102 protein-coding genes, 2 tRNA genes, 1 pseudogene and 1 riboswitch (2 of these 106 running past the window's edge) are annotated in these 112,716 nt (G+C 65.4%); of the genes and pseudogenes, 68 read left to right on the top strand and 37 right to left on the bottom strand.

The genetic code is table 11. The features are described 5' to 3' along the window. Both AC1ZV1_RS27195 and AC1ZV1_RS27190 read left to right on the top strand, forming a co-directional pair. On the top strand, positions 1-162 hold the end of the coding sequence (locus AC1ZV1_RS27195; RefSeq protein WP_484294462.1) for an ABC transporter substrate-binding protein. 882 nt of this gene lie to the left of the window's left edge; 162 of the gene's 1,044 nt are visible here — the last part of the coding sequence; the start codon falls outside the window, past its left edge; the stop codon is at positions 160-162. A 55-nt stretch (positions 163-217) separates the two neighbouring features. Continuing rightward, entirely contained in the window at positions 218-1,006 is a 789-nt protein-coding gene (locus AC1ZV1_RS27190; RefSeq protein WP_484294461.1) for a class II aldolase/adducin family protein, read from the top strand. Between the two features lie 97 nt (positions 1,007-1,103). Here the strand turns inward: AC1ZV1_RS27190 and AC1ZV1_RS27185 are convergent, their stop codons facing one another. Next, on the bottom strand, positions 1,104-2,564 hold the full coding sequence (locus tag AC1ZV1_RS27185; protein WP_484294460.1) for a TolC family outer membrane protein: 1,461 nt from the start codon (positions 2,562-2,564) through the stop codon (positions 1,104-1,106). Between the two features lie 172 nt (positions 2,565-2,736). Beyond that, a riboswitch (TPP riboswitch) is annotated at positions 2,737-2,844 on the top strand. 112 nt (positions 2,845-2,956) lie between these two features. On the opposite strand from AC1ZV1_RS27185, the gene thiC reads away from it, so the two are divergent. Both thiC and cytX read left to right on the top strand, forming a co-directional pair. After that, positions 2,957-4,837: a phosphomethylpyrimidine synthase ThiC gene (gene thiC, locus AC1ZV1_RS27180; RefSeq protein ID WP_484294459.1), complete on the top strand. Its 1,881-nt coding sequence runs from the start codon at positions 2,957-2,959 to the stop codon at positions 4,835-4,837. A gap of 108 nt (positions 4,838-4,945) precedes the next feature. Then, positions 4,946-6,235 (top strand): putative hydroxymethylpyrimidine transporter CytX, encoded by a 1,290-nt coding sequence (gene cytX / locus AC1ZV1_RS27175; protein ID WP_484297650.1) that lies wholly within the window; start codon positions 4,946-4,948, stop codon positions 6,233-6,235. Positions 6,236-6,323: 88 nt separating this feature from the next. Here the strand turns inward: cytX and AC1ZV1_RS27170 are convergent, their stop codons facing one another. Continuing rightward, positions 6,324-7,076 (bottom strand): RsiV family protein, encoded by a 753-nt coding sequence (locus AC1ZV1_RS27170; protein WP_484294458.1) that lies wholly within the window; start codon positions 7,074-7,076, stop codon positions 6,324-6,326. Positions 7,077-7,291: 215 nt separating this feature from the next. On the opposite strand from AC1ZV1_RS27170, the gene AC1ZV1_RS27165 reads away from it, so the two are divergent. The 11 genes from AC1ZV1_RS27165 (at position 7,292) to AC1ZV1_RS27115 (ending at position 19,694) form a co-directional block, all read left to right on the top strand. Then, positions 7,292-7,909 carry an NUDIX domain-containing protein gene (locus AC1ZV1_RS27165; RefSeq protein WP_484294457.1) on the top strand — a complete coding sequence of 206 codons (618 nt, stop codon included), beginning with the start codon at positions 7,292-7,294 and terminating at the stop codon, positions 7,907-7,909. Then, a complete protein-coding gene (locus AC1ZV1_RS27160; protein WP_169936051.1) occupies positions 7,900-8,358 on the top strand; it encodes a DUF1249 domain-containing protein in 459 nt (152 codons plus the stop codon). The genes AC1ZV1_RS27165 and AC1ZV1_RS27160 overlap by 10 nt, the downstream gene beginning before the upstream one ends. A 170-nt stretch (positions 8,359-8,528) precedes the next feature. Further along, positions 8,529-9,335, top strand: coding sequence for a 3',5'-cyclic-AMP phosphodiesterase (cpdA, locus tag AC1ZV1_RS27155; RefSeq protein WP_484294456.1), 807 nt, complete (start codon positions 8,529-8,531; stop codon positions 9,333-9,335). Between the two features lie 75 nt (positions 9,336-9,410). Then, the gene (locus tag AC1ZV1_RS27150; RefSeq protein WP_484294455.1) at positions 9,411-10,040 is read left to right on the top strand and encodes a YqiA/YcfP family alpha/beta fold hydrolase; all 630 of its coding nucleotides are present in this window, start codon (positions 9,411-9,413) and stop codon (positions 10,038-10,040) included. An 11-nt stretch (positions 10,041-10,051) separates the two neighbouring features. Further along, positions 10,052-11,947, top strand: a complete 1,896-nt coding sequence (parE, locus tag AC1ZV1_RS27145; RefSeq protein ID WP_484294454.1) for a DNA topoisomerase IV subunit B — start codon at positions 10,052-10,054, stop codon at positions 11,945-11,947. Further along, on the top strand, positions 11,947-12,987 hold the full coding sequence (locus AC1ZV1_RS27140) for an esterase-like activity of phytase family protein (protein WP_484294453.1): 1,041 nt from the start codon (positions 11,947-11,949) through the stop codon (positions 12,985-12,987). Before parE ends, AC1ZV1_RS27140 begins: the two co-directional genes overlap by 1 nt. Then, positions 12,984-13,508, top strand: a complete 525-nt coding sequence (locus tag AC1ZV1_RS27135; protein WP_484294452.1) for a retropepsin-like aspartic protease family protein — start codon at positions 12,984-12,986, stop codon at positions 13,506-13,508. The genes AC1ZV1_RS27140 and AC1ZV1_RS27135 overlap by 4 nt, the downstream gene beginning before the upstream one ends. Before the next feature lie 7 nt (positions 13,509-13,515). After that, positions 13,516-15,780, top strand: a complete 2,265-nt coding sequence (gene parC, locus AC1ZV1_RS27130; protein ID WP_484294451.1) for a DNA topoisomerase IV subunit A — start codon at positions 13,516-13,518, stop codon at positions 15,778-15,780. A gap of 151 nt (positions 15,781-15,931) precedes the next feature. Next, positions 15,932-16,654 carry a PqiC family protein gene (locus AC1ZV1_RS27125; RefSeq protein WP_484294450.1) on the top strand — a complete coding sequence of 241 codons (723 nt, stop codon included), beginning with the start codon at positions 15,932-15,934 and terminating at the stop codon, positions 16,652-16,654. Positions 16,655-16,899: 245 nt separating this feature from the next. Beyond that, positions 16,900-18,456, top strand: a complete 1,557-nt coding sequence (locus tag AC1ZV1_RS27120; RefSeq protein WP_484297649.1) for an ArnT family glycosyltransferase — start codon at positions 16,900-16,902, stop codon at positions 18,454-18,456. Continuing rightward, positions 18,456-19,694, top strand: a complete 1,239-nt coding sequence (locus tag AC1ZV1_RS27115; RefSeq protein ID WP_484294449.1) for a metallophosphoesterase family protein — start codon at positions 18,456-18,458, stop codon at positions 19,692-19,694. The genes AC1ZV1_RS27120 and AC1ZV1_RS27115 overlap by 1 nt, the downstream gene beginning before the upstream one ends. Positions 19,695-19,711: 17 nt before the next feature. Here AC1ZV1_RS27115 and AC1ZV1_RS27110 read toward each other — a convergent pair whose 3' ends face one another. Continuing rightward, positions 19,712-20,248, bottom strand: coding sequence for a metal-dependent hydrolase (locus tag AC1ZV1_RS27110; RefSeq protein ID WP_484294448.1), 537 nt, complete (start codon positions 20,246-20,248; stop codon positions 19,712-19,714). Between the two features lie 50 nt (positions 20,249-20,298). Continuing rightward, positions 20,299-21,870, bottom strand: coding sequence for an AhpA/YtjB family protein (locus tag AC1ZV1_RS27105; protein ID WP_484294447.1), 1,572 nt, complete (start codon positions 21,868-21,870; stop codon positions 20,299-20,301). 234 nt (positions 21,871-22,104) lie between these two features. On the opposite strand from AC1ZV1_RS27105, the gene serB reads away from it, so the two are divergent. Beyond that, on the top strand, positions 22,105-23,316 hold the full coding sequence (serB, locus tag AC1ZV1_RS27100) for a phosphoserine phosphatase SerB (protein WP_484294446.1): 1,212 nt from the start codon (positions 22,105-22,107) through the stop codon (positions 23,314-23,316). 68 nt (positions 23,317-23,384) lie between these two features. Here serB and AC1ZV1_RS27095 read toward each other — a convergent pair whose 3' ends face one another. The 6 genes from AC1ZV1_RS27095 to AC1ZV1_RS27070 all read right to left on the bottom strand — a co-directional run bounded on the left by AC1ZV1_RS27095 (position 23,385) and on the right by AC1ZV1_RS27070 (position 31,837). Next, entirely contained in the window at positions 23,385-25,457 is a 2,073-nt protein-coding gene (locus AC1ZV1_RS27095; RefSeq protein WP_484294445.1) for an EAL domain-containing protein, read from the bottom strand. A 65-nt stretch (positions 25,458-25,522) separates the two neighbouring features. Then, positions 25,523-27,331, bottom strand: coding sequence for a molecular chaperone (locus AC1ZV1_RS27090; protein ID WP_484294444.1), 1,809 nt, complete (start codon positions 27,329-27,331; stop codon positions 25,523-25,525). A gap of 128 nt (positions 27,332-27,459) precedes the next feature. Then, positions 27,460-28,437 carry an HPP family protein gene (locus AC1ZV1_RS27085; RefSeq protein WP_484294443.1) on the bottom strand — a complete coding sequence of 326 codons (978 nt, stop codon included), beginning with the start codon at positions 28,435-28,437 and terminating at the stop codon, positions 27,460-27,462. A 74-nt stretch (positions 28,438-28,511) separates the two neighbouring features. Further along, the gene (gene asd, locus AC1ZV1_RS27080) at positions 28,512-29,381 is read right to left on the bottom strand and encodes an archaetidylserine decarboxylase (protein WP_484294442.1); all 870 of its coding nucleotides are present in this window, start codon (positions 29,379-29,381) and stop codon (positions 28,512-28,514) included. A gap of 3 nt (positions 29,382-29,384) precedes the next feature. Next, positions 29,385-30,200 (bottom strand): thiosulfate sulfurtransferase, encoded by an 816-nt coding sequence (gene rhdA / locus AC1ZV1_RS27075; protein ID WP_484294441.1) that lies wholly within the window; start codon positions 30,198-30,200, stop codon positions 29,385-29,387. A gap of 113 nt (positions 30,201-30,313) precedes the next feature. Next, positions 30,314-31,837 (bottom strand): HDOD domain-containing protein, encoded by a 1,524-nt coding sequence (locus AC1ZV1_RS27070; RefSeq protein ID WP_484294440.1) that lies wholly within the window; start codon positions 31,835-31,837, stop codon positions 30,314-30,316. Positions 31,838-31,958: 121 nt separating this feature from the next. Between AC1ZV1_RS27070 and motA the strand changes: the two genes are divergently transcribed. Further along, entirely contained in the window at positions 31,959-32,810 is an 852-nt protein-coding gene (motA, locus tag AC1ZV1_RS27065) for a flagellar motor stator protein MotA (RefSeq protein WP_484294439.1), read from the top strand. 15 nt (positions 32,811-32,825) lie between these two features. Then, positions 32,826-33,905, top strand: a complete 1,080-nt coding sequence (gene motB / locus AC1ZV1_RS27060) for a flagellar motor protein MotB (RefSeq protein ID WP_484294438.1) — start codon at positions 32,826-32,828, stop codon at positions 33,903-33,905. Between the two features lie 162 nt (positions 33,906-34,067). Here the strand turns inward: motB and rsgA are convergent, their stop codons facing one another. Then, positions 34,068-35,099, bottom strand: coding sequence for a small ribosomal subunit biogenesis GTPase RsgA (gene rsgA, locus AC1ZV1_RS27055; RefSeq protein WP_484294437.1), 1,032 nt, complete (start codon positions 35,097-35,099; stop codon positions 34,068-34,070). 89 nt (positions 35,100-35,188) lie between these two features. Here rsgA and orn point away from each other — a divergent pair, with 89 nt between their 5' ends. Next, complete coding sequence (gene orn / locus AC1ZV1_RS27050) at positions 35,189-35,731, top strand: oligoribonuclease (protein ID WP_192434078.1); 543 nt, start codon at positions 35,189-35,191, stop codon at positions 35,729-35,731. 93 nt (positions 35,732-35,824) lie between these two features. Here the strand turns inward: orn and queG are convergent, their stop codons facing one another. After that, a complete protein-coding gene (gene queG / locus AC1ZV1_RS27045) occupies positions 35,825-36,892 on the bottom strand; it encodes a tRNA epoxyqueuosine(34) reductase QueG (RefSeq protein ID WP_484294436.1) in 1,068 nt (355 codons plus the stop codon). Positions 36,893-36,996: 104 nt separating this feature from the next. On the opposite strand from queG, the gene AC1ZV1_RS27040 reads away from it, so the two are divergent. The 14 genes and pseudogenes from AC1ZV1_RS27040 (at position 36,997) to AC1ZV1_RS26975 (ending at position 52,091) form a co-directional block, all read left to right on the top strand. Beyond that, complete coding sequence (locus AC1ZV1_RS27040) at positions 36,997-38,493, top strand: NAD(P)H-hydrate dehydratase (RefSeq protein WP_484294435.1); 1,497 nt, start codon at positions 36,997-36,999, stop codon at positions 38,491-38,493. Further along, a complete protein-coding gene (tsaE, locus tag AC1ZV1_RS27035) occupies positions 38,481-38,948 on the top strand; it encodes a tRNA (adenosine(37)-N6)-threonylcarbamoyltransferase complex ATPase subunit type 1 TsaE (RefSeq protein ID WP_484294434.1) in 468 nt (155 codons plus the stop codon). The genes AC1ZV1_RS27040 and tsaE overlap by 13 nt, the downstream gene beginning before the upstream one ends. A 7-nt stretch (positions 38,949-38,955) precedes the next feature. Then, entirely contained in the window at positions 38,956-40,386 is a 1,431-nt protein-coding gene (gene amiB, locus AC1ZV1_RS27030; RefSeq protein ID WP_484294433.1) for an N-acetylmuramoyl-L-alanine amidase AmiB, read from the top strand. After that, complete coding sequence (mutL, locus tag AC1ZV1_RS27025; RefSeq protein WP_484294432.1) at positions 40,383-42,281, top strand: DNA mismatch repair endonuclease MutL; 1,899 nt, start codon at positions 40,383-40,385, stop codon at positions 42,279-42,281. The genes amiB and mutL overlap by 4 nt, the downstream gene beginning before the upstream one ends. A gap of 96 nt (positions 42,282-42,377) precedes the next feature. Continuing rightward, positions 42,378-43,340 (top strand): tRNA (adenosine(37)-N6)-dimethylallyltransferase MiaA, encoded by a 963-nt coding sequence (gene miaA / locus AC1ZV1_RS27020; protein WP_484294431.1) that lies wholly within the window; start codon positions 42,378-42,380, stop codon positions 43,338-43,340. Positions 43,341-43,446: 106 nt separating this feature from the next. Then, entirely contained in the window at positions 43,447-43,695 is a 249-nt protein-coding gene (gene hfq, locus AC1ZV1_RS27015) for an RNA chaperone Hfq (RefSeq protein ID WP_017520393.1), read from the top strand. 12 nt (positions 43,696-43,707) lie between these two features. Beyond that, positions 43,708-45,009, top strand: a complete 1,302-nt coding sequence (gene hflX / locus AC1ZV1_RS27010) for a ribosome rescue GTPase HflX (protein ID WP_484294430.1) — start codon at positions 43,708-43,710, stop codon at positions 45,007-45,009. Positions 45,010-45,104: 95 nt separating this feature from the next. Continuing rightward, positions 45,105-46,277 carry an FtsH protease activity modulator HflK gene (hflK, locus tag AC1ZV1_RS27005; protein ID WP_484294429.1) on the top strand — a complete coding sequence of 391 codons (1,173 nt, stop codon included), beginning with the start codon at positions 45,105-45,107 and terminating at the stop codon, positions 46,275-46,277. Further along, positions 46,277-47,146: a protease modulator HflC gene (gene hflC, locus AC1ZV1_RS27000; protein WP_088416182.1), complete on the top strand. Its 870-nt coding sequence runs from the start codon at positions 46,277-46,279 to the stop codon at positions 47,144-47,146. The genes hflK and hflC overlap by 1 nt, the downstream gene beginning before the upstream one ends. Before the next feature lie 107 nt (positions 47,147-47,253). Then, complete coding sequence (locus tag AC1ZV1_RS26995) at positions 47,254-47,439, top strand: DUF2065 domain-containing protein (protein ID WP_484294428.1); 186 nt, start codon at positions 47,254-47,256, stop codon at positions 47,437-47,439. A 31-nt stretch (positions 47,440-47,470) separates the two neighbouring features. Further along, a complete protein-coding gene (locus AC1ZV1_RS26990) occupies positions 47,471-48,649 on the top strand; it encodes an ATP phosphoribosyltransferase regulatory subunit (protein ID WP_484294427.1) in 1,179 nt (392 codons plus the stop codon). Positions 48,650-48,715: 66 nt separating this feature from the next. After that, positions 48,716-50,011, top strand: coding sequence for an adenylosuccinate synthase (locus tag AC1ZV1_RS26985; protein WP_484294426.1), 1,296 nt, complete (start codon positions 48,716-48,718; stop codon positions 50,009-50,011). 517 nt (positions 50,012-50,528) lie between these two features. Next, positions 50,529-51,185, top strand: a pseudogene (locus AC1ZV1_RS26980) (methyl-accepting chemotaxis protein); the annotation flags it as partial. 21 nt (positions 51,186-51,206) lie between these two features. Next, the gene (locus AC1ZV1_RS26975) at positions 51,207-52,091 is read left to right on the top strand and encodes a methyl-accepting chemotaxis protein (protein ID WP_484297648.1); all 885 of its coding nucleotides are present in this window, start codon (positions 51,207-51,209) and stop codon (positions 52,089-52,091) included. Between the two features lie 94 nt (positions 52,092-52,185). On the opposite strand, the gene AC1ZV1_RS26970 is transcribed toward AC1ZV1_RS26975, so the two are convergent. Then, a tRNA-Leu gene (locus AC1ZV1_RS26970) sits at positions 52,186-52,272 on the bottom strand. Between the two features lie 146 nt (positions 52,273-52,418). Next, a tRNA-Leu gene (locus AC1ZV1_RS26965) sits at positions 52,419-52,505 on the bottom strand. A 205-nt stretch (positions 52,506-52,710) separates the two neighbouring features. Between AC1ZV1_RS26965 and rnr the strand changes: the two genes are divergently transcribed. From rnr to alr, 8 genes are all read left to right on the top strand, one after another. Beyond that, positions 52,711-55,455 carry a ribonuclease R gene (rnr, locus tag AC1ZV1_RS26960; protein ID WP_484294425.1) on the top strand — a complete coding sequence of 915 codons (2,745 nt, stop codon included), beginning with the start codon at positions 52,711-52,713 and terminating at the stop codon, positions 55,453-55,455. Beyond that, positions 55,452-56,204 carry a 23S rRNA (guanosine(2251)-2'-O)-methyltransferase RlmB gene (gene rlmB / locus AC1ZV1_RS26955; RefSeq protein WP_484294424.1) on the top strand — a complete coding sequence of 251 codons (753 nt, stop codon included), beginning with the start codon at positions 55,452-55,454 and terminating at the stop codon, positions 56,202-56,204. Before rnr ends, rlmB begins: the two co-directional genes overlap by 4 nt. Before the next feature lie 203 nt (positions 56,205-56,407). Further along, the gene (rpsF, locus tag AC1ZV1_RS26950) at positions 56,408-56,824 is read left to right on the top strand and encodes a 30S ribosomal protein S6 (protein WP_015479136.1); all 417 of its coding nucleotides are present in this window, start codon (positions 56,408-56,410) and stop codon (positions 56,822-56,824) included. Positions 56,825-56,853: 29 nt separating this feature from the next. Continuing rightward, a complete protein-coding gene (rpsR, locus tag AC1ZV1_RS26945; RefSeq protein WP_003095634.1) occupies positions 56,854-57,084 on the top strand; it encodes a 30S ribosomal protein S18 in 231 nt (76 codons plus the stop codon). Positions 57,085-57,118: 34 nt separating this feature from the next. Then, positions 57,119-57,988: a hypothetical protein gene (locus tag AC1ZV1_RS26940; RefSeq protein ID WP_484294423.1), complete on the top strand. Its 870-nt coding sequence runs from the start codon at positions 57,119-57,121 to the stop codon at positions 57,986-57,988. Positions 57,989-58,009: 21 nt separating this feature from the next. Further along, a complete protein-coding gene (rplI, locus tag AC1ZV1_RS26935; protein WP_015479134.1) occupies positions 58,010-58,456 on the top strand; it encodes a 50S ribosomal protein L9 in 447 nt (148 codons plus the stop codon). A gap of 143 nt (positions 58,457-58,599) precedes the next feature. Then, positions 58,600-59,994 (top strand): replicative DNA helicase, encoded by a 1,395-nt coding sequence (gene dnaB, locus AC1ZV1_RS26930; RefSeq protein ID WP_484294422.1) that lies wholly within the window; start codon positions 58,600-58,602, stop codon positions 59,992-59,994. A gap of 68 nt (positions 59,995-60,062) precedes the next feature. Beyond that, positions 60,063-61,139 carry an alanine racemase gene (alr, locus tag AC1ZV1_RS26925; protein WP_484294421.1) on the top strand — a complete coding sequence of 359 codons (1,077 nt, stop codon included), beginning with the start codon at positions 60,063-60,065 and terminating at the stop codon, positions 61,137-61,139. Here alr and AC1ZV1_RS26920 read toward each other — a convergent pair whose 3' ends face one another. Further along, positions 61,140-63,017 carry a diguanylate cyclase domain-containing protein gene (locus AC1ZV1_RS26920; protein ID WP_484294420.1) on the bottom strand — a complete coding sequence of 626 codons (1,878 nt, stop codon included), beginning with the start codon at positions 63,015-63,017 and terminating at the stop codon, positions 61,140-61,142. Between the two features lie 221 nt (positions 63,018-63,238). On the opposite strand from AC1ZV1_RS26920, the gene AC1ZV1_RS26915 reads away from it, so the two are divergent. Continuing rightward, positions 63,239-65,488, top strand: coding sequence for a YgiQ family radical SAM protein (locus tag AC1ZV1_RS26915; protein ID WP_484294419.1), 2,250 nt, complete (start codon positions 63,239-63,241; stop codon positions 65,486-65,488). A 36-nt stretch (positions 65,489-65,524) separates the two neighbouring features. On the opposite strand, the gene AC1ZV1_RS26910 is transcribed toward AC1ZV1_RS26915, so the two are convergent. After that, entirely contained in the window at positions 65,525-65,935 is a 411-nt protein-coding gene (locus AC1ZV1_RS26910; RefSeq protein ID WP_484294418.1) for a bacteriohemerythrin, read from the bottom strand. A 178-nt stretch (positions 65,936-66,113) separates the two neighbouring features. On the opposite strand from AC1ZV1_RS26910, the gene AC1ZV1_RS26905 reads away from it, so the two are divergent. The 8 genes from AC1ZV1_RS26905 (at position 66,114) to AC1ZV1_RS26870 (ending at position 75,259) form a co-directional block, all read left to right on the top strand. Further along, positions 66,114-67,361, top strand: a complete 1,248-nt coding sequence (locus tag AC1ZV1_RS26905; RefSeq protein WP_484294417.1) for a parallel beta-helix domain-containing protein — start codon at positions 66,114-66,116, stop codon at positions 67,359-67,361. Beyond that, positions 67,361-68,482 carry an SO2930 family diheme c-type cytochrome gene (locus tag AC1ZV1_RS26900; protein WP_484297647.1) on the top strand — a complete coding sequence of 374 codons (1,122 nt, stop codon included), beginning with the start codon at positions 67,361-67,363 and terminating at the stop codon, positions 68,480-68,482. The genes AC1ZV1_RS26905 and AC1ZV1_RS26900 overlap by 1 nt, the downstream gene beginning before the upstream one ends. A 110-nt stretch (positions 68,483-68,592) precedes the next feature. Then, the gene (locus tag AC1ZV1_RS26895) at positions 68,593-69,444 is read left to right on the top strand and encodes a mechanosensitive ion channel family protein (protein ID WP_484294416.1); all 852 of its coding nucleotides are present in this window, start codon (positions 68,593-68,595) and stop codon (positions 69,442-69,444) included. A gap of 285 nt (positions 69,445-69,729) precedes the next feature. Further along, positions 69,730-70,167: a type IV pilus modification protein PilV gene (gene pilV / locus AC1ZV1_RS26890; RefSeq protein ID WP_484294415.1), complete on the top strand. Its 438-nt coding sequence runs from the start codon at positions 69,730-69,732 to the stop codon at positions 70,165-70,167. 1 nt (position 70,168) lies between these two features. Continuing rightward, on the top strand, positions 70,169-71,107 hold the full coding sequence (locus tag AC1ZV1_RS26885; RefSeq protein WP_484294414.1) for a PilW family protein: 939 nt from the start codon (positions 70,169-70,171) through the stop codon (positions 71,105-71,107). Positions 71,108-71,115: 8 nt separating this feature from the next. Continuing rightward, entirely contained in the window at positions 71,116-71,577 is a 462-nt protein-coding gene (locus tag AC1ZV1_RS26880) for a pilus assembly PilX family protein (RefSeq protein ID WP_484294413.1), read from the top strand. A gap of 21 nt (positions 71,578-71,598) precedes the next feature. Next, the gene (locus AC1ZV1_RS26875; RefSeq protein ID WP_484294412.1) at positions 71,599-74,856 is read left to right on the top strand and encodes a pilus assembly protein; all 3,258 of its coding nucleotides are present in this window, start codon (positions 71,599-71,601) and stop codon (positions 74,854-74,856) included. A 1-nt stretch (position 74,857) separates the two neighbouring features. Beyond that, positions 74,858-75,259 (top strand): type IV pilin protein, encoded by a 402-nt coding sequence (locus AC1ZV1_RS26870; protein ID WP_484294411.1) that lies wholly within the window; start codon positions 74,858-74,860, stop codon positions 75,257-75,259. 6 nt (positions 75,260-75,265) lie between these two features. On the opposite strand, the gene AC1ZV1_RS26865 is transcribed toward AC1ZV1_RS26870, so the two are convergent. Beyond that, the gene (locus AC1ZV1_RS26865; protein WP_484294410.1) at positions 75,266-75,853 is read right to left on the bottom strand and encodes a cytokinin riboside 5'-monophosphate phosphoribohydrolase; all 588 of its coding nucleotides are present in this window, start codon (positions 75,851-75,853) and stop codon (positions 75,266-75,268) included. A gap of 383 nt (positions 75,854-76,236) precedes the next feature. Between AC1ZV1_RS26865 and azu the strand changes: the two genes are divergently transcribed. Together azu and trhA are read left to right on the top strand one after the other, a co-directional pair. After that, the gene (gene azu, locus AC1ZV1_RS26860) at positions 76,237-76,683 is read left to right on the top strand and encodes an azurin (protein ID WP_259757627.1); all 447 of its coding nucleotides are present in this window, start codon (positions 76,237-76,239) and stop codon (positions 76,681-76,683) included. A gap of 124 nt (positions 76,684-76,807) precedes the next feature. Beyond that, positions 76,808-77,434: a PAQR family membrane homeostasis protein TrhA gene (trhA, locus tag AC1ZV1_RS26855; protein WP_484294409.1), complete on the top strand. Its 627-nt coding sequence runs from the start codon at positions 76,808-76,810 to the stop codon at positions 77,432-77,434. Positions 77,435-77,485: 51 nt separating this feature from the next. Here trhA and nadE read toward each other — a convergent pair whose 3' ends face one another. The 3 genes from nadE to AC1ZV1_RS26840 are packed head-to-tail and all read right to left on the bottom strand — an operon-like array spanning position 77,486 to position 80,194. Continuing rightward, entirely contained in the window at positions 77,486-78,313 is an 828-nt protein-coding gene (nadE, locus tag AC1ZV1_RS26850) for an ammonia-dependent NAD(+) synthetase (protein WP_484294408.1), read from the bottom strand. 31 nt (positions 78,314-78,344) lie between these two features. Beyond that, positions 78,345-79,544, bottom strand: coding sequence for a nicotinate phosphoribosyltransferase (pncB, locus tag AC1ZV1_RS26845; protein WP_484294407.1), 1,200 nt, complete (start codon positions 79,542-79,544; stop codon positions 78,345-78,347). Between the two features lie 2 nt (positions 79,545-79,546). Further along, positions 79,547-80,194, bottom strand: coding sequence for a nicotinamidase (locus AC1ZV1_RS26840; protein ID WP_484294406.1), 648 nt, complete (start codon positions 80,192-80,194; stop codon positions 79,547-79,549). Positions 80,195-80,363: 169 nt separating this feature from the next. Here AC1ZV1_RS26840 and AC1ZV1_RS26835 point away from each other — a divergent pair, with 169 nt between their 5' ends. Next, positions 80,364-81,056 (top strand): NrtR DNA-binding winged helix domain-containing protein, encoded by a 693-nt coding sequence (locus tag AC1ZV1_RS26835; RefSeq protein WP_484294405.1) that lies wholly within the window; start codon positions 80,364-80,366, stop codon positions 81,054-81,056. Between the two features lie 10 nt (positions 81,057-81,066). Here AC1ZV1_RS26835 and AC1ZV1_RS26830 read toward each other — a convergent pair whose 3' ends face one another. Continuing rightward, positions 81,067-81,960 carry a LysR family transcriptional regulator gene (locus AC1ZV1_RS26830; RefSeq protein ID WP_484294404.1) on the bottom strand — a complete coding sequence of 298 codons (894 nt, stop codon included), beginning with the start codon at positions 81,958-81,960 and terminating at the stop codon, positions 81,067-81,069. A gap of 120 nt (positions 81,961-82,080) precedes the next feature. Between AC1ZV1_RS26830 and amaB the strand changes: the two genes are divergently transcribed. The 9 genes from amaB to AC1ZV1_RS26785 all read left to right on the top strand — a co-directional run bounded on the left by amaB (position 82,081) and on the right by AC1ZV1_RS26785 (position 93,067). After that, positions 82,081-83,571, top strand: a complete 1,491-nt coding sequence (gene amaB / locus AC1ZV1_RS26825) for an L-piperidine-6-carboxylate dehydrogenase (RefSeq protein WP_484294403.1) — start codon at positions 82,081-82,083, stop codon at positions 83,569-83,571. Between the two features lie 254 nt (positions 83,572-83,825). Further along, positions 83,826-85,109 (top strand): L-pipecolate oxidase, encoded by a 1,284-nt coding sequence (gene amaA, locus AC1ZV1_RS26820; RefSeq protein ID WP_484294402.1) that lies wholly within the window; start codon positions 83,826-83,828, stop codon positions 85,107-85,109. A 419-nt stretch (positions 85,110-85,528) separates the two neighbouring features. Further along, complete coding sequence (locus AC1ZV1_RS26815; RefSeq protein ID WP_484294401.1) at positions 85,529-86,665, top strand: branched-chain amino acid ABC transporter substrate-binding protein; 1,137 nt, start codon at positions 85,529-85,531, stop codon at positions 86,663-86,665. Positions 86,666-86,808: 143 nt separating this feature from the next. Further along, the gene (locus tag AC1ZV1_RS26810; RefSeq protein WP_484294400.1) at positions 86,809-87,723 is read left to right on the top strand and encodes an ABC transporter permease subunit; all 915 of its coding nucleotides are present in this window, start codon (positions 86,809-86,811) and stop codon (positions 87,721-87,723) included. Positions 87,724-87,725: 2 nt separating this feature from the next. Beyond that, complete coding sequence (gene livM, locus AC1ZV1_RS26805) at positions 87,726-89,030, top strand: high-affinity branched-chain amino acid ABC transporter permease LivM (RefSeq protein ID WP_484294399.1); 1,305 nt, start codon at positions 87,726-87,728, stop codon at positions 89,028-89,030. Then, positions 89,027-89,902 carry an ABC transporter ATP-binding protein gene (locus AC1ZV1_RS26800; RefSeq protein WP_138524199.1) on the top strand — a complete coding sequence of 292 codons (876 nt, stop codon included), beginning with the start codon at positions 89,027-89,029 and terminating at the stop codon, positions 89,900-89,902. Before livM ends, AC1ZV1_RS26800 begins: the two co-directional genes overlap by 4 nt. After that, entirely contained in the window at positions 89,899-90,615 is a 717-nt protein-coding gene (locus AC1ZV1_RS26795) for an ABC transporter ATP-binding protein (protein WP_484294398.1), read from the top strand. The genes AC1ZV1_RS26800 and AC1ZV1_RS26795 overlap by 4 nt, the downstream gene beginning before the upstream one ends. Positions 90,616-90,849: 234 nt before the next feature. Continuing rightward, on the top strand, positions 90,850-91,779 hold the full coding sequence (lhpI, locus tag AC1ZV1_RS26790) for a bifunctional Delta(1)-pyrroline-2-carboxylate/Delta(1)-piperideine-2-carboxylate reductase (RefSeq protein WP_484294397.1): 930 nt from the start codon (positions 90,850-90,852) through the stop codon (positions 91,777-91,779). A 523-nt stretch (positions 91,780-92,302) separates the two neighbouring features. Continuing rightward, the gene (locus AC1ZV1_RS26785; protein ID WP_484294396.1) at positions 92,303-93,067 is read left to right on the top strand and encodes an SDR family oxidoreductase; all 765 of its coding nucleotides are present in this window, start codon (positions 92,303-92,305) and stop codon (positions 93,065-93,067) included. Positions 93,068-93,220: 153 nt separating this feature from the next. Here the strand turns inward: AC1ZV1_RS26785 and AC1ZV1_RS26780 are convergent, their stop codons facing one another. The 5 genes from AC1ZV1_RS26780 to AC1ZV1_RS26760 form a co-directional block, all read right to left on the bottom strand. Beyond that, positions 93,221-93,793, bottom strand: coding sequence for a HupE/UreJ family protein (locus AC1ZV1_RS26780; RefSeq protein ID WP_484294395.1), 573 nt, complete (start codon positions 93,791-93,793; stop codon positions 93,221-93,223). Between the two features lie 57 nt (positions 93,794-93,850). After that, a complete protein-coding gene (gene ureG, locus AC1ZV1_RS26775; RefSeq protein WP_484294394.1) occupies positions 93,851-94,465 on the bottom strand; it encodes an urease accessory protein UreG in 615 nt (204 codons plus the stop codon). Positions 94,466-94,475: 10 nt separating this feature from the next. Beyond that, positions 94,476-95,144 carry an urease accessory protein UreF gene (locus tag AC1ZV1_RS26770; protein WP_484294393.1) on the bottom strand — a complete coding sequence of 223 codons (669 nt, stop codon included), beginning with the start codon at positions 95,142-95,144 and terminating at the stop codon, positions 94,476-94,478. Then, positions 95,141-95,641, bottom strand: a complete 501-nt coding sequence (gene ureE, locus AC1ZV1_RS26765; protein WP_484294392.1) for an urease accessory protein UreE — start codon at positions 95,639-95,641, stop codon at positions 95,141-95,143. The genes AC1ZV1_RS26770 and ureE overlap by 4 nt, the downstream gene beginning before the upstream one ends. Positions 95,642-95,923: 282 nt before the next feature. Next, entirely contained in the window at positions 95,924-96,559 is a 636-nt protein-coding gene (locus AC1ZV1_RS26760; protein WP_484294391.1) for a TetR family transcriptional regulator, read from the bottom strand. A gap of 154 nt (positions 96,560-96,713) precedes the next feature. Here AC1ZV1_RS26760 and AC1ZV1_RS26755 point away from each other — a divergent pair, with 154 nt between their 5' ends. Then, positions 96,714-97,814 (top strand): ferredoxin reductase, encoded by a 1,101-nt coding sequence (locus AC1ZV1_RS26755; protein ID WP_484294390.1) that lies wholly within the window; start codon positions 96,714-96,716, stop codon positions 97,812-97,814. Positions 97,815-97,825: 11 nt separating this feature from the next. Beyond that, positions 97,826-98,908, top strand: a complete 1,083-nt coding sequence (locus tag AC1ZV1_RS26750) for a fatty acid desaturase family protein (RefSeq protein ID WP_484294389.1) — start codon at positions 97,826-97,828, stop codon at positions 98,906-98,908. 6 nt (positions 98,909-98,914) lie between these two features. Here the strand turns inward: AC1ZV1_RS26750 and AC1ZV1_RS26745 are convergent, their stop codons facing one another. Further along, entirely contained in the window at positions 98,915-99,130 is a 216-nt protein-coding gene (locus tag AC1ZV1_RS26745; protein WP_484294388.1) for a hypothetical protein, read from the bottom strand. 111 nt (positions 99,131-99,241) lie between these two features. Next, the gene (locus AC1ZV1_RS26740) at positions 99,242-99,484 is read right to left on the bottom strand and encodes a DUF6868 family protein (protein ID WP_484294387.1); all 243 of its coding nucleotides are present in this window, start codon (positions 99,482-99,484) and stop codon (positions 99,242-99,244) included. 217 nt (positions 99,485-99,701) lie between these two features. Between AC1ZV1_RS26740 and AC1ZV1_RS26735 the strand changes: the two genes are divergently transcribed. Further along, positions 99,702-101,012: an MFS transporter gene (locus AC1ZV1_RS26735; RefSeq protein WP_484294386.1), complete on the top strand. Its 1,311-nt coding sequence runs from the start codon at positions 99,702-99,704 to the stop codon at positions 101,010-101,012. Between the two features lie 81 nt (positions 101,013-101,093). On the opposite strand, the gene AC1ZV1_RS26730 is transcribed toward AC1ZV1_RS26735, so the two are convergent. The 3 genes from AC1ZV1_RS26730 to AC1ZV1_RS26720 form a co-directional block, all read right to left on the bottom strand. Then, a complete protein-coding gene (locus tag AC1ZV1_RS26730; RefSeq protein ID WP_484294385.1) occupies positions 101,094-101,525 on the bottom strand; it encodes a phage infection protein in 432 nt (143 codons plus the stop codon). Positions 101,526-101,855: 330 nt separating this feature from the next. Next, positions 101,856-102,569 carry a hypothetical protein gene (locus AC1ZV1_RS26725; protein ID WP_484294384.1) on the bottom strand — a complete coding sequence of 238 codons (714 nt, stop codon included), beginning with the start codon at positions 102,567-102,569 and terminating at the stop codon, positions 101,856-101,858. A gap of 343 nt (positions 102,570-102,912) precedes the next feature. Beyond that, the gene (locus AC1ZV1_RS26720) at positions 102,913-103,446 is read right to left on the bottom strand and encodes a ferritin-like domain-containing protein (protein WP_484294383.1); all 534 of its coding nucleotides are present in this window, start codon (positions 103,444-103,446) and stop codon (positions 102,913-102,915) included. Positions 103,447-103,741: 295 nt separating this feature from the next. On the opposite strand from AC1ZV1_RS26720, the gene AC1ZV1_RS26715 reads away from it, so the two are divergent. Beyond that, positions 103,742-105,826 carry an AsmA family protein gene (locus AC1ZV1_RS26715; protein WP_484294382.1) on the top strand — a complete coding sequence of 695 codons (2,085 nt, stop codon included), beginning with the start codon at positions 103,742-103,744 and terminating at the stop codon, positions 105,824-105,826. 66 nt (positions 105,827-105,892) lie between these two features. Here AC1ZV1_RS26715 and AC1ZV1_RS26710 read toward each other — a convergent pair whose 3' ends face one another. The 4 genes from AC1ZV1_RS26710 to AC1ZV1_RS26695 all read right to left on the bottom strand — a co-directional run bounded on the left by AC1ZV1_RS26710 (position 105,893) and on the right by AC1ZV1_RS26695 (position 108,473). Continuing rightward, positions 105,893-106,348 (bottom strand): GyrI-like domain-containing protein, encoded by a 456-nt coding sequence (locus AC1ZV1_RS26710; RefSeq protein ID WP_484294381.1) that lies wholly within the window; start codon positions 106,346-106,348, stop codon positions 105,893-105,895. A 138-nt stretch (positions 106,349-106,486) separates the two neighbouring features. Then, positions 106,487-106,831 carry an osmotically-inducible lipoprotein OsmE gene (gene osmE, locus AC1ZV1_RS26705; RefSeq protein ID WP_484294380.1) on the bottom strand — a complete coding sequence of 115 codons (345 nt, stop codon included), beginning with the start codon at positions 106,829-106,831 and terminating at the stop codon, positions 106,487-106,489. Between the two features lie 85 nt (positions 106,832-106,916). Next, positions 106,917-107,135, bottom strand: coding sequence for a hypothetical protein (locus tag AC1ZV1_RS26700; RefSeq protein ID WP_484294379.1), 219 nt, complete (start codon positions 107,133-107,135; stop codon positions 106,917-106,919). Positions 107,136-107,207: 72 nt separating this feature from the next. Beyond that, entirely contained in the window at positions 107,208-108,473 is a 1,266-nt protein-coding gene (locus AC1ZV1_RS26695; RefSeq protein WP_484294378.1) for an Hsp70 family protein, read from the bottom strand. Positions 108,474-108,681: 208 nt separating this feature from the next. On the opposite strand from AC1ZV1_RS26695, the gene AC1ZV1_RS26690 reads away from it, so the two are divergent. Then, the gene (locus tag AC1ZV1_RS26690) at positions 108,682-109,545 is read left to right on the top strand and encodes an isocitrate lyase/PEP mutase family protein (RefSeq protein ID WP_484294377.1); all 864 of its coding nucleotides are present in this window, start codon (positions 108,682-108,684) and stop codon (positions 109,543-109,545) included. 19 nt (positions 109,546-109,564) lie between these two features. On the opposite strand, the gene AC1ZV1_RS26685 is transcribed toward AC1ZV1_RS26690, so the two are convergent. Then, positions 109,565-110,224: a hypothetical protein gene (locus AC1ZV1_RS26685; RefSeq protein ID WP_484294376.1), complete on the bottom strand. Its 660-nt coding sequence runs from the start codon at positions 110,222-110,224 to the stop codon at positions 109,565-109,567. A 182-nt stretch (positions 110,225-110,406) separates the two neighbouring features. Here AC1ZV1_RS26685 and AC1ZV1_RS26680 point away from each other — a divergent pair, with 182 nt between their 5' ends. Continuing rightward, entirely contained in the window at positions 110,407-110,673 is a 267-nt protein-coding gene (locus AC1ZV1_RS26680) for a DksA/TraR family C4-type zinc finger protein (RefSeq protein WP_484294375.1), read from the top strand. A gap of 117 nt (positions 110,674-110,790) precedes the next feature. Here AC1ZV1_RS26680 and AC1ZV1_RS26675 read toward each other — a convergent pair whose 3' ends face one another. After that, positions 110,791-112,716, bottom strand: partial view of an ATP-binding protein gene (locus tag AC1ZV1_RS26675; RefSeq protein ID WP_484294374.1) — the 3' portion only. 240 nt of this gene lie beyond the right edge of the window; 1,926 of the gene's 2,166 nt are visible here — the last part of the coding sequence; its start codon lies off the right edge, out of view; it ends in the stop codon at positions 110,791-110,793.

Below are 112,716 nucleotides of genomic sequence, written 5' to 3'. Positions count from 1 at the left end.
CCGACCAACACGCAGGCCGCCGAGCGCCTGCCGGCCGACCTGGCGGGCTGGGTGCCGACCTCGACGCAGAACCTGCCCCAGGGCCTGGCGATGGACGACGAGTTCTGGGTTGACCACGGCGAGGAGCTGGAAGAGCGCTTCAACGCCTGGGCCGCGCAATGACCATGACGCCGGGGCTTGTGCCCCGGCGTCCTTTTGCCTTGAGGAGAAGTGCACCATGACGTCGCTGCAGGCGCCCAGCCGCGCCACCTGTTCGCCCGAGGAGTGGAAGCTGCGCGAGGAGCTGGCGGCCTGTTATCGCCTGATCGCGCACTACCGCATGACCGACCTGATCTTCACCCATATCTCGGTGCGCATTCCTGGTCCCGAACACCATTTCCTGATCAATCCGTACGGGCTGATGTTCGACGAGATCACCGCTTCCAGCCTGGTGAAGATCGATCTCTCCGGTCATGCCGTGGAGCCGTCGCCGTACAAGGTCAACCCGGCCGGCTTCGTGATCCACAGCGCCATTCATGGCGCCCGCGAGGATGCGCAATGCGTGCTGCACACCCACACCCGCGCGGGTTGTGCGGTGGCGGCGCAGGCGTGCGGATTGCTGCCGCTGAACCAGATATCCCTGGAGTTCTACGGCCGTATTGGCTACCACGACTACGAAGGCATAGCGCTGTCGATGGACGAGCAGGAGCGCCTGGTGCGTGACCTGGGCGACCATTACGGCCTGATGCTGCGCAACCACGGGCTGTTGACCGTGGGCCAGACGGTGCAGCAGGCGTTCCTGCGCATGTACTACCTGGAGAAGGCCTGCGATATCCAGTTGGCGGCCCAGGCGGGCGGCGAGCTGGTGATTCCGCCGGACGAGGTGTGCCGTCACACCGAACAACAATTCAACGCCCCGGCGCGGCCGCTGGCGGAAGGCGAGCTGAGCGACCCGGATGGTTACGATCTGGCGTGGTCGGCATTGCTGCGCATGCTGGACCGTGTATCGCCAGGGTATCGTGACTGACCGGCGCCGTCGTTTCAGTCCGCTTCTGCGATCAATGCCAGGGCGATTGTCCGGCAAAAAAAAGCCCCGCGATGCGGGGCTTTTTCATGGAACTGGATCAGTACTTCGCGCCAGCCTTGAGTTGCGCCTCGGCCGCCTTGGCCAGGTCCGGCGGCAGGAAGTCCTTGTCCGGGTTGTAGTCCGGCTTCAGGTAGCTGCTCAAAGCCTCCAGGTCGCTCGGCGCGAGGGTGCCGGCGGTCTGCTTGAGACTCAGGTTGTCGAGGATGTAGTCGTAGCGGGTGTTGTTGTAGTCGCGCACCGAGTTGTACAGCGAACGCTGGGCGTCCAGTACGTCGACGACATTTCGGGTACCGACCTGGTAGCCGATCTCGGTGGCTTCCAGCGAGCTCTGGTTGGAAATGATCGCCTGGCGACGCGCTTTAACCTGCTCCACGTCGGTGTTCACCGCGCGGTGCTGGTTGCGGGCGTCCTGCACCACCTGGCGGCGCTGGCTTTCACGCAGCTGCTCGCTCTGGTTCAGGCGCTGGTAGGCCTCGCGAACCTGGGAGCTGGTCAGGCCGCCGCTGTAGATCGGCACGTTCAGCTGCAGGCCGATGCTGCTCTGGTCCACCCACTTGCCGTAGTGCGGGGTGTACGGGTCCGGGCCGCCGCTGTTGGTGAAACCCAGGGCATCGTTGTCACCTTTCTGGTATTGGGCAACGGCGTCGACGGTCGGCAGGTGACCGGCCTTGCGCTGGCGCAAGGTCTCTTCGGCGGCATCCACCGCGTAATTGCTGGCCTGCAGGCGCAGGTTCTGCTGTACCGAGGTATCCACCCAGGCCTTGGCGTCGTTGGGGATCGGCGCGACGACCGGCAGCGAGTGGAGGATGCCCTCGATGGCGCTGTACTCGCGGTTGGTCAGGGTGACCAGGGCCTGGAAGGCGTTATCCACCTGCTGTTCGGCCACCAGGCGGTTGGCCCGCGCGGTGTCGTAGCTGGCCTGGGATTCGAGCACGTCGGTCTTGTCGGAGAGGCCGACGTCGAAGCGTTCGTTGGACTGGTCGAGCTGGCGCTTGAACGCTGCTTCCTCAGCCTTGCTGGCGGCCAGGTTGTCCTGGGCGCGGAGCACGCCGAAGTAGGTCTGGGCGGTCTGCAGGATCAGTTGCTGCTGGGTCGCGGAGAATTCCAGCTGGGCCTGTTCGGTGGTGTTTTCCGCGGCCTTGAGCTGGAACCAGCGATCCGCGCGGAACAGCGGCTGGCTCAGGGTGGCCTGCACCAGCTGGGTGTTGCGGTTCAGCGTAGCGCTGGGGGTGTCCAGCGAGGTGCGGGTCGATCCGGTGCTGGCGCCGGCGTTGATCTGCGGCAGCAAGCCGGAGCGCGCCTGGGGCACGGCTTCCTTGCGCGCCATGTAGTCGGCCTGGGCAGCAGCGAGGTCGGCGTTGTTGTCGACGGCATCTTTATAGACGCTGATCAGGTCCGTCTTGGTGGGCAGAGAAGGTGCGGCCGGAGCGGGCTGAGCAGCCCAGGCAAAGCCTGTCGTTGCGGCTACAGCGACAGCCAGAGAGAGTCTGCGCAGCATTCGTTCATCCTGGAAAGTGATGCGAGGTGGGGCAAGGCTACGGTCGCCGCCGGTGGCGGTCAAGGCACGTTCGTACGAGCCTTCCGAGGCAGGAGTGTAGCTGCGTGTAGGCAATTGCGCGTTTTCGGCCGGGTGGCGTTGGCTAATCCGTGCGCACTTGATTAGACTGCGGGCGTTCTTGTCGGGGTGCCCCATTGCGAGGGGCTGAGATCGGATAGTTCCGGATCCCGTTGAACCTGATCGGGTTAGCACCCGCGTAGGGAACAAGAAGTACGCATCCCGCGGCGCATTCCGCCCCGGCCCCAGCCCTCTCCGGGATGCGTCCCTTCGCTGCAGCCAGCAGCTCCTCTCGTCCCAGGTTCTCCCCGGCAATCAACCCCAGGAGAGCCAGGATGAGCACCCAGAAGAACAACGTCACCCGCCTTGAACAGCTGGACCGCCAGTCGACCCAGCCCTTTCCGAATTCGAAGAAGGTCTACCTGACCGGCTCGCGCCCGGATATCCGCGTCCCCGTGCGGGAAATCTCCCTTGCCGACACCCCGACCGCCTTCGGCGGCGAGAAGAACGCTCCGGTGATGGTCTATGACACCTCCGGCCCCTACACCGACCCGGATGTCCGCATCGACCTGCGCAAGGGCCTGCCGGACGTGCGTTCGCGCTGGATCGACGAGCGCGGCGACACCGAAATCCTCCCGGGCCTGACCTCCGAGTTCGGCCAGTCGCGCCTGGCCGATGCCAGCCTCGACGCCCTGCGCTTCGCCCACGTGCGCACTCCGCGCCGCGCCAAGGCCGGCCGCAATGTCACGCAGATGCACTACGCACGCCAGGGCATCATCACGCCGGAGATGGAATACATCGCCATCCGCGAGAACATGAAGCTGCAGGAAGCCCGCGCCGCCGGCCTGCTCGACGCCCAGCATCCGGGGCAGAGCTTCGGTGCCAGCATTCCGAAGGACATCACCCCCGAGTTCGTCCGTGACGAAGTGGCCCGCGGCCGCGCGATCATCCCGGCGAACATCAACCACACCGAACTGGAACCGATGATCATCGGCCGCAACTTCCTGGTGAAGGTCAACGGCAACATCGGCAACAGCGCGCTGGGCTCCTCCATCGAGGAAGAAGTCGAGAAGCTCACCTGGGGCATCCGCTGGGGCGCCGACACGGTGATGGACCTGTCCACCGGCAAGCACATCCACGAAACCCGCGAGTGGATCCTGCGCAACAGCCCGGTACCGATTGGCACCGTGCCGATCTACCAGGCGCTGGAGAAGGTCAACGGCGTCGCCGAGGACCTGACCTGGGAAATCTTCCGCGACACCCTGATCGAACAGGCTGAGCAGGGCGTGGACTACTTCACCATCCACGCGGGCGTGCTGCTGCGCTACGTGCCGCTGACCGCCAAGCGCGTCACCGGCATCGTTTCGCGCGGCGGCTCGATCATGGCCAAGTGGTGCCTGGCCCATCACCAGGAGAATTTCCTCTACACCCACTTCGAGGAAATCTGCCAGATCATGAAGGCCTACGACGTCAGCTTCTCGCTGGGCGACGGCCTGCGTCCGGGCTCGGTGGCCGACGCCAACGACGCCGCGCAGTTCGGCGAGCTGGAAACCCTTGGCGAGCTGACTCGCATCGCCTGGAAACATGACGTCCAGGTGCTGATCGAAGGTCCCGGCCACGTGCCGATGCACCTGATCAAGGAGAACATGGACAAGCAGCTGGAATGCTGCGACGAGGCACCGTTCTACACCCTCGGCCCGCTGACTACCGACATCGCGCCGGGCTACGACCACATCACCTCGGGCATCGGCGCGGCGATGATCGGCTGGTTCGGCTGCGCCATGCTCTGCTACGTCACGCCCAAGGAGCACCTGGGCCTGCCGAACAAGGATGACGTGAAGACCGGCATCATCACCTACAAGATCGCCGCACACGCCGCCGACCTCGCCAAGGGGCATCCGGGCGCGCAGATCCGCGACAATGCGCTGTCCAAGGCGCGCTTCGAGTTCCGCTGGGAAGACCAGTTCAACCTCGGCCTGGACCCGGACACCGCACGCGCCTTCCACGACGAGACCTTGCCCAAGGACTCGGCGAAGGTGGCGCACTTCTGCTCCATGTGCGGGCCGAAATTCTGTTCCATGAAGATCACCCAGGAAGTTCGCGACTACGCCAAGGAAAACGGCCTGACCGATGAGCAGAAGGCCATCGAGGCCGGCTTCCAGGAGCAGGCTGCGCGCTTCAAGGACGAAGGCTCGGTGATCTACAAGCAGGTGTGACCGGTCGTGCTCACCCTTGACGAAAAGGGTGGGCAGACTTGTAGGAGCGAGCAAGCTTGCTCCTACGAAAAACAACAAAATCCAATCCAACCTTCGAGCCCTGCACGCATCGTGACCACTACCGCCATCGACTATTCACCGACTTCCGCCGTGGGCAGCGCCCAGCGCGTGCTCGGCCTGCGCGACCTGTTCTCCCTCTGGTTCTCCCTGGGCATCGGCCTGATGGTGCTGCAGACCGGCGCCTTGCTGGCACCGGGCCTGGGCCTGGCCGGCGCGTTCGGCGCGATCCTGCTCGGCACCCTGGTCGGCGTGCTGTTGCTGGCCAGCGCCGGGGTGATCGGCACCGACACCGGCCTGTCCGCCATGGCCTCGCTCAAGCTGAGCCTGGGCAGCCACGGCGCCGCGCTGCCGGCGCTGCTCAACCTGATGCAACTGATTGGCTGGGGCGCCTTCGAGATCATCGTCATGCGCGATGCCGCCAGCCTGCTGGCGAGCCGTGCCTTCGGCGAAAGCAGCCTGTGGACCAACCCGGCCCTCTGGACCCTGGTGTTCGGCGCGCTGGCGACGCTGCTGGCGGTCGCCGGACCGCTCGCCTTCGTGCGCCGCGTGCTGCGCCGCTGGGGTATCTGGCTATTGCTCGCCGCATGCATCTGGCTGACCTTCGACCTGTTCAGGCGCGCCGACCTGGCCGCGCTCTGGGCCAAGGCCGGCGACGGTTCGCTGTCGTTCGCCGTGGGCTTCGACATCGCCATCGCCATGCCGCTGTCCTGGCTGCCGCTGATCGCCGACTACTCGCGCTTTGGCAAGCGCGCCGCGCACACCTTCACCGGCGCGGCGCTGGGCTTCTTCATCGGCTGCTTCTGGCTGATGGGGCTGGGCGTGGCCTACACCCTGGCGTTCGCCCAGGGCAGCGACGCCAATGCGCTGCTGCTGGCGCTGGCCGGCGCCGGGATGGGCATTCCGCTGCTGCTGATCCTGCTGGACGAGTCGGAAAAGGCCTTCGCCGACATCCACTCGGCGGCGGTTTCCAGCGGCATCCTGCTGCCGTTGAAGGTCGAATTGCTGGCCCTGGCCATCGGCGTGATCTGCACCCTGATCGCCTGGTTCGCGCCGCTTGCGCAGTACCAGAACTTCCTGCTGCTGATCGGCTCGGTGTTCGCTCCGCTATTCGGCGTGGTGCTGATCGACCACTTCGTCCTGCGCCGCCGCGCGCCGGCCGCAATTCCCCATGGCCTGCGCTGGGGTTCGCTGATCGCCTGGGGCGGTGGTGTCGTGGTGTATCACCTGCTGGCGAACTACCAGCCTGATCTGGGCGCGACGCTGCCGGCGCTGGTGGTGGCGGGTGTGCTGCAGTTGTTGCTGGGGCGGGTCGGCATGAAGCTGTCGGCTTCGGCGTGATGTGCCGCGCGGACATCGCCCGCTCCTACACGAATACCAACCGGTAGGAGCGCGCCATGTCCGCGATGACGTGCCGGTGGCTCGGGGCTTACTGCGCCCCACGCCCCGGGAAGTAGTAGGTCTTCACGATGCCGTTCAGGCGCGGATACGGAATCTTCAGCTCCGGATGCCCGACCGAATGTGGGGCGATGCGGTCGATGTCGTACTTGAGCGTCATCGCGCCGAAGGTCAGGGCGAAGTGCTCGGTCGGCTGGAACGGCCAGTTCTTCGAGAAGTTCGGGTCCTGCTCGTCCAGCTTGTTCTGCAGGATCCACGCCTGGTGCGCCATGCGCGCCACTTTCCAGAAGTTGTCCTCCTGGCCGGGCAGGAGAATGTCCTGCAGGGTGAGCACCTTGTGGATCCGTCGATCATAATTGATGAACGCGCGGCCAGGCTGGCCGTACTCGCCACCGGTGAAGCGATAGCTGGACAGCTCGATGATCACCAGACCGTCATGCTGTTCGCGGATCTTCGCTTGCAGGTAGGAGCTCCAGCCGGGCTGTGCCGAATCGAGGAAGCGTTTCTCGTAGACATCCAGGCTGGCGGGTGCCGCACCTTCGCCGTCGCGGGCCAGCTGGAGCAACTGGGTGTTGATCGCATCATTGAGCGCCGGTTCGTCGTCGAAGCTGACGGTATCGAGGTTGAACAGCGGGCATTGCTCGCCCTGACAACCCGGCCTCGGATGTTCGAACGCGGTGTGTTGCGCGGGAAGCGGCTCGTCGAGCGAGGGCTTGAACAGACCCTGGCACGCCCCCAGTAACAGGCAGATGCTGCCCAGGGCGGCAAGTTTCAGAAGTCGCATGGGAATCCTTGTCGTTGACGTTCGCCGGCAATGGAGTGGTTCGACCGCCGTCGGCGCTGCCGGTTCGGCGGCAGATTATGAACCACTTTGAGAACCACGGCTGCGTGCGACGGTCACAGTCAGCCTGGCTGTCCGCTTGCGGGCGAAAGAGGCTGCGTCGCCCTCGGCGGCGCGATAGGATGGCGCGAAGTTCAACGCACAGTGAGTAGAACGGGATGTCGGAAACGTTCAAACCAGGTCCCCAGGACATCGAAATCCAGGAGCGCGAGCAGTGCTTCAAGGGTTTCTACAAGGTCGACCGCCTGCGCCTGCGGCACCGCCAGTTCGCCGGCGGCATGGGCCCGCTGCTGACTCGCGAGCTGTTCGTGCGCCACGATGCCGTGTGCGTGCTGCCCTACGATCCGCAGCGCGACGAAGTGGTGCTGATCGAGCAGTTCCGCGTGGGCGCCATGGATGCCGGGGTCAACCCCTGGCTGATGGAGCTGGTCGCCGGGCTGATCGACAAGGACGAGGAGCCCGAGGAAGTCGCCCGCCGCGAAGCGGTGGAAGAGGCCGGCCTGACCCTCGGCGCGCTGTGGCCGATCGCCCAGTACCTGCCGTCGCCCGGCGGCAGCAACGAGCTGGTGCACCTGTTCGTCGGCCGCTGCGACAGCAGCAACGCATCAGGTGTCCACGGGCTGGAGGAGGAGGGCGAGGACATCCGCGTCCACGTCATGCCGTTCGAAGAAGCATTGCAGGCCGTGCGTGACGGCCGTATCAACAACGCGGCGAGCATGCTCGCCCTGCAATGGCTGGCGCTGAATCGCGCCGAGGTAAGGGGGTTATGGGTGTGAATCTGCTGCGCGAGCGCTATCGCGTCGACCTGGCGGGTCTGCAGGCGACCTGCGAGGCGAACTACTTGCGCCTGATGCGCCTGTTGCCGGAGATGCGCGAGACCCAGGTCTCGCGCCGCGTCGCGCTCAGCGAAGGCGAGCGGCTGCTCGGCGTGCTGGCGCTGGATGTGATCGAAGCCTGCCCCTACACCACCGTGCTGCAGGTGCGCCAGGAGCTGGGCCTGCCCTGGCTGCCGGCGCCGAAGCTGGAAGTACGGGTGTACCACGATGCGCGCATGGCCGAGGTGGTCGGCGCCGAGCAGGCCCGTCGCCTGCTGGCGATCTACCCCTATCCGAACCAGGCCATGCACCAGCCGGATGAGAAGAACCAGCTCAACCAGTTCCTCGGCGAATGGCTGAGCCACTGCCTGTCCTGCGGGCATGAACTGGAACCGGTGCTGCAGCGCTGAAATTGCGATGATGGCGAAATGGCATGTCTGTGCCATGTTATCCTGCCCGCCCATCGCACACTCGTGTCCCTAACTGTGATCTGTGACGCTTTCCCGGTTTGCTCAGGGGGGCGCCTGTCACCATACTTCGTCACGAATCCCCGCACGCCCGCCTCACAGGAGAAGGCGCATTGCCCCAGCCCACCGCTTCCGATTCCGTCCTGGTCGTCCAGCTTTCCGACAGTCACCTGTTCGCCGAAGAGAATGGCCGGCTGCTGGGCATGGATACGGCCGACAGCCTGAGCCAGGTGGTACGCCTGGTGGGCGAGGAACAACCGGTGATCGACCTGGCACTCGCCACGGGTGACCTCTCCCAGGATGGCTCGGTCGAGTCCTACGAGCGTTTCCGCGCCATTACTTCGTCGATCACTGCGCCGATCCGCTGGTTCCCCGGCAATCACGACGAGATGGGGCCGATGCGCGAAGCCGCTGCCGGCACCGACCTGCTCGAACCGGTGATCGACCTCGGCGCCTGGCGGGTGATCCTGCTGGACTCCACCATTCCCGGGGCGGTGCCGGGGCAAATGACCGTCGAGCAGATCCACTTGCTGGAGCGTGCCATCCAGGCCGCGCCCGACAAGCACCTGCTGATCAGCTTCCACCATCATCCGGTGCCCATTGGTAGCCAGTGGATGGACCGTATTGGCATCTACAACCCGGAGCGGCTGTTTGCCGTGCTCGACCGACATCCGAACGTGCGCTGCCTGCTCTGGGGGCATGTGCACCAGGAGATCGACCGGATGCGCGGCGATGTGCGCCTGCTGGCCTCGCCGTCCACCTGTGTGCAGTTCACGCCGGGCAGCGAGGACTTCTGTGTCGACAGTCCTGCGCCGGGCTACCGCTGGCTGCGCCTGCTGCCCGATGGTCGGGTGGAAACCGGCGTTTCACGGGTGACCGACATCGAGTTCGAAGTCGACTACAGCATCAAGGGTTATTGATCGGTCACGCTTCGAACGCCTTGCGACGCTGACCCACTTGCGGCATGCCGCTTGCAGCTTGTAGCCTCCCGGCCCATGACCGCATTCCTCTATATCCACGGATTCAACAGTTCGCCCGGCTCGCAGAAGGCGCGCCAGTTCACGGCCGCCATGGAGCGCTTGGGACTGGCCGATCAGCTGCGCGTCCCTGCGCTGCACCATCACCCGCGCCAGGCCATGGCGCAGCTCGAGTCCGCCGTCGCCGAACTGGGTCAGCCATTGCTGATCGGCAGTTCCCTGGGCGGTTACTACGCGACGTACCTGGCCGAGCGCCATGGCCTCAAGGCTGTGCTGATCAACCCTGCCGTGGCGCCGCACCGGCTGTTCGACGGCCAGCTCGGCCCGCAGACCAACTATTACAGCGGCGAAACCTGGGAACTGACCCTGGATCACGTCGCCGCCCTGGCGGAACTGGAAGTCCCCGCGCCCACCGACGCCTCGCGCTACCAGGTGTGGCTGCAGACCGCCGACGAAACCCTCGACTACCGCGCTGCCGAGCGTTATTACCGGGCGGCTGCGCTGCGCATCGAGTCCGGCGGCGACCACGGCTTCCAGCGCTTCGTCAGCCATCTGCCGGCGCTCCTGGCTTTTGCCGGGGTGCCTTCCAGCCAGTGGCGCGACGTGAATTTCTCCGACTTTGAAGCCATCACTTCTTCGACTGATTAAGCAGGAACCCCATGGCCCAGCAGAACGCCTATAACGCAGACGCCATCGAGGTTCTCTCCGGCCTCGACCCGGTGCGCAAGCGCCCGGGCATGTACACCGACACCTCGCGGCCCAACCACCTGGCCCAGGAAGTGATCGACAACAGCGTCGACGAAGCCCTCGCCGGCCATGCCAAGAGCGTGCAGGTGATTCTCCACGAGGACAACTCGCTGGAAGTCATCGACGATGGTCGCGGCATGCCGGTCGACATTCACCCTGAAGAGGGCGTGCCTGGCGTCGAGCTGATCCTCACCAAGCTGCACGCCGGCGGCAAGTTCTCCAACAAGAACTACCAGTTCTCCGGCGGCCTGCACGGCGTGGGCATCTCGGTGGTGAACGCGCTGTCGACCCTGGTCGAGGTGCGGGTCAAGCGCGACGGCAACGAATACCGCATGACCTTCGCCGACGGCTTCAAGTCCAGCGACCTGGAAGTGATCGGCACCGTCGGCAAGCGCAACACCGGTACCAGCGTGCACTTCTGGCCGGACGCCAAGTATTTCGACTCGCACAAGTTCTCCGTCAGCCGCCTGAAGCACGTGCTCAAGGCCAAGGCCGTGCTGTGCCCGGGCCTGCTGGTCACCTTCGAGGACAAGTCCACCGGCGAGCGTATCGAGTGGCACTACGAGGACGGCCTGCGTTCCTACCTGGTCGACTCGGTTTCCGAGAACGTCCGCCTGCCCGACGAGCCCTTCTGCGGCGCGCTGGCCGGCAACAAGGAAGCGGTGGACTGGGCCCTGCTGTGGCTGCCCGAAGGTGGCGAGTCGCTGCAGGAAAGCTACGTCAACCTGATTCCCACGGCGCAGGGCGGCACCCACGTCAACGGCCTGCGCCAGGGCCTGCTGGACGCGATGCGCGAGTTCTGCGAGTTCCGCAACCTGCTGCCGCGCGGCGTGAAGCTGGCGCCGGAAGACGTCTGGGAGCGCATCGCCTTCGTGCTCTCGATGAAGATGCAGGAGCCGCAGTTCTCCGGTCAGACCAAGGAGCGCCTGTCATCCCGCGAGGCCGCCGCGTTCGTCTCTGGCGTGGTCAAGGATGCCTTCAGCCTATGGCTCAATGCGCACCCCGAGTTGGGGCTGCAACTGGCCGAGCTGGCCATCAGCAATGCCGGCCGCCGCCTCAAGGCGGGCAAGAAGGTCGAGCGCAAGAAGGTTACCCAGGGCCCGGCGCTGCCCGGCAAGCTGGCCGACTGCGCAGGGCAGGACCCGATGCGTGCCGAGTTGTTCCTGGTGGAAGGTGACTCCGCCGGCGGCTCGGCCAAGCAGGCGCGGGACAAGGAATTCCAGGCGATCATGCCGCTGCGCGGCAAGATCCTGAACACCTGGGAAGTGGATGGCGGCGAGGTCCTCGCCAGCCAGGAAGTCCACGACATCGCCGTGGCCATCGGCGTCGACCCGGGCGCGGCCGACCTCAGCCAGTTGCGTTACGGCAAGATCTGCATCCTCGCCGACGCCGACTCCGACGGCCTGCACATCGCCACCCTGCTGTGCGCACTGTTCGTCCGCCACTTCCGCCCGCTGGTGGAAGCCGGCCACGTCTACGTCGCCATGCCGCCGCTGTTCCGTATCGACCTGGGCAAGGAGGTCTTCTATGCCCTGGACGAGGCCGAGCGCGACGGCATCCTCGACCGCCTGGCGGCGGAGAAGCGCCGTGGCAAGCCGCAGGTCACGCGATTCAAGGGCCTGGGCGAGATGAACCCGCCGCAGCTGCGTGAAACCACCATGGACCCGAATACCCGCCGTCTGGTCCAGCTGACCCTGGAAGACGCCGAGAGCACCGTGGAAATCATGGATATGCTGCTGGCCAAGAAGCGCGCCAGCGACCGCAAATCCTGGCTGGAAACCAAGGGCAACCTGGCGGACTTCGCCTGATGCGCTGGTTGCTGGCCTCTCTCGGCCTGTTCGCCGGCCTCGCGGTCGCCGCCCAACCGGCAGCGGAGTCGCCGAGGACGGCTGCACCGGCTGCTGCACCCATGGCGGCGGCTTCGTTGCAGTTCGTCGCCGAACACCCGGTGGAAGGGATGCCCAGTGGCAACCTGTCCGGCCTCGCGCTGTGCGGCAACGAGATGTGGACCGTGTCCGACCGCGACGACGACCGCCTCTATCGGCTGCTGATCGACGAGACGCCGGGCAAGGCCTGGCAAGCCACCGCCGAACCCTTCGTGGTGCCAGGCGCGCCGGAAAGCGGCCTGTCCTGGGGTACTCGTGCGCGAGTCAGCATCGGCGGCCTGCTGCGCGGCGGTGCCATGGACTTCGAAGGCATCAGCTGTGATCAGGCGGGCAACCGCTATGTGGTCAGCGAAGGGTATGCCGCAGTGCTGCTGCTGCCTGCCGTCGGCGAGCCGAGCTGGCTGCCCTTGCCGCAGAGCCTGCTGCGCCAGGCGCGTGCCAGCGGCCTGCTGATGGAATTCAATGCGCTCTACGAGGGCATCGCCGTCAGCGCCGATGGCAAGCAGTTGTGGCTGGCCGCCGAGCGTCAGCGCCGTGGACTGCTCAAGGTGCGCAACGAGAACGGCACCTGGAAGTGCGAAGGCAACTGCGTGATGCTCAGTGAGGGTGGTACTGCGCTGCCGCCGCCGGAGCTAGGGGGGGATCGCGCGCTGCCGATCGACTTTTCCGACCTGGCGCTATACAAGGACAAGCTGTTTACCCTCGAGCGTCTGGCGCACCAGATCTGCCGCCGCGATGCCAAGACCGGTGCGCAGGAGCTGTGCTGGTCCTTCGCCGCCGGTGCACTGGCTCCGGAGCGCCGCTATGACCTGCCGTACGGTGTGGCCGAGGCGCTGATCCTTGACGACCAGGGGGCCTGGATCGGACTGGACAACGGCGATCATGCGCGCGCCGATGGCGACGGACGCCCCTACGTGCTGCGCTTCGCGGCGCCGGCCGGTGGCTGGCTTGGTGGTAAATGAGCGACGCGGTGCCGGGCAAGCGAGTTGGCAAGGTCATGATGTTCCTCGCCTGGGGCGCGGGCATCCTGCTGGCCACCCACTATTTCGGCGCCTGGGAAACCCGTCAGCACAATCCCAATCCACAGCCGCAGTCGACCCGTGGCGAGGGGTACGTGGAAGTGCGGCTGATCGGCAATCGTGCCGGCCACTACGTAGTGGATGGCCGGATCGGCGGCGAGACGGTGACCTTCATGCTCGACACCGGCGCCACCCAGGTGGCTCTGCCGCAACGCCTGGCCGACCGCCTCGGCCTGCCGCGTGGCTTGCCGGTGACCCTGGACACCGCCAACGGCCGCAGTCAGGGCTGGCGCACGCGCCTGCCCAGCCTGCAGCTTGGCGACATCCGCCTGACCGATGTGCCGGCGTTGATCGCGCCGGGCATGGAAGGCGACGAGGTGCTGCTCGGCATGAGCGCACTCAGACAACTGGATTTCACCCAGCAGGACGGCACTCTGGTGCTGCGCCAGCGATCTACCCCGTGAGGCACGCATGAGCGAAACCCTCGATCTGAGTCTGGAGGGCGTGGAGCGCCGGTCACTGGCCGACTTCACCGAACAGGCTTACCTGAACTACTCCATGTACGTGATCATGGACCGCGCCCTGCCACACATCGGCGACGGCCTGAAGCCCGTGCAGCGGCGTATCGTCTACGCCATGAGCGAACTGGGCCTGGACGCGGACGCCAAGCACAAGAAATCGGCGCGTACCGTCGGTGACGTACTGGGCAAGTACCACCCCCACGGCGACTCGGCGTGCTACGAGGCCATGGTGCTGATGGCCCAGCCGTTCTCCTACCGCTACCCGCTGGTGGATGGACAGGGCAACTGGGGGGCGCCGGACGATCCCAAGTCCTTCGCCGCCATGCGATACACCGAAGCCCGTCTGTCGCGCTACGCCGAGACCCTGCTGTCGGAGCTCGGCCAGGGCACCGCGGACTGGGTACCGAACTTCGACGGCACCCTGGACGAGCCGGCCGTGCTGCCGGCGCGCCTGCCCAACTTGCTGCTCAACGGCACCACGGGCATCGCCGTGGGCATGGCCACCGACATTCCGCCGCACAACCTGCGCGAAGTGGCCGCCGCCTGCGTGCACCTGCTGGACAATCCGGGCTCCACCGTCGCCGACCTGATCGATTTCGTCCCGGGGCCGGATTTCCCCACCGAAGCGGAAATCATCACCCCGCGCGGCGACCTGCAGAAGATCTACGAAACCGGCCGCGGCTCGGTGCGCATGCGCGCCGTGTACCGCGTCGAGGACGGAGACATCGTGGTCACCGCGCTGCCGCACCAGGTCTCCGGGGCCAAGGTGCTGGAACAGATCGCAGGGCAAATGCAGGCCAAGAAGCTGCCGATGGTGGCCGACCTGCGCGACGAGTCGGATCACGAGAACCCGACCCGCATCGTCATCATCCCGCGCTCCAACCGAGTGGACGCCGAAGAGCTGATGACCCACCTGTTCGCCACCACCGACCTGGAAAGCTCGTACCGGGTGAACATGAACGTCATCGGTCTGGACGGCAAACCTCAGGTCAAGGACCTGCGTCAGGTACTGAGCGAGTGGCTGACCTACCGCACCGACACCGTGCGCCGTCGCCTGCAGTTCCGCCTGGACAAGGTCGAGAAGCGCCTGCACCTGTTGGAAGGTTTGCTGGTCGCCTTCCTCAACCTCGACGAGGTCATCCACATCATCCGCACCGAGGACCAGCCCAAGCCGGTCCTGATGCAGCGCTTCGAACTCTCCGAGCTGCAGGCCGACTACATCCTCGACACCCGCCTGCGTCAGCTGGCGCGCCTGGAAGAGATGAAGATCCGCGGCGAGCAGGACGAGTTGGCCAAGGAGCGCGCCAGGCTGCTGGCGATCCTGGGTTCCAACGCCAAGCTGCGCAAGCTGGTGCGCGATGAGCTGGTTGCCGACGCCGAAACCTATGGCGACGACCGTCGCTCGCCCATTGTCGCCCGCGCCGAGGCCCGCGCACTGTCGGAAACCGAGCTGATGCCGACCGAGCCGGTGACCGTGGTGCTGTCCGAGAAGGGCTGGGTGCGCTGCGCCAAGGGCCACGACATCGATGCCACCGGTTTGTCGTACAAGGCCGGCGACGGCTTCAAGGCGGCCGCGCCGGGCCGCTCGAACCAGTACGCGGTGTTCATCGATTCCACCGGCCGCAGCTACTCGCTGGCCGCCCACAGCCTGCCGTCCGCCCGCGGCCAGGGCGAGCCGCTCACCGGCCGCCTGACCCCGCCACCAGGCGCATCCTTCGATCGCGTGCTGCTGCCGGAGGATAATGCTCTTTATGTATTGGCCTCCGACGCTGGCTACGGTTTCGTCGCCAAGGGCGAGGACATGCAGGCCAAGAACAAGGCCGGCAAGGCCCTGCTCAGCCTGCCCAACGGCGCACTGGTAATGGCGCCGCGACCGGTCGCCGACGTCGAGCAGGACTGGATCGCCGCCGTCACCACCGAAGGCCGTCTGCTGCTGTTCAAGGTGTCCGACCTGCCGCAGCTGGCGAAGGGCAAGGGCAACAAGATCATCAGTGTGCCGGGCGACCGCGTGGCGAGCCGCGAGGAGTACCTCACCGACCTCGCCGTTCTGCCGACGGGTGCAACCCTGGCGCTGCAGGCCGGCAAGCGGACGCTCTCGCTCAAGGGCGACGACCTGGAGCACTACAAGGGCGAGCGGGGCCGTCGGGGCAACAAACTGCCGCGCGGTTTTCAGCGAGTGGATGCCTTGCTGGTAGAATCGCTGTCTCAGGATTGAAACGCGGCTCGATACACTCTGCCTCTGGAGCTGAGGCGCCGGTTAAGGGATGATACGTCCCTTTGGGTAACCGGCGCCTTTGCGCGTTGCCTGAAGTCATATTCGTTTTGTTGGAAGTAGCGCCGAATTTCGGCGAATGACGGTGATCCAGATGAGCGCTTTGCGCGTCTTGGCCTATCTTTCCCTCGCCAGTCTCCTGGGACTGGCGGGGTGTACGGTGAATCGCCCCACCCAGCTGTACCAGCTGGATGCAGGTCCCGTTCCGGTTCCGGAGCGGGACAACGGCGTCGCTGTGCTCCTCGGTCCGGTATCCCTGGCCGATTACCTGAAGCGCGAGACCATGGTCCAGCGCCAGGCTGACGGAATCCTCAACCTCTCCACCGAGGCCCGCTGGGCCGGCAGCCTGGAGACCAACGTCAGTCAACAGCTGATGCGCCTGCTGTCCGGCGAGCTGGATAGCACCCGCCTGGCGCTGTTCCCGGAGAAACCGGGCTTCACGCCGCAGGTACAGGTCATGCTGACCATCAGCCGCCTGGACTCCGGCCCCAAGGAGCCGGCGGTGCTGGAGGCGCGCTGGCGTCTGCTCGACCAAAAGGGCGAGCTGCGTGACAGCCGCGTCTTCCGTGAGGAAGAAGCGCATTCGGGTAGCGTGCAGGATCAGGTTCGTGCGCAGGGCGATCTGCTGCGCAAGCTGTCCGTGCAGCTGGCCCGTGACGTGCGACCTGTTGCCGCGGCGGTCGCCGAGCAACAGGCTGCGCCCGTGCGCAAGCCGGCGGTGGCCAACACCGAGCAGGTCGCCAAGCCCAAGGAAGAGGGGCCGAAAATCCCGCTGGTGGTGCCGATCCGCACCGATGTCGAGGTCTATCGCTTCTAGGTGGACCTGGGCGATCGCAATACGGACGGTCCGCAAGGCATAGCTTTGCGGGCCGTTTTGCTTCTGCCGTGGCCTGTTTTGACATCTTCTTGACGGCTCCTGTGGTATCTACGGGCGCTTGTGCAGGTTATTGGCGCACGGACGTTTTCCGTGCGGAACCTGCGAGAGACTCTCGCGTGTCGTCACTTCCCAACATTCCCGGTGTTCAGGCGGATCCTGCCCTGAGTCGTCAGACGTTTTGCGTGATGCTGGCGGCGCTGGTGCTGTTCCTGCTCGGCGTGCAGGGCGACGCCTTTGTCGGCTTCGACTCGCGCTTCGTGCTGTTCGCGCGCGAGATGCTGCGCCATGGGCCGAGTTGGTTCCCGACCACCTACGGCGCCCCCTATCCGGATTACCCGGCTACCTCGACCTTCCTGACCTACCTGCTGTCGCTGCCGGCCGGGCGGGTCACGGAGCTGACCGCCTGGCTGCCCACCGCGCTGGCGGCGGCGATCTGCACCGGTGTGGTGTTCCGTCTGGTGGCGCCGTTCTCCCGCTCCTGGGCACTGATCAGCGTGGCCATGCTGCTGCTGACGGCCACGTTCGTCAGCGAAACCCGTGCGGTCTCCCTTGACCTGATGGTCGCTGCCGTCGGTCTGCTGGCCTTCTACGTCGCATTCCACGCCGAGCGCCATGGCGTGGCGGGTTTGCTGCTGCGTCTGCTGCCCCTGCTGCTTGCCGGCTTCGCGCTGCGCGGCCCGCTGGGACTGGTGGTGCCGGCGGGCATGGTGTGCAGCCAGTTGTTGCTGGACCGGCGCTGGAAACCGCTGTTTGCCTTTTCGGCGAGTGCGCTGGCGCTGCTGATCCTCTGCGTGTTCGCCCTGATTGGCCTGGCTCGCGCCGCTGGCGGCGAGGTCTTCGTGCAAGACGTCCTGCGGATGCAGGTGATCGGCCGCCTGGACGGCTCCGCCGGGTCCAGCGATGCGCTGTATTACTTCCGCAGCTCGCTGGGCAACTACGCCCTGGCCTTCCCGCTGGCGCTGCCGGCACTGGCGCTGGTCTGGCAGCGACGCCGCGAGCCGGCATTCCGGCTGGTGGCTGGCTGTGCCCTGGCCGCGCTGGTGGTGATGGCGGGCCTGTCCGTGCCGCAGGCCAAGAAGGCCCGCTACATCATTGCCCTGGCGCCGCTGGCGGCCATTGTCGCGGGCTATCCCTTCATGGTCGCCGGCAGTCGACTGGCGCAGGTGCTCCGCGGCCTGCTTCGGGTGCTGTGGCTGGCGTTGCCGGCTCTGTTGCTGGCCGGCTTGTGGCTGGCCTGGAAGCGCTACCCGCAGGAACTCGCAGCCCTGGGCTGGCGCCTGCCGACCGCCATCGTGGCGCTCGCCGCGCTACTGGTACTGGGCGCGCTGCGCTGGCGGCAGCCGGCGGCATTGTCCCTCGGGGCAGCGCTGGCGCTGTGGGCGAGCTACATCCTGGTCTTCGAACCGGTGGAGCATCGCCTGTACGACAGCCAGGCATTCTCCCGCGAGCTGGTCCGCCAGTTGGACGCACAACCCGCGCCGCTGGTGCTTTATGGCATGGCGCCGGATGCGCGGGCGATCAAGCTGATGGTCAACCTCGACCGGGACCTGCAGCCGTTGTTCGCCGATCGTCCCGAGGCATTCGTGGCGCAGCCTGGCCCGTTCTACCTGATGATCCAGGTGCGCGATGCCGAACGTGTCAGGGCGGCTCTGCCAGCGGCCGCGCAGACGTTGTTCGAGGGCCGCTTCGACAATGACAGCTACCGCCTGCTGCGGCTCCCGGGAGCGGGCTCCAGACCGTGATGAAAGCACTGACCTCCCTGTTGGCCTGCTGCCTGTTGCTGGGCGGCTGCGGTGATTCCGACACCCAGGATGTGGTGGAGCGGGATCAGGCGTTCTTCCGCCAGCACCCGCTACCGCCCTTGGAGATCGCGCCTGGCGGCGGCAGCTTTGTATTGCCGCTATTGCCGGACACCCAGTTCTACGCGGAGAACAACCACCGCAGACGCCCCCTGTTCCGCAGCGAGCAGCGCTTCCCAGGACTGCCGTACCAACCGGCGCTGGCATTCTTCGCCCAGACCTTCTGGCTGGCCAAGTATGCCGAGGCGCTGCAGGTGCCGATGGTGGTCCATCTGGGCGACGTCGTTGAAAACGCCGGTGTTGCCGCCCAGTGGCAAACCGCCAGCGGGGCCATGCGGACACTGGAAGAGCGTGGCGTCCCCTATAGCATCGCCACCGGCGAGCGTGACGTGCACGACGAAGCCAGCAGCGATGATCGTCGGTCGTTCCTCGACCGCTTCGGTGACCACTTCGGGCCCGAGCGCGCGGCCTGGCAGAGCACGTATGTCGGTAGCGATCCGAGGGGCCTGAGCCAGGTGCACCTGTTCCAGCGCTACGGGCAGTCCTTCCTCCTGCTGGCGCTGGACTGGAACCCCTCCGAGGCGACCCTGGCATGGGCGCAGAGCGTCATCGACGAGCATCCCCATGTGCCGGTGATCCTCGCCTCCCACAGCATCCTGCGGCGCAGCGACGTCGGCGTCGCGGAGCTGTCCCGCGAGGAGAACTCCAGCGGCAGGTTGCTGTGGGATCGCCTGATCCGTCGCAACGACCAGATTTTCCTCACGCTCAATGCCCACTCCGACGGTGCTGCGCACACCCGGATGGTCAATGACCGGGGCCACAGCGTGGACATGGTGATGGTCGACTACCAGCACCAGTATCTGGGGGGCAACGGCCTGATGCAGTTGCTGGAACTGGACCTGGGACGCAACAGCCTGGCCGGGTTGTCCCTGTCGCCCTGGGTGCTGTGGAAGCGCCAGGTCTATCCGCAGGCCTACAAGCCCTGCGAGTCCTTGGAGGCGATGCGTGATTGCGACCAGTTGATGCCGGAGGATTCACCCGGCTGGGACAACCGCTTCGAGGTCGAGCTGGATTACCAGGCGCGGTTCAGCAGCTTCCAGGGCTACAGTGCCGAGCTTCCCTTGCAGAGCCAGCAGGCGCCGTTGCTCGAGCAACTTCACGCACAGTTGGGCAGGCACTGACACCGCATCACTGCGCGTCAGTCGTTGCGATCAAGCAGGCGGCGCAGGCCGATGCCGGCCAATGCCACGGCCAGGCAGGGTAGCCATACCCAGCGCGCCTCGGAGACCAGCACCTCCAGCCCTCGTGGGCTGAAGAAGCGTGACAGGCCGATCGGAGAGACCTCGATGGGGTGCAGCGGCAGGAAGTAGCGCTGATCGCTCCAGGGCCAGAACCAGGCAACCCCCAGGCCACCGTCGGTCATTGCATCCAGCACGCTATGCGAAGCGGTCGCCAGGCCTAGCCACAGTCCGGCCTTCAGCGGGCCGCTGCCCAGCAGGCGACAGCACAGCGCGCCGAGCAGGCCCATGCACGCGGCGAACAGCAGGGAGTGGCTGAACCCTCGATGACCGAAAGCGTCGTGGTAGGCGATGCCCAGCTTGAAGGCGACCACGTCGAGGTCGGGCAGGCAGGCGGCGATCATGCCGGCCAGCATCAGGCGTGGCGGGAGACAGCGCGAGCCAAGCGCCAGGCCTACGGCCAGCGCTGGCAGGGGGTGGGTGATGAGGGTGGTCATGGAATCCGTTCCACGAGGGGCCGGCTGGCCCCCTCTCTTTCTATTGGGGGTCAGGTGGTGCGCAGGGCGCGCATGCGCGAGAGCTGGCGCTCCAGCATCGACGGGTAGGGTTCCTTCAGCCATTCCACGCAGCAGGCGTTTTCCGGGCTGGCGATGGGGCGAATGCGTGCCCGTTCGCGGACCTTCTCGTCGTCGCCGATGGACTTCTCCACCAGCAGCAGGTTGCGGCTGTGCTGGCTGAGGGCCAGGGCGTCCTGGGCAGAGGCATCCTGCAGCAGCTCGGTCTGCTCCAGGTCGGCGACGTCCTCGCCGAGTACCAGGCCCAGTTGCAACTGCAATGTAATGCCGCTGTCGGCCACTTCGATCTGCAGGGCATGGCCCAGAGCGCGCATCAGCTCGCCGCAGCACAGTGCGTTGGTGAGGAACTCCTCATCCTGGTCACGGCTGTGGAAGAGGATCAGGCTGCCGCCGTCGCTGAGGGTGTAGAGCGTGCCCTTGTACAGGCGCGCGGCCTGTTCCAGGCAGTCGCGGTAGCGTTCCAGCAGGTCGACCAGGCGGGCACGCGGCAGACGGCGCAGTTGCTCCTGGGCGCCCAGCTGCACGGCCAGCACGGCGCTGGTGCCGGCGGAGATCGGCTCCGGCTCGGCTTCGGGTTCTTCCTCGACGCCGATCTCGTCTTCGACGTCGTCTTCCGCCACGGCTTCAAACTCTTCCTCGGGGAAGTCATCGTCGGCCTCGGCATCGACCTTGCGGCGTGCGGCGGGAGCGAGCAGTTCGTCGTCGGAGAAGATGTTCTCGTCGAACTCGTGTTCGTCAGCGGCACCGCTGGCTTCCAGCACCGGCTCCCTGGCAGCGGGCTTGCCGGCCTTGGCCGGCGCTTTCGGGCGCGGCGCGGGGGCGCTGACCACCGGCGCAGGAGCCGGCGGTTTCTCCGGAACCAGGCGCGATTGCAGCTGGCGCGCGAGGTCGCCGATCTCGTTCTGCAGGCCGGCGCCCGGGGCGGGATCATCCGGATCGCGGAGCCAGACACGAAGCTGTAACAGCGGTGTGGAAATCTGCCGGCCCAGGCGCAGGCCGAAGGTCAGGGTGAGCAGCAGCAGGATCAGGCTGATCAGGCCCATGCTCTGCAGGCTGACGGTCATCGGTTGCTCGAACTGGTGCATGTCGAGGCTGATGCGCAGGTGGCCGGCGATCACTTCCTGGAAGGTGATGGGTGTGGAGTACAGGCCTTCGGCGTCACCCAACAGGCCCTGCTTGGGGCGTGTGCCGGACTCGGCGAGGATGCGGTTGTCCACGCTGTAGATCGCCGCGTGGGCGACCAGTGGGTTCTTCGTCAGGTTGTTGAGCAGTACGTTGAGGCTGAGGATGTCGTTGGACACCAGCAGCTCAGTGGCCGACTGCGCGGTCTGCGTGGTCAGGCTCTGGCCGAGGGCATCGGCCTGCTGCTGCATGGCCTGCTTGAACTGCATGCCCATCACCCAGGCGTAGATCACCAGGGCAGCAGCCACCAGCAGCAGACTGTGGATGGCGATCCGCAAAGCGATCGGCACGCGGCGCTGGCGCAGGGCGTGGAAGAGCAGCAGGAAGAAATTGTCGGGCTTGACGGAGGTGGGCCGGGTCACAGCGGGCTCGGTCTTCTTTAGGGCAGATGCCGGGCAGTATAACGAGGCCCTACTGAGGGGCAAAGCGCCGCGGGTGCTGTCAAGGCGGCGAAAGTCGGCGCGTTGTATCGATCAGCCCTGCATTCCGATCGGCGGTGCCGCATCCTGAACAGGGGGCGGGCGGGTGAGCGGAGCATCCGTGGACAGTGAAAGCAGGTAGAATGACCGCCTTTTTTCCATGGCGGAGACAGCGCCTTGCGCGAGATCGTCCTGATCAATATCACCGGGGAAGACCGCCCCGGCCTCACCGCGGCCATTACCGGCGTCCTGGCGCAGGGTGGCGTGAACATCCTCGACATCGGCCAGGCGGTGATCCACGACACCCTGTCCTTCGGCATCCTGGTGGAAATCCCGGACAACGAGCAGGCTTCGTCGGTGCTCAAGGACGTGCTGTTCACGGCCTACAAGCTCGACCAGCAGGTGCGCTTCACGCCGGTGTCCGAAGACGATTACCGGCAGTGGGTCGGTGGCCAGGGCAAGCCTCGCCACATCGTCACCCTGCTGACGCGCCGGGTGAGCGCCGAACAGCTGCAGCGGGTCAGCTCGATCACTGCCAAGTACGGCCTGAACATCGACCAGATCGACCGCCTGTCCGGGCGTATGCCGCTGGACATGCCGGCTGACCAGGGCAAGGGCTGCATCGAGTTCTCCGTGCGCGGCGAGCCTGCCGATCCGGCGGCCCTGCGCGCCGAGTTCCTCAGCGTGGCCCAGGAGCTGAACGTCGATATCGCCTTCCAGCAGGACTCGGTGTTCCGTCGCAACCGTCGCCTGGCGGTGTTCGACATGGATTCGACGCTGATCGAGGCTGAGGTGATCGACGAGCTGGCCAAGGCGGCCGGGGTCGGCGAGCAGGTCTCCGAGATCACCGAGCGCGCCATGCGCGGCGAGCTGGATTTCCGTGCCAGCTTCAAGGAGCGCCTGGCGCTGCTGCAGGGGCTGTCCGAGGGTGTGCTGGAGGAGATCGGCGCCTCGCTGCGCCTGACCGAAGGCGCCGAGACCCTGTTCGCCGAGCTCAAGCGTCTGGGCTACAAGACCGCCATTCTTTCCGGCGGCTTCAGCTATTTCGCCAAGCAGCTGCAGGCGAAGCTCGGCATCGACTACGTGTTCGCCAATGAGCTGCAGATCGTCGACGGCAAGCTGACCGGTGTGGCCATCGAGCCGATCGTCGACGCCCAGCGCAAGGCTGACCTGCTGCGTGAACTGGCGGCGAAGGAAGGTCTGCAACTGGAACAGACCATCGCCGTGGGTGACGGCGCCAACGACCTGCCGATGCTGGGGCTGGCCGGTCTGGGCGTGGCGTTCCGCGCCAAGCCGCTGGTCAAGCAGTCGGCCAAGCAGGCGATCTCCACCCTGGGGCTGGACGGCATCCTGTACCTGCTCGGCTTCCGCGATCGCGAAGGCGCCTGACGAACGCTGATTCGTCGATGCAAAGAAAAAGCCGCCCTGTAGGGCGGCTTTTTTGTTGGCGGAGCCGATCACTCGTCCGAGGCGAAGTCGTAATCCATCGCCTGGCTCGGGCCCTGCAGGTAGCGGCCCTGGATGTAGTTGGCGCCGGCCTGCCACAGGGTGGCGAGGGCAGTGGCACTTTCCACCATGGGCACGATGGTCAGCTTGGCCTGGGCATGGAGGCTGGCCATCAGGGTCTTCAGGTTTTCCTGATTCTCCGGGACGTTCAGGTCCTGCACGTAAGAGCCATCGACCTTCACGAAGTCGACGTTCATGTGCTTGAGCGTATTGAACGGATTCAAGGCGCAGCCGAACTGGCACAGCGCGATCTGGCAGTGCAGCTCGGCGAGGCCGTGGCTCAGTGCCTTGGCCTGGCGCAGGTAGGCGATGGCGTCCGGTTCGCTGATCTGGATGATCAGTGCGTCGGCTGGCAGGCGCGAGGCCTTCAGCGCCACGCTCAGCCACGGCAGCAGTTCGGGGTCCTGCAGGCTGGGGCCGGACAGGTGCACGAAGAGCTTGGTCTCGTGGCCCTTGGCGCGGTGCTCGGAGAGCAGCTTGACGGAATTGAGCAGCACCCAGCGGTCGATCTTCTCGGCCAGGCCGCTGGCCTTTGCCGCGTTGAGGAAGTCTGCCGGCGGCACTTCCTCGCCTTGCGGATTGAGCAGGCGCAGCAGCACCTCGTAGTGTTCGTGGGTGTCGCCGCGCAGGCTGATGATCGGTTGGAACAGCAGGCGGAAGCTGTTCTGCTCCAGCGCCTGGCGAATGATGGCGGTGACATCGCCACGGTAGGCTGCGGCGGCCAGTTCATCGGCCGGGTTGAAGACCTTCAGGCCATTGCCGTCTTTCTGCGCGACTTCGTCGGCGCCGCGGTGGGCGCGTTCGATGACCTCCTGGGCGCGGGTGGTTTTCTCGTCCAGCCCAGCGGTGCCGATGGACAGGGTGACCTGTGCAGTGCGGCCATGGATGTCGAACAGGTGGGCTTCGATCTTCTTCAGCAGCGAAGTGAAGCGCGGCGTGGAATGTTCCGGTGTCTCCCCCGGCAGCAGCACGGCGAATACGTCGTCGCTCAGGCGCGCTAACTGGGCCGGCTCGGGGAACTGCCCGCGCAGCAGGTTGCCCAGGTCTGCCAGCAGCAGGTCGATGCTGGCGACGCCGAGGTCGAGCTGCAGGGCCTGGGCGCGGTCGAGCTGCATGTAGGCGAAGGTGGCCGGCTGGCCAGCGGTCACCGCGCGCTCCACGGCGCTGTCCATCAGGTCGAGGAAGTGGGCGCGGTTGTACAGGCCGGTCACCAGGTCCTGGCTACTGACCTCGCGGAGTTTTTCCTCTAGCTGGGCATTGTCGCTCTCGGCGCGGATCACCACCTGGATGCACGGCTCGCCGTCATAGGTGGCCGGCGAGAACGTCATGCGCGCGGCAAAGGCCTGGCCATCGCTGCGGATGCCGCTACAGGCCAGGTCGGCGTTGTCTTCGGTGGTCTGATAACCCTTGAGGAAGTCCTTGAAGTTGGCCTGGTCACTGCCGGCGATCAGGTCGATCATCGGCATGCCCTCCAGTTCTTCGGCGTCCTCGTAGCCAAACAGCCCGACGTAGGCGCGGTTGGCGTAGATGTGCATGCCATCGTGGACGTAAGTGATGGCATCCACCGAGCTGTCCAGCAACAACTGGCAGCGCTTTTCCGCTTCGCGCAGGGCGACTTCGGCAGAGCGGCGGGCGCGACGCTCCTCTAGGTTGGCCAGTTCGCGGTTGGCTACCAGGATCAGGCGCTCGTCCTCGCCTTGCGGCAGGGCGTCCTGGGCGCCGAGGGCCAGCGCCTCGGTCACGGCGTCGGAGTCGTTGCCGCTCACCAACTGGATGAAAGGGATGTCCTTGGCCTGGCGGCGGATGGCGCCCAGCGCTTCGCTCGGGTCCAGTGCCTCGGCTTCGGGGGCGGCGATCAGCAGGTCCCAGCCCTGGGGCAGGATTTCCGTCAGGTCTTCGCTGGAGGTAATGCGATGGACGCGGGTCGCGCGACCCGCATTGCGGAACAGGCTGACCAGGCGCTCGGCTTCATTCTGCGAGTCTTCCAGGATCAGCAGGCGGATAGTTTTCTTTTCATTGGCCATGAGGAAGGTTGCTTATACCGCGCTGGACGGCAGCAAAAAGGCGACGAAAGGGAAGTCTCCGGAATCTACAGAGACTTCCACAGCGAGTCAAAGTCTTCCTCCCCGCCAGCCCCGCGAGCGTTCGGGGCTGTGATGGGTTTATCGCTCGGTGTGCCGGCTGCATCCTGTGCCTGGTATTCGAACTGGGTGAAGCTGGCGGTGGCGGTGACCTTGCGTGTCAGGGTGGCACGGCGCTCGTCGCCATGCAGATTGAGCTGTACCCGGTTGCCTTCCTGGAAGGGCAGGCGCGGGGTGATGACAGTGGCTGGGCGGGAGATCGCGGCGATCTCCGGGAGCAGCAGGGCGCGCAGGTACTGGCTGCCCTGTTCGGTCTTGCGCAGCAGTTGCAGGCCGCAGGGCTGGGCAAGCGGGGCGATCAGTTCGATGCCCATCTGCGTGCCGCCGCCACGAACCTGGCGAATCCAGCGCACCACGGCGACGCTCCAGCTGTGCTCCGGAGTATCCTGGATGCCGAGCAGCTCGCCGGCCTGCAACTGGCTGGGAATGTCTTTTGGCCAGGTCAGGCAATAACCGCCAGGGCTGTGGTTGACGATGTTCAGGGTGAACACGGGGTAATCGTCGCGCGGGGACTCCGCCGCCAGGCCGAGGCCGGTATCGTCGGCGGAACGCGGCGCGGTGTATTCGATTTCCTCCAGCGGCATGCCGGGCTGCCAGTCGTTGACCTTCTGCGCGTCGAAGGCACTGGACCAGGCGTCCTTCACCTCGGTCTTGAAGGTCGGTACCTGCTCCTGCACCTGGATCTTCAGCACGTCGTTGAAGCTTCTGCGTCCGGCGAGGAAGTAGTGCAGGGCGCTCATGCCGATGCACAGGGTCAGTTGGCCCTGGCCGGGCGTGCGGTGGAAGGTGCGCTCGGCGATGTCCCCCCAGGCGGCGGCGAGGTGTTGCAGCAGGTCGACGCTGACGCCCTCGGGGACTTTCAGACGGGCCTGCGCGCGGTTCTCTGGTGGCAGCAGAAGGTACTCGCGGATCGCGTCCACCAGCGGTTGTGGGTCGATGCCCAGGGCGCCTCCGAGATCGCTTTCCTTGAACAGCGTACGGTAGCGCGGCGGGCCATCCACCTGCGGGACCACCACGAACAGGGTGGACGGGGCGTCGGCGGCCTGCACCTTGACCTGCGCCGCCCAGCCTTCGAGGACTTCGGCTACGCGGGCGATGTTGTTCTGGCGCATCTGGTTGCAGCGCGCGGAGCCGAGCATCAGCGCGACCAGGTAGGCGTGCTCCACTGACAGTCCCTGGGCCTGGCGTGCCAGCGCATCGCGTACCGGTGTGTGCTGCAGGCCGTGCTGACGAGCCAGCTGGTAAAGCTGGTGAAGTTCCAGCCAGAGGTTTTCCGGTACCGGGCAGTACAGCTGCGAGGCACGCACCAGTGGGCCGCAGAGACTGCGGATGGCGCGCTGGATGGCGGCGGTCATCACCTGGGCGCGTTCGCGGGTGAAGCGCGAGGCTTCGCGCACGACGATCAGCTTGTAGCCGATGGCCAGGTGGTTCTGCAGGGCCTGGCAGAGGTTGGCGACCTTGCGCGGACGCTCGTCCAGGACGATGGACTGATTGAGGAAGTGCCGTTCGAGGTTATGGCAGACGAAATGGACTTCCGGGCGGAACAGTTCCAGCAATTGCAGGCGCGTCTCGACCGGCAGCTTGAGCTGGTTGAGTTCGATCAGGCCCTGGTAGAGCTGGCGGGCTGTTTCCCCGAGGTTGGCCTTGGGCAGGTGATCCAGCCAGTTTTTCAGCTCACGCGTGTTGGCGTTGCAGAAGCTCAGGCTCTCGTGCGTCGGGGTGGGGACGCGTAGAAACTGCTGGGGACTGTTGTCCATGGTGGGAATGGTTTCTCCACAATCCGGCTCGTGGGGCGAGCCGGTTGGTCATAACGGTCGGCTTTTTCCGAACTCTAGCAGCATCCGTCGCCCACCGCAGCCCATCGCCCGGATGGTGCGCGGACAGGTCACGGCTGCGGCGTTTCGCCTTTGATCTGGCGTTGCAGGGCGTCCTTAGCCGAGTCCTGCGCATTGCTGCGCACCCAGCCGTCGCCCTGGGCGATCACCGGGTGCGCGGCCCAGTCGAGCAGGTCCTGGCGGCGGCAGACGCCGGTGTTGCCCTTGCCGGCGCCGGCAACCACCTTGTAGACCAATTGGTCCTGGCGACCGCGCTTGTCCGGGTGGTCGTCAATCACCTGGCGCACGGCCCAGGCGTCGCCGCTCAGGGCGTTGCTGTAGCTGGCGCCCAGCAGGATGTCGTCCGGTGCCAGGTGCTGCGCCTGGGCGTGCTCCTGGGCCAGTTGGAGGATCTTCAGCAGGTCGTCGAACTGCACGTCGATGAAGGAATCCATCTTGCGCAGCGCGTGATAGAGGTCTTCCGGAGACGGGCCGGTCGGCAGCTTCGGTGAGCCTGGCAGGCGCGCCAGCGGCGCGGGGTAGCGGCGCCAGGCGAACAGGCCGTTGAAGAGCACGGCGACGGCGAGGATCAGCACCACGTTGAGCAGCACCGGGCTGAGCACGTAGTGGAAGCCCAGCGCGGTCACGGCTGGGCCGCCGGAGACCGCGGCCAGCGCCGTCGCGCCGCCCGGAGGGTGGATGCAGCGCGCGTAGTGCATGACCAGGATGGCCGCGCCCACGGCAAGGGCGGGCGTGAAGGGCTGGTCCGCGAAGAGCTTCTGGCAGATCACTCCGACGATGGCCGAGAGCACCTGGCCGCCGAGCACCGCCCAGGGCTGCGACAGCGCGCCGTGGGGCACGGCGAACAGCAGCACGGCGCTGGCGCCCATCGAGGCCACGACCCAGACGGCCGCTTCGCCGGGCAAGACCCAGTGGGTGACGGCATAGATGGCGGCGATACCGCACAGCGCTCCGATTGCGGAGAGCCATTTTTCAAGATGGCTGGTGGCGTTGGCCCGCCAGCCCAGGAGATGCAGGAAAGGTTTCATGGCAGGGAATTGGCACGGTGAGGCAAAAGCGCTGGCGGGCGGCTCGTTGGCCACCCGCCTTATAAGAATGGGTGTCAGCCCTGGCGCGCGCCACCCAGGCGCTCGCCCATGCGCACGGCGCTGGTGGCGGCGAGGTTTTCCGCCCAGCTGACCTGCTCGGGGCCGAACAGCACGATGGCGGTGGAGCCCAGTTTGAAGCGGCCCAGTTCGGCGCCTTTCTCCAGGTGGATCGGCGCACGGGCGGCTTCGTCGTAGGAGAAGGACTTCAGCTCGCGCTTGGGCGGCGTGACCAGGCCGGCCCAGACGGTTTCGATGGAGGCAACGATCATCGCTCCTACCAGAACCACCGCCATCGGGCCGCGCTCGGTGTCGAAGATGCACACCACGCGTTCGTTGCGGGCGAAGAGTTCCGGCACCTGCTCGGCGGTCAGTTGGTTCACCGAGAACAGGCGACCCGGCACGTAGACCATCTCGCGCAGGGTGCCGGCCAGCGGCATGTGCACACGGTGGTAGTCCTTGGGCGACAGGTAGACAGTGGCGAACTCGCCGCCCATGAAGGGCGCGGCGCGCTCGGCATCGCCGCCCAGCAGTTCCATCAGGCTGTAGCTGTGGCCCTTGGCCTGGAACACGCGGCCGTGCTCGATCGGGCCGAGCTGGCTGATGGCGCCGTCGGCGGGGCAGAGGACCGCGCCTTCGGTTTCGTCCAGCGGGCGCGCACCGTCTTTCAGGGCGCGGGTGAAGAAGGCGTTGAAATGCTCATAGGCGCTCAGGTCCTCGACCTGGGCTTCGCGCATGTCCACCCGGTAGCGGCGGGCGAACCAGGGGATCAGGCGGTCCTTGAACCAGGGCGCACGGCATTCTGCGGCGCAGCCGATCAGGCGCGACAGCAGGTGATGCGGCAGCAGGTACTGGGCGAGGATGAACAGACGATCTTTGAACGACATTCCTTAAACCTCTACGGGGGTGTCGGGATGGTTGCCCCATTCCGACCAGGAACCGGCATAGCCCTTGACCCGCGGATAGCCGAGGGCCTTGGCCACCAGATAGGTGAAGCCGGAGCGGTGGTGGGTCTGGCAGTGGGTGATCACTTCCTTGTCCGGGGTGATGCCCAGGTCCTTGAGGATCTGCGGCATATCGGTACGGATGCGCAAGGCGCGGGCCGGGTCCATGCCGGCGGTCCATTCGAAATTGACGGCGCCGGGCACGTGGCCGGCCTTGGCGGCGAGGACTTTCTGGCCGCTGTATTCGCTGGGATTGCGAGCATCCCAGACGGCCAGGTCGGCGGCGCCCAGGCGGCTCTGCAGGTATTCGCGGGTGGCGGTGGGTCCGTCGTGCAGGGTCAACGGCAGCGGGCCGCCGGCGGGCGCGGGGATGTCTTCGCTCAGCGGCAGGCCGTCGGCGAGCCAGGCGTGCAGGCCGCCGTCGACGTAGTGGTACTTGCCGTGGCCGATCACGTCCAGCAGCCAGATGAAGCGGCCGGCCCAGCCGCCGCCTTCGTCGTCGTAGACCACGTAGACGGCATCGGGGGTGTGGCCAAGTTCGCCGAACAGCGCTTCCAGGTCGGCCTTGGCTGGCAGCAGGCCCGGCGCCGGCGTGCCGCCCAGCTGGGTGCGCGCGGGGGCGACGAAGCGGGCGCCGGGGATGTGGCCTTCGGCGTAGCGTGCAGCGCTGGTCAGGTCGACCAGGATCAGTTCGGGGGCATCGAGGCGGCTGGCGAGGTCAGCCGGTTCGATCACCAGGGGCAGGGCGGAGAAGGCGGACATGTCGGAGTCTCCCGGCGAGAGCAGTGGGGGAGGCAACGTGAGCTCGCGCCCTGGGCTACCCCGTGAGGGCGATTAGTTTAAAGGGGACGCGGCGGGGCGCAAACCTTTCCGGATCAGGCGCCCCGCGCCATCTGCTTCACCGCGTGCTCGATGCATTGCACGGTGCGGCCGAAGGCCTGGGCGTGCAGGTCCGCCAGGGGCTGGCCGTGGCGGTCGCAGACCACCAGCATGACCACCCGCGCGCCGTTGCCCAGCGAGCGCAGCAGCAGGTGTTCGCTGGGGAGCAGCGCTTTCAGCGCGCCGGGAATCAGTGCCGAGAATTCCGCCATGTTGGCCGGACTCAGGCGCAATTGACCGGGTTGTTGCAGGAGTTTACGCAGCACTGGGCTCGCGGCGACTTCCAGCTTGAAGTCGCCGATCTCGCCGTCCAGGCCGAAGTGCCGCCGTGCCTGCAGCCAACTGCCGCCCTTGTCGGTCAGCAGGATGAGGCCGCGTTGCAGTCCGCAGGCCTGCAGGGCGGCGCTGGCACAGTCGAGCAGTTGCACGGCGTTGCCGAATGGACTGGGCGTCTGCATCAGGCGGGTGCAGTGCTGGCGCCATTCCGCCAGTGTGTCCGGTGCCTTGGCCGGCTCCTCGGCCCTCGGGCCGTTCAGCCAGCGGCGCGCATCCCAGGGCCAGAGCAGCGCTTCGGCCGGGTGCCAGAGCAGCGGGCGCGCGTGGCGGCGAGCGCTCTGTGCGGCGAGGCCGTGGACGGTCTGCTGCAATTCCTCCAGTGGCATCTGCAGGTAAAGGCTCGTCAATCGCTGCCAGCGCAGCATGTGCACGCCCCCCCAGGACTGGTGCGCGGCCATGGCCAGGCTGTTGGCGAGCAGGATGGTGTTCGCCGGGCGAGTCAGCCAGCGTTGCAGTTCCGGGTCGGCGTCCAGAAGCTGCTGCTGGCCCAGCGGCTCGTGTTCGGTATGGGCAACGTGGAGGGCGCGCACCAGCAGCCGCTTGTCGTCGCTGAGCAGGGTGTAGCCCTGGCCGACCCAGTCGGGCAGCCGCCATTGTTCGGCCAGCGCTCGGCACAGCGGTAGCAGGCGAGTGCCGAGCAATTCTTCTTCGACTTCGCTGCTGCAGCGGCCCAGGCCGTAGACCTGGCGCTGCCAGGCTTCGATCAGTTCCGGCCTGGCCGTGGCCAGCGCCCACAGCGGCGCCAGGGTGAACAGGCTGCCCCAGTGGATTTCCTGCCAGAGCCGCGCCAGGCGGTTGGCGAACAGGCCGCTGGCCTGCTGCATGGCATGGCGGCTGATCAGCAGCAGTTGGCTCAGCGCGCGCGGCATCTGTGCCTCGGGGATGGCCGGCAGGCGCTCGAGTAACTGGGTGGCGCGGGCCAGACCCAGGCGGTTGAGGGCGACTTCCAGGCTTTCCGCCGGGTTGTCCCGTGCGCTCTGCGCGCGGTTGGCTTCGCGCAGGATGGCGAACGCCAGTGTCGGTGCGTCCTGCAGGAGTTCGGAAATGTCCCGGATCGAGCGCCGGCTGTCGTTCAGCGCCCGGCGAATGTCATCGCGCTGTTCCAGCGGAACGGGCAAAGGCAGATCGTCCAGCTGGTTGAGCCAGGCCTTGAGACGCTCTGGATGAAGCACTTGCTTGGACATGCGTGAGGCGCCGAACTGGTTTTTAGTGTTTTCGGCCTATAGTCTTGCCCGAAATCTCCGATAACAACAGGGAGGCGGGATTCGTGCCTCTCAATTTGTCCACAGTTTCAGTCCGGTCCTCATGGCAAAAATCATCGGCATCATCGTCATCCTCGGCAGTGTCATCGGGGGCTTCATGCTCTCCGGCGGCAAGATCGCGGCCATCATCCAGCCGTTCGAAGTGCTGATCATCGGCGGCGCCGCGCTCGGTGCGTTCCTCCAGGCCAACCCCGGCAGCACCTTCATGACCGTGCTGAAGAAGGCGCCGAAAATGTTCGGCAACCGTTTCACCCACACCTTCTATCTGGAAGTACTGGGCATGCTCTACGAGGTGCTCAACAAGAGCCGCCGCGAAGGCATGATGGCCATCGAGGCCGACGTCGAGGATCCGGCTGCCAGCCCGATCTTCAGCAAGTACCCGGCGGTGCTCAAGGACGAACGCATGACGGCGTACGTCTGCGACTACCTGCGCATCATGTCCTCCGGCAACATGGCGCCCCACGAACTGGAAGGTCTGTTCGACATGGAGCTGGGCAGCCTGAAGGAAGAGCTCGAACACCCGTCCCACGCCGTGACCCGCGTCGCCGACGGCTTGCCGGGCTTCGGTATCGTCGCCGCGGTACTGGGTATCGTGATCACCATGTCCCTGCTCGGCCAGGGCAGCCAGGCCGAGATCGGCCACCACGTCGCCGCGGCGCTGGTGGGTACCTTCCTCGGTATTCTCGCCGCCTACGGTTTCGTCGGCCCGCTGGCCAACGCCCTGGAGCACGACGCCAAGGAAGAGCTGAACCTGTACGAGTCGATCAAGGCCTGTCTGGTGGCGTCCGCCTCCGGCATGCCGCCGTCGCTGGCTGTCGAGTTCGGCCGCAAGGTATTGCTGCCGGCGCACCGCCCGAGCTTCAGCGAGTTGGAGCAGGCCGTTCGCGGTCGCTGATAGGTCGTCTGACGCATGGATAACAATCAGCCGATCATCGTCAAGCGCGTCAAGCGCTATGCCGCCGGCCATCATGGCGGTGGCTGGAAGATCGCCTTCGCCGACTTCGCTACCGCCATGATGGCGTTCTTCCTCGTGCTCTGGCTGCTGTCGTCGGCCACGCCCGAGCAGAAGAAGGCCATCTCCGGCTACTTCCAGGACCCCATCGGTTTCACCGAGAGCGCCAGCCCCTACGTCATCGACCTGGGCGGCACGCCGACGCCGGCGCCGGACAAGACCCTGAACCCGCAGATTCAGGCCCAGCCGGATGCCGATGAAACGCGCATCAACCCGGACGAGAACGCCAAGATCAACGAGCAGCAGGCCCAGGACGTCGCCGAGCAGATGGAGAAGGAGCGCCTGGAGCTGCTGTTGCAGGAGCTGCAGAACAAGGTCGACGAGAATCCGACCCTGAAGCGCTTCAAGGATCAGATCCTCTTCGAGATCACCCAGGACGGTCTGCGTATCCAGATCGTCGACTCGGACAACCGGCCGATGTTCGACCTGGGCAGTGCGCGCCTGCAGCCGTACTTCGAGGACATCCTGCTGGCGCTGGCCGAGACCATCCAGCAGGTGCCGAACAAGATCAGCATCAGTGGCCACACCGACGCCAAGCCCTACGCTGGCAATGGCGACTTCGGCAACTGGGAACTCTCGGCGAACCGCGCCAACGCGGCGCGTCGCACGCTGGAAGCCGGCGGCTACCCGGAAGACCAGATTGCCCGCGTGGTGGGCTACGCCTCGTCCGCGTTGTTCGACCGCGACAAGCCGCTCAACCCGGTGAACCGCCGCATCGACATCATCGTCCTGACCAAGAAGGCCCAGCGCGCCATCGAGGGGCAGGATGGCGGCGCCGACAAGCCTGCCGCTGGCGCGGCTCCTGCTGAGCCAGGGGCGCCGGGGGGCGCAGCCGCGCCGGTTGCTCCGGGTGTCGCCCCTGCCAGGCCGGCGAATGGGCAGGGCGACCCGCTGCCGGCCGACCAGCTCAAACAGAAGCTCAACCTGTTCGACGACGGCGGCACGCTGAAGCTCGATGAGCTGAACAAACAGCAGTGACACACGCTAAAGGCCAACTGATCAGCTGGCCTTTGTCATGCAGGGCGGATAAGGGGGACTGCTGTATCCGCCAGTTCATCGCTCACGCCGGCGGCGGATAACGCCAGAGACGTCATGCGTCCTGCTGGGATGTGCGCGCAGCGGACTTTTTGCAGGAGCGGGCTAGTACTCGTCTTCCGGCAGGCTGGCGAGGATGTGCCGGTAGCTGGCCATCCGCTGCGGCGAGATACGCCCGTCCTCCAGCGCCTTGAGCAGTGCGCAGCCTGGTTCGCGGTCGTGCTTGCAGTCGCGGAAGCGGCAGTGACCGAGCAGGTCGTGGAATTCGATGAAGCCCGCTTCCACGTCATCGCGGCTGACATGACCGAGGCCGAATTCGCGGATGCCGGGGGAGTCGATCAGGTCGCCGCCAGCGGGGAAGTGGAACAGCCGCGCGGTGGTGGTGGTGTGGGTGCCCTTGCCGGTGACTTCCGAGAGGTCGCCGACGCGGGTGTCGACGCCCGGCAGCAGGGCGTTCACCAGCGACGACTTGCCCACGCCCGACTGGCCGACGAACACGCTGACGTGCTCGTTCAGCGCGGCACGCAGGGCGTCCAGCGCCAGGCCGTTGGCGGCCGAGACCTCCAGCAGCGGGTAGCCCAGTTCGCGGTAGGTGTTCAGCAGCGCGTCGAGGAATGGGGCATTCTCTTCGTCGATCAGGTCGGCCTTGTTCAGCAGCAGCAACGGCTTGATGCCGGCGTGCTCGGCGGCTACCAGGTAGCGGTCGATCAGGTTGGCGTGGGGCTCCGGGCGAGGTGCGAAGACGATCACGATGCGGTCGACGTTGGCCGCCACCGGCTTGAGCACGCCGCGCATGTCCGGGCGGCGTAGCTCGGAAGTTCGCGGCAATTGCGCGACGATCACGCCAATACCCTGGTTGCCGGGGCGCCAGACCACCTGGTCGCCAGTGACCAGCGGCGGCAGGTTGGCGCGCAGGTGGCAGCGGAAAACCTGGCCGGCGGCATCGCCTTCCTGGCCCTCGACTTCCACCTGCACACCGAAGTGCGCGATCACCTGGCCGGTCTGTTCCGGGCCGAGGTCGCCGCCTTCCAGTTCTTCCAGGGCGCGCGACTCGCGCTTCGCCGCGCGGGCAGCACGTTCTTCCTGGACTTTTTCGATCCGCCAGCTCTGCCGGCGGGTGAGGTGACGCTTGGCCATAGGGTATCCACAGGGAAAATCGCGGCGGAGTTTAGCATGCGGTGGCGTGCTTCCCGCTAAACTAGAGGGCTGAGCTGAGGAGCCCCATCATGCAGAACCCGCAGAACCTGATCTGGATCGACCTGGAAATGACCGGGCTGGACCCGGACAAGGACGTCATCATCGAGATGGCGACCATCGTCACCGACAGTGACCTGAACATCCTCGAGGAAGGCCCGGTGATCGCCGTGCACCAGAGCGAGGCGCTGCTCGCCGGCATGGACGAGTGGAACACCCGCCAGCACGGCCAGTCCGGCCTGACCCAGCGTGTGCGTGAAAGTACCATCTCGGCTGCCGAAGCCGAGGCGATGACCATCGCCTTCCTGGAGAAGTGGGTGCCCAAGCGCAGCTCGCCGATCTGCGGCAACAGCATCTGCCAGGACCGCCGCTTCCTCTACCGCCACATGCCGAAGCTGGAAGGCTACTTCCACTACCGCAACCTGGACGTCTCGACCCTCAAGGAGCTGGCCGCGCGCTGGGCGCCGTCGGTGCGTGACGGCTTCAAGAAGGGCAATACCCACCTGGCCCTGGACGACATTCGCGAGTCCATCGCCGAACTGCGCTACTACCGCGAGCATTTCATCAAGGTGTAGGCGGCGCGCTTCTGCTCTTGCAGGAGCGAGCTTGCTCGCGAAAAAAACCTGTTGCGGGGCTGTTCGCGAGCACGCTCGCTCCTACGAAAAGCTTCAGATTTCGGCGTTGTGGCGCGCCAGCGCCCACTCCACATGCTCGCGCACCAGTTCCGACGGGAACTCCCGCCGCGCGCGCAGCGCCTCGATCACCGGGATGGTTGACGGCGCATTGCCCAGCCCCACGGCGAGGTTGCGCAGCCAGCGTTCGTAGCCGGCGCGCCGCAGTGGCGAGCCTTCGGTGCGGCTGAGGAACTCGTCTTCCGTCCACAGGAACAGTTCTGCCAGCGCGGCGTTGTCGAGGCTATGGCGCGGCTGGAAGTCGCCCTGGTCGGTAGCGCGGGCGAAGCGATTCCACGGGCAGACCATCTGGCAGTCGTCGCAGCCGAATACCCGGTTGCCGATCAGCGGACGCAGGTCTTGGGGAATCGAGCCTTTCAGCTCGATGGTCAGGTAGGAAATGCAGCGCCGCGCATCCAGCACATAGGGCGCCACGAAGGCGGCCGTCGGGCAGATGTCCAGGCAGGCCGAGCAGCGGCCACAGTGCTCCGTGCCGTGCGGTGCATCCACCGGCAGCGGCAGGTCGGTGAACAGTTCGCCGAGGAAGAAATAGCTGCCGGCCTTGCGGTTGAGCACTAGGGTGTTCTTGCCGATCCAGCCCAGGCCCGACTGCTCGGCGATGGCCTTCTCCAGCACCGGCGCGCTGTCGACGAAGGCGCGGAAGCCGAACGGCCCGACCCGCTGCTGGATACGTTCGGCCAGTTGTTGCAGGCGCTTGCGGATCAGCTTGTGGTAGTCGCGGCCCAGGGCGTAGCGCGAGACATAGGCCTTCTCGGCATCGCCCAGCACTTGCGCCATGCGGGTGTCGCCGGGCAGGTAATCCATGCGCAGCGAGATTACCCGCAAGGTGCCGGGTACCAGTTCGTCCGGTCGCCAGCGCTTGCTGCCGTGGGCGCCCATGTACTCCATCTCGCCATGGTAGCCGGCGTCCAGCCAGCGCTGCAGGTGCTCGCCGTGGGCTTCGAGGTCGAGCCCGCTGATGCCGACTTGCTGGAAGCCGAGTTCGCGCCCCCAGGCCTTGATGGAGAGGGCGAGGTCGGCATAGTCGAGTGTGGAATCGTGCATGGAAGGCGAGAAAGCGAAGTCCGGGTGCGTATAATTCTGCCAGACCTTGCCGGCGTCGGCCCGTCCGCACGCCAAGGCGACACATTCTGCCGCCCGGAGTCGCGATGACTGCCCACCACGAACTGCCCCTGAACCTCTATAGCGCCCAGCAAGTGCGCGACCTCGACGCACGCCTGATCGCCGCCGGCACGCCCGGCTTCGAGCTGATGCGCCGTGCTGCCCATGCCGCCTGGCGAGCCCTGCGCCGGCAGTGGCCGGATGCGGGCGAGATCACCGTGCTGGCCGGTCACGGCAACAACGCAGGTGACGGTTACCTGATCGCCGCTCTGGCCTTGCGTGCCGGCTGGCGCGTGCGCGTGCTGGCGGTGGGCGATGCCTCCCGCCTGTCCGGCGATGCCGCCTCGGCTCATGGCGAGGCACGCTCCGTCGGCGTGGATATCGAAGCCTGGAGCGAGCGCGCCGAACTGCGCGGCGTGCTGGTCGATGCGCTGCTGGGCACCGGCCTGGGTGGCGAGGTGCGTGAGCCTTGCGCCTCGGCCATCGCCTCGATCAATGCCAGCGGCCTGCCGGTCCTGGCCGTGGATATCCCTTCCGGTCTCAGTGCCGATACCGGGCACGTGCTGGGCTGTGCGGTGAAAGCCGATCTGACCGTGACCTTCATCGGCCTCAAGCTCGGCCTGTTCACCGGCAATGGCCCCGATCAGTGCGGCGAGCTGGTGTTCGACGGGCTCGATGCCGACCCTGCACTGCTTCTCGAACATGGCGTGGCGCGCCGCCTCGCTCCGGCATCGCTGGCTCGCCTGGCTGTACGGCCGAAGGCGGCGCACAAGGGCTTGTTCGGCCACACGCTGGTGATCGGCGGCGATACCGGCATGGGCGGCGCCGTGCTGCTGGCCGCCGAGAGCGCACTGCGCTGTGGCGCCGGGCTGGTTTCCCTGGCGACCCGTGCCGCCCACGTAGCCGCTGCGCTGGCTCGCCGACCTGAGCTGATGGCGCGCGGTGTCTCCTCGTCCGCCGAGCTGCTGCGCCTGGCCGAGCGCGCCGACGTGCTGGTGGTCGGCCCCGGTGTCGGCCGTGAAGCCTGGGGGCGTGTGCTGGTCAGCGCCGCCGCGAGCCTGCAACGTCGACAGGTGTGGGACGCTGATGCGCTGAATCTGCTGGCCGAAGGTCGGGTGACGCGTCCGTCCGGCGGTTGGGTGATCACGCCCCATCCCGCCGAGGCGGCGCGCCTGCTGGGTATTTCCACCGCCGAGGTCCAGACGGACCGGCCGAAAGCGGCCCACGCGCTGGCGCAGCGTTATCAGGCGGTGGTCGTGCTCAAGGGCGTCGGTAGCCTGATCGCCGCCCCGGATGGCCGACTCGCGCTGTGCAACCACGGGCATCCAGCCATGGCGGGCGCCGGGCTGGGCGATGTGCTATCCGGCATCCTCGGCGCGTTGCTGGCGCAGGGGCTGTCTGATTTCGATGCCGCGTGCCTGGCGGTCTGGCTGCACGCACGCGCCGGCGAGTCGCTTGGTGCGCAAGGTCGTGGCCTGGCTGCCGCTGATCTGATTCCCGCCGTTCGTCAGCTGCTCGAGGAGTTGTCCCCATGCCTGAACTGAATCTGTTCGCCGATGGCGAAGAGGCCATGGTCGATCTCGGTCGCCGGGTTGCCGATGCGACCGGCGGGCACGGCGTAATTTACCTGCATGGGGACCTGGGGGCGGGCAAGACCACGCTGTCGCGCGGCATCCTGCGGGGATTGGGCCATGGCGGATCGGTGAAAAGCCCGACCTTCACCCTGGTCGAGCCCTACGAAATCGGCGATCTGCGCGCCTTCCACTTTGACCTCTACCGGCTCGCCGATCCGGAGGAGCTGGAGTTCCTCGGCATCCGCGATTACTTCGAGGGCGACGCGTTGTGCCTGATCGAGTGGGCGGAGCGGGGCAAAGGCATTTTGCCAAAGGCCGACATGGACATTACCATTGTTCCGCATGCGGGCGGACGCATGCTGCGCCTCGACCCGCACGGAACACGGGGCGAAGCCTGGTGTGCCGCCCTGGCCACGGGAGCATAGAAAAAAGATGGGTTGGGGGTTGCGCCTTCGGGCGTTGTTTATCGGGGTGTCCGTTCTGCTGGCATTCTTTGTCGGCGAGGTTTCTGCCGCCACGCAAATCAAGAGCGTGCGCATCTGGCGCGCGCCGGACAACACACGCCTGGTGTTCGATCTGTCCGGCCCCGTGCAGCACAGTCTGTTCACCCTGAGTGCGCCCAACCGCATCGTCGTCGACATCAACGGCGCGCAGATGTCCGCCGCCCTCGACAAGCTCAAGCTCGGCAATACCCCGATCACCGCGATGCGCTCTGCTCAGCGCTCGCCGACCGACCTGCGCCTGGTGCTGGACCTGAAAAATGCGGTCACGCCCAAGAGCTTCGTGCTGCCGCCGAACCAGCAGTACGGCAACCGCCTGGTCGTCGATCTCTATGACCAGGGTGCCGATATCGCTCCGGATGTCCCCGCGACCCCGACCCCCAGCGTGCCCGCCACGCCGGTCAGCCCCGCGCAGTCGGTCACCAAGATTCCTGCGCCCAGCACGGGAGGCAAGCGCGACATCGTGATCGCCATCGACGCCGGCCACGGCGGCGAAGACCCTGGCGCGCTCGGCCCGAACGGCCTGCATGAGAAGAACATCACCCTGTCGATTGCTCGCGAACTTCAGCGCCAGATCAACCAGATGAAAGGCTTCCGCGCCGAACTGACGCGGACCGGCGACTACTTCATCCCGCTGCGCAACCGCACCGTGATCGCCCGCAAGAAGGGCGCGGACCTGTTCGTCTCCATCCATGCGGACGCCGCGCCCAGCCGTAGCGCGTTCGGTGCTTCGGTGTTCGCGCTGTCCGATCGCGGGGCTACCTCCGAGACCGCGCGCTGGCTGGCTGACACGGAGAACCGTTCCGACCTCATCGGCGGTGACGGCGGCGTGAACCTCGACGACAAGGACAAGATGCTCGCCGGCGTGCTGCTCGATCTGTCGATGACCGCCACCATGTCCTCCAGCCTGGACGTCGGCCACAAGGTGCTGACCAGCGTCGGCCGCGTTACCCCGCTGCACAAGCGCCGTGTGGAACAGGCCGGTTTCATGGTGCTGAAGTCCCCGGACATTCCGTCGATCCTGGTGGAAACCGGCTTCATCTCCAACCCGAACGAATCCGCCAAGCTGGCCAGCGGCTCGCACCAGCAGGCGCTGGCGCGTTCCATCGCCAGTGGCGTTCGCCAGTACTTCGTGCAGACGCCGCCACCGGGCACCTACATTGCCTCGCTGCGTGACGGTGGCCAGTTGGCATCCGGGCCGCGAGAGTATGTCGTGCGCAGTGGTGACAGCCTGGCGATGGTGGCCAGCCGCTTTGACGTCAGCACCGCCTCGATCCGCAGCGCCAACTCGCTCAAGAGCGACGAGCTGAAGATCGGTCAGGTGCTGAAGATTCCGGGCACCTCCCTGGCGTCTCAACAATGACTGACGCTCGCCGTATCCAGCTGCTGACTCCGCGGCTGGCGAACCAGATCGCTGCCGGCGAAGTGGTCGAGCGACCTGCATCGGTCATCAAGGAACTGCTGGAAAACTGCCTGGACGCCGGTGCCAAGCGCATCGACATCGAGGTCGAGCAGGGCGGCGTCAAGCTGCTGCGCGTGCGTGACGATGGCAGCGGCATTCCGGCAGACGACCTGCCGCTGGCCCTGGCGCGCCACGCCACCAGCAAGATCCGAGAGCTGGAAGACCTGGAACGCGTGATGAGCCTGGGCTTCCGTGGCGAAGCGCTGGCCTCGATCAGCTCCGTCTCGCGCCTGACTCTGACCTCGCGCACTGCCGACGCCGACCAGGCCTGGCAGGTGGAAGTCGAAGGCCGCGACATGGAATCCACCGTGAAGCCGGCGGCTCATCCGGTGGGCACCAGCATCGAAGTGCGCGACCTGTTCTTCAACACCCCGGCGCGCCGCAAGTTCCTGCGTGCCGAGAAGACCGAATTCGATCACCTGCAGGAAGTCATCAAGCGTCTGGCGCTGGCCCGCTTCGACGTGGCGTTCCACCTGCGCCACAACGGCAAGACCATCCTCTCGCTGCATGAGGCGAAGGACGAAGCCTCCCGCGCCCGCCGCGTGGGCGCCGTGTGCAGCTCCGGCTTCCTCGAGCAGGCAATGCCCATCGAGGTGGAGCGCAATGGCCTGCATCTGTGGGGCTGGGTTGGCCTGCCGACCTTCTCCCGCAGTCAGCCGGACCTGCAGTACTTCTATGTCAACGGCCGGATGGTGCGCGACAAGCTGGTCGCCCACGCAGTGCGCCAGGCCTACCGCGACGTGCTGTACAACGGCCGTCATCCGACCTTCGTGCTGTTCTTCGAGGTCGATCCGTCAGTGGTGGACGTCAACGTCCATCCGACCAAGCATGAAGTGCGCTTCCGTGACAGCCGCATGGTCCACGACTTCCTTTATGGCACCTTGCACCGGGCGCTGGCGGAAGTGCGCCCGGATGACCAGTTGGCGCCGCCGGGGGCAACCACCCTGACCGTGCCGCGCCCGACCGGCCCGGAAGCCGGTGAGTTCGGTCCGCAGGGCGAGATGCGCCTGTCCGAGACTGTGCTGGAGGCTCCGGTCGCCGCCCGCGCCTGGCAGCCGAGCCCGCCTTCCGGCGGTGCCGGTGGTGGCTATAGCTACCAGCCGACCCGCCCGGAGATGCCGCCGATCCAGGAGGCCCAGGGCGCCTACAAGGCCTATTTCGCCCCACTGCCCGATCAGGCGCCCCAGGCGCTCCCGGAAAGCAGCCAGGACGTGCCGCCGCTGGGCTATGCCCTGGCGCAACTCAAGGGGATCTACATCCTTTCGGAGAACGCCCATGGCCTGGTGCTGGTGGATATGCACGCCGCCCACGAGCGCATCATGTACGAGCGCCTGAAGACCGCCATGGCCAGTGAAGGCCTGCGTGGCCAGCCGCTGCTTGTACCCGAATCCATCGCTGTCAGCGAGCGCGAGGCGGACTGCGCGGAAGAGCATGGGGCCTGGTTCTCCCGGCTCGGCTTCGAGCTGCAGCGGCTCGGCCCGGAAACCCTGGCGATCCGTCAGATTCCCGCGCTGCTCAAGCAGGCCGAGGCCACCCAGCTGGTGCGTGATGTGCTCGCCGACCTGCTGGAATATGGCACCAGCGACCGCATCCAGGCGCATCTCAACGAGCTGCTCGGCACCATGGCCTGCCACGGCGCCGTGCGTGCCAACCGCCGCCTGACGCTGCCGGAGATGAACGGCCTTCTGCGCGACATGGAAGTGACCGAACGCAGCGGCCAGTGCAACCATGGTCGGCCGACCTGGACCCAACTGGGACTCGACGAACTGGACAAGTTGTTCCTGCGCGGGCGCTGATTTTTCGTAAGCTTGCGTTCAGAAAAGTGCAGTAAACTGCGCTCCAATTGATTCCGCCGCTCGCAATGACCCGCAGTGCGTATTAACGAGTCCCCGATGTCCCTGCCTCCTGCGATATTCCTCATGGGCCCCACCGCCGCCGGCAAGACCGACCTGGCGCTGGCGTTGGCGCGTCTTCTGCCGGTAGAGCTGATCAGCGTGGATTCGGCACTGATCTACCGCGGCATGGACATTGGCACTGCCAAGCCGTCCCGCGAGGTGCTGGAGGCGTTCCCACACCGCCTCATCGACATCCGTGACCCCAGCGAGGCCTATTCGGCAGCGGAATTCCGCACCGACGCCCTGGCGGCCATGGCCGAGATCACCGCGGCCGGGAAAATCCCGCTGCTGGTCGGCGGCACCATGTTGTATTTCAAGGCATTGCTCGAAGGCTTGGCCGATATGCCCAGTGCTGATCCTGCCGTGCGTGCCGAGTTGGAAGCCTGGGCCACCGCCGAGGGCTGGGGTGCTCTGCATGAGGAGCTGGCTCGTGTCGATCCGGAATCGGCCGCGCGTATCCATCCGAACGATCCGCAGCGACTCGTTCGAGCCCTCGAAGTCTTCCGTGTCAGCGGTATGTCCATGACTGCACACCGCCTTCGTCAGGCGAGTGAAAATGCGGGTCTCGGCGCGCAAGGCAGTGGACAATTGCCGTATACTGTTGCCCATCTGGCGATCGCGCCTCTGCAGCGCCAGGTGTTGCATGAGCGTATCGCGCAACGTTTTGACCAGATGCTGGAACAGGGCTTCATCGCCGAGGTCGAACGCCTCCGCGCAAGGAATGACTTGCATGTGGGGCTGCCGTCCATAAGAGCGGTGGGTTACCGACAGGTATGGGATTACCTCGAGGGCAAACTGTCCTACGCTGAGATGGTGGAGCGCGGCGTTATTGCCACGCGGCAGCTGGCCAAGCGCCAGTTCACCTGGCTCCGTAGCTGGAGCGATCTACACTGGTTGGACAGTCAGGCAAGCGACAATTTGCCGCGTGCCTTGAAATACTTTGAGGCGGTCTCCATATAGGCTCGAGACCTTAATTCCGGCCGTCTATCCTTGGGGTTCAGGACGGCGTTAAGCCAAATACGACTATTACTAAATCAGTTTTTTACCCTTACAAGGAGTGCGGCATATGTCAAAAGGGCATTCGCTACAAGACCCTTACCTCAATACCCTGCGCAAAGAACGCGTTCCGGTTTCCATCTACCTGGTCAACGGCATCAAGCTGCAGGGTCAGATCGAATCCTTCGACCAGTTCGTCATCCTGCTGAAGAACACTGTCAGCCAGATGGTCTACAAGCACGCTATTTCCACCGTGGTCCCCAGCCGCCCCGTGCGCCTGCCCACTGGTGATCAACCGGCCGAGCCGGGCAACGTTTGACGGGAGTCCGCCTTGTTCTTTGAGCGCCCGGGTGGTGGGGAACGGGCCATTCTGGTCCATCTGGAAGGTCAGGACCCCGAGGCGCGCGAAGACCCGCAGGAATTCCAGGAACTGGCCCGTTCGGCAGGCGCGGAATCAGTTGCTTTCGTCAGTATTTCGCGCCACCAGCCCTCGGCCAAGTACCTGATCGGCAGCGGCAAGGTCGAAGAGTTGCACGACCTCGTCCACGCCGAGAAGGTCGAGCTGATCATCTTCAATCACACCCTCACGCCGAGCCAGGAGCGCAACCTCGAGCGAGCGCTCGAATGTCGCGTGCTCGATCGCACGGGTCTGATCCTCGATATCTTCGCCCAGCGCGCTCGTACCCACGAGGGCAAGCTGCAGGTGGAGCTCGCTCAGCTGGAACACATGAGCACGCGCCTGGTGCGTGGCTGGACTCACCTTGAACGCCAGAAAGGCGGTATCGGCCTGCGAGGCCCGGGTGAAACCCAGCTGGAAACCGACCGCCGCCTGCTGCGTGGGCGCATCCGCCAGATCAAGTCACGCCTGGAGAAGGTCCGCAGCCAGCGCGAGCAGGCTCGCCGTGGTCGTCGCCGTGCGGAGATTCCAGCGGTTTCGCTGGTGGGCTACACCAACGCCGGCAAGTCTACGCTGTTCAATGCGCTGACCACTTCCGAGGTCTATGCGGCCGATCAGTTGTTCGCCACCCTCGACCCGACCCTGCGCCGTCTCGAACTGGATGACGTCGGCCCGATCGTGCTGGCCGACACTGTCGGTTTCATTCGCCACCTGCCCCACAAGCTGGTGGAGGCGTTTCGAGCTACCTTGGAAGAATCCAGCAACTCCGACTTGCTGCTGCATGTGATCGACTCCCATGAGCCGGATCGTGACGCACAAATGGAACAGGTGCTGGCGGTACTGAAGGAGATCGGTGCGAACGAGTTGCCGATGCTCGAGGTGTACAACAAGATCGACCTGCTACCGGACATTCAGCCGATGATCCAGCGCGATGAGTTGGGCAAGCCGGTACGCGTCTGGCTGTCGGCACGGGAATCGCGCGGGCTGGAACTGCTGGAGCAGGCGATCGCCGAACTGCTGGGGGAGGACATGTTCGTTGGAACGCTGTGCCTCCCGCAGCGCCTGGGACGACTTCGGGCTCAGTTCTTCGAGCTGGGTGCGGTACAGTCCGAGAATCACGACGAACAGGGACGCGCCGTTTTGCAGGTCCGCCTGCCGCGTGTCGAGTTGAACCGCATGGTGAGCCGCGAAGGCTGGCAGCCGGCGGAGTTCATTGCGCAACACACTTTGCAATAAAGCCCGGCACGCTGCTTTTGGCAGGGTAAAGGGCATTCGGTAGCATAGGTGGGCGCGCCGTAGGCGCGTTTTCGCGTTATCAGATGGAGAGCGCTATGGCTTGGAATGAGCCGGGTGACAACTCGAACAAGAACGACCAGGACCCCTGGGGTGGACGCCGTGGTGGTGGTCGCCAGGGCCCGCCTGATCTGGATGAGGCCTTCCGCAAGCTGCAAGACAGCCTGAACGGAATTTTTGGCAAACCCAAGCGCGGCAGTGGTTCGGGCGGTGGCGGCGGTGGTCGGGGCGGTAGCCTCGGTCTGTTTGGCATCGGTCTGGCGATTCTCGCCGTGCTGTGGCTGTACAACGCCATCTACGTGGTGGACGAGCAGGAGCAGGCGGTGATCCTGCGCTTCGGCCAGTACCACGACACCGTGGGCCCCGGCCTGAACATCTACTTCCCGCCGATCGACAAGAAGTTCCAGGAGAACGTCACCCGCGAGCGTGCCTACAGCAAGCAGGGTCAGATGCTCACCGAGGACGAGAACATCGTCGAGGTTCCGCTGACCGTGCAATACAAGGTCAGCGATCTGAAGGACTTCGTTCTCAATGTCGACCAACCGGAAGTGAGTCTGCAGCACGCCACCGAGAGCGCCCTGCGCCACGTGGCCGGGTCCACCACCATGGACAAGATCCTCACCGAGGGCCGCGAGCAGATGGCCACCGAGGTGCGTGATCGCCTGCAACGTTTCCTTGATACCTACAAGACCGGTATCACGGTGACCCAGGTGAACATCCAAAGCGCCGCTGCACCGCGTGAAGTACAGGAAGCGTTCGACGACGTGATCCGTGCCCGCGAGGACGAACAGCGCGAGAAGAACCAGGCCGAAGCCTACGCCAATGGCGTGGTGCCCGAAGCCCGCGGTCAGGCGCAGCGCATTATCGAAGAAGCCAACGGTTACCGTGATGAGGTGGTTTCCCGAGCGCAAGGTGAGGCTGATCGCTTCGCCAAGCTGGCCGGCGAGTACCACAAGGCTCCGGAAGTCACCCGTCAGCGTCTGTACCTGGACACCATGCAGGATGTCCTGAGCCAGACCAGCAAGGTGCTGGTGACCGGTCAGCAAGGTCAGAACAACCTGATCTACCTGCCGCTGGACAAGATGATGGATGGCCGTGGTTCGGCAGCTCCAGGCAGCGCGCCCAGCGCGAGCAGCAGCGCGCCGGATATCGGTTCGCGGGTCGCCAACGACCTGCAGCAGCGTGACACGCGTACCCGGGAGAGCCGCTGATGAGTAACAAGTCCCTGATCGCCCTCATCGCGGGTGTGGTGGTTGCGGTTGCCGTCTGGAGCAGCGTCTACGTGGTGCAGCAGACCGAGCGCGCCGTTCTGCTGCGCTTCGGTCGCGTGGTCGAGCCGGATGTGAAGCCCGGCCTGCACTTCAAGATTCCGTACGTCAACACGGTGCGCAAGTTCGACGGCCGACTGCTGACCCTGGATTCGCCGACCCAGCGCTTCCTGACGCTGGAGAAGAAAGCGGTAATGGTCGACGCCTACGCCAAGTGGCGCGTCTCCGATGCCGAGCGCTTCTACACCGCGACTTCGGGCATGAAGCAGATCGCCGACGAGCGTCTGTCCCGTCGCCTGGAGGCGGGGCTGCGTGACCAGTTCGGCAAGCGCACCCTGCACGAGGTGGTGTCGGGTGAGCGTGATGCCCTGATGGGTGATATCACCGCTTCGCTGAACCGCATGGCGCAGAAGGAGTTGGGTATCGAGGTGGTCGACGTTCGCGTCAAGGCCATCGATCTGCCCAAGGAAGTCAACCGCAGCGTGTTCGAGCGCATGAGTACCGAGCGCGAGCGGGAAGCCCGTGAGCACCGCGCCAAGGGTCGCGAGCTGGCCGAAGGTATCCGTGCGGATGCCGATCGTCAGCGCCGTGTTCTGCTGGCCGAGGCGTATCGCGAGTCGGAAGAGACCCGCGGTGACGGCGATGCCAAGGCCGCGGCGATCTATGCCAAGGCCTATACCGCCGATCCGGAGTTCTACGCCTTCACGCGCAGCCTCAAGGCTTACCGCGAAAGCTTTGCAGACAAGAAGGACGTGCTGGTGCTCGATCCGAGCAACGAGTTCTTCCGCTATCTGGAAAAAGCTAAACCCTGAGTCAAACTCTCCGGCGGGCGGCAGCGCCCGCCGGAGAAATCGTGTTATCATGGGTCAGCCGGGAAATCCCGGCTTTTTTGCGTCCGCGAGAATGATGTACGAGAGCCATGTGGCAGGAATTCGGCACGGCGTTCTGTCTGTTGCTGGTGCTGGAAGGCATCCTTCCATTCCTGTATCCGCGTGGTTGGCGCGACGCCGTGAGCGGGCTCGGGCGCCTTGGCGACCGCAGTCTGAGACTCATCGGGCTGGGCAGCATGCTGCTCGGCACCGTCCTTCTTTACTGCATTCATTGAAGTGCCGCCCGGCTGAAAGGGGAGAGGCGAGATGGCAACGGTAGACCGCTGGCTGCTGCCAGATGGGATCGAGGAAGTGCTGCCACCGGAGGCGGCGCGCGTTGAAGCAGCCCGTCGTCAGGTGCTGGATCTGTTCCAGCGCTGGGGTTACGAGTTCGTCGTTACCCCGCATATCGAATACCTGGAATCCCTGCTGACTGGCGCCGGCCAGGATCTGGACCTGCGTACCTTCAAGGTCACTGATCCGGCTTCCGGCCGCCTGATGGGGTTCCGTGCGGACATCACGCCGCAAGTGGCGCGCATGGACGCCCACAGCCTGCGTCGCGAAGGCCCGAACCGCCTGTGCTATGCCGGCAGCGTGCTGCATGCCCGCCCGCGTGCGCTGGCCACGTCGCGCAGCCCGATCCAGCTGGGTGCCGAGCTTTACGGCGATACCGGCTCGGCTGGCGACGTCGAAGTCATCAGTCTGCTGCTCGATATGCTCGAGATGGCCCAGGTGCCCGATGTGCACATGGATCTCGGTCACGTCGGTATCTACCGTGGTCTGGCCCAGGCTGCCGGGCTGTCCGGCGAAGTCGAGCAACTGCTGTTCGATGCCCTGCAGCGCAAGGCCGTGGACGAAGTTGCGGCATTGACCGAAGGTCTGCCGGGCGAGCTCGCCGGCATGCTTCGCGCGCTCGCCGAACTGTGCGGTAGTCGTGTTGTGCTGGATCAGGCGCGTGACGTGCTTGCAGGCGCTCCGGCCAATGTGCAGGCGGCGCTGTCCGACCTCACCGCAATCGCCGATTCGCTGGCCGCGCGTTTCCCGCAGTTGCCGCTGTACTTCGATCTTGGCGAGCTGCGCGGCTATCACTATCACACGGGTGTGGTATTCGCCGCGTTCGTGCCTGGGGTTGGCGAGTCCATCGCTCAGGGCGGCCGTTACGACGACATCGGTGCTGACTTCGGCCGTGCGCGTCCGGCCACTGGTTTCTCTACCGACCTCAAGACCCTGGTCACTCTCGGCCGCGCCCAGCTCGATGAGCCGCGCACCGGAGTTTGGGCGCCGGCCGATGGGGCTGGCTTGTGGCAGGCGGTGCAGCAGTTGCGCCGTCAGGGCGTGCGCGTGGTGCAGGCGCTGCCCGGGCAGGATGCGGCTTCGGCCTCCGAAGCGGGCTGCGATCAGCAATTGCTGGTTCGCGATGGCAATTGGCAGGTGGCTGCGCTCTGAGGCGCGTCACTTCGAGTTTCTGCCGGCCGCGGCCGGCACCGAACATCCACGATGGGGACAAGAGTTATGGGTAAGAATGTCGTAGTCCTGGGCACCCAGTGGGGTGATGAGGGCAAAGGCAAGATCGTCGACCTGCTGACCGACCAGGCTGCTGCCGTGGTGCGTTACCAGGGCGGCCACAACGCCGGTCATACCCTGGTGGTCGCTGGCGAGAAGACCGTACTGCACCTGATTCCGTCGGGCATCCTGCGCGAAGGCGTGCAGTGCCTGATCGGCAACGGCGTGGTGCTGGCGCCCGACGCGCTGATGCGCGAGATCGCCAAGCTGGAGGAGAAGGGCGTACCGGTGCGCGAACGCCTGCGCATCAGCCCGTCCTGCCCGCTGATCCTGTCCTTCCACGTGGCGCTGGACCAGGCGCGCGAGAAGGCTCGCGGCGACGCGAAGATCGGTACCACCGGTCGTGGCATTGGCCCGGCATACGAAGACAAGGTGGCCCGTCGTGGCCTGCGCGTGGGGGATCTGTTCCATCGCGAGCGCTTTGCCGCCAAGCTGGGCGAGCTGCTGGACTACCACAACTTCGTCCTGCAGAACTATTACAAGGAGCCGGCCGTCGACTTCCAGAAGACGCTCGACGAGTGCATGGCCTATGCCGAAGAGCTGCGTCCGCTGATGACCGACGTGACTTCGACGCTGCACGATCTGCGCCGCGCCGACGAGAACATCATGTTCGAAGGCGCCCAGGGCTCGCTGCTGGACATCGACCATGGCACCTACCCGTTCGTTACCAGCTCCAACACCACCGCTGGCGGCACTGCTACCGGTTCGGGCTTTGGTCCGCTGTACCTGGATTACATCCTGGGTATCACCAAGGCCTACACCACTCGCGTGGGTTCCGGTCCGTTCCCGACCGAGCTGTTCGATGAGGTCGGTGCGCGTCTGGCCAAGGTGGGCCACGAGTTCGGCGCCACTACCGGGCGTGCCCGTCGTTGTGGCTGGTTCGATGCCGTCATCCTGCGTCGTGCCATTGAGATCAACAGCCTGTCGGGCCTCTGCCTGACCAAGCTGGACGTTCTCGACGGCCTGGAAACCGTGCGTATCTGCACCGGTTACAAGAACGCCGCCGGCGAATTGCTGACCGACGCCCCGACCGACGCCGACAGCTACATCGGCCTGCAGCCGATCTACGAGGACCTGCCGGGCTGGAGCGAGTCCACCGTCGGCGTACAGAGCCTGGAAGGCCTGCCGGCCAATGCGCGCGCTTACATCAAGCGCATCGAGGCGCTGGTCGGTGCGCCCATCGACATCATCTCCACCGGCCCGGACCGTGCAGAGACCATCGTCCTGCGCCATCCATTCGGCTGATCCTCAGCTGTGTACTGCAACGGGCCGCTCATGCGGCCCGTTGTCGTTTCCGGGGTTCGAATCTGCGCGGCGGCACGCGCTTTGCTGGTGAAACGGAACGGCGCACTTCGCGCCAGACATCCGTTACGTCCGGAGGAAGCCCGCCGTGTCCGCCGTCCTGTCGCTCCTGCGCAGCCGCCTGCTGCGCCCTGCTTTTATCGCCCTTGGGATCGCGCTGCTGGTACAACTGGCAGTCGCCCTCTGGCTGACCCGTAGCACCGTTGATGGCCTGGTTGCTGACCTGAGTGCGCACCTGGGTGACGAATCGCTACGCCTGGCGGGCGAGTTGGGGCAGGCTGGCAAGGAGGTCACCACCGGGCTGAACGATCTTTCCGTGCGCACCCGTGAGCGTCTGGGCGCGGCGCTTTCGGCGCGCCTGGAGGAAGAGCAGGGCCAGTTGCGCGAAGGACTGGAGCAGAGCCTGCGCCAGTCCGCCACCGAATTGGCGCAGCTGCTCGCTGCCGTCGCACCCAAGGCCATGTGGGATAACGACGTCCCGCTGCTATCTGACTACGCTCGGCGAGCCCAGGCCAATCCGAACGTGCTCTTCGTGGTCTATGACGATCCTCAGGGTCAGCACCTGACCCGCTATCTCAATCGCGAGGATCCGCGGGTCCAGGCGCTGCTGGCGAAAGGCAAGGGTGAGCGCGCCCTGGACAAGGTACTCGAAGCGGCAAGTCATGACGCCTCGGTATTCCTCGTCGAGGCGCCGATCAGTCCTAACGGTGTCGTCATCGGTACGGTACGCCTGGGGGTTTCCACCGATGCCATCGAGAAGCAGATCGCCGCGCTGGATCAGCGCTTCTCCGCCCTGGTTGCCAGCGGTGATCAGTTGGTGGGTGACAGTCTCACTGGTGCGGCTGCCGATAGCACCAAAGCGCTCACGGCGCGCCTGCAGTCGGCGAAGCAGGCGGCCGACGCGATGAGTCAAGGTGCGAAAGTCTCCATCGAAGAGGCGGCAGGAACGCTGCGTTGGCGCATCGGTATGGGGCTTCTGCTGGTGGGGCTTGGTGTCCTGTTATGCCTGGCGATCGTACTGGGTCGTCGTGTGGTGAATCGCCTGCGCCTGCTGATCGATGCGTTGAACGACCTGGCTGCCGGGGAGGGCGACCTCACCCGTCGCGTGCGGTTGGACAGTCGCGATGAGCTGGGTGAAATGGCAGCCGCAGTGAATCGCTTTGTCGACAAGCTTCAGCCTATCGTGCGCGAGGCGGGGCTGGTGGCACGGCAGACTGGCAACGAGATCGCCGCGTTGGCCGGCCGCAGTGCCAGTGCCGAGGCGGCGGCGGATCGGCAGCACAACGAAGTGGCCGGCAGTCTGGAGGCACTCTCCGGCATGGCCGCGGAAGCAGAAATGGAAAGCCGCTCCATGCAGGCGGCTCTGGCGCGGGTGGGGGAAATCCGCAAGGCGGCGCAGGACAATGCAGCCATTGCCCGCAAGGTGGGTGGCCTGATCGCAACCCTGGAGTCCCGCGTGCAGAATGGCGCCGGCGTCATCGAGCGCCTGGCGCGGCAGAGTGAGCAGATCGAAGTGGTGCTCTCGGTAATCCATGGCATCGCCGAGCAGACCAACCTGCTGGCACTGAACGCGGCCATCGAAGCGGCGCGCGCCGGCGAAAGCGGACGCGGATTTGCCGTGGTAGCCGACGAGGTGCGTGCACTGGCCAGCAAGACCCAGCAATCAACTGGTGATATCCAGTCACACATCGGCGCGTTGCAGGAAGGCGCTCGTGAGGCCGTCTCCGCCATTGGTCAGGCGCGCGAGCAGGCGGTGCAGGGGCTGGCTGCGCTGCAGGACAGTGAGCGGCTGCAACGCGAAGTGCAGAGCGCCGTGGAGGAAGTGCATGGCGCTATCGAAGCGGCAACGCATTCGGCCCAGCAGCAGGCGGCTGGCGCTGCGGCGGTGCGCGGGCGGGTCGAAGTGATCCATGCCGAGGCAAGTCGAGCTGCGGAAGCGGTCAGTGCGACCGCCAGCAGTGGGCGGGTGCTCGATGGGTTGGCCGGTCAACTGCGCGCCAGTCTGGGGCAGTTCAAGGCGTGATGGTGTGGGGCGGGCGCTGCGGCGCTCAGCTCCAGATGACTCGGAAAGCCGAAAACGAAAAAGCCGAGCATGGCTCGGCTTTTTCGTTTGAAGATGGTGCCCAGGAGAAGACTCGAACTTCCACGGTGTTGCCACCGCTAGGACCTGAACCTAGTGCGTCTACCAATTCCGCCACCTGGGCATGCTTTTCAGCATGGGGTGCGATGATCGCTCATCGTCTTGCGGTGATGCAACCCTTGGTTGCATCTGACGGTCTATTGTTCGGTTATCAGGGTTCCGAACCCGTCCGATAAAGCCAATAAAGGACTGACTTTACCCTTGAATAAGTGGTGCCCAGGAGAAGACTCGAACTTCCACGGTGTTGCCACCGCTAGGACCTGAACCTAGTGCGTCTACCAATTCCGCCACCTGGGCACTGGAGTCGATGATTGCTCATCGTTTCCGTGTTACAACATCTGTCTGACGCTGTGGGCGCGAACTATACGGAGAGCGTTTTCGCTTGTAAACCCCTGATGCGATAAAAAATTTATTCTTGCCCGAAGCTGACCGACGGGCGGGTTTCGCGCTTCAATAAGCACATGGCGATCCATATCCCTATATATAAGGTGACCGCACTTTAATGGCCGATTGGCAAAACCTCGATCCCGAGGCCGCCCGCGAGGCGGAAAAATACGACAACCCCATCCCTAGCCGTGAACTCATCCTGGCGCATCTCGCCGAACGCGGCGCGCCCGCGACGCGTTCCCAATTGATGGATGAGCTCGGCCTCTCCGGCGAAGAGCCGGAAGAAGCGCTGCGCCGCCGACTGCGTGCCATGGAGCGCGACGGCCAGCTTATCTATACCCGCCGTGGCGCCTACGCGCCGGTGGACAAGCTCGACCTGATCCTCGGCCGCATCGCCGGCCACCGCGACGGCTTCGGTTTCCTGATCCCCGATGACGGCAGCGACGACCTGTTCCTCAGTCCGACGCAGATGCGCCTGGTATTCGACGGCGACCGCGCCCTGGCGCGTGTGTCCGGCTTTGACCGCCGTGGTCGCCGCGAAGGTGCGATCGTCGAAGTGGTCGAGCGCGCCCACGAGACCATCGTCGGTCGCTACTTCGACGAGAGCGGCATCGGCACGGTCGTGGCAGACAACCCGAAGATCCAGCAGGAAGTGCTGATCCCCCCGGGCAAGGCCGGCAAGGCGAAGCACAACCAGTTCGTCCAGGTGCGCATCGACGTCTGGCCGAGCGTGCATCGCCAGGCCCAGGGCGAAGTGGTGGAAGTGCTCGGCGACTACATGGCGCCGGGCATGGAAATCGAAGTCGCGCTGCGCAGCTATGACATTCCTCACACCTGGCCCGAAGCCGTGGAGAAGGAAGCGGCCAAGCTCAAGCCCGAAGTGCTGGAGAAGGACAAGGAAAAGCGCGTCGACCTGCGCGCCCTGCCTTTTGTCACCATCGACGGCGAGGACGCCCGCGACTTCGACGACGCGGTCTATGCCGAGAAGCGCAAGGGGGGCGGCTGGAAGTTGTTCGTCGCCATCGCCGACGTCTCTCATTATGTGAAGGTCGGTTCGGCCCTGGATGAAGAGGCGGCCAAGCGCGGTAACTCGGTGTACTTCCCCGAGCGCGTCATCCCGATGCTGCCGGAAATCCTCTCCAACGGCTTGTGCTCCCTGAATCCGCTGGTCGATCGCCTGGCCATGGTCTGCGAGATGAACCTCTCGAAGGCCGGAAAGATGACTGACTACCAGTTCTATGAGGCGGTCATTCATTCCCACGCGCGGCTGACCTATACCAAGGTCAGCCAGTACCTGGAAACTCCTGACAGCCCTGAAGGCCAGCGCCTGAAGGAGCAGTTGCCGGCGGTGGTGCCGCACCTCAATACGCTGTATGACCTGTACAAGGTCCTCGTCGGCGCGCGCCACGTCCGCGGTGCAATCGATTTCGAGACCCAGGAAACCCGCATTGTCTTCGGCGCGGACCGCAAGATCTCGGAGATCCGCCCGACTCAGCGCAACGATGCGCACAAGCTGATCGAGGAGTGCATGCTGGCGGCCAACGTTGCCACCGCCAAATTCCTCGAGAAGCACGGCATCCCAGCGCTGTACCGCGTTCACGATGGTCCGCCGCAGGAGAAGCTGAACAACCTGCGTCAATTCCTCGGTGAACTGGGCCTGACTCTCTATCGCGGCAAGGGCGATCCGACTCCGGCGGACTACCAGAAGCTGCTGGAGTCCATCCAGGGCCGTCCGGACCTGCAACTGATCCAGACCGTGATGCTGCGCTCCCTGAGCCAGGCGGTGTACAGCCCCGAGAACGCCGGGCACTTCGGCTTGAACTACGAGGCATACACCCACTTCACCTCGCCGATCCGCCGCTATCCGGACTTGCTGACCCATCGCGCCATTCGTGGCCTGATCCGCTCCAAGGCGGCGTCGGAGCATGTGCAGCGCGTCGGCGCTGCGAGCATGCCCAAGGCGCGTATCTATCCGTACGACGAAGCCCGCCTGGCCCAGTTGGGCGAGCAGTGCTCGATGACCGAGCGTCGTGCCGATGAAGCAACCCGCGACGTCACCAACTGGCTGAAGTGCGAGTTCATGCGTGAGCGCGTGGGCGAGACCTTCCCCGGCGTGATCACCGCGGTGACCGGTTTCGGCATCTTCGTCGAACTGAGCGATATCTATGTAGAAGGCCTGGTGCACGTCACCGCGCTGCCCGGTGACTACTACCACTTCGATGCCGTGCATCACCGCCTGAGCGGCGAGCGTACCGGCCGCAGCTTCCGCCTGGGTGACACCGTGGAAGTCGTGGTGGCGCGCGTCGACCTGGATGAGCGCAAGATCGACTTCGAGCTCTCCGACAACGTGCTCAGCGCGCCCATCGGCCGCAAGAAGCGTGGTGAGAAGACTGAGCCGGTCGCCAAGGGTAGGGCGGCCAAAGGCAAGGCGGCCAAAGGCAAGGTGCCCGGGGGCGTGACGGCAAAAGACAAGCCGACCAGGGCGCCTCGTGCGGTGGCGGACGATCCGTATCTCGCTCCGGACGTTGCCGTGCAGCCACGCAAGCGCAAGGTCGGCGTGGTTCAGGCCCTGCCGTCGGTCGCCCCGGAAATGCTCGCCAAGGCCGAGGAAATGCTCGGTAACACCGATGTACGCAAGAGTCGCGAAGTGAAGAAGGCGTTGCTCGAGGAGGCCAAGGTCGGCGGCAACAAGCCGGCGGCCGGCAAAGGCAAGGGCGCACCCGTCGCGGGCAAGCCGCGCAATCCGTCGAAACAGAAAGCCCGGTCTGGCAAGTCGACCAAGCACCGCAAGGGCTCTGCCGCGCCCAAGTCGGGTGCTACTGGCGGCGCGCCGGCCAGCAAGCGTAAGGCGAAGAAATGAGTCAGTGGGAAAAGGTCTACGGGGTCCATGCCGTAGAGGCGTTGCTGCGTCATCACCCCAAGCGGGTCAAACAGTTGTGGCTAGCTGAGGGCCGCCAGGATCCGCGCGTTCAGGCGCTGGTCGATCTGGCCGGCCAGGCGCGCGTGCCTGTAGGTACGCGCGACCGCAAGGAACTGGATGAGTGGGCCGAGGGCGTGCACCAGGGCGTGGTCGCCGAAGTCAGCCCCAGCCAGGTGTGGGGCGAGAACATGCTGGAGGAGCTGTTGGAGCGCTCCACCGGTCCGGCGCTGCTGCTGGTACTGGACGGCGTGACCGACCCGCACAACCTCGGCGCCTGCCTGCGTACCGCCGATGCGGCGGGCGCGCTGGCGGTCATCGTGCCGAAGGACAAGTCCGCCACCCTTAACGCTACCGTGCGTAAAGTGGCCTGCGGCGCCGCCGAAGTCATCCCGTTGGTGGCGGTGACCAACCTTGCGCGCACCCTGGAAAAACTCCAGCAGCGCGGCCTGTGGATCGTCGGCACCGCTGGCGAGGCGACCCAGATGCTCTATGAACTCGACCTCACCGGGCCGACCGTGCTGGTGATGGGCGCCGAGGGCAAGGGGATGCGCCGTCTGACCCGCGATCACTGTGACTACCTGGCCAAGCTGCCGATGCAAGGCAGCGTCAGCAGCCTGAACGTCTCCGTGGCTACCGGTGTCTGCCTCTTCGAGATCGTCCGCCAGCGCCAGCTCAAGGCCGGCGCCTGACGTCCCCACGCGAGGCGGCTCATGCCGCCTCGCGCTGTTCAAAGTTTCACCAGTTTTCCTTGCGCCACCCGGCACGCTTCTCTAGAATGTCGGCCCTTGTCGTCCGGGCAGGCGTTCGCGCGTGCTTCCGAGCGGCAAGGAAAAAATCATTCACTCCTTGTCTGACCGCTTTGTCGGCAGGCTGCAATCCGTAAGGAGCATTTATGCGTCATTACGAAATCGTGTTCCTGGTTCACCCGGACCAGAGCGAACAAGTCGGTGGCATGGTCGAGCGTTACACCAAGGCCATCGAAGAAGACGGCGGCAAAGTCCACCGTCTGGAAGACTGGGGCCGTCGTCAGCTGGCTTACGCCATCAACAACGTGCACAAGGCTCACTACGTTCTGATGAACGTCGAGTGCACCGCCAAGGCCCTGGCAGAAATGGAAGACAACTTCCGTTACAACGACGCCGTGATCCGTAACATGGTCATCCGTCGCGACGAAGCCGTTACCGGCCAGTCCGAAATGCTGAAGGCCGAAGAGAGCCGCAACGAGCGCCGCGAGCGCCGTGAGCGTCCCGAATCGAACGAGGGCGAGTCCGCTGACGGCGAAGATAGCCGCGACAGCGCTGACGAGTAATCCCGGACCAGTATTGAGGAGCCACACACATGGCACGTTTCTTCCGTCGTCGTAAGTTCTGCCGTTTCACCGCTGAAGGCGTGAAAGAGATCGATTACAAAGATCTGAACACCCTGAAGGCCTACGTTTCCGAAACCGGCAAGATCGTTCCGAGCCGTATCACCGGCACCAAAGCCAAGTACCAGCGTCAGCTGGCGACCGCTATCAAGCGCGCCCGTTACCTGGCCCTGCTTCCCTACACCGACAGCCACGGCCGTTGATCGGGCAGTCGACTGGAATTGATGGATAGATCGCATGCGCGCATTGGCTGAATTTGTCATGCGAGGCCGCATGCAGGCGACCCTGGTGGTCGTCGCAGCCGCGGTACTGCAGCCGTTGTTCTGGCTCGGTGCCGCAGCAGGCAGTCTGGTGCTGTTGCGCCGTGGCGCCGGCGATGCCTTTGGCATCCTGGCCTGGGCGCTGCTTCCGGCACTGGCCTGGTGGTACCTGGGTGACCCCAGCGTGAGTCTGGTCCTGGTGGGTAGTGCCGTGCTGGCGCAGGTTCTGCGCAGCAGGGTGTCCTGGAACCAGGTGATGCTGGCGAGCGTTGTGCTCGGTGCGGTGTTCGTGCTGCTGCTCAGCACGGTGTCGGCCGGGTTGGTCGCTGGTCTTGCCGATGCATTCGGCAAGGCACTGCCGCAGGTTCTGGCCGAAGCCAAGCTTTCGCCGGAACAGATGGCCGCCCTGCAGGCGGAGATGGTCCCGACCATCACCGGCCTGATGGCAGCCTCGCTGCAGGCGATCAGCCTGTTGTGCCTGATGCTGGCGCGTTATTGGCAAGCAGTACTGTTCAACCCGGAAGGGTTCGGCCGCGAGTTCCGCGCACTGCGCCTGTCGCCGGGCACGGCTGTAGCGCTGCTGGTCGGCGTTGTGGCGCTGCCCTTCGCAGGTCCCGCGGCCACCATGCTGGCGCCGCTGTGCATGATTCCGCTGCTGTTTGCCGGGATCGCACTGGGGCACGGCCTGGCCGCGCTGAAGAGGCTCCCGGGCTTCTGGCTGGCACCGCTGTACCTGCTGGTATTCGTACTGGGCAATGTGATCTGTCTTGTCGCCGTAGTCGACAGTCTGTTTGATTTTCGCGGTCGCCTGGCCAAGCGCCAGAAAGCTGCGAACGGTGAAGGTTAAAAGTTAAGAGGTAAGACTCAAATGGAAGTCATCCTGCTGGAAAAGATCGCCAAACTGGGCAACCTGGGCGACAAGCTGAACGTAAAGGGCGGTTACGCTCGTAACTACCTGCTGCCGCAGGGCAAAGCCACCGCTGCCACCGCTGCCAACGTCGCTGCTTTCGAAGAGCGCCGTGCAGAGCTGGAAAAAGCCGCTGCTGAGAAAAAAGCCGCTGCTGAAGCTCGTGCTGCCCAACTGGCCGAACTGATCGTGACCATCGGCGCCCACGCTGGCGACGAAGGCAAGCTGTTCGGTTCGATCGGCACCCGCGACATCGCCGACGCCGTTTCGGCTGCCGGCTACCCGCTGGAAAAGAGCGAAGTTCGCCTGCCCGACGGCGCCCTGCGCGCTGTAGGCGAATACAACATCGAAGTGCAACTGCACATGGATGTTGATGCAACCCTGCACGTGGTTGTAGTCGCCGAGTAAGCGATTCGTCGCTAGGACGATTCACACAGCTTGCCTGGGTGAATCTGTCCAATAACAATGGGCACGGTGCCGATCCTCGGTCCGTGCCCTTTGTTTTTTCCGCCGTTTGATTCTCTCCTGTGAAGAGCCAACACGAAGAACCCATGAACGACATCACCATTCCCGAGCAATACGACCTGCAGACCGCTTCCCTCAAGGTGCCGCCGCACTCGATCGAAGCCGAACAGGCAGTGCTGGGTGGCCTGATGCTCGACAACAACGCATGGGAACGCGTCTCCGACGCCGTGTCCGATGGCGACTTCTACCGCCATGACCATCGCCTGATCTTCCGCGCCGTCTACAAGCTCGCCGAAGCCAACCAGCCGATCGACGTGGTGACCCTCTCCGAACAGCTCGAGCGCGAAGGCCAGCTGTCCCAGGTCGGCGGTCTGGCCTACCTTGCCGAGCTGGCGAAGAACACACCCTCGGTGGCGAACATCAAGGCGTATGCGGGCATCATCCGCGAGCGTGCCACGCTGCGGCAGTTGATCGGCATCAGCAGTGACATCGCTGACAGCGCTTTCAACCCCGAAGGGCGCAGCGCCAACGAAGTGCTCGACGAAGCCGAGCGCAAGATTTTCGAGATCGCCGAAGCGCGCCCCAAGACCGGCGGTCCGGTGGGCATCGGTGACATCCTGGCCAAGACCATCGACCGTATCGATCACCTGTTCAACACTTCGGATGCGCTGACCGGTATCACCACTGGCTTCACCGATCTCGACGAGAAGACCAGTGGCCTGCAGCCATCCGACCTGATCATCGTTGCTGGCCGTCCGTCGATGGGTAAGACCACCTTCGCCATGAACCTGGTGGAGAACGCCCTGATGCGTAGCGACAAGGCGATCCTGGTGTACTCCCTCGAGATGCCTTCCGACTCCATCGTGATGCGTATGCTCGCTTCGCTCGGCCGCATCGACCAGACCAAGGTGCGTACCGGCAAGCTGGACGACGAAGATTGGCCGCGGTTGACCTCGGCGGTGAACCTGCTCAGCGACCGCAAGCTGTTCATCGACGACACTGCCGGCATTTCCCCCTCGGAAATGCGCGCTCGCACCCGCCGTCTGGCCCGTGAGCACGGCGAGATCGGCCTGATCATGGTGGACTACCTGCAGCTGATGCAGATTCCCGGTTCCGCCGGCGATAACCGGACCAACGAGATTTCCGAGATTTCCCGCTCGCTCAAGGCACTGGCGAAGGAATTCAACTGTCCGGTCGTCGCGCTCTCGCAGCTCAACCGTTCGCTGGAGCAGCGCCCCAACAAGCGTCCGGTGAACTCCGACCTGCGGGAATCCGGAGCGATCGAGCAGGACGCCGACGTGATCATGTTCGTCTACCGCGATGAGGTGTATCACCCGGAGACCGAGTTCAAGGGTGTCGCCGAGATCATCCTCGGCAAGCAGCGTAACGGTCCCATCGGCACGGTGCGCGTCGCCTTCCTCGGCCGCTACAGTCGCTTCGAGAACCTCGCCCCCGGCATGTACAACTTCGAAGACGAGTAACGATGCCGCATTCCGCGTGACCGACGGGCGCCTTAAGATAGGCGCCCGTTTTCATTGCAGAGGCCGCCATGCGCCCGCTCGTCGCTCACGTCGATCTAGCCGCCATTCGCCACAACTACGCCGTCGCCAAGCGCTGCGCGCCCGGGCGCGAAGCCTTCGCGGTGGTCAAGGCGAACGCCTACGGGCATGGGGCGCGGGAAGTGGTGAGCTGCCTGCACGATGAGGCCGACGGCTTTGCCGTGGCCTGTCTGGAAGAGGCTGCCGAGGTGCGCGCGCTGCATGCCGGCGCCCGCATCCTGCTGCTGGAGGGCTGCTTCGAGCCGGCGGAATACCTGATCGCCGCCCAGCTGCGCCTGGACGTGGCGGTGCAGGGGCCCGAGCAGGCCGCGGCGCTGCTCTCTGCCCAGCTGCCCAGCGCGCTCAATGTGTGGCTCAAGCTGGATACCGGCATGCACCGCCTCGGATTCTCGCCCGAGGCGCTGCGCGACTGGCATCCGCGCCTGCGCCAGGCGCCGCAGGTGGCCGAGCTGAACCTCATGAGCCACTTCGCCAATGCCGACCTGCGCGGTGACGAGCTGACCGAAGACCAGGTGGCCTGTTTCCTCAGTGTGCTGGACCTGGATTTCGACCTGCGTTCGCTGGCCAATTCTGCCGCCGTGTTGACCATTCCTGCCGCTCATATGGACTGGATTCGTCCCGGCATCATGCTCTATGGCGCAACGCCGTTCGCCGACATCGGCGCCGCCGAGCTGAGCCTGCGCCCGGCGATGAGTCTGGAGGCGCAATTGATCGCCGTGCGCGAGGTGGCTGTGGGGGAGAGCGTCGGTTACGGCGCGACCTGGGTGGCTGAGCGGCCGTCGCGTATCGGTACGGTGAGCTGTGGCTACGCCGATGGCTATCCGCGCCACGCACCGAGCGGCACGCCGGTGCTGGTGGATGGCCAGCGCGCGGCGCTGGCCGGGCGTGTGTCGATGGACATGCTGGCGGTGGACCTGACCGACCTGCCCAGCGCGGTCGTGGGCGACCGCGTCGAGCTGTGGGGCGCCAACCTGCCGGTTGACGAAGTGGCGGCCCACGCCGGGACCATCGGCTACGAGCTGCTGACCAAGGTCACTGCCCGTGTGCCGCGCCGCTACCGCAACTGATCAGGCGCGGTCTTCGCTTCCCAGCCATTCGCTCTCCTGCCAGAGATCGCTGGTCTCACCGCCGGTCTCGCTGGCCATCATGTAGCTTGCCCGGCCATTGCCCTTTACTTCATAGAGTGCCTGGTCGGCAGCCTTGTAGAGCTTGCTGAACTGCATCGCGTGGCTGGGGTAGATGGCCACGCCGATACTCGGCGTGACGCGCAGTTCCAGGTTCTCGAACTTTACCGGGCGTGACAGCTCGTTGAGGATGCGGCAGGCGATCTCCCTGGCGTGCCCCTCGGCGTCCGGCCCCGAGATCAGCGCTGCGAATTCATCGCCGCCCAGGCGCGCCACGCAGTCGCTGCCGCGTACGCACTGGCGCAGGCGGTTGCCGACGTTCTGCAGCATGAAGTCGCCGGCGTCATGACCGTGGCTGTCGTTGATCGGCTTGAAGTGGTCGAGGTCGATCAGCATCAGTGCCAGCGTCTCGCCGTTCTGCTGGGCGTTGGCCAGGGCGTGCTCGGCGTGCTCCACCAGGTAGCGGCGGTTCGGCAGGCCGGTCAGCGGGTCGTAGTGCGCGGCGTGCTGCAGCTGCACTTCGCGCTCGCGCAGGAGCTGGTTGCTCTGGGTCAGCTCGGCAGTGCGCTCGGCGACGGCAGTCGCCAGGTCCTGCTGGGCGCTCTGCATGAGCGTCAGGCGCGCGCTCTTTTCCCGGTCCGCCTGTTCCAGGGCCTGGGCGCGCTCGCGCTTCAGACCCTGGATGCGCGAGGTGAGGGCGAAGGAGAACAGCACCGACTCCATGGCCACGGCGATGGGGAAGATGTACGAGGTCAGCGGCGAGGGCTGCACCACACCAGTGGCGCGCAGCACCGAGATGCTCACACTGGTCAGCACCAGGCCGAAGCCGAGCAGGTAGAGGAAAGCCGGGAACGAGCCCTGACGCCAGCGCACCAGGGCGCCGCCGAGGGCGGCCGGCACGCCGATCAGGGTAATCGTCACCAGCATCCAGCCCGCCACACCGCGCAGGTGCAGCGCGCCGAGGACGATGGTCAGCACGTACAGCGCGCAGTTCAGGTTTAGCAGCCAGTGCGACCAGCGCACATGGCGGCGGGTCTGCAGCAGGGTGATGGTGAAGCGGTGAACGCACAGACCCCAGAGCGAGGGCAGGGTGATGCGGTCGAGCCACCAGGGCACCGGGTGATCGGGCCAGAAGTACTCGAAGCCGTGGCCGCTCATGCCCAGGCTGAACAGCAGTGCGCTGGCGGTGGTCAGTACGTACCAGAAGTACGCCGGGTCGCGCAGTGTCAGCAGGATGAACAGGTTGTACAGCAGCAGGGCGGCAATCAGGCCGTAGATGAAGCCGAGGAGCAGGCTGGTATCGGCGCGATGGTCCTGCAGGTCGTTCAGTGACCAGACGCGCAGCGGGAAGGAGTTGCCGGCCGGATCGTAGACGCGGGCATAGATGCGCACCGGGCCGCTGCCGTCGGGCAGGTGGAAGACCGGGCGGCGGTAGTCGCGGTCGCGGCCCTGGGCGAAGGGAACAGCCTCGCCGGATAGCGTTTCCCGGTAGATGCCCCGTTCGTCGGGTACGTAGAGGCGCAGGTCCTTCAGATTGACCGCGTCCACCTCCAGCCACCAACCGCCGAGCGGGGTGGTGCGGCGGTCGAGGTCCAGGCGCAGCCACCAGCCGTCGGGGCTCTGGCCGACGCTGGTGCGGCCGTTGGCCGGGATGAAATCGCGGCTGGCCTGCACGGCTTCCAGCGACAGCGGGCCGTCACGTTCCTGTAGCAGTTCGAGGTGATCGTTGAGCCACGCGCCGCTGGCCTTGTCGTCCAGTTCGAAGGCGAGCGCCGTATGGCAGAACAGCAGGGTAAGCAACAGCACGAAGGCACGACGCACGACAGGCACTCCCTGGCCTGGGCGGGATGGCCAGGCGTACTGCGGATAGTGGCTGAAGTATAGCCAGATGATGGCATTGGCAATCTACCGCAGGCCGGTTAAATCATCGGCTGAATCCCAGTTAAATCTGAGCGCGCTGGTCGGATTTGTACACTTTTTGTGCTATATTCCGCGCCCGCGTTTTTCCGCGATACCTACTCAGAGATACCCCGGTGCCCGTGATGCAAGCCGCCAAGCCGTTGTTCGACTATCCCAAGTTCTGGGCCGAGTGTTTCGGCCCGGCGCCGTTCCTGCCCATGAGCAAGGAAGAGATGGATCAGCTGGGCTGGGATTCCTGCGACATCATCATCGTCACCGGGGATGCCTACGTCGACCATCCGTCGTTCGGCATGGCTATCATCGGCCGCCTGCTGGAGGCCCAGGGTTTCCGCGTGGGCATCATTGCCCAGCCGGACTGGCGCTCGAAGGACGACTTCATGAAGCTCGGCCAGCCGAACCTGTTCTTCGGTGTGGCGGCGGGCAACATGGACTCGATGATCAACCGCTACACCGCGGACAAGAAGATCCGCAGCGATGACGCCTACACGCCGGGCGGCCTGGCGGGCAAGCGTCCGGACCGCGCCAGCCTGGTCTACAGCCAGCGCTGCAAGGAAGCCTACAGCGACACGCCGGTGGTGCTCGGCGGCATTGAGGCCTCCCTGCGCCGCATCGCCCACTACGACTACTGGCAGGACAAGGTGCGCCGCTCCATCCTGATGGACGCCACCGCCGACATCCTGCTGTACGGCAACGCCGAGCGTGCCGTGGTGGAGATCGCCCAGCGCCTCGCCGCCGGCCAATCGGTCGAGCAGATCACCGACGTGCGCGGCACTGCCTTCGTGCGCCGCGACACCCCCGAGGGCTGGTTCGAGGTGGACTCCACCCGCATCGACCGTCCGGGCAAGGTCGACAAGATCATCAACCCGTACGTGAACACCCAGGACACCGCCGCCTGCGCCATCGAGCAGGAGAAGGGCGAGCAGGAAGACCCGAACGAAGCCAAGGTCGTGCAGCTGTTGGCACACCCGCGCCTGGAGCGCGAGCGCACGGTGATCCGCCTGCCGTCGTTCGAGAAGGTGCGCAGCGATGCGGTGCTCTACGCCCACGCCAACCGCGTGCTGCACCTGGAGACCAACCCCGGCAACGCCCGCGCCCTGGTGCAGAAGCATGGCGAGGTGGACGTGTGGTTCAACCCGCCGCCCATCCCGATGAGCACCGAGGAAATGGACTACGTGTTCGGCATGCCCTATGCGCGCGTGCCGCACCCGGCGTATGGCAAGGAGAAGATCCCGGCCTACGAGATGATCCGTTTCTCGGTGAACATCATGCGTGGCTGCTTCGGTGGCTGCACCTTCTGCTCGATCACCGAGCACGAGGGGAGGATCATCCAGAACCGTTCCCACGAGTCGATCCTCGCCGAGATCGAGGAAATGAAGAAGGTGCCGGGCTTCACCGGCGTCGTCTCCGACCTCGGAGGGCCGACCGCCAACATGTACCGCATCGCCTGCAAGGACCCGGAGATCGAGCGTCACTGCCGCAAGCCGTCCTGCGTGTGGCCGGGTATCTGCGAGAACCTCAACACCGATCACTCCTCGCTCATCGAGCTGTACCGCAAGGCCCGCGCGCTGCCGGGCGTGAAGAAGATCCTGATCGCTTCCGGCCTGCGCTACGACCTCGCCGTGGAGTCGCCCGAGTACGTCAAGGAGCTGGTGACGCACCACGTCGGCGGCTACCTGAAGATTGCCCCGGAGCACACCGAGGAAGGCCCGCTGTCGAAGATGATGAAGCCGGGCATCGGCACCTACGACGCCTTCAAGCGCATGTTCGAGAAGTTCTCCAAGGAGGCGGGCAAGGAGCAGTACCTGATCCCGTACTTCATCGCCGCGCACCCGGGCACCACTGACGAGGACATGATGAACCTCGCCCTGTGGCTCAAGCGCAACGGCTTCCGCGCGGACCAGGTGCAGGCGTTCTATCCCTCGCCCATGGCCAGCGCGACCGCCATGTACCACTCGGGCAAGAACCCGCTGCGCAAGGTGACGTACAAGAGCGACGGCGTGACCATCGTAAAGAGCGACCAGCAGCGCCGCCTGCACAAGGCCTTCCTGCGCTACCACGACCCGAAGGGCTGGCCGATGCTGCGTGAGGCGCTGGAGCGCATGGGCCGCGCCGACCTGATCGGCAACGGCAAGCACCACCTGATCCCGACCTACCAGCCGCAGACCGACGAGTACCAGAGCGCGCGTCGCAAGAACTCGACCCCGGCCGGCAGCAAGAAGACCGGCAAGCCGTTGCTGACCCAGCACACCGGCCTGCCGCCGCGCGCCAGCAATGGCTCCAAGCCGTGGAACAAGGCTGAGGAAGGCAAGGCCACCGGCTACGCCAAGGGCAAGAAGCGCACCACCAAGCGCCAGCCGAACATCCCGCGCTGATCGCGTTGCGTTGAGTGTCGAAGAAAGGCGTGCCCGCTAAGCGGTCACGCCTTTTTCGCGAAAGAAGCTCACGTAGGCCTTGTCCACCTTCAGGATGTGGTGGATCAGCCAGGCCTTGAGCAATTCCAAGGCCTCGACCGAGACCGCCTCGCCGTCCTCGTGGCGGTACAGCAGATCGATGATCTGCCGGTTGAAGCGATCGTGTTCGGCCCGGTGCGCCTCTTCCTCCGGGTAGCCCAGGCGCTGGAACAGCACTTCCTCGACGATGAAGTGATTCATCGTGTACTCCACCAGTTGCTCCAGCAGCTCGCCGATGGGTTGGCCCTCGCCATCCGGGCCGTTCAGGCTGTCGTACAGCGCATTGGTGAGGTCGACCAGCCAGCGGTGCTGTTCATCGATCCGCTCGATTCCGATCACGAACTCGTCGTTCCAGGGCATGAAGCTCATCCGTGCACTCCTTCGGGGTGGAAGCGCAGATCATCCCGATCCGCCACTGCGGAATAGTGACGTCAATCAATCAAAGTGCGATGCGTCTGAAGGGCTGGCGTGGCGCGGGATGTAGGAGTATTCTCGGGGTTATTTGGTACGATAGTTCCATATCATAAGAACAAGACCGGAGCCCGCCATGCGCCTCGCTACTCTTTCCCTCCTCGCATTCTCCGTTGCCCTGGCCGCTTGCGGCGAAGGCGACAAGCCCACCGCCGCCGTCAGCACCGATTTCCAGAAGGACCTGCAGGCACGCCTGATCAAGGCTAAGGCCGGCGACGTCATCGACATTCCCGCCGGTACCTACCACCTGGACCGCAGTCTGAGCCTGAAGGTGGACGGCGTGACTATCCGCGGCGCCGGCATGGACAAGACCATCCTCAGCTTCAAGAACCAGAAGGCCGGCGCGGAAGGGCTGTTCGTCGACGCGTCCGACTTCACCCTGGAGAACCTCGCCATCGAGGACACCAAGGGTGACGGCCTGAAGGTCATCGGCGGCAAGAACATCGTCATCCGCAACATCCGAACCGAATGGACCAACGGGGCATCCACCGAGAACGGCGGCTACGGCATCTATCCCGTGCAGACCGAGAACACCCTGCTCGAAGGCAACGTCGCCATCGGCGCCTCCGACTCGGGCATCTATGTCGGCCAGTCGCGCAACGTGGTGGTGCGCAACAACCGCGCCGAGCGCAACGTCGCCGGCATCGAGATCGAGAACACCATCGGCGCCGACGTCTACAACAACGTCGCTACCGACAACACCGGCGGCATCCTCGTCTTCAACATGCCCAACCTGCAGCAGCCAGGGCGCGGCACTCGCGTCTTCGACAACGATGTGCAGGGCAACAATCACGAGAACTTCGGCCACAAGGGCACGCCGGTCGCCAGCGTGCCGGCGGGCTCGGGCGTGGTGGTGAACTCCAACGACGACGTGGAGATCTTCAACAACAAGATCGGCAATCACAAAACCGCCAACGTCATCATCAGCAGCTACTTCAGTACCAACTATTCCGAGAAGGCCACGCAGCCCAACTTCGACCCGTATCCCGAAGGCATCTTCATCCACGGCAACACCTTCGGCCCTGGCGGCGACAGCCCCGACCATCTGGAGTTGAAGGCGCTGAAAGTCGCCAAGTTCGGCCTCACCGGACGTCTGCCGGACATCCTCTGGGACGGCTATTTCAACGAGAAGAAACTGGTCGACGGCAAGCTGCCCGAAGCCCTGGCCATCTGCATCGACAATGGCACCGCCGGCATCGTCAACGTCGACGGCCCCCACGGCTACAAGAACATCAGCACCGACATGAGTTCGCACCAGTGCAAGCTCAAGCCGCTGCCGAAGATCGAACAGGCCGGCCTGGGTGACAAGGGCAACAAAGCATGATGAAACCCGCTTCGTTCCTGTTGTCGCTCGCCCTGGTCACTGCGGTGGCCGGGTGCGGGCAGGAGAGCAAGCCGCGTTATCAGCCCGAAGGCGACGACTACCCGGAAAAGCTCAGCGGCTGGGGCATGCTGCACCTGGCGGACGGCCACCTGACGCCGTCCGCCGAAGTGTTGCCCTATGACCTGAACACCCCGCTGTTCACCGACTACGCGCACAAGTTGCGCACCGTGTGGATGCCTGAAGGACAGGCGGCGCAGTACGCCGAGGACCGCTTCGACTACCCCGTCGGCACGGTGCTGACCAAGACCTTCTATTACCCCAGGGACGCCCAGGGCAACCTGCTGCAGAACAGCCAGGACGATCGTGATCCAAAGGACGGGCTCGACATGGCCAGGGTGCGCCTGGTGGAAACCCGCGTGCTGGTGCGGCAGAAGGATGGATGGGCGGCGCTGCCCTACGTGTGGAATGCCGATCAGAGCGAAGCGACCCTGGAGCTCGCCGGCGACAGCCCATCACTGGAGCTGACGGCTGCGGACGGCAAGAAGACCGCCTTCACCTACATGGTGCCTGACGCCAACCAGTGCTCCGAATGCCATGCCGAGCAGAAGGGCGGCGGTATCGCCCCGCTGGGACCCAAGGCACGGCACCTGAACAAGGACTTCGCCTACGAAGGCGGCAGTGAGAACCAGCTGCAGCACTGGCAGGCGCGCGGCTTCCTCAAGGGCCTGCCGGCGCTGGCGCAGGTGCCGCAGAACGCGCTGTGGGGGCATCCGCGCGCCGGTGAGGACCTGGAGAAGCAGGCGCGCAGCTACCTCGACGCCAACTGCTCGCACTGCCATAACCCCAAGGGTGCGGCGCGTACCTCGGGCCTGTACCTCGATCCGCACACGCCGGTCTCCATCGCCTATGGCATCTGCAAGCCGCCGGTGGCAGCGGGTGGCGGCACTGGCGGTCGTCTGGAAGACATCCACCCCGGCAGCCCGGACAAGTCAGTCCTCAGCTACCGGGTAGGCAGCGACAAGCCGGGCGACATGATGCCGGAACTGGGTCGTACCCTGGTGCACCGCGAAGGGCTGGAAATGCTCAATCGCTGGATCGCCTCGCTCTCTGGCGATTGCTAGTGCCATGAGCCCCGGAGCCCGCCAGGGCTCTGGGCTGCGCGCTGCGACGAGCAAACGGCTGGGGCCGTGCTAGCGTTCATCTGGTCCCTTTCTCTCGCAGGTGCGCTTCCATGGAAGATACAAACATCATCAACGTGGGTACGGAGAAGATCAACGCACTGTGGGCGACGGTTTCGCAGTACGCGCTCGCGTTCGGTGTGAAGATCATCGTAGCCATCCTCTTCTGGGTGCTCGGCCGCTGGCTGATCGGCTTTGCCGTCGGGTTGGTGGAGAAGGCGCTGGCGCGACAGAGCGTCGACCCCACGGTCCTGCGCTATGTCGGCTCCTTCATCACCGTCACCCTGAACATCCTCCTGGTCGTCGGCATCCTCGGCTACTTCGGCGTGCAGACCACCAGCCTCGCCGCACTGATCGCCGCCATCGGCCTGGCCATCGGCATGGCCTGGTCGGGCCTGCTGGCGAACCTTGCGGCCGGTGGCTTCATCATCGTGCTGCGACCGTTCAAGGTCGGCGACTTCGTCACCGCCGGTGGTGTGACCGGCACCGTGAAGGAGATCGGCCTGTTCGCCACCGCCATCAACACCCCGGACAATGTCCTGACCCTGGTGGGCAACAACAAGATCTTCAGCGACACCATCCAGAACTACACCCACAACCCCTACCGCCGCGTCGAGCTCAAGGCTCAGCTGTCCGGTGCTGCCGACTGGCAGGCCGCCGCCGCCGTGCTCAAGCAGCGCATCGCGGCGATCCCCAACGTACTGAGCGACCCGCCGGTGGACGTGGAAATCCTCGAGTTCAACCTCGTCGGTCCGGTGCTCGCAGTGCGCCCGTACTGCCACAACGACGCCTACTGGCAGGTCTATTTCGATACCAACCGCACCATCAAGGAAGCCCTGGGCACCGACTTCCCGGCACCGATGCCGGCGCAGACGGTGATCGTCCAGCAGTCGTCGACCAGCTGACGGTTTACTGCTCGCAAAAGGCCACCGCTCGGTGGCCTTTTCCTTACCCGCGCCGAACCCTTGGGCCGCGACCGATGGTTCGACGGCTTGGACAAGTGGTGCGGTACTTCGGACGCCTTCCTAGTCGCTAGCCGGATCCCGAGTTGCAGGCGGATTTTTCCTTTCGATCGCCGGGCAGCGGTCTGGCTGACTGCCTTGTGATGTGGCTCGCACCCTTGAGGTCCCTTCCTCATCGGCGAGGCGAAGCACATGGCGGGCTGCAGGCGAAGCGACGGATTCACCCTGGTGGAAGTGCTGGTCTCGATGCTGATTCTCGGCATAGGCTTGCTGGGCCTGGCTGGGCTGCAGAGCGTCGGCATCAGCGCCGGTCACAGCGCGCTGCAGCGCTCCCAGGCGTCCTGGCTGGCCGGCGAGATGGCCGATCTGCTGCGCGCCAATCCCGATGCGTCCCGTGCGGGCGCCTACGACGCGAGCTTCACCGAGACGGACGCGGGCTGCCCGCAGGCTGGCGGCACGACGCGCGCACAGATCGACCTCAGCCAATGGCTGGCCAGTGTCTGCGAGACGCTTGGCGGAACCGGCAGCGGGGCCGTGCAGGTGGTCCGCAGCGGCGAGCTGTACCGCGCGGTGATCGCTGTGCGCTGGAGCGATCGACGAGCGCGCGATCACCTGGAAACGTCTGACGATGCCTGGCAAACCTTCACCTACCGAGCGGGGCTCTGACATGCGCCAGCGAGGCGTTTCCCTGGTCGAGTTGCTGGTAGCCATGGCCCTCGGCCTGCTGCTTCTGGCGGGCGTGGTTCAGGTCGTTCTCGGCAGCAAGCGTAGCTACCAGGCCGGCATCGCCCTGGCGGAAGTCCAGGAGAGCGGACGCTTTGCGCTGCAGGCCATGGCGCAGGACCTGCGCAGCGCGGGCTTCACCGGCGCCTGTCCGGGAGGGCTGGTCAACGCCAGCGGCTCCGAGGCAGCGCAGTACGCCATGGAAAGATCCGCGATCGAGGGGTTCGGCGCTGGTATGCCAGCCGCTGCCTGGGTGCCGTCCGGCCGCCTGGCGAACACGGATGCCGTGCTGTTGCGCTATGCGTCCGACCCGGCTCTCGAGACTCGCTCGATCGCGGGCAACGCGCTGCTCCTCTCCTCGGCAGGTGCGGTGGCCGGAGCCTTCTATTTGCTTGGCGATCAGCAGTCCTGCGTGCTGATACGCAATGGCGGAAGCGCGACAAATTTGCTCGCCGGCCGCTCACTGGATCATTTGCTGGCATCGGCGACCCGCGCCTTTCCATACCGCTACGCCATTTACTGGATCGGCCGGGGCGTGGACGGGACACCAGGATTGTTCGTCACCGATAACAGCGAGACCACTGGCGTTGCGCAGACCAGCGAACTGGTGAGTGGCGTCGCCGGGATGAGCCTGCGCTACGGCGTGGCAGGGGCGGGCAGCGAGGTAGTGGGGACATACAAGGCGGCTCGGGAGATGGCCGCCGGTGACTGGCGTCGGGTGCGCTCGGTACGCGTCAGCCTGTTGCTGCAGAGTCAGGCACGCGAGGTCGACGAAGTGCCTAGGTCGCTGGCGTTCGACGGTCGCGTCCTGGCGCCGAACGCAGAGCATCGCTTGCGCATGGTCATGGGCAGCACCATCGCATTGCGCAATCCGGCGCCATGACCGGGAGCTTGCCGAGGCGTCATTGCCCAGAGCGCGGTGCGGTACTGCTGGTCTCGCTGGCCATGCTGTTGCTGCTCACCGTGATCGGTCTGGCGGGCATGCGCATGGTGCAGTTGGAGGAGCGCATGGCCGGCAACCTGCGCGATCGGCAGATGGCCTTCCAGACCGCGGAAGCGGCGCTGCGCGAGGGTGAGCAGGCTGCACTGGACATCCATCGGCGCAACGGGCCCGAGGCGGCGGCCTACGACCATCGCGGCACGGCGAGTGGTTTCCCGGACGGGGCCGCGCCGCCGGCGTACCGGCTGCGCTTTCTGCGCTTGCTGGCCAGCCAGGGGTTGGAAGTCGGCGCAGGCGGTACCGCCATCGGCGTGGCTGTCGAGGTGCAGGCCACCGGCTACGGCGCACGCCGTCAGCCGTCCGGAGAGCCGGTGTCGAGCGTTCGCTTGAACAGCATCTATTTCATCCGTTAGCAGACGGGCAAGGAGGTGGTGGTGAGGCTCGGAAGATTCTGTTCCCTGATGGTGAGCGTCACCCTGGCGGGCCCGCTGTTGGCTGCGCCGGTGAGCCAGATCCCGCTACAGATCGCCAGCGGCGCTCCGGGCAATCTCCTGCTGTTGCCTTCTTCGGCGCATTCGGCAACGGCGGCGGCTGCCAATCCGAGCCCCGTCTACGTCAGCGGCGAGCAATATTTCGGCTACTTCGACCCGGACAAGTGCTACGCCTACCGCGTTGGTGAGGCTGAGACGGAGCGATTTTTCCAGCCCGTCGGGCCGGCGCTGGCCCATGTCTGTCAGCACGTGTGGAGTGGCAACTTTCTCAACTGGGCAACAGCGCAAGCCATCGATGTCTATCGCGCGGTGCTGACCGGTGGCGATCGCTTCTTCGATAGCGCCGGACTGACGGTGCTGCAGAAAGGAAAGAACCAGGCGCGGGATGATGCCTTTCCGGATCGGGCCCTGCCGCTCGATGCCATTGCGGGTGCCACGCCATTCTCTGGTACGGCACTGCATCTGCGCGCCGGGGGACAGGAGCGCAGCCTGTTGCTGAGTCGCAGTCCGGACTTTCCCGGCGCGCCGCAGGCACTCCTGCCCGGTGAGCCGTTGCTGCCAGCGGTGACCTATCGGCTCGTCGTGCGCGTACAGGTCTGTGTGCCCGGTCTGTTGGAGGGCAACTGCCGGCGCTACGGGGATCACTACAAGCCCGAGGGACTGCTGCAGCAATTCGCCGGGCGCTTGCGCTTCAGTGTCTTCGGGCGGGACGAACAGGGAACGGGTGTTGGGTTGCGCGTACCGCTGACCGTTATCGGGCCGTGGCGGGACGATGGGCGGGACAACCCGCTGAAGGAGTGGTCGGCGCAGACTGGCGTGTTCATCGACCGGCCGACAGGCGTGATCGCCCAGCTCCACCGATTCGACGAGGGCCAGCCACGCTCGTTCGACGATGCCGGTGAACTGCTCCTGGCCGCCACGAGCTACCTGCGGCATCCCGGCGCCAGTGCTGACCCAGCCAGCAGGGACGATCCACTCACCTATGCCTGCCAGCGTAATGCCGTGCTCGGGATCGGTGGCCCGGGTGAGGGCGAGGCTGGCGCGAGCCTGTTGCACCTCGGCGATCCAGACGTGGCCCGGGCGACGCAGCTGGTGGCGGCCATGCAGGGTGGTGCGGGCTCCGCCGCGTCGCAGGCGCTGGCGGGACTGGCCTATGACGCCCATGTGCGCGACGTGCGCCCGGATCTGCCCGGCCGACAGCACGCTTCCACACACTGGCTGGCGTCTTCCCGCGAGGTGACCGAGCACGGCGGCGCGCTCTGGCTGGCGACTCAATACGGCGGCTTTGCGGTCCCGCGCGGCTATTCCTTTGTGCGCACCTCGCCGCTGCCGGAAAGCTGGTGGAAGGGCGCAGATGGTTGGCCGGACAACCTGCTGCGGCTCACTGCTCCCGGCAAGCTCCTCGATGCGCTGGCACAGGTGTTCGCCCAGGCGGTCGACGATGAGCCGAGGAGTATCGGAAATTTCAGCACCGGCCCTCAGCCGGGCGAGTGGTTCAGCGCCCTGCTGGAGGAGCGGCGCTGGAGCGGAGACCTGCAGCTGTGGCGCGAAGGGGAGCACCAGCCGCAGTGGTCCGCGGCACAGCAGTTGGACGAGCTGAGCGAAGCGCAGCTGGCCGGGCGGAACATCCTCACTGTGCGGCCAGCCACGGCAGGTACCGAAGGGACGATAGTCGCCCGCGAAGGCCTGCACTTTACCTGGAATAGCCTGGATGACGAACAGCGCCGCAGGCTGGGTACCGAGTCGGGCGCTGCGCTGCTGGATTACCTGCGCGGTTCGCGCCTGCAGGAGCGGCGCGAGCCGGGCAGCGGCCTGCCGTATCGCCAGCGGGCCAGTCGGCTGGGCGATATCGTCGGCTCGCGGCCGGTCTATTCCTGGCACGACCCGCAGCCCTACGGCGGGCTGCCGGAGCCTCTGGGCAGCCGCTACCGGGAGTTCCTTGCCAGCGCGTTCTACCAGCAGCGCGCCCCGTTGGTGGCAGTGGGCGCCAACGACGGCATGCTGCATGGTTTCGATGCGCGCGATGGGCGGGAGCTGTTCGCCTATGTACCGTCGGCAGTGCTGGGCCAGCTTCGCGAGTTGGCCGATCCCGGTTACAGCCATCGCTTCCATGTCGATGGATCGCCGACGGTGGGCAATGCCTGGATCGGCGAGCAATGGCGGACCCTGCTGGTCGGCGGCACAGGCGCCGGTGGCAACAGCCTGTTTGCCCTGGACATCACCGACCCCGAGCGTATGCAGCCCGATAGCGTGCTCTGGGAGTTCAGCCATCCCGATCTTGGCTACACGCTGGGGCGGCCAGCCCTCATGGCCCTGGGCTCGGGACGGTTCGTGGTGGCGGTTTCCTCGGGAGCGAAAGACCCTGAGCGCCGGGGCGGAGATATCTGGCTGCTCGATGCAGCGGATGGCGCCGTACTCAAGCGAATTCGTCTGCCCGACGCTGGCGACCTGGGGCCGGTGACCGCGATCAGCAGCAACGGCGATATCACCGCCAACCGCCTCTACGTGGGCGATAGCCTTGGCCAACTCTGGCGTGTCGATCTGGCAGGTGACGAGGGGGATCACTCGGCAATTCCCGCGTCACTGGCCGGTAAGCCGCTGTTCCGCGCGCAGGTGCCTACGGGGGGCCCGCAGGTGATCAGTGCGCCGGTGGCGGCAGCGCTGGACCGCAGTGGTCTGGTGCGGGTGTTGTTCGGCACCGGTCGCTTCTACCGCGTAGGTGACGACGAGCCTTTGCCACACAGCGACAGCCTGTACGGCGTGCTCGATGAGGGGCAGGCGTTCGCCGGGCGGTCCAGCCTTCGGCCGGTGTCGTCCGGTGCCGACATGGCCGGCGCCCGTGGCTGGTATCTGGACCTGCCAGCGGATGGCTCACGGGTGGTGGAGCAGCCGCAGATACGTGACGGGAAGTTCGTGCTGTTCAACCTGATCGCGCCGGGAGTCGACCCCTGCAGTGATCCGCTCGTGCACGGTTCGATCGTGCTGGACCTGCACGGTGGCGGGCCGTTGGCAGGCGGCCTGCCAAACGCTGACCTGACGGGCAGTGACGCCGTGCAGCAGGCCAGTGGCGTGCTGCTCCAGCCCGACCCGCATGGCGCCCTGCGGTTCCTGGGTGTGGACCAGGATGGCCGCCCACAGAACGGTGGGCAGGTCGATCTGGCTCGCGACAGCGGGCGCAAAGCCTGGTGGGAGTCTCGTTGAGATGAAAACGATGAGCGAAGGGGTTGGCGGTTTTACGCTGATGGAGCTGCTGGTTTGCCTGGCAGTGATTGGCATCCTGCTGGGGATCGCCGTGCCCGCGTACCAGGAGCATCTCCAGCGGGTGCGGCGGGTCGATGCGCAGACCTCACTGGTGACGCTGGCGCAGTCGCTGGAGCGCTTCTACACGAGTCGTGGTACCTACAGCGGTGCAACACTGCCGTTCGACCAGTCACCGCGAGAGGCAGGAAAGGCGTTTTACCGCCTGGGTTTTGCCAGTGGTCCGGACGAGTCGGGATACACCCTGCAGGCGGAGCCGGTCGGAGCGATGGCGCGGGATGCCTGCGGGGTGCTGACGCTGTCCAGCAGCGGGCTCCGTGGCGCGGCCCTGGAGCGCTGCTGGTAGGCGCAGTCAGGTCGGCGTACGGTCCACCCACTTGGGCGCGGCCAGGGGCTTCCAGGCGGCCAGGGCGTCGACCAGATCGGCAGGCGAGGCGGCGCGCTGCAGCATGTCGCGGTGTGGCTGGCGCACGAAGCGCTCCTGCACCAGGTGGTCGAGGAAGGTCAGCAGCGGGTCGAAGAAGCCGTTCACTTCGAGCAGGCCCAGCGGCTTGGCGTGGTAGCCCAACTGGCCCCAGGTCCAGACTTCGAAGAGTTCTTCCAGGGTGCCGAGACCGCCCGGCAGGGCGATGAAGGCATCGCTCAGCTCGGCCATGCGGGCCTTGCGCGCGTGCATGCCGTCCACCACTTCCAGGCGTGTCAGGCCTCTGTGGCCGACCTCGGCATCCTTCAGGCTCTGCGGGATGATGCCGATGACTTCGCCGCCGGCAGCCAGCGCGGCGTTGGCGACCATGCCCATCAGGCCGACTGCACCGCCGCCGTAGACCAGCTGGATGCCATTCTCGGCGAGGTGGCGGCCGAGGGCTTCGGCGGCTTCCTGGTAGATCGGGGTGGCGCCGGGGCTGGCGCCGCAGAATACGCAGATGGAACGCAAGGTCATGGAGTGCTCTCCTCGATTCTCTGGCCTCGTTTTGCAGGCCGTCAGGTTACCGGCTGCGAGGGGAGCCACCAAGCCGATTTCAGTCGTACTGGCCACCGCCGGCGGAGGCGCTGAGTGCGTAGCAGGCCAGCAGATTCTGCAGCAGCGGGCTTTGTAACAGCGGAAGACGGTGCATGACGCGAACTCCTGTGGGGGCGGGGGATGGCGTCTATGCTAGGCGGGGTGCGCTGTTCTGCCTCGTTGATCCTGCTGATCGACCTGATAGACAGTTCGAAGCTTGGCTCGTGGCCGATGGCCATTGATGCAAATCAGGGGAACCCCGATCGCGTTCGGGCAGTCTTCCCCTTCAGGATTCTCCGCCCAACCTGCCTAGGAGGCATGTCATGTTCCGTAAACTCGCCGCTGTATCCCTGCTTGGCCTGTTCAGTGCCCCGCTGCTGGCCGCCGAATGCTCCGTGGACATCCAGGGCAACGACCAGATGCAGTTCAGCACCAACGCCATCACGGTGGACAAGAGCTGCAAGACCTTCACTGTGAACCTGTCCCACCCGGGCAGCCTGCCGAAGAATGTCATGGGCCATAACTGGGTCCTGACCACCGCCGCCGACATGCAGGGCGTGGTGACCGACGGCATGGCCGCCGGTCTGGACAAGAACTACATCAAGGACGGCGACACCCGCGTGATCGCCCACACCAAGATCATCGGCTCCGGCGAGAAGGATTCGGTGACCTTTGATGTGTCCAAGCTGAAGGCTGGCGATGAATACGCCTTCTTCTGCTCCTTCCCGGGCCACTCGGCCATGATGAAGGGCACCCTGGCGGTGAAGTGATCCGGCTTTCTTCGAAAGTTGGCTGATCGAGAAAGCCCGACCCTTGGTCGGGCTTTTTATTTCACGGTTTTTATTTCATAAATGGGAGTCAGGTGTTGCGTGGTTGAAATCGAAGGGGGGACGCATGTACCACGGTGAACGCTTCAACGCCTGGACCCACCTGATCGGCGCCGTGCTGGCGCTGGTGGGCGGCATCTGGCTGCTGGTGGCCACCAGCCTGGTGGGTGAGCCGCTGCGCATCGTCAGCGTGGCGGTGTATGGCACGACGCTGACCCTGCTCTACAGCATCTCCACGCTCTATCACAGCGTGCAGGGACGGGCGAAGGTCATCCTGCGCAAGCTCGACCACCTCTCGATCTACCTGCTGATCGCCGGGAGCTATACGCCGTTCTGCCTGGTGACACTGAAGGGACCCTGGGGCTGGACGCTGTTCGGCATCGTCTGGTCGATGGCGGTGATTGGCATGCTGCAGGAGATCAAGCCGCGCTCCGAGGCGCGGGTGCTGTCGATCATCATCTACGCGGTGATGGGCTGGATCGTGCTGATCGCGGTCGGTCCACTGTATCGGGCGCTGGGCGGCGCGGGATTCGCCTGGCTGGTGGGCGGCGGGGCCTTCTACACCATCGGCATCATCTTCTTCGCCTTCGATAGCCGGTTCCGCCACTGGCATGGCATCTGGCACCTGTTCGTGATCGCCGGCAGCCTGCTGCATTTCGTCGCCATCTGGCGCTACGTCATTCCTCAGCACTGAAGCCTTGAGCATTGGCGCGGGACCTCTCCCGCGCCAACGACTGCCGGTCATTTACGGCGCGGTGGGCAGCGCGCGCTTGTGGCGGGTCTTCTCGAAGGTGCGGACGATGATGTCGAAGGCTTCCTGGCCGACATCCTGGCCGTGCAGGAAGGCGTCGATTTCCTTGTAGGTCACACCGTGGGCGTGCTCGTCCGGCTTGCCGGGAGCGAGATCCTCGAGGTCGGCGGTCGGCACCTTCTCCACCAGATGCTCCGGCGCGCCGAGGCTGCGGGCAATGCTGCGCACCTGGTGCTTCACCAGGCCGGTGAGCGGGGCGAGGTCGCAGGCGCCGTCACCGAACTTGGTGAAGAAGCCCATCACCGCTTCCGCGGCGTGGTCGGTGCCGACCACCAGGCCGGCGCGGGCGTTGGCGATGGTGTATTGGGCGACCATGCGGATGCGTGCCTTGGTGTTGCCCAGGGCGAAGTCGCGGGTGGCCGGAGCCAGGCCTTCCAGCGCCTGGGTCTCGGCGGCCAACGCTTGCACGGCCGGGCCGATGTTCACGGTGTGGCGTTCGTCGGGGGCGATGACGTCCACCGAGTCCTGCGCGTCCTGCTCGTCGCCCTGCACGTTGTACGGCAGGCGCACGGCGAGGAAGCGGTAGTCCTGGTTACCAGTCTCGGCGCGCAGGCCTTCCACGGCGCGCTGGCAGAGCATGCCGGCAGTCAGCGAGTCGACGCCACCGCTGATGCCCAGGACCAGGGTCTTCATCCCCGAACCCTTCAGGCAGTCCTGGATGAAGCGTACGCGCCGCTGGATCTCGGCCTGCAGTTCGGCATCGGACTGGAAGGGCGGCTGCACGTTGAGTTCTCTGGCGATGGCGGCCTGTCTGTCTTTCATCTGGGGGCTCCTGTGGAAAGCGGAAAAGGGGTTACTCCGGCACCTTGAACACGTGGCGCAGGTAAGTGACGAAATTCTCGTCGCGGCATTGGGTCTTGCCCGGGGTATCGGAAATCTTCGCCACCGGATGGCCGTTGCAGGCCGTCATCTTGATCACGATGTTCATCGGTTCCACGCCGGGGATGTCGCAGGTCAGGTTGGTACCGATACCGAAGCTGGTGTTGATCTTGCCACGCAATGCGCGGAAGAGCTGCAACGCCTTGGGCATGTCGAGGCCGTCGGAGAACACCAGGGTCTTGGTCATCGGGTCGATTCCCAGGCGGCGGTAGTGGGCGATGGCCTTCTCGGCCCAGGCCAGCGGGTCGCCCGAGTCGTGGCGCAGGCCATCGAAGAGCTTGGCGAAGTACAGGTCGAAGTCGCTCAGGAAGGCGTCCATGGTAATGCAGTCGGTCAGCGCAATGCCCAGCTGGCCGCGGTATTCGCGTACCCAGCAGTCCAGCGCGGCGATCTGGCTGTCGATCAGCCGCGGGCCGAGTTGCTGGTGCGCCATCAACCATTCATGGGCCATGGTGCCGATGGGCTTCACCTCGAACTCGCGGGCCAGGTGCACATTGCTGGTGCCGACGAAGCGGCCAGGGAAGTCGCGCTTGAGGATGTGCACGACCTCTTCCTGGGTGCGGTAGGAGAAGCGCCGGCGGGTACCGAAATCGGCCACCTGGAATTCCCTGAGTTCCTCCTCGCTGGCATTGCCGGCGAGCCAGTCGAGCTTGCGGTAGAGCTGCTCGCCGACCTGCTCCAGCACCACCTCGCGGTAGCGATAGCGGTTGCGCACTTCGCTGACGATGGCCAGCAGCGGCACCTCGAAGAGGATCACGTGCAGCCAGGGCCCGCGCAGGCGGATGGCCAACTGGCCGTCCTCGATACTGGTGTGCACGTAGCGCAGGTTGAAGCGGAACAGGCTGAGGAAGCGGATGAAGTCCGGCTTGATGAACGGGATGCGTTCGAGGAAGGCCAGTTGGTCGGGCGTGGTTTCCAGCTCGGCCAGGCGCTCTATCTGGTAGCGGATTTCCGCCAGGTACGGGCGCAGGTCCTCGGTGTTGCGGCAGCGGAATTCCCACTCCACTTCGGCGTTCGGGTAGTTGTGCAGCACCGCCTGCATCATCGTCAGCTTGTAGAAGTCGGTGTCCAGCAGGTTCTGCACGATGCTCTCGGCAAATACGCTCTCGGCCATGATCAATTCTCCCTGATGCCCCACAGGGCCTCGTCCAGTTCGTTCTCGTTGGCGCAGAGGACCACCCCGGCACTGAGCATCTCGTTGCAGGCGGCTTTCGCGGTGTCCTCCGCGATGGCGCGGCAGGCGGGCAGGTACAGCAGTACCTGGAAGCCGGCACGGCGCAGTTGCAGCGCGGTGGTCTTCACGCAGTAATCCAGCGCCAGGCCGCCCACCAGCACATGGCTGACCGCGTTCTGCCGCAGGTATTCGATCACCCCGGTGCTGCGCCGTTCCGCCAGGTCGTGGTAGCACGCACCGTAGGGGTGCAGGTCAGGTTCCACGCCCTTCCAGATGAAGAAGTCGTAGTCCATCGGCCTGGGCAGCTCGTCCAGCAGCTCGAAGCCCGGCGTGCCTGGCACGCAGTGGCTGACCCAGGTGAGGTCGGCATTGGGCAGGGCAAGCGGTTGCAGCATCTGTGCCGGCTCGCTCACCACCCAGGGCGCTTGCGGGCTGTGGGCGTCCTTGCTGCCCAGGCGCAGGCTGGCACGCTCGGCCATCAGGTTGAGGGCTCCGCCGATGGCGTCACCGCCGGGCACCGGCAGCTCGTTGGGGCAGAGCGGGGTGAAGCTTTTCTGGGCGTCTACATCGAAGCTGGCGATCAGGTTCATGGAGGCCTCCGCTTGACCGTGGGTGATCTGTCGTGACTACATAATTCACGACGTGAAATAAGTCGTCAAGCAGAAAGATGAAAATTGCTCTGAGGTGGAAGATGCTTTCTGTACATGGTGAAATAAGTCGCAGGACCTCTCTAGCCCGGACCGTATTCGAGGAGCATCGATGAATAGCGCTGAAGTGCTGGCCACCGTGGATATCGTGGCGCTGCGCCTGCATCCCGAGCGTGGCCTGGAGTTGCTGCTGATCCGCCGCGCCCAGGCGCCGTTCGAGGGGCAGTGGGCGCTGCCCGGCGTGCTGATCAACGGCCGTTGCGCCGACCATGGCCTGGACGATGCGGCCCTGCGCGCGCTGCGTGAGAAGGCGCGGGTGAAGCCGGCGTACATGGAACAGGTGGCGACCGTGGGCAACGCGGTGCGCGACCCACGGGGCTGGTCGCTGAGCGTGTTCTATCTGGTGCTGGTGGCCGCGGATACCGAGCTGGCGGCCGATGACCTGGACTTCGTGCCGCTGGAGGCCGTGCGTGGGGAACGCTTTGCCCTGCCGTTCGACCACACCCAACTGGTGCAGCAGGCCTGCGAGCGGCTCGCGGGCAAGTCGGTGTACAGCGCGCTGCCGCTGCACCTGTTGCCGGAGCGCTTTACCGTGGCGGAGGCGCTGAAGGCCTTCGAGTGGTCCATCGGCGAGGAAATCCAGCATTCCAGCCTGCGCGGACGACTGGAGCGGATGAAGGCGGCGGGGTGGGTGGAAGACACCGGTGAACGTCACCAGCCGCCGATGGGCCGGCCGCAGCATGTGCTGCGCTTTACGCCGCAGGGGGATGGGGCGTTCGTGTTTGATCGGAGTTTGTTGGTCTGAGCGCCCGGCACTAGCCCTCCATCCGCTCCCCGATCCACTCCACGAACGCCCTGACCTTGGGCACCGCCGCCGCATGCTCGGGGAATGCCAGGTAGTAGCCACTGCGGCTCTGCAGGCCGTGCTGCCAGGCGATCACCAGCTTGCCTTCGTTCAGTTCTTCTTCCACCAGGAACCGCGGCAGCAGCGCCACGCCGCAGCCGGCTTGCGCTGCGCGGATGCACATGTAGAAGGTGTCGAAGCGCGGCCCGTGGTAGCTGTGCTCGCTGTGCTGGCCGAGGCTGAGGAACCACTCGTGCCAGGCTTCCTGGCGCGTGGCGTTCTGCAGCAGGACCAGGTCCGCCAGCTGGGTCGGGTCGGTCAGTGGCTGCGCCGGGAGGATCGTCGGCGAGCACACCGGCACCATCTCCTCGCCGAACAGCGCCACGCATTCCGCGCCGGGCAGGGTGCCGGCGCCAAAGAAGAAGGCAATGTCGCAGCGCGATTGCAGCAGGTCGCCGGGCTCCAGTTCCTGGCGCAGGTCCAGGTGGATGTTCGGGTGGCGGTGACGCCAGCCGTTCAGCCGCGGGATCAGCCAGCGTGCGCCGAAGGTCGGCGGCGTCGCGACGCGCAGCACCTCGGTCTCGCCGCCGTAGGACAGCAGGTAGTGGGTGGACATCGCCACCTGCGTGAGGATCTTGCGCACCTCCACCAGGTACAGGTCGCCCGCCGGGGTCAGCTGCAGGCGGCGGCGCACGCGGCGGAACAGCAGGTGCTGGAGCATTTCCTCCAACTGCGCCACCTGCTTGCTGACCGCGCTCTGGGTCAGGTTCAGCTCTTCGGAGGCGCGGGTGAAACTCAGGTGCCGCGCCACCGCTTCGAAGCATTGCAGGGCGGTCATGGACGGCAGATGGCGTTTGCTCAGCATGGCGGGCAGTTCATGAATTTACGGAATGATGTGCATAGGAAACGTCGTTTGTTGTGCCTCGGCAAGCCGTTTATTACTGCTGGCATTCCGTCAGGTCATCTGAAAAGAACTGGAGTCCGCATGATTTCCGCACTGCTCGAATCCCTCGGCGTCGACGCCCGCCTGGTTACCGGTGGCGATCAGGTCATCCACTCTCCCATCGACGGCAGCCGCCTGGGCGCAGTGCGCCTGGAAAGCGCCGCCGAGGTGGAGCAGAAGATCGGCCGAGCCGCCCACGCCTTCGATGCCTGGCGCAAGGTGCCGGCGCCGCGTCGTGGCGAGCTGGTGCGCCTGTTCGGCGAGGAACTGCGGGCGAGCAAGGCGGCCCTTGGCGAACTGGTGTCGTGGGAAGCCGGCAAGATCACCCAGGAAGGCCTGGGCGAAGTGCAGGAGATGATCGACATCTGTGACTTCGCCGTCGGCCTGTCGCGCCAGCTCTACGGCCTGACCATCGCCTCCGAGCGCCCCGGCCACCACATGCGCGAGACCTGGCATCCGCTGGGCGTGGTCGGCGTCATCAGCGCCTTCAACTTCCCGGTCGCCGTCTGGTCCTGGAACACTGCGCTGGCGCTGGTCTGCGGCAACTCGGTGGTGTGGAAGCCCTCGGAAAAGACGCCGCTCACCGCGCTGGCCTGCCAGGCGCTGTTCGAGCGCGCGCTGAGCACGTTCGGGGACGCCCCGGCGCATCTGAGCCAGGTGGTGATCGGTGATCGCAGCGCGGGCGAAGCGCTGGTGGACGACGTGCGCGTCGCCCTGGTCAGCGCCACCGGCAGCACCCGCATGGGCCGTGAAGTCGGCCCGCGCGTGGCGGCCCGCTTCGGTCGCAGTATTCTCGAACTGGGTGGCAACAACGCGATGGTCCTGGCGCCCAGCGCCGACCTCGACATGGCTGTGCGCGCCGTGCTGTTCAGCGCCGTCGGCACCGCCGGGCAGCGCTGCACCACCTTGCGCCGGCTGATCGCCCACGAATCGGTGAAGGACGAGTTCGTCAGCCGCCTGAAGACCGCCTACGCCAAGGTGCGCATTGGCCATCCGCTGGAAGGCAACCTGGTCGGCCCGCTGATCGACGAGCGCAGCTTCCTGGCCATGCAGGGCGCACTGGAGCAGGCGCGCGGCGAGGGCGGCGTGGTGTTCGGCGGCGAGCGCCAACTGGCCGACCAGTTCCCCGAGGCCTACTACGTGTCGCCGGCCATCGTCGAGATGCCCGAGCAGAGCGACGTGGTGCGCAGCGAGACCTTCGCGCCGATCCTCTACGTGGTGCCCTACAAGGATTTCAACGACGCGGTGGCGCTGAACAATGGCGTGCCCCAGGGCCTGTCGTCGTGCATCTTCACCACCGACCTGCGCGAGGCGGAAGCCTTCATCTCGGCGGTGGGCAGCGACTGCGGCATCGCCAACGTCAACATCGGCCCCAGCGGCGCGGAGATCGGCGGCGCCTTCGGCGGTGAGAAGGAAACCGGCGGCGGCCGCGAATCCGGCTCCGACGCCTGGAAGGGCTACATGCGCCGGCAGACCAACACCGTGAACTACTCGCGGGAACTGCCGCTGGCGCAGGGCATAGTCTTCGATTGAGGCTTCGTCTTGGGGTTCTTCCGCTGGATTTCGGAGTCAGGCGTAACCCTCTCCCCCGCCCTCTCCCTGAAGGGCGAGGGAGCTGTCCGTGCCGGCTGACGCTGTGGTTTCAACCTGCACGGAACGGTCCCCTCTCCCTTCAGGGAGAGGGTTAGGGAGAGGGAGCCGCAGGCACCGAGTTTTCCCAGCAGAAACGAGCCCACAGGGGCGCTGTACTGAGTCATTCACAAAGGTTCGCGTAGAAGGATCGCTGGATGTCGCTTCGCCAAGAGTGTCTGTGGGAACACCTGACTCCCGACCGCCCGGAAGCTCCGGAGCTGCGCGGGGATCGCAAGGTCGACGTGTGTGTCATCGGCGCGGGCTTTACCGGCCTGTCCGCCGCACTGCATCTGCTGGAGCGGGACCAGACGGTCTGCGTGCTGGAGGCCCACATCACCGGGCATGGTGGATCGGGGCGCAACGTCGGGCTGGTCAACGCCGGCCTGTGGATTCCCCCGGACGAGATCGAGGCGGGCATGGGCGCGGAGGTCGGGCAGCGGGTCAACCGCATGCTCGGCAACGCACCGTCGCTGGTGTTCTCCCTGATCGACACCTACGGCATCGATTGCCAGGCGCGCCGCGAAGGCACGCTGCACATGGCGCACAACGCCCGTGGCCTGGCCGACCTGCGCAGCCGCTGCGAGCAGTGGAGCCGCCGTGGCGCTCCGGTGGAGCTGCTCACCGGCGCCGACTGCGAGCAGGCCTGCGGCACCGACAAGATCGCCGGTGCGCTGCTGGACCGCCGCGCCGGCACGCTCAACCCCATGGCCTACGTCAGTGGCCTCGCGCGTGCGGTCGTCGGGCTGGGCGGCGAGCTGTACCACCATTCCCCGGTGGTCGGCCTGGTGCGCGTGGGCAACGCGTGGAACGTGATCACCGCCGGCGGCGTGGTGACTGCCGAGCAGGTCGTGATCGCGTCCAGCGCCTATACCGAAGGCGAGTGGACCCAACTGCGTCGCACCTTCTTCCCCGGCTACTACTACCAGGTTGCGTCGCGCCCGCTGGAAGGTGCGGAAGCTGCGCGCATCCTTCCGGGCGGGCAGGGATCCTGGGATACCCGCCAGGTGCTCAGTAGCATCCGCCGCGACGCCGACGGTCGCCTGCTGCTCGGCAGCCTCGGCAAGGGCACCGGCAAGCCGGCCTGGTTCCTGAAAAGCTGGGCAGACCGCATCCAGCAGCACTACTTCCCGAAGCTGGGCAAGGTGGACTGGGAGTTCACCTGGACCGGTTGCATCGACTTCACCCCCGACCACCTCATGCGCCTGTTCGAGCCGGCGCCGGGGCTGGTCGCCATGAGCGGCTACAACGGCCGTGGCGTCACCACCGGCACGGTGGTGGGCAAGGCCTTCGCCGACTTCCTGCTGGACGGTGACGCCAGTGCCCTGCCGATGCCGCTCAGGCCCATGGAGGAAATCTCCGCGGTGGGCCTGCGCAGCTGTCTGTACGAAGCCGGCTTCTCCCTCTACCACGCCGGGCAATGCCTGCGGGTGGTGATCTGACGGTGCTCAAGGCGGGGCGAGGGCCGCCCCGGTTTGACCTACCCACGCTCGCTGCACTTTGGTCTAGCCTCTTATGGTGCGTTACCCCGACGGGTCTGCACCGCGGATGTGCAGTTCGGTGACAGCGATGGTTACGGTTGGGGTTGCGCCTGTGGTGGCTGGAAAAAGTCAGCCCACGGGGAGGTGAGTTGCACCTGTCTGCTTGCCTGGTTGCACCTTCGGCTTTCAATGGGTTGCACGTGTCTAGCACCCGATGTCTGCCAGCTCGGACTGTTTTTGCTGTAGGACTTGGTTAATAACAAAAACGAATGGCACGCCGCTTGCTGTTGATTGCTCGCTAAGTCGCTGAATCGCTCTACGAGAAATCGCCAACAAGAAACACAACGCGCCATTACAAAAACCCTCAGGAGCAAAACTCCATGTCGCAGAAGATTTTCAGAAAAGGCTTTCTGGCTCTGGCGGTAACCACCGCGCTGGGCATGTCTTCCGTAGTACAGGCCGATGTTGTTATCGGGGTCGCAGGTCCGCATACCGGGGCCAACGCCTCGTTCGGTGAGCAGTACTGGCGTGGGGCTAGCCAGGCCGCGGAGGACATCAACGCCGCCGGTGGTATCAATGGCGAGAAGATCAAGCTGGTGAAGGCGGACGACGCCTGCGAACCGAAGCAGGCCGTGGCCGTGGCCAACCGTCTGGTCGATCAGGACAAGGCGGTCGCCGTCGTCGGCCACTTCTGCTCCTCCTCCACCATTCCCGCCTCGGAGGTCTACGACGAGGCCGGCATCATCGCCATCACCCCCGGTTCCACCAACCCGCAGGTTACTGAACGCGGCCTTTCCGGCATGTTCCGCATGTGCGGTCGCGACGACCAGCAGGGCGTGGTCGCTGGCGACTACATCGTCGACGTGCTGAAGGCCAAGAAGGTCGCGGTGATCCACGACAAGGACACCTACGGCCAGGGGCTGGCGGACGCCACCAAGGCGCAGTTGAACAAGCGTGGCGTGAAGGAAGTGCTGTACGAAGGCCTGACCCGTGGCGAGAAGGACTTCAACGCCCTGGTCACCAAGATCCGCGCCTCGGGCGCAGAAGTCGTCTACTTCGGCGGCCTGCACCCGGAAGCCGGCCCGCTGGTGCGCCAGATGCGTGAGCAGGGCCTGACCGCCAAGTTCATGTCCGACGACGGCATCGTCACCGACGAACTGGTCACCACCGCTGGCGGCCCGCAGTACGTCAAGGGTGTGCTGATGACCTTCGGCGCCGACCCGCGCCTGATCCCGGACGGCAAGGCTGTGGTGGAGAAATTCCGCGCCAACGGCTTCGAGCCCGAGGGTTACACCCTCTACGCCTACTCCTCGGTGCAGGCCCTGGCCGCTGCCTTCAACGGCGCGGGCAAGACCGACCCGGCCAAGGCCAGCGCCTGGCTGAAGGCCAATCCGGTGCAGACCGTGATGGGCAAGAAGGAATGGGACAAGAAGGGCGACCTGAAAGTCTCCGACTACGTGGTCTACGAGTGGGACGACAAGGGCAAGTACCACCAGCTCGACGCGTTCAAGAAATAACCGCGAACCACGCCTGACCGGCCGGCGCCGCTACCCGCGGCGCCGGCTTTCCCGCAGGTCGATGAAACGCGCACAGCCGGTCACGAGCCGGTCATTGCGCGAGCCGTCAGCCTTTCCTGCCCAGCTTGCGCGAGTACTCAATCGTGGACGGTATCTTCCTCCAGCAAATGATCAACGGGCTGACCCTGGGGTCGGTCTACGGCCTGATCGCCATCGGCTACACGATGGTCTACGGCATCATCGGCATGATCAACTTCGCCCACGGCGAGGTGTACATGATCTCCGCCTATCTCTCCGCAGTGGCCCTGGCGTTGCTCGCCTTTTTCGGCCTGCAGTCGTTCCCGCTGCTGATACTCGGCACCCTGGTCTTCACCATCTTCGTCACCGGCGTCTACGGCTGGGTGATCGAGCGCATCGCCTACAAGCCGCTGCGCAATTCCACGCGCCTGGCCCCGTTGATTTCCGCCATCGGCATGTCGCTGATCCTGCAGAACTACGTACAGCTGGCCCAGGGCCCGCGCCAGCAAGGCGTGCCGACCCTGCTCGACGGCGCCTTCAAGTTCCACATCGGCGAAGGCTTCGTGCAGCTCACCTACACCAAGGTGTTCATCCTCATCGCCGCGTTCGTCGGCATGGCCGTGCTGACCTACGTGATCCAGTACACCAAGCTCGGGCGCATGTGCCGCGCCACCCAGCAGGATCGCAAGATGGCCTCGATCCTGGGGATCAACACTGACCGGGTAATCTCCTACGTGTTCGTCATCGGCGCCGCCATGGCCGCGCTGGCCGGCGTGCTGATCACCATGAACTACGGCACCTTCGACTTCTACGCGGGCTTCATCATCGGCATCAAGGCATTCACCGCCGCGGTACTCGGCGGCATCGGCTCGCTGCCCGGCGCCATGCTCGGCGGGCTGATCCTGGGCGTGGCCGAGGCGCAGTTCTCGGGCATGGTGAACACCGACTTCAAGGACGTGTTCGCCTTCGGCCTGCTGGTGACCATCCTGATCTTCCGACCGCAAGGGCTCCTGGGTCGTCCCCAGGTATCGAAGGTGTAAGCATGACGTCCGTGACCCAGACTTCAGCCGCGCCCAAGACCGCGCGCATCGATATCAAGAAGAGCCTCGTCGACACCGTGCTCGCAGGGCTGATCGCCCTGATCGTCTTCGGCCCGATCGTCGGCGTGGTGCTCGACGGCTACAGCTTCAAGCTCGAACCTATCCGCCTGGCCTGGATGATCGGCGCGGTGATGCTCGGCCGCCTGCTGCTCAGCCTCTACCTGCAGACACCGGCCGGCCTGCGCATCATGGACCGCTTCGAGAGTTCCGACTCGGGCATCAGCGTCCTGCCGCCGGGCTACAAGACGCGCCTGCGCTGGATCGTCCCGATCGTCGTCGTGGCCGCGGTGATCTTCCCGTTCTTCGCCAGCAAGTACCTGCTCACCGTGATCATCCTCGGGCTGATCTACGTGCTGCTGGGGCTGGGCTTGAACATCGTCGTGGGACTCGCCGGCCTGCTGGACCTGGGCTACGTGGCCTTCTACGCCATCGGTGCCTACGGCCTCGCGCTGGGCTACCAGTACCTGGGGCTGGGTTTCTGGACGGTGTTGCCGCTGGCGGCCATCGTCGCCGCACTGGCGGGGGCGCTGCTGGGCTTCCCGGTGTTGCGGATGCACGGTGACTACCTGGCCATCGTGACGCTGGGCTTCGGCGAAATCATCCGCCTGATCCTCAACAACTGGCTGTCCTTCACCGGCGGCCCGAACGGCATGCCGGTGCCGTCGCCGACCTTCTTCGGCCTCGAGTTCGGTCGCCGGGCGAAGGAGGGCGGCACGCCGATCCACGAGTTCCTCGGCATCGATTACAACCAGAACTTCAAGTTCCTGTTCATCTACATCGTGCTGTTCCTGGTCGTCATGCTGGTGCTCTACATCAAGCACCGGTTGACCCGCATGCCGGTCGGTCGCGCCTGGGAAGCGCTGCGCGAGGACGAGATCGCCTGCCGCGCCATGGGCCTGAACCACGTGCTGGTGAAGCTCTCGGCGTTCATGCTCGGTGCTTCCACCGCAGGCCTCGCCGGCGTGTTCTTCGCCAGTTACCAGGGCTTCGTCAACCCGTCGTCCTTCACCTTCTTCGAGTCGGCGCTGATCCTCGCCATCGTGGTGCTGGGCGGCATGGGCTCGACGGTGGGCGTGGTGATCGCCGCCTTCGTCCTCACCGTGGCGCCGGAACTGCTGCGCAGCTTCGCCGACTACCGCGTGCTGCTGTTCGGCATCCTCATGGTGCTGATGATGATCTGGCGTCCGCGCGGGCTGATCCGCATCAGCCGCTCGGGCTTCGCCGTACGCAAGGGGGTGGCGCCATGAGTGGTGACAAGATCCTCAGCGTCGAGCACCTGATGATGCACTTCGGCGGCATCAAGGCGCTCAACGACGTCAACCTCGACGTGGAGCGCGGCTCGATCACCGCGCTGATCGGCCCCAACGGCGCCGGCAAGACCACGGTGTTCAACTGCCTCACCGGCTTCTACAAGGCCACCGGCGGCAACATCCTGCTCAACACCCAGGGCGGCACCACCGACGTCATCAAGGTGCTCGGCCAGCCGTTCCAGGGCGGCGACTTCGTCAACCCGGCGCAGTTCGGCAACCGCCTCTACTACAAGATGTTCGGCGGCACCCACCTGGTGAACCGCGCCGGTCTTGCGCGCACCTTCCAGAATATCCGGCTGTTCCGCGAGATGTCGGTGGTGGAGAACCTGCTGGTGGCCCAGCACATGTTCGTCAACCGCAACCTCATCGCCGGCGTGCTCAACACTCCCGGCTACCGCCGTGCGGAAAGCGAGGCGCTGGACCACGCCTTCTACTGGCTGGAAGTCGTCGACCTGGTGGACTGCGCCAACCGCCTGGCAGGCGAGATGTCCTACGGGCAACAGCGCCGCCTGGAAATCGCCCGCGCCATGTGCACGCGGCCCGAGCTGATCTGCCTCGACGAACCCGCCGCCGGCCTCAACCCGGCCGAAACCCAGGCGCTGGCACGCATCGTGCGCTACCTGCGCGACCACCACGGCATCACCGTCCTGCTGATCGAGCACGACATGGGCATGGTGATGAACATCTCCGACCACATCATCGTCCTCGACCACGGCGTGGTCATCGCCCGTGGCGCACCGGACGAGATCCGCCACAACGAGAAAGTGATCGCCGCCTATCTCGGCGCAGACGAAGAGGAGCTGGCATGACGGCGCCGATGTTGGAATTCCGTGAGGTCGATGTGTTCTACGGGCCGATCCAGGCGCTGAAGAAAGTCTCGCTGACTGTCAACGAAGGGGAGACCGTGGCGCTGATCGGCGCCAATGGCGCGGGCAAGTCGACGCTGCTGATGTCGATCTTCGGCCAGCCGCGCGCGGCCAGCGGCGCGATCCTCTACAAGGGCCAGGACATCCGCCACAAGTCCGCGCACTACGTGGCCTCCAACGGCATCGCACAGTCGCCGGAAGGACGTCGCGTGTTCCCCGACATGACGGTGGAGGAGAACCTGCTGATGGGCACCATCCCCGTCGGCATGGAGCATGCTCAGGAAGACATGCAGCGCATGTTCGACCTCTTCCCGCGGCTGAAGGAACGGCGCAACCAGCGCGCCATGACCATGTCCGGCGGCGAGCAGCAGATGCTTGCCATCGCCCGTGCGCTGATGAGCCGGCCCAAGCTGCTGCTGCTCGACGAGCCCTCGCTGGGCCTGGCGCCCATCGTGGTCAAGCAGATCTTCCAGACCCTGCGCGAGCTGGCAAAGAGCGGGATGACGCTGTTCCTCGTCGAGCAGAACGCCAACCACGCACTGAAGCTCTCCGACCGTGGTTACGTGATGGTCAACGGCGAGATTCGCCTGAGTGGCACCGGCGCCGAGCTGCTGGGTAACCAGGAGGTTCGCAACGCGTATCTGGGCGGGCACTGACACCTTGTGCTCTTCGTAGGACCGAGGGGGACGCCTAGTCCTTGCTCGCGAACATCTCCGCAGCGGGGCTTGTTCTGTTCGCCTCCCGCCCTCTCCCTAACCCTCTCCCTGAAGGGAGAGGGGACTGTTCAGTGTCAGGCGAGCTTCCGTGCTAGCCGAAAACGCCGGACGGCTCCCTCTCCCTTCAGGGAGAGGGCGGGGGAGAGGGGCTTTCAATCTGCGTACGAGGTCTCCATGCACGACCTTAAATTCCTCACCAACGCCGACGTCGCCGAACGCCTGGGTTATCCCCAACTGATCGAAGCCCTGCGCATCGGCCTGGCTGGCGACTGCCAGGCGCCCGTGCGGGGCTGTCATGAACTGCCCGGCAACGCTTCGCTGCTGACCATGCCGGTATGGCGGCCTGGGCAGGACATCGGCGTAAAGCTGGTCACCGTGTTCCCCGGCAACGGTGAGAAGAACCTGCCGGCAGTGGCCGCACTGTTCTGCCTGTTCGACGGCGAAACCGGCCGCCCGCTGGCGATGCTCGAAGCCTCGGAAATGACTGCCCGGCGCACCGCCTGCACCTCCGCGCTGGCCGCCGATTACCTGGTGCGCCGCGATGCGCGGCGGCTGCTGGTGGTCGGCAGCGGCACCCTGGCACCGCACATGGTCCGCGCCCACTGCTCGGTGCGCGCGTACGAGGACATTGCCCTCTGGGGACGCCAGGAAGACAAGGTGAATGCGCTGGTGAAGCAACTGCAGGACGAAGGCTATCCCGTCCACGCCTGCGCCGATCTGCGCGGTGGCGTCGCGGCGGCGGACTGCATCAGTTGCGTCACCACCTCCCGCGAGCCCATCGTCCACGGTGCCTGGCTGCGCTCGGGCTGCCACCTCGACCTGGTCGGCGCCTTTTTGCCGTCCATGCGCGAGACCGACAGCGAAGCGGTGCGCCGTGCTCGCATCGTGGTCGATACCCGCGAAGGCGCGCTGGAAGAGGCGGGCGACCTGCTGATCCCGATGGGCGAAGGCGTGATCGATGAGACGGCTATCGACTGCCAGTTGGCTGACCTCCTTCACGGTCGTGGCGCACGTCAGGACGACAGCGAGATCACCCTGTTCAAATCCGTCGGTTATGCACTGGAAGACCTGATCGCCGCGCGCCTGCTGCTTTCCGTGAATTAATCCAGGGAATCTGTGGGCGAGCCTGTGGATAACGTCTGGGAGAACCTCGCCAGGCCCCATGGCAGCAGGTGCCGCCCGAGGCGGTCGATTTCTGCTCGATCTTCTTGCAACCCCTGTATGGATGGACAGGTACGGCTTCGCGGAAAAGTTCCGCGCCTCCGATAGTTGTCCCCGTCAGCCGTTGAAAGACCTGTGGATAACCTTGGGAAGAACTTCTCCAGCGCAGCGGCGGCGGGGCATGCGGCGGGGCGCTCGAAAATCGTCCAGGGGAAAAGCGGCATTCCGCTTGCCCACAGAATCCGTGGAGCAGCCTGTGGAAAAGGTGGGCGCAACGCGCGGCAGGCCCGTAGCCATGGGGCTTTCAGACGGCTGTTCGGGTTTTATCCAGTGCGGCTGTAACGCAATGCGGCAGGTGCGGGCTGTTATGCTCGGCTGACCGACAAGAACGCGCTCGGCACGAATCTCCGGCCTGCACCGGCGAGGCGGCGCCCAGCACCACGCACGTAGAAAGAGGATTTCAGTGATGACCACTCCCACTCTGTTCATTACCGGTGCCACATCCGGCTTCGGCGAAGCCTGTGCGCGGCGTTTCGCCCGTGATGGCTGGTCGCTGGTGATCACGGGCCGCCGCGAGGGGCGCCTGAACGCGCTGGCCCAGGAGCTTTCCGCCGAGACCGAGGTGCTGCCGCTGGTGCTCGACGTGCGCGACCGCGCGGCGATGACTGCTGCCGTGGACAGCCTGCCGGAAAAGTTCGCCAAGCTGCGTGGCCTGATCAACAACGCCGGCCTCGCTCTCGGCACCGACCCGGCGCAGGAGTGCGAGCTGGATGACTGGGACACCATGGTCGACACCAACATCAAGGGCCTGATGTACGCCACCCGCCTGCTGCTGCCTCGTCTGATCGCCCACGGTCCGGGCGCGAGCATTCTCAACCTGGGGTCGGTGGCCGGCCACTGGCCCTATCCGGGCGGTCATGTGTACGGCGCGACCAAGGCCTTCGTCGAGCAGTTCTCGCTGAACCTGCGCTGCGACCTGCAGGGTACCGGCGTGCGTGTCACCAACCTCGAGCCGGGCATGTGCGAGAGCGAGTTCTCCCTGGTGCGCTTCGGCGGCGACCAGGCGAAGTACGAAAAGACCTATGCGGGTGCCGAGCCGATCCAGTCCGCGGACATCGCCGAGACCATTCACTGGATCATGAACCAGCCGCCGCACATCAACATCAACACCCTGGAGATCATGCCGGTGAGCCAGGCATGGGCGGGGTTTGCGGTGCATCGCAAAGGGTAACGTCCGTTCTCCCCCTAACCCTGGCTGCGCGCCCCGCTCCGAAGGGAGAGGGACCCTTCGGTGCAGCTTGAAACATGGCGTCAGCCGGCTCGGATAGCGCCCTCTTCCTTCAGGGAGAGGGGCAGGGTCCGCGCAGAGTTTCAGGCAGGAGCCTCAGCCGGCGAGCAGCCAGGCGCCGGCACCCGCCGACGCCACACCGGCGAAGCGCACCAGCGGTGCAGCCGCCTGCGGCAGCGCGCGAACGATCCCGTAACCCGCTGCATGCAATGATGCCGTCGCGCCGACGAAGCCGGCGGCATACAGCCACGGACTGCTCAGGTCCGGCAGCTCCAGTCCGTGGGCTACGCCATGGGCGAAGGCGAACAGGGCAGTCGCACCGATCGCCAGGAACAGCGGTGGACGCACCGCCAGCGCGACGCACAGGCCCAGCGCCAGCACGGAGGCGGCGATGCCGGTCTCCATGAACGGCATCTCCAGTCCCTCGAAGCCCAGTAGTCCGCCGATCAGCATGGTCACGACGAAGGTGCACGGCAGCGCCAGCCTCGCCGCGCCCTTCTGCTGTGCGGCCCAGAGGCCGACGGCGAGCATCGCCAGCAGGTGGTCGAGACCGGTGACCGGGTGGGCGATGCCGGCGATCAGGCCGTGGTCGCCGTGGCCCGGATGGGCGAAGGCCACGGCGGGGGTGAGGAACAGCGCCAGGCTGTAGAAGGCTTTGCGTAGCGGCATGGAAAACTCCCTGGTTCTTGTCATGGGCGGCCGGCATCCGCGGCCGCGAAGAAGGCGTCAGGCCGCCGTCAGCAGGCCCTGGCGCTCGATGAAGGTGATGATCTCGGCCAGGCCCTGGCCGGTCTTCTGGTTGCTGAAGACGAAGGGCTTGTCGCCGCGCATGCGCGAGGCGTCCTGGTCCATGACGTCCAGTGAGGCGCCCACCAGCGGGGCGAGGTCGATCTTGTTGATCACCAGCAGGTCGGACTTGCAGATGCCCGGCCCGCCCTTGCGCGGGATCTTGTCGCCGGCGGACACGTCGATCACGTACAGGGTCAGGTCCGACAGCTCGGGGCTGAAGGTGGCCGAGAGGTTGTCGCCGCCGGACTCCACCAGGATCAGGTCGAGGCCGGGGAAGCGGCGGTTGAGCTGGTCCACGGCCTCGAGGTTGATCGAGGCGTCTTCGCGGATCGCCGTGTGCGGGCAGCCGCCGGTTTCCACGCCGATGATCCGCTCCGGCTCCAGCGCTTCGTTGCGCACCAGGAACTGCGCGTCCTCCTGGGTGTAGATGTCGTTGGTGACCACGGCGATGTTGTAGCGCTGACGCAGGGCGCGGCACAGCGCCAGGGTCAGTGCGGTCTTGCCGGAGCCCACCGGGCCGCCGATGCCGACGCGAAGAGGTTGAGAGTTCATGGCAGTTCTCCTAGGAGCGGAACAGACGGCTGTATTGGGTTTCATGGGCCATGCAGGCCAGCGCGAGCCCGAAGGGCGCGCCGCCGCGGGGATCGTTCTGCAGCGCGGCCCGGCAGGCGGCGTCGAGGTCGGGAAGCAAGTGCGAGGTGAGCTTCTGCGCGGCCAACTGGCCCAGCGGCAGGGCCTTCATCAGCACCGCCAACTGGTTCTCCAGCCAGCTCCACAGCCAGGCGCCGAGAGCCTGCTCGGGGGAGAGCCCCCAGGCACGGGCGGCCAGCGCCCAGGCGGCGGCGAAGGAGGGCTCGGCTTGCTCGGCGAGCCAGGCGCGGGCGGGTTCGTCCAGCTCGGGCAGCGCTTCGAGCAACTGGCCGAGGGAGAAGCCCATTTGCCGGTTCTCCAGGCCCAGCTCGCGAGTCTCGCGGCTGGCGCGATGGCGCTCGGCGGCGTCGCGCAGGGTGTCCCAGTCCGCTGTGTGCGCAGCGCGTAGCAGCTGGGCCAGCAGCGGGCCCTCGAAGCGCGCAAGGTTCAGGTGCAACTGATCGGCAAGCCAGGTGCGAGCGCCGTCGGCGTCCTTCACCTGGCCCTGGTCGATGGCGCTCTCCAAGCCCTGGGAGTAGCTGTAGCCGCCGATGGGCAGCTGTGGGCTGGCCAGGCGCAACAGCGCCCAGAGTGTGTTCACCGGCGTACTCCGAACTGATGCAGCTTCGGCGCGTAGTTGAACTGTTCCTCGCCGTGGTGCGAGTGGTGGTGGCCGCCGCCGTAGGCGCCATGTTCCGGCTGGAAGGGCGCTTCGATGGCCTCTACCGTGGCGCCGAGCTGGTCGAGCATGGCCTTGAGCACATAGTCGTCGAGCAGGCGCAGCCAGCCGTCGCCCACCTGCAGGGCGACATGGCGGTTACCCAGGTGATACGCCGCGCGGTTCAGCTCGCGGGCGTTGGCGCAGGTGACGTGGAGCAACTTTTCCGGCGCCGCGCAGACGCGCACCACGCGGCCGTCGTTGGCCAGCAGGCATTCGCCATCGGTCAGCGGCGACTGGCCGCGTTCGAGGAACAGGCCGACGTCTTCACCGGTGCGGGTGAAGCAGCGCAGGCGGCTCTTGCTGCGCGCCTCGTAGTTCAGGCGCAGCTCGGCGTCCCAGTGCTCGCGGGGTTCGATTCGTTGATGGATGACCAGCATGGCAGTGTCCGGCAGTCGCAATGGCGGTGCTACAGCAAGGGGCTTGCCAGTGCGGGCCCGCGTCAGCGCTGACGCGGGCTGTAGCGCTTGTCCGCGCGATCAGGAATGGTGCGTGCGCGCAAGGATGGTGCGCACGAAAACGGTGCGCACCAAGGCGGGGCGTAAGTGCTTTCGTAGGAGCGAGGGGGCGCCGACGTTATTGCTCGCGAACAGCGTCCGCGGCGGAGCTGGTTCGCGAGCAAGCTCGCTCCTACAGGTAATGGGCGAGCGCGTGCGAGCGGCTCAGGGGCGCGAGCCGATTCCCGTCCAGTGCTTGGCGCCGATCATGATGAAGCGCAGCTGCTGGGTGATCTTGGCCTGGGGCGACAGGTGCGTCGGCAGGCTGTCGGCGGGCGGGTCGATCAGTTCGGGCAGGGTCGCGAACACCGTCTTCACCACGAGGTCGGCGATCACGTCGATGTCCTGGGCGGTGAGGTGCGGCAGCTTGTTGAGCAGCGCAAGGTCGGCGGCCAGATCGTCGGTGATGCGCTGGCGCAGAGCGCCCACGGCCTGGCGGATCGGGTGTGAACCGCCGTACTGCTCGCGGGCGAGGAAGAGGAACTGGGTGCGATTGGCGGTGACGGCGTCGAGGAAGATGCGGACCGAGGCCTCGATCACGCCGCCCAGCTCGAACTCGTTGCGGCGCACCACGCGGAGGGTTTCGCGGAAGGTCTCGTCGACATCGGCAACCAGGGCGAGGCCGAGCTGGTCCATGTCGGTGAAGTGCCGATAGAAGCCCGCCGGCACGATTCCCGCTGTCTTCGCCACTTCCCGCAGGCTCAGAGTGCCGAAGCCGCGGCCGCTGTCCATCAGGCTGCGCGCGGCATCCATCAAGGCCAGGCGGGTCTGTTGTTTCTGTTCGGCGCGGGGAGTGGACATACGACTGGGCTATCCAAGGCGAAGGCGCAGGCACTCTAGCAAATGCCGGTCGGCGCAGGGGAAGTTCCTGAAGTGAATAGTGAACGAGTGTTGACTGAAATCTCCTGCTCATGAGATTTTAAGTGAACACGTGTTTACTGTTTGGTATTTATCCATGTCCCTGCTTCCTTTCGCCGGCCTGCGCTTCATCTCGCCGTTGCTGTCACCGCTGCGTGCCCTGGTGCGTGGCCAGTGGCTGCGCGAGTCGGACGTCGATGCCGTGTTGCGCGCCTGCAACCGTGGCTGGTCGCTACGACGCGTGTTCGCGCGGGTCGAGGCACGGCAATGGGTGGCGGACGACATGCTCGAACTGCGCCTGCGCCCCAATGCCCACTGGCGTGGTGCGCGCGCCGGCCAGCACCTGCAGCTGTTCGTCGAGCGCGACGGTGTGCGCCACAGTCGCAGCTACAGCCTGACCCGCGTTGCCGCGGACGGCTGCCTGGAATTCGCCGTGAAGCTGCAACCGGGTGGGCGGATCTCGTCCTTCCTGCTGCAGCAGCTGTGTGTCGGTGACGTGCTGGAACTGGGCCAGCCAGACGGCGACCTGGCCTGGCCGGCTGACGATCAGGGCGTGTTGCTGCTGGCTGCGGGCAGTGGCCTGACGCCCTTGCTCGGCCTGTTGCGCGAGGCGCTCGCCCGTGGCTACGGCGGCCCGGTGACGCTGCTGCACTATGTCCGCGAGCGCGGCCAGAAGGCTTTCGTCGTCGGGCTGGAAGCGCTGGCGCGGCAATACCCCAATCTCGAACTGCGCTGGGCGCTGAGTGGCGATGCTGCGCTGGACGGCGAGCTGTCCGGGCGCTTCCAGCGTGATCACGTGGCCGGCCTGGCCGCTCGCCATGTGCTGGCCTGCGGCCCCGGCGGCTTCGTCGAAACGGTGCGCCAGGTGCTCGAATCGAGCAGTCGCAGCCTGCAGGTGGAAAGCTTCAGCCCGCCCGCCAGGGACGACGGCGAGCCAACAAAAGCGGTCAGCCTGCGCTTCGCCCGCAGTGCGCTGCAGGTGGCCGGCGACAGCCGCCGCAGCCTGCTGGAGCAGGCTGAATCCCACGGCCTGCGCCCGGTGCACGGTTGCCGGCAGGGCGTGTGTACCCGTTGTACCTGCACGCTGGTCAGCGGCTGCGTGCGCGACCTGCGCAGCGGCGAGCTGTTCAGCGAACCGGGGCAGCCCATCCGCATCTGTGTCAGCGCGCCCCAGGGCGACCTGACCGTCGATCTCTGATCATCAGGAGAATGTCCATGCGCGAAGATCGCGACCTCAGCGCCGCCGAGCTGGCGGCCTTCGGTGCCGAACTGGACGGCCTGCGCCAGCGCACCCTGCACGACCTGGGCGAACAAGACGCCCGCTACATCCGCCGTATCCGTGCGGCGGTGCGCTTCTGCTGCTGGAGCGGTCGGGTGCTGCTGATGGCCGGCTGGTTCCCGCCGACCTGGCTGCTGGGCACCTTCCTGCTCGGCCTGGGCAAGATTCTGGAGAACATGGAACTCGGCCATAACGTCATGCATGGCCAGTACGACTGGATGAACGATCCGGAGTTTTCCGGGCAGAACTACGAGTGGGACATCGTCGGCCCGTCGGACTTCTGGCGGCACACGCACAACCACGTGCACCACACCTACACCAACGTGCTGGGTATGGACGACGACGTGGGCTACGGCGTGGTGCGGCTGTTCCCCGAGCAGAAGTGGAAGCCGTTCTACCGCTGGCAGCCGCTGTGGGTGACGATCCAGGCGCTGCTGTTCCAGTACGCCGTGGCGATCCAGCATCTGCGCCTGGACAAGTACGTGAAGGGCCGGATGAGCAAGGAAGAGCTGCGTCCGCTGCTGCGCCAGTTCAATGCCAAGGTCGGGCGCCAGTGGGTGAAGGATTACGTCGTGTTTCCGTTGCTCGGCCTGTTCACCGGCTCGTTCGCTGCCGTGCTGCTGGGCAACGTCATCGCCAACCTGATGCGCAACCTGTGGACCTTCACCGTGATCTTCTGCGGCCACTTCACCGAGAAGGCGGCAGTCTTCCCGCCCGAAGTGCTGCAAGGCGAAACGCGCGGCCACTGGTACCTGCGCCAGCTGCGTGGGTCGAGCAACCTGGAAGGTGGTCCGCTGTTCCACATCCTCACCGGCAACCTCAGTCACCAGATCGAGCACCACCTCTATCCGGACCTGCCGGCGCGCCGCTATGCGCAGCTGTCGAAGGACGTGCAGGCGATTGCCGCGCGCTACGGCCAGACCTACAACAGCGGCCGCCTGTCGGCTCAGTTCGCCACGGTGCTCAAGCGCATCTGGGTCCATCGCCGGCCGACGCAGCCGGCGATCGCCTGAGCCGAATCAGGCGCGGCGGGTCAACGGCGAGGCAACCTCTTCACGCAGGGCGCGCAGGTCGGCGGCGTCCTGGTTGAGATGGTGGATGGACTTGAGCAGCTTCTGTCGGAGCAGGTCATCCTGAACCTGTTCGACGGCCCGCATGACTTCCAGGGCCGTGGCCTCGTTGTTGGCGGCGACGGCGTCAAGAGTCTTTCGCAGGCTGCGGGTTGCGTGGTGCACGGTGAGTTCTCCTGAAAACTGCGTGCACCCTACGACCGAAGTATTTCCAATAAATTTCAATAAGTTGCTTTCCGATCGGCGGTCATGATGTCGCACCGGTGGCGCAGCGATTCAGGAAAGCATGCACAGCGCCAGCAGCGGCGCGAGGTTGAGCAGCAGGACGCCAATCTTGTAGGCCGCCATGCCGCCGTAATGAATCGCATCGAATGTCTCAACCGGCAGATCGAACCAGCGGCGATGCAGGCGGTAGACGACGTCGTGGGCGAAGGTGAAGGCGGCGAACCAGACCAGCAGGATGGCGTAGTTGATCAGCGTGGAGCAGAGCAGAAAGGGTTTCAGGTCCTGGAGCGGCATGGCGATTCTCCGGGTACGTACTGTGTTGGACGTGCGTCCACAGGGATGGTTTCAGGCATTCGCGCGGGCATTGGTCCGATAGCCGGCGCGCTGGCCGCCAGCCATAATGCGCACCGGCCGCAAACCATGTGATCTTTGCCGCGCGACCGCTGTCCGATGTGCGGACGGCTAACCTTGCCGTAACCCCCACCTTCCTCCTCTGCCTGCCGGACTCGCCATGTTCAGCCCGCTCGTCACGTTCCCCGCGCTCTATACCGCCACGCTGCTGATGCTCGCCGGCTCCGGGCTATTCACCACCTACATGGGCCTGCGCCTGACCCAGGAAGGCGTCAGCGACCTCTGGGTCGGTGGCCTGATGGCGGCGTACTACTTCGGCCTGGTCTGCGGCGGCAAGTTCGGCCACAAGCTGATCGCCGGTTTCGGCCACATCCGTTCCTACGTGGCCTGCGCGGGGATGGCGACGGTGATCGTGCTGATCCACGCGTTGGTCTCGCAGCTGGAGGTCTGGATCGTCCTGCGTTTCGTCATGGGCGCGGTGATGATGAACCAGTACATGGTGATCGAGAGCTGGCTCAATGAGCAGGCCGAAGGGCACCAGCGCGGCAAGGTGTTCGCCGGCTACATGGTGGCGGTGGATGCCGGCCTGGTCGTCGGCCAGGGCCTGCTCGCGCTGAGCCCGGCGCTGGATTACAAGCCGCTGCTGCTGGTCGCCATGTGCTTCTCGTCCTGTCTGATTCCGCTGGCGCTGACCCGCCGCGTCCACCCGGCCAAGCTGGTGTCGGCGCCGCTGGAGATCGGTTTCTTCTGGAAGCGCGTGCCGCAGTCGCTGGGCACCATCTTCGTCGCCGGCCTGATGGTCGGCGCGTTCTACGGCCTGGCGCCGGTGTATGCGGCGCGCAATGGCCTGGACACCGCGCAGTCGAGCTTCTTCGTTGGCATGTGCATCGTCGCCGGCTTCTGCGCGCAATGGCCGCTGGGCTGGCTGTCGGACCGGGTCAACCGCAGCTGGCTGATCCGCGCCAACGCCTTGCTGCTGTGCCTGGCGGCGGTGCCGATGTGGGGGCTGATCGAGCTGCCCTATACGCTGCTGCTGGTGAACGGTTTCGTCACCGGCATGCTGCTGTTCACCCTCTATCCGTTGGCCGTGGCCTTGGGCAACGACCATGTCGAGCAATCCCGCCGGGTGGCGCTGTCGGCGATGCTGCTGACGACCTACGGCGTCGGCGCCTGCATCGGCCCGCTGTTCGCCGGCGCGATGATGCGCCACTTCGGTCCGGGCATGTTCTACATGCTGGTCTCGGCTTATGCGCTGATCCTGATCTTCTGGGTGCAGCCCAAGCGCGTCACTGGTGTGCACCGCGTCGATGAAGCGCCGCTGCACCACGTCGCCATGCCGGATACCGTCAGCCCGATGGCCGCCGCGCTGGACCCGCGCGTCGATGAGGTGCCGGAAGAACTGGTGGTGGAAGCGCCAGCGACCATTGGCCGCTCCGATGGCGAGCCGGATGCGGGCGAGACGAAGCACTGATCCTGTGTCGCTAGCGCGGAAATGAGAAAGCCCGGCAGATGCCGGGCTTTTCTTTCGCCTGTTCGGCGTAGTTCACGCCGATCAGGAAACACGCTTCAGATGGGCATCGAACACAGTGTCACCACCGGATTCGGCGACCATGTTGCTGTGCAGTTTGTCGATGGTGTGCTCGGAGCCGTTCTCGGCTACGCGGGCGCCATCCATCTGCTTGTGCAGGCGGTCGATGGTGCGCTCGGAGCCGTTGTCGGCGACCCGGGCGTCGTTCATCTGCTTGTGCAGGCGATCGATGGTGCGCTCGGAGCCGTTGTCGGCAACGCGGGCATCGTTCATCTGCTTGTGCAGGCGGTCGATGGTGCGATCGGAGCCGTTGTCGGCAACACGGGCTTCCGCACTCTGCTGCTGCAGTTGCTCGGTGCTGCGGGGGCCGTTGTTGAGGATGGCCGGGGCGGCGAAGACGGCGCTGGCGGACATCAGGGAAGTGAGTGCAAGGCTGAGGGCGATCTTGGTTTTCATGTTCACAGGCTCCGAAGGGGGGCGGTATGTTCTGGCTACGGGGTTATTTTCCCTTCGGATAAATCGATTTAAAAACGATGCCTGGTAATACAGAGCATCAGTGATGTCGATGATTTAGCCGGCTAATTTCTACTATCGCCGTCAATGATGGAACGACGAAAACCGCTCTAGGGCGGCATTGAAGGGCGTGTTTCAGTTGGTTTCAGGCAAGACGCCGTTACAAAACACGACTGGCCTTTAATCGAAGGTGGGTTGTCGCGGGGCTGGATCGATAAGAAAGCCCGGCGAGGCCGGGCTTTTCTCGCACCTTGCGGTGTACTGCCTGGAGCGTTACGCCTTCAGGTGGGCGTTGAAGACAGTGTCGCCACCGGATTCGGCCACCATGTTGCCGTGCAACTGGTCGACGGTGTGCTCGGAACCGTTTTCAGCAACGCTCATCTCGTCGTGCAGGCGGTCGATGGTTTTGCTCGAACCGTTTTCAGCGACGCCCAATTGCTTGTGCAGGCGGTCAACGGTCTGGCTGGAGCCGTTCTCGGCGACATTCATTTCCTGGTGCAGGCGATCAACCGATTTGCTGGAGCCGTTCTCGGCAACGCTCATCTCGCTGTGCAGACGGTCGATGGTTTTGCTCGAACCGTTTTCCGCGACGCCCAGTTGCTTGTGCAGGCGGTCAACAGTCTGGCTGGAGCCGTTCTCGGCGACGTTCATTTCCCGGTGCAGGCGATCAACCGATTTGCTCGAACCATTCTCGGCGACGTTCATTTGCTGGTGCAGACGATCAACGGACTGGCTGGAGCCATTCTCGGCCACGTTCATTTTCTGGATCAGGCGATCGACCGACTGGCTGGAACCGTTTTCGGCGATACGGGCCTTGGCCGCGTCGAGTTGTTTCTGCTGCTGACCCAGGCTGCGTTCGGCGCCGTCCTGAACCAGGATCTGGGTCTGGCTGGCATTGATCACAGGGGATTCCTGCTGGGAGCCGGCGAAAGCGGCATTGGCAGCAAGTACGGAGAGGGCAAAGCCAAGTACGAGGGTGCGTTTCATGATGCGGCTCCAGAAAGAGTGGGGAGTTCGTTGGACACGGACTCAGTATCTGTTCTGGATTATCGATTGGAAAACGATGCTGGGAGATAGTCGCTATCGATGCCGATGATTGTTAAATACTGTATTTAAAATCAAATAGTTAGCTGTTAAAAATGACTTATATCAATGCCTTCGATGGGCGTTATCGGTGTGATTGCTAGTATCTGATTAGTCGATCTATTTAGGGGTGGGAATGACGCAACGGCTCTGGGACGGGGCTTTCCAGTGAATGCTGGTGCCAGGTGCGCGATACCCGGCCGCGGCCGGGTATCGACGAGGGCGAACGAGCGGGGATGAGGGGACGTTACTTGAGGTCCTGGAGCAGGTCTGCCATGTCATCGGCGTGTTCTTCTTCCTGGGCGAGGATCTCCTCGAAGAGGCGGCGCGTGGTCGGATCGTCGTCACCCAGGTAGACGACGATCTCGCGGTAGCTGTCGATGGCGATGCGTTCGGCGACCAGGTTCTCGGTGATCATCTCGCGCAGGTTGGCGCCGGCTACGTACTCGGCGTGGGAGCGCTCGGTCAGCCCGTGCGGGTCGAAATCCGGCTCGCCGCCCAGCTGCATGATGCGCTCGGCCAGCTGGTCGGCGTGCTGCAGTTCCTGGGTGGCGTGTTCGAGGAACTCGGCGGCGGCGACGCTGGCCTTCAGGCCCGTCGCCATGAAGTAGTGGCGCTTGTAGCGCAGGTAGCAGACCAGTTCAGTGGCCAGCGACTCGTTGAGCAGACGTAGCACGGTCTTGCGGTCGGCATGGTAGCCCTCGGTCACCGCGCCTTCTTCGATATTGCGGCGCGCCCGTTGGCGCAGGGTCTGGACGTCGGTCAATGGTGCCTGGTTCATCAAATCTCTCCTTAACGGCGGGCCAGGTGACAGGCCGGCGCTGCGGTGGCGCGCGGCACGGTTCGGGTCACAAGGCTGTGAGTGGCTGGTGCCGGGGAAAGTTTGGTTTTTTTGCCCGGCCGGCTCGCTGCAACGAATTGCCGCGCAGATTGCGGGAGCCATCATCTCGCTATGCTGGTCCAACACGACAGGCCAAGGGAGAATGCCGGGCCGGCATGCTCAGGCGGCCTTTGATACCGGCAGCGACGTGGGGACGTCGCTGCTTCCACCGACGCGGCAAGCAGGGAGTTCAGGTATGACGCGCGGGAAACGAATCTGCCTCTGGAGCTTCACCGGTTTCATCGCGGTGATCGCCGCGCTGGTGGTGTTCATCGCCACCTTCGACTGGAACCGGGTGAAGCCTACGATCAACGAGAAGGTCTCGGCCGAACTGGGACGCGCCTTCGCCATCAACGGCGACCTGCAGGTGTTCTGGCGCACGGAACCGGCGGAGGGTGGCTGGCGGGCCTATGTACCGTGGCCGCATGTCAGTGCCGCCGACATCACTTTGGGCAACCCTGACTGGGCGGCCGGCAAGACGCATTCGCCCAACTTTGCCAGTCTGGAGAAAGTCGAGTTCCGGCTCGCCCCGCTGCCGCTGCTGTGGCAGACCGTGAACATCCCGCAGATCGTCCTGACCCGTCCGAGTGCGGACCTGCTCCGCCTGGCCGACGGTCGGGCCACCTGGACCTTCGAGCTGCCGAAGAAGGAGGAAGACCCCGACGCGCCGCCCGAGCAGTCGTCGTGGACGCTGGACATCGGCGAGATCGGATTCGACAAGGGCAGTGTCACCCTCGATGACCAGAGCCTGAAGACTCGCCTGGAGCTGCTGGTGGACCCGCTCGGCAAGCCGGTGCCCTTCGGCGAACTGGCGGGCAAGGCGCTGGCCGGCGGCGACAAGGCCGAGACCCAGGACTATGTGTTCGGCTGGAAGCTCAAGGGCCAGTACAAGGGCCTGCCGCTGACTGGCGCGGGCAAGGTGGGCGGCATGCTGGCGCTGCAGGATGCGGGCAAGCCTTTCCCGGTGCAGGCTGACGTGTCTGCCGGCAGCACCCGGGCGAGCATCGTCGGCACGCTGATCGACCCGCTGAACCTCGGTGCGCTGGACCTGCGACTGAAGCTGGCCGGCACCAGCATGGCCAACCTGTTCCCGCTCACTGGCGTGACCCTGCCCGATACGCCGGCCTATGAGACCGATGGCCGCCTGAAGGCCGAGCTGCACGATTCGGCCGGCGCGCAATTCCACTACGAGAATTTCAACGGCAAGGTGGGTGACAGCGATCTGCATGGCGATCTCGTCTTCGTCAACCGCCAACCGCGGCCCAAGCTCTCCGGCACGTTGCGCTCGGACCAGCTGCGCATGGCTGACCTCGGCCCGCTGATCGGCGCCGACTCCAACAAGGAGAAGCAGGCGCGGGGCCAGAGCACCCGCCAGCCGGCGGACAAGGTGCTGCCGGTGGAAGCGTTCCGCACTGACCGCTGGCGCGCGATGGACGCTGACGTGGAGTTCGCCGGCAAGCGCATCGTCCACAGCGACAAACTGCCGATCAGCGACCTGTATACCCACCTGGTGCTCAACGACGGCCTGCTGACCCTGGAGCCGCTGCGATTCGGCGTGGCTGGCGGCACGCTGGATTCGCACATCCGCCTGGACGGCGGCAAGACGCCGCTGCAGAGCAAGGTCCAGTTGCAGGCGCGCAGCTTCAAGCTCAAGGAGCTGTTCCCCAGCTTTGCGCCGATGCAGTCCAGCTTCGGTGAGCTCAATGGCGACGCGGCCCTGACCGGCACCGGCAACTCGGTGGCGACCATCCTGGCCGGCGCCAACGGCGAGATGAAACTGCTGATCAACGACGGCCGCATCAGTCGCAGCCTGATGGAGATCGCCGGCCTCAACGTGGGCAACTATGTAGTGAACAAGCTGTTCGGTGACGACGAGGTGAAGATCAACTGCGCGGCCGCCGACGTGGGGATCTCCAATGGCCTGGCCAAGCCGAGGGTGTTCGCCTTCGATACCGAGAACGCGATCATCACGGTGGATGGCACGGCCAACTTCGCCACCGAACAACTGGACCTGGACATTACGCCGCAGAGCAAGGGCGTGCGAATTTTCTCCCTGCGCTCGCCGCTCTATGTGCAGGGCACTTTCAAGAACCCGAAGGCTGGCGTCCATGTGTTGCCGTTGGCGGCGCGCGGCGCGGGGATGGTCGCCCTCGGCGTGGCGGTGGCCCCGGCTGCGGCGCTGCTCGCCCTCGTTGCACCGAGCAAGCAGGACGACAACCAGTGCACCGCCCTGCTGGAGCAGATGAAGCAGCCGTCGAAAGCGCCCGCGAAAGGCAAATGAGCTCCCTGCAGGAGCGGGCCATGTCCGCGATGGTGCGCATGGCGCGCTCCTGCGGGCGATGCCGGATTAATAGATCGGCACGTAGAGATCGGTTTCCGAGGCCGGGTCCTGCGGGCCGAGGAAGCGCTCGGTGTAGCGTTCCAGGTCCACGCCTTTCTTCGGCTCCAGACCGTGGCGGGCCAGCAGGCTGGAGTAGATGGCCTGGAAGCTGTCGGCGATGGCGGTGACCGGGCCGATATGGGTAAACACCGCGTACTTCTGCGCGGGCACCTCGACGCTCGTCATGCCCTCGGGCACGGCTGCGCCGGGCTCCACCGGCAGGCCGGCGATGTAGTGGAATTCGCCGCCCGGCAGCTGGGTGCAGACGCCGTAGGCGGTATTGTCGTTCGCGCTCGCGGCGACTTCGTTCTCGCGTGGCAGGAAGCGCTGCCACAGCTGGCCGATGCTGTCGCCCGGCGCGCTGCCGCGGTAGTCCATGCCCACCACGTGGAAGGCGGGCAGTTCGATGATGCGGTATTTCATGGTCGGCTCCTGGGGTGGCTGCAGGGATGATAGACGGCCAGCGTGCGACGAGAATATCCCGGGCCGGGCGTGGCGGCGTGCCGAATGAAAAGGCCCCCGCCATGGGGCGAGGGCCTTGTCGTCACACCAGCGAAGCCGTCACGGCTGGTAGTCGCGTTCGTGGCGGTCCAGCTCCGAGCAGGTCATGAAGCCCGAGCCGTCCACCTGGCCGCTGCCGTCGAAGCTCACGTAGAACGGTTGCTGCTGGCCATCCTTGCTGAGGATGTAGCTGTTGCAGCTGCCCGGCTTCATCAGGCGTTTCTGGGTCGACGACGGCGTACCGCCGATCTTCAGGACTTGTTCCTGGCTCATCCCCTTCTCGACGTTGCGCACCAGCGGCTGGTCGCGGAAGGTGATGTAGTTGACCGGGTTCTGCACCTTGGTGGACGCGCAGCCCGCCACCGAGGCCAGTACCATCAGCGCCAGCAGTGATCGCTTGTACATGGTGTTCTCCTTGGTTGAGCAACTCACTCGCTCAAGTTGGAGCCTAGGTCATCTTCCGGCGTTCAAGAAATCTGCGGGGGCGGGGTTACTGGGCGTCTTTCAGGGCGTCGTCCAGGCGCTGTTGGTTCTGCACATTGGCGGCATCGATCTGCTGCTTGAGCTGCTGCATCTGCTGTTGGGCCTGTTGCGCCTGCTGGGCCTGCAGATTGGCAGTGGTGGCCGCGGTGGCAGCGGTTTCGCCCAGGCCGCAGGCGGAGAGCGTGGCGGTCACAAGCAGCAGGCTGGTCAGTTGAACGGTGCGCATGGCGGGCTCCGGGCGCGAAAGGTATTGCCACCACACTAGCGCACGGCGGCATCGCCGTCAGTGAGCGGCTGCTCAGCCGTAGCGCTTCATCGCCTCGATGGCCAGGCCGTTGCCGATCCCGCCGAAGCGGTCGCCGTCGACGTGGCGGGCATTGGGCAGCATGGCGGCCACGCTCTGGCGCAGTGCCGGTACGCCGGAGGAACCACCGGTGAAGAACACGGTATCGACCCGCGCCGGGTCCACGTCGGCCGAGCTCAGCAGCTCGGTGATGCTGCCACGCACGCGCTCCAGCAGCGGGGCGATGGCGCCTTCGAACAGTTCACGGCTCAGCTCGGCGACCAGGCCGGCCTCGACACGAGCGAGGTCGATGTCGCGGCGATCGGCGTCGGACAGCTCGATCTTGCTCGCTTCCACCTGCATCGCCAGCCAGTGGCCGGCGCGCTGCTCGATGAGCTTGAACAGGCGATCGATACCGGTGGCATCGACGATGTCGTAGCGCATGTTCTGCAGCGCCAGCTGGGACTTCTGTGCGTACACCGCGTTGATGGTGTGCCAGGTGGCGAGGTTGAGGTGGTAGCTGGTCGGCATGAAGGCATCGCTCTTCATCTTGCTGCCATAGCCGAACAGCGGCATCACGCCCTGGATGCTCAGCTGCTTGTCGAAATCGGTACCGCCGATGTGCACGCCGCCGGTGGCGAGGATATCGCTCTGGCGGTCGGCGACTTCGCGGCGCTCCGGAGACAGCCGCACCAGCGAGAAGTCCGAGGTACCACCGCCGATGTCGACGATCAGCACCAGCTCCTCGCGCGCGATGCTGCGCTCGTAGTCGAAGGCCGCGGCGAGGGGTTCGTACTGGAAGGAGACGTCCTTGAAGCCGAGCTTCTGCGCCACGGCGACGAGGGTGTCCTGGGCGTCCTGGTCGGCCTTGGGATCGTCATCGACGAAGAACACCGGGCGGCCCAGCACCACGGATTCGAATTCGCGCCCGGCGACGCTCTCGGCCCGCTTCTTCAGCTCGCCGATGAACAGGCCCAGCAGGTCCTTGAATGGCATGGCGCTGCCCAGCACGGTGGTCTCGCTTTTGAGCAGCGATGAACCCAGCAGGCTTTTCAGCGAGCGCATCAGACGACCTTCGTAGCCTTCCAGGTATTCGTGCAGAGCCAGGCGGCCGTAGACCGGACGGCGTTCCTCGACGTTGAAGAAGATCACCGAGGGCAGGGTGATCTTGTCGTCTTCCAGGGCGATCAGCGGCTCGGTGTCCGGGCGCCACCAGCCGACGGTGGAGTTGGAGGTGCCGAAGTCGATGCCCAGGGCGCGGGACGCGGAGGTCGGGAACATGGTGCAAGGTGTCCGGAGAAAAAACGGCCGCGCAGTGTACGCGAGTACTCGGCGAAATTCAGGGTATCCGTCGGGAAGCGATGGTGGCAAAGAGGGCTTGGGGAGTAGCTTGTAGTTTTGCTACATTGTGTTCCTGTAGTTTTCCTACAAGAGTTTTCCACTATCTGATTTCCGTTCTCCCACCCCGTACACGCAGTTGGATCCCACCATGCACAGAGCCTCCTTCCACGAATTGCGCAAGGATTTCCGCGCCTTACTGAATTCTTCAGCCTGCTATCACACCGCGTCGGTGTTCGATCCCATGTCGGCGCGCATCGCCGGCGACCTGGGTTTCGAAGTGGGCATCCTGGGTGGTTCTGTAGCTTCACTACAAGTTCTGGCGGCGCCTGACTTCGCGCTGATTACCCTGAGCGAATTCACCGAGCAGGCCACCCGCATCGGCCGCGTCGCCCGCCTGCCGGTGATCGCCGATGCCGACCACGGCTACGGCAACGCGCTGAACACCATGCGCACCATCGTCGAGCTGGAACGTGCCGGCGTTGCCGCGCTGACCATCGAGGACACCCTGCTGCCGGCGCAGTTCGGCCGCAAGTCCACCGACCTGATCCCGGTCGAGGAAGGTGTCGGCAAGATCCGCGCGGCGCTGGAAGCGCGCATCGACCCGGAAATGGCGATCATCGCCCGCACCAACGCCGAAGTGCTCGAAGTGGACGATGTGATCCGCCGTACCCTGGCCTACCAGGCTGCCGGCGCAGACGGCATCTGCATGGTCGGCATTCGCGACTTCGACCACCTGGAATCCATCTCCCGCCACCTGTCCGTGCCGCTGATGCTGGTGTCCTACGGCAACCCGGAGCTGCGCGACGACGCGCGTCTGGCCGAGCTGGGCGTGCGCATCGTGGTCGACGGTCACGCCGCCTACTTCGCGGCGATCAAGGCGACCTACGACTGCCTGCGCGAGCAGCGCGGCGTGCACGCCTCCGACCTGACCGCCTCGGAACTGGCCAAGAAATACACGCTGCCCGAGGAGTACCAGATCTGGGCGCGCGAATACATGGAAGTGAAGGAGTAAGACTCCTTCCGTTCCCCGCTCAACGTTGGGGCAGATGGCTGCTGAGGTACTCGATCTGCGCGTTGAACGGGTAGAGCAGGGTGCCACCGGCCGCCTGGCTCTTGCGCAGGAATGTCCAGTGCGCCATCAGGCTGTCGCGCGCGGGATTGTCCGGCAAGGCCTCAAGGTGGGACTGCAGGCTGGCACACAGCGCTTCGATGCGCTCGCTCTGCGCCGTGGACGGCTCGCCCAGTAGCTTGCGGTTGGCCTTGCGGGCTTCCAGCAACGCCAGTTCGCGCAGTTCTCCGCGTATCGACGGTGCGCTGTCCGACGTATTCCCCAGGAAGCTGTCGAACAGATCGGCGACCTCCTGCGTCTGCTGCAGCGCTTCTTTCAGATCGACGTCCTTCTTGCTGTACGCGTCGCGCACCTTGCTCAGTGTCTGCTGGTGCAGTTGCCAGATGTCCTTCAGCGTCCTGGCTTGTTTCTGCTCGCCAAGCTGGCTTTCGAACACCACGCCAAGGCTGTCCAGGCGAGTCAGAAAGCGATCGTCGCCGGTGGCTGCATAAAGCAGCAGATAGCGCTCGATATCCTGCAACAGCGGATCGGTCTGGCGGGCGCTGGCCTCGGTAGCGGACACGGGGCCGGACAGCGCCCCCGTCAGCATCAGACCGGCGAACAGTGCGTAAACGAATCGCATGATGGGTTCCTTGGATGACGTGGAGGGCCGCCATTCTCGGTTTCATGCTCCGCTCTGCCTGTAAGGTGAATCTGATAATGCTGGCGTAATGCGCCGCTTTTGCCTCAGATCGACGGCCCCTTGCAATTGTTTCCGACACCCTTCATATCGGTATGAAGAATGATCAATCGACGGAGGTCGCCATGGCCAGCGGCTGGGCAAACGACGGGGCGGTTCAGGAGCAGATCGACAGCACCATCGAGGATGCCATCGCACGGGCGCGCAACCAGATGCCCAAGGGCGAGAGCCTGACCCACTGCGAGGAGTGCGATGCGCCGATACCCGAGGCGCGGCGCAAGGCGATTCCCGGTGTGCGCCTGTGCGTGACCTGCCAGGCCGAGCACGACAAGGAGCAGGCGGCCTACGCCGGATACAACCGCCGTGGCAGCAAGGACAGCCAGCTGCGCTGAACCTGTTGTCGGCATGAAAATGGCGCCCCGGGGGCGCCGTTTGCGTTTGTGCGGATCGGGGTTCTCCTGCAGGAGCAGGCGATGCCCGCGATCACGCACCTGCAAGTCCGCTCGGCGTCAGCCCGATGGCGTGAGCGGCACCAGCACGCTGAAGGTGATGATGCCGTCGGCCTGCTCCACGTCGATACGGCCGCCGTGGGCGCTGACGATGGCCTGTGAGATGTACAGGCCGATGCCCAGCCCGCTCTTGTTGCGGCCATGGCCGCCAGCGTCCTGCTTGAATGGCTCGAAGAGATGGGGCAGGCGCGCTTCGTCCAGCGCTTCCGCTTCGTTGAGGAGGCTCAGCCGCGCCAGCTCGCCGTGCCGGCGCAGTTCCACCAGCACCGGGCGGCCGGGGCGGCCATGGTGGCGGGCATTGCTCAGCAGGTTGGCCACCACCTGCAGGTAGCGGTCCGGATCGACCTGCGCCTGCACGCCGTCCTCGATGGCGGTTTCGATGGACAGGCCGGGATAGGCCACGTCGGTTTCCTGGACGATGTCACGGACCAGCCGCGAGAGATCGGCCGTTACCGGTTTCACGGTCATTCCCGCGCCACTCTGCAGCCGGCTCATCTCCAGGATCTGGCTGATCAGCCGTTCCATGCGGCTGCTGGAATAGGTGATGTGCTGGCGCAGTTCGGCATTGCGCACGTCGCTGGAGGAGAGCATCGCCGCCGCCATGGAGATCGATTGCAGTGGGTTGCGCAGGTCGTGGCCGAGGACGGCGATCAGGCGCTGGCGCATGCGGTCGATCTCGCCGGCGCGGTTCAGGCACAGCTCCACCAGTTCGGTGCGCAGCTTCTCGGCGATGTTCAGGTCGATGCCGGTCCAGGGCATCGAGCGACCGCGCACCACTTCCTCCCAGGCCTCGAACGAGCCCCGCGGGGTCAGGCGTGGGCCCGAGGGGCCGGTCTTGACGATCTTTTCCGGCTTGCCGCCCCAACGGATGCGGTGCACCTGCTCCAGGCGCAGCCAGACGATCCAGCCAGACTCCTGGCGATGGAAACGGATCGCCATGACGCCGCAATAGCGCGGGTCGTGCGGGCCGTCGGGCAGCTCCGGGCGTCGATCGCTGTGGAACAGATCCAGCTCTTCGTTCTGCTGCAACTGGGCGACCATGGCGACCGCCAGGTCTTCGAAATCTCCTCCGATACTGCTGGCACGCCCGCCGAGCATCACCACCGCGCCATCGCACGGCAGCAGGTCGGCGACGTTGGCGTCGGGGCGCGACAACGCGCTGAGCAGGTCGTCGGAGTCGCGGGTGCGACGCAGCAGCGCCTGCTGGCGCTCGGAGGCCTGGCGCAGCAGCTCGCTGATGCGGCTCTGTTCCAGGCGCTCGACCATGGCGCTGCACACCTGGGAGAACACCTGGAAGGACATGCGAATCGGGTAGGGCACCACCTTCGGGCTCATGTGGTGGCAGGAGAACAGCCCCCACAGCCGCCCACCCACCACGATGGAAATGCTCATCGACGCGCGCACGCCCATGTTGGCGAGGTACTCGCAATGGATCGGCGAAACGCTGCGCAGGGTGCTGAAGCTCAGGTCGAAGGGCTTGCCGCTGTGCGGGTTCAGGGCGGGGCGCACGGCCACCGGCTGGTACGCCGCGTCGCCGATCAGCCGCACCGGGTTCTGCAGGTACAGACGTCGGGCCTGGGCGGGAATGTCCGAGGCCGGATAGCGTTGGCCGAGGTAGCTTTCCAGGTCCTCGCGGCGGGATTCGGCGACCACTTCACCGGAGTCGTCTTCATTGAAGCGGTAGGCCATGACGCGGTCGTAGCCGGTCATTCGCCGCACTTCCTCGGTCACGCTGACCAGCAGGCTGTCCACGTCGTTGCGCAGTTGCAGCTGGCTGACCAGGCGCTGGGCGTTGAGGGCGAAGGTGGTGAAGGAGGCGGTACCGGCGGCGCGTCGTTCGAACTCCAGGTAGCGCACGCCATCATGGCTGTGGCCGATCACATCGAAAAAACGCCGGTTGATCCGCGTTTCCACGCTGTTGATCCA

It is taken from the genome of Pseudomonas sp. BB438, assembly GCF_057180225.1.
This window is presented reverse-complemented; position numbering and strand designations above follow the sequence as displayed.

Coding starts and splice junctions, on each gene's coding strand:
- trhA (WP_484294409.1), top strand. CDS start 76,808: ATGTACCACGGTGAACGCTTCAACGCCTGGACCCACCTGATCGGCGCC.
- ureG (WP_484294394.1), bottom strand. CDS start 94,465: ATGAACTCTCAACCTCTTCGCGTCGGCATCGGCGGCCCGGTGGGCTCC.
- nadE (WP_484294408.1), bottom strand. CDS start 78,313: ATGAAAGACAGACAGGCCGCCATCGCCAGAGAACTCAACGTGCAGCCG.
- AC1ZV1_RS27070 (WP_484294440.1), bottom strand. CDS start 31,837: ATGTCCAAGCAAGTGCTTCATCCAGAGCGTCTCAAGGCCTGGCTCAAC.
- lhpI (WP_484294397.1), top strand. CDS start 90,850: ATGCACGACCTTAAATTCCTCACCAACGCCGACGTCGCCGAACGCCTG.
- AC1ZV1_RS26760 (WP_484294391.1), bottom strand. CDS start 96,559: ATGTCCACTCCCCGCGCCGAACAGAAACAACAGACCCGCCTGGCCTTG.
- rsgA (WP_484294437.1), bottom strand. CDS start 35,099: ATGGCCAAGCGTCACCTCACCCGCCGGCAGAGCTGGCGGATCGAAAAA.
- AC1ZV1_RS26910 (WP_484294418.1), bottom strand. CDS start 65,935: ATGAGCTTCATGCCCTGGAACGACGAGTTCGTGATCGGAATCGAGCGG.
- AC1ZV1_RS26690 (WP_484294377.1), top strand. CDS start 108,682: ATGCACAGAGCCTCCTTCCACGAATTGCGCAAGGATTTCCGCGCCTTA.
- AC1ZV1_RS26975 (WP_484297648.1), top strand. CDS start 51,207: ATGGCAGCCGCAGTGAATCGCTTTGTCGACAAGCTTCAGCCTATCGTG.
- AC1ZV1_RS26895 (WP_484294416.1), top strand. CDS start 68,593: ATGGAAGATACAAACATCATCAACGTGGGTACGGAGAAGATCAACGCA.
- AC1ZV1_RS27095 (WP_484294445.1), bottom strand. CDS start 25,457: ATGGCCAATGAAAAGAAAACTATCCGCCTGCTGATCCTGGAAGACTCG.
- hflK (WP_484294429.1), top strand. CDS start 45,105: ATGGCTTGGAATGAGCCGGGTGACAACTCGAACAAGAACGACCAGGAC.
- AC1ZV1_RS27115 (WP_484294449.1), top strand. CDS start 18,456: ATGAAAGCACTGACCTCCCTGTTGGCCTGCTGCCTGTTGCTGGGCGGC.
- rnr (WP_484294425.1), top strand. CDS start 52,711: ATGGCCGATTGGCAAAACCTCGATCCCGAGGCCGCCCGCGAGGCGGAA.
- AC1ZV1_RS27150 (WP_484294455.1), top strand. CDS start 9,411: ATGACCGCATTCCTCTATATCCACGGATTCAACAGTTCGCCCGGCTCG.
- AC1ZV1_RS26725 (WP_484294384.1), bottom strand. CDS start 102,569: ATGAAACGCACCCTCGTACTTGGCTTTGCCCTCTCCGTACTTGCTGCC.
- AC1ZV1_RS26730 (WP_484294385.1), bottom strand. CDS start 101,525: ATGAAAACCAAGATCGCCCTCAGCCTTGCACTCACTTCCCTGATGTCC.
- orn (WP_192434078.1), top strand. CDS start 35,189: ATGCAGAACCCGCAGAACCTGATCTGGATCGACCTGGAAATGACCGGG.
- azu (WP_259757627.1), top strand. CDS start 76,237: ATGTTCCGTAAACTCGCCGCTGTATCCCTGCTTGGCCTGTTCAGTGCC.
- mutL (WP_484294432.1), top strand. CDS start 40,383: ATGACTGACGCTCGCCGTATCCAGCTGCTGACTCCGCGGCTGGCGAAC.
- AC1ZV1_RS26795 (WP_484294398.1), top strand. CDS start 89,899: ATGACGGCGCCGATGTTGGAATTCCGTGAGGTCGATGTGTTCTACGGG.
- AC1ZV1_RS26755 (WP_484294390.1), top strand. CDS start 96,714: ATGTCCCTGCTTCCTTTCGCCGGCCTGCGCTTCATCTCGCCGTTGCTG.
- hfq (WP_017520393.1), top strand. CDS start 43,447: ATGTCAAAAGGGCATTCGCTACAAGACCCTTACCTCAATACCCTGCGC.
- thiC (WP_484294459.1), top strand. CDS start 2,957: ATGAGCACCCAGAAGAACAACGTCACCCGCCTTGAACAGCTGGACCGC.
- AC1ZV1_RS27135 (WP_484294452.1), top strand. CDS start 12,984: ATGAGCGACGCGGTGCCGGGCAAGCGAGTTGGCAAGGTCATGATGTTC.
- AC1ZV1_RS27165 (WP_484294457.1), top strand. CDS start 7,292: ATGTCGGAAACGTTCAAACCAGGTCCCCAGGACATCGAAATCCAGGAG.
- AC1ZV1_RS26695 (WP_484294378.1), bottom strand. CDS start 108,473: ATGTTCCCGACCTCCGCGTCCCGCGCCCTGGGCATCGACTTCGGCACC.
- AC1ZV1_RS27185 (WP_484294460.1), bottom strand. CDS start 2,564: ATGCTGCGCAGACTCTCTCTGGCTGTCGCTGTAGCCGCAACGACAGGC.
- rplI (WP_015479134.1), top strand. CDS start 58,010: ATGGAAGTCATCCTGCTGGAAAAGATCGCCAAACTGGGCAACCTGGGC.
- AC1ZV1_RS27160 (WP_169936051.1), top strand. CDS start 7,900: ATGGGTGTGAATCTGCTGCGCGAGCGCTATCGCGTCGACCTGGCGGGT.
- AC1ZV1_RS26800 (WP_138524199.1), top strand. CDS start 89,027: ATGAGTGGTGACAAGATCCTCAGCGTCGAGCACCTGATGATGCACTTC.
- AC1ZV1_RS26865 (WP_484294410.1), bottom strand. CDS start 75,853: ATGACCTTGCGTTCCATCTGCGTATTCTGCGGCGCCAGCCCCGGCGCC.
- alr (WP_484294421.1), top strand. CDS start 60,063: ATGCGCCCGCTCGTCGCTCACGTCGATCTAGCCGCCATTCGCCACAAC.
- AC1ZV1_RS26740 (WP_484294387.1), bottom strand. CDS start 99,484: ATGCCGCTCCAGGACCTGAAACCCTTTCTGCTCTGCTCCACGCTGATC.
- rpsR (WP_003095634.1), top strand. CDS start 56,854: ATGGCACGTTTCTTCCGTCGTCGTAAGTTCTGCCGTTTCACCGCTGAA.
- AC1ZV1_RS27085 (WP_484294443.1), bottom strand. CDS start 28,437: ATGAAACCTTTCCTGCATCTCCTGGGCTGGCGGGCCAACGCCACCAGC.
- motB (WP_484294438.1), top strand. CDS start 32,826: ATGGATAACAATCAGCCGATCATCGTCAAGCGCGTCAAGCGCTATGCC.
- AC1ZV1_RS26735 (WP_484294386.1), top strand. CDS start 99,702: ATGTTCAGCCCGCTCGTCACGTTCCCCGCGCTCTATACCGCCACGCTG.
- AC1ZV1_RS27190 (WP_484294461.1), top strand. CDS start 218: ATGACGTCGCTGCAGGCGCCCAGCCGCGCCACCTGTTCGCCCGAGGAG.
- rhdA (WP_484294441.1), bottom strand. CDS start 30,200: ATGTCCGCCTTCTCCGCCCTGCCCCTGGTGATCGAACCGGCTGACCTC.
- queG (WP_484294436.1), bottom strand. CDS start 36,892: ATGCACGATTCCACACTCGACTATGCCGACCTCGCCCTCTCCATCAAG.
- AC1ZV1_RS27090 (WP_484294444.1), bottom strand. CDS start 27,331: ATGGACAACAGTCCCCAGCAGTTTCTACGCGTCCCCACCCCGACGCAC.
- AC1ZV1_RS27120 (WP_484297649.1), top strand. CDS start 16,900: ATGCTGGCGGCGCTGGTGCTGTTCCTGCTCGGCGTGCAGGGCGACGCC.
- AC1ZV1_RS26750 (WP_484294389.1), top strand. CDS start 97,826: ATGTCCATGCGCGAAGATCGCGACCTCAGCGCCGCCGAGCTGGCGGCC.
- rlmB (WP_484294424.1), top strand. CDS start 55,452: ATGAGTCAGTGGGAAAAGGTCTACGGGGTCCATGCCGTAGAGGCGTTG.
- tsaE (WP_484294434.1), top strand. CDS start 38,481: ATGCCTGAACTGAATCTGTTCGCCGATGGCGAAGAGGCCATGGTCGAT.
- amaA (WP_484294402.1), top strand. CDS start 83,826: ATGTCGCTTCGCCAAGAGTGTCTGTGGGAACACCTGACTCCCGACCGC.
- dnaB (WP_484294422.1), top strand. CDS start 58,600: ATGAACGACATCACCATTCCCGAGCAATACGACCTGCAGACCGCTTCC.
- AC1ZV1_RS26700 (WP_484294379.1), bottom strand. CDS start 107,135: ATGCGCACCGTTCAACTGACCAGCCTGCTGCTTGTGACCGCCACGCTC.
- AC1ZV1_RS26885 (WP_484294414.1), top strand. CDS start 70,169: ATGCGCCAGCGAGGCGTTTCCCTGGTCGAGTTGCTGGTAGCCATGGCC.
- AC1ZV1_RS27125 (WP_484294450.1), top strand. CDS start 15,932: ATGAGCGCTTTGCGCGTCTTGGCCTATCTTTCCCTCGCCAGTCTCCTG.
- AC1ZV1_RS26785 (WP_484294396.1), top strand. CDS start 92,303: ATGACCACTCCCACTCTGTTCATTACCGGTGCCACATCCGGCTTCGGC.
- AC1ZV1_RS26940 (WP_484294423.1), top strand. CDS start 57,119: ATGCGCGCATTGGCTGAATTTGTCATGCGAGGCCGCATGCAGGCGACC.
- AC1ZV1_RS27140 (WP_484294453.1), top strand. CDS start 11,947: ATGCGCTGGTTGCTGGCCTCTCTCGGCCTGTTCGCCGGCCTCGCGGTC.
- rpsF (WP_015479136.1), top strand. CDS start 56,408: ATGCGTCATTACGAAATCGTGTTCCTGGTTCACCCGGACCAGAGCGAA.
- AC1ZV1_RS26990 (WP_484294427.1), top strand. CDS start 47,471: ATGGCAACGGTAGACCGCTGGCTGCTGCCAGATGGGATCGAGGAAGTG.
- hflC (WP_088416182.1), top strand. CDS start 46,277: ATGAGTAACAAGTCCCTGATCGCCCTCATCGCGGGTGTGGTGGTTGCG.
- parE (WP_484294454.1), top strand. CDS start 10,052: ATGGCCCAGCAGAACGCCTATAACGCAGACGCCATCGAGGTTCTCTCC.
- AC1ZV1_RS26900 (WP_484297647.1), top strand. CDS start 67,361: ATGAAACCCGCTTCGTTCCTGTTGTCGCTCGCCCTGGTCACTGCGGTG.
- livM (WP_484294399.1), top strand. CDS start 87,726: ATGACGTCCGTGACCCAGACTTCAGCCGCGCCCAAGACCGCGCGCATC.
- AC1ZV1_RS26680 (WP_484294375.1), top strand. CDS start 110,407: ATGGCCAGCGGCTGGGCAAACGACGGGGCGGTTCAGGAGCAGATCGAC.
- AC1ZV1_RS27040 (WP_484294435.1), top strand. CDS start 36,997: ATGACTGCCCACCACGAACTGCCCCTGAACCTCTATAGCGCCCAGCAA.
- AC1ZV1_RS27170 (WP_484294458.1), bottom strand. CDS start 7,076: ATGCGACTTCTGAAACTTGCCGCCCTGGGCAGCATCTGCCTGTTACTG.
- AC1ZV1_RS26715 (WP_484294382.1), top strand. CDS start 103,742: ATGACGCGCGGGAAACGAATCTGCCTCTGGAGCTTCACCGGTTTCATC.
- AC1ZV1_RS26830 (WP_484294404.1), bottom strand. CDS start 81,960: ATGCTGAGCAAACGCCATCTGCCGTCCATGACCGCCCTGCAATGCTTC.
- amaB (WP_484294403.1), top strand. CDS start 82,081: ATGATTTCCGCACTGCTCGAATCCCTCGGCGTCGACGCCCGCCTGGTT.
- AC1ZV1_RS26995 (WP_484294428.1), top strand. CDS start 47,254: ATGTGGCAGGAATTCGGCACGGCGTTCTGTCTGTTGCTGGTGCTGGAA.
- AC1ZV1_RS26815 (WP_484294401.1), top strand. CDS start 85,529: ATGTCGCAGAAGATTTTCAGAAAAGGCTTTCTGGCTCTGGCGGTAACC.
- AC1ZV1_RS26720 (WP_484294383.1), bottom strand. CDS start 103,446: ATGAACCAGGCACCATTGACCGACGTCCAGACCCTGCGCCAACGGGCG.
- AC1ZV1_RS26780 (WP_484294395.1), bottom strand. CDS start 93,793: ATGCCGCTACGCAAAGCCTTCTACAGCCTGGCGCTGTTCCTCACCCCC.
- amiB (WP_484294433.1), top strand. CDS start 38,956: ATGGGTTGGGGGTTGCGCCTTCGGGCGTTGTTTATCGGGGTGTCCGTT.
- AC1ZV1_RS26985 (WP_484294426.1), top strand. CDS start 48,716: ATGGGTAAGAATGTCGTAGTCCTGGGCACCCAGTGGGGTGATGAGGGC.
- osmE (WP_484294380.1), bottom strand. CDS start 106,831: ATGTACAAGCGATCACTGCTGGCGCTGATGGTACTGGCCTCGGTGGCG.
- pncB (WP_484294407.1), bottom strand. CDS start 79,544: ATGGCCGAGAGCGTATTTGCCGAGAGCATCGTGCAGAACCTGCTGGAC.
- AC1ZV1_RS26685 (WP_484294376.1), bottom strand. CDS start 110,224: ATGCGATTCGTTTACGCACTGTTCGCCGGTCTGATGCTGACGGGGGCG.
- motA (WP_484294439.1), top strand. CDS start 31,959: ATGGCAAAAATCATCGGCATCATCGTCATCCTCGGCAGTGTCATCGGG.
- parC (WP_484294451.1), top strand. CDS start 13,516: ATGAGCGAAACCCTCGATCTGAGTCTGGAGGGCGTGGAGCGCCGGTCA.
- AC1ZV1_RS26915 (WP_484294419.1), top strand. CDS start 63,239: ATGCAAGCCGCCAAGCCGTTGTTCGACTATCCCAAGTTCTGGGCCGAG.
- AC1ZV1_RS26905 (WP_484294417.1), top strand. CDS start 66,114: ATGCGCCTCGCTACTCTTTCCCTCCTCGCATTCTCCGTTGCCCTGGCC.
- AC1ZV1_RS26835 (WP_484294405.1), top strand. CDS start 80,364: ATGAATAGCGCTGAAGTGCTGGCCACCGTGGATATCGTGGCGCTGCGC.
- AC1ZV1_RS26840 (WP_484294406.1), bottom strand. CDS start 80,194: ATGAACCTGATCGCCAGCTTCGATGTAGACGCCCAGAAAAGCTTCACC.
- AC1ZV1_RS26870 (WP_484294411.1), top strand. CDS start 74,858: ATGAAAACGATGAGCGAAGGGGTTGGCGGTTTTACGCTGATGGAGCTG.
- miaA (WP_484294431.1), top strand. CDS start 42,378: ATGTCCCTGCCTCCTGCGATATTCCTCATGGGCCCCACCGCCGCCGGC.
- asd (WP_484294442.1), bottom strand. CDS start 29,381: ATGTCGTTCAAAGATCGTCTGTTCATCCTCGCCCAGTACCTGCTGCCG.
- AC1ZV1_RS26710 (WP_484294381.1), bottom strand. CDS start 106,348: ATGAAATACCGCATCATCGAACTGCCCGCCTTCCACGTGGTGGGCATG.
- ureE (WP_484294392.1), bottom strand. CDS start 95,641: ATGCTGGTCATCCATCAACGAATCGAACCCCGCGAGCACTGGGACGCC.
- AC1ZV1_RS27110 (WP_484294448.1), bottom strand. CDS start 20,248: ATGACCACCCTCATCACCCACCCCCTGCCAGCGCTGGCCGTAGGCCTG.